The sequence below is a fragment of the Pseudomonas sp. ABC1 genome (genome assembly GCF_013395055.1).
Taxonomy (GTDB): Bacteria; Pseudomonadota; Gammaproteobacteria; order Pseudomonadales; family Pseudomonadaceae; genus Stutzerimonas.
In genome coordinates this window covers 2,727,501-2,841,678 of record NZ_CP058349.1, presented here as the reverse complement: position 1 = coordinate 2,841,678, position 114,178 = coordinate 2,727,501, and the positions used below count along the sequence as shown (strand labels likewise).

The 114,178-nt window shown below is 61.3% G+C and carries 111 protein-coding genes, 4 tRNA genes and 2 rRNA genes (2 of these 117 only partly in view); 28 read left to right on the top strand and 89 right to left on the bottom strand.

The window, feature by feature from the left end; genetic code table 11:
- Positions 1-188, bottom strand: partial view of a bifunctional diguanylate cyclase/phosphodiesterase gene (locus HW090_RS12485; RefSeq protein WP_179114907.1) — the beginning only. It extends 2,026 nt beyond the left edge of the window; the window shows 188 of its 2,214 coding nt (coding positions 1-188); its start codon is at positions 186-188; the stop codon falls past the left edge of the window.
- 387 nt (positions 189-575) lie between these two features.
- Positions 576-854 carry a DUF3509 domain-containing protein gene (locus HW090_RS12480; RefSeq protein ID WP_179113828.1) on the bottom strand — a complete coding sequence of 93 codons (279 nt, stop codon included), beginning with the start codon at positions 852-854 and terminating at the stop codon, positions 576-578.
- 402 nt (positions 855-1,256) lie between these two features.
- Between HW090_RS12480 and HW090_RS12475 the strand changes: the two genes are divergently transcribed.
- A complete protein-coding gene (locus tag HW090_RS12475; protein WP_179113827.1) occupies positions 1,257-1,634 on the top strand; it encodes a response regulator in 378 nt (125 codons plus the stop codon).
- A gap of 75 nt (positions 1,635-1,709) precedes the next feature.
- Here HW090_RS12475 and fba read toward each other — a convergent pair whose 3' ends face one another.
- From fba to tkt, 6 genes are all read right to left on the bottom strand, one after another.
- Positions 1,710-2,774, bottom strand: a complete 1,065-nt coding sequence (fba, locus tag HW090_RS12470; protein ID WP_179113826.1) for a class II fructose-bisphosphate aldolase — start codon at positions 2,772-2,774, stop codon at positions 1,710-1,712.
- Positions 2,775-2,876: 102 nt separating this feature from the next.
- The gene (locus HW090_RS12465; protein WP_179113825.1) at positions 2,877-3,209 is read right to left on the bottom strand and encodes an MliC family protein; all 333 of its coding nucleotides are present in this window, start codon (positions 3,207-3,209) and stop codon (positions 2,877-2,879) included.
- A complete protein-coding gene (locus HW090_RS12460) occupies positions 3,209-3,403 on the bottom strand; it encodes a hypothetical protein (protein ID WP_179113824.1) in 195 nt (64 codons plus the stop codon). Before HW090_RS12460 ends, HW090_RS12465 begins: the two co-directional genes overlap by 1 nt.
- A 92-nt stretch (positions 3,404-3,495) precedes the next feature.
- Positions 3,496-4,656: a phosphoglycerate kinase gene (locus HW090_RS12455; protein WP_179114906.1), complete on the bottom strand. Its 1,161-nt coding sequence runs from the start codon at positions 4,654-4,656 to the stop codon at positions 3,496-3,498.
- Between the two features lie 11 nt (positions 4,657-4,667).
- The gene (gene epd, locus HW090_RS12450) at positions 4,668-5,723 is read right to left on the bottom strand and encodes an erythrose-4-phosphate dehydrogenase (protein ID WP_179113823.1); all 1,056 of its coding nucleotides are present in this window, start codon (positions 5,721-5,723) and stop codon (positions 4,668-4,670) included.
- Positions 5,724-5,783: 60 nt separating this feature from the next.
- Positions 5,784-7,781 (bottom strand): transketolase, encoded by a 1,998-nt coding sequence (gene tkt, locus HW090_RS12445; protein ID WP_179113822.1) that lies wholly within the window; start codon positions 7,779-7,781, stop codon positions 5,784-5,786.
- A gap of 222 nt (positions 7,782-8,003) precedes the next feature.
- Between tkt and HW090_RS12440 the strand changes: the two genes are divergently transcribed.
- Positions 8,004-8,996: a metalloregulator ArsR/SmtB family transcription factor gene (locus HW090_RS12440; RefSeq protein ID WP_179113821.1), complete on the top strand. Its 993-nt coding sequence runs from the start codon at positions 8,004-8,006 to the stop codon at positions 8,994-8,996.
- Between the two features lie 12 nt (positions 8,997-9,008).
- Entirely contained in the window at positions 9,009-10,199 is a 1,191-nt protein-coding gene (gene metK, locus HW090_RS12435) for a methionine adenosyltransferase (RefSeq protein ID WP_179113820.1), read from the top strand.
- An 87-nt stretch (positions 10,200-10,286) separates the two neighbouring features.
- Here metK and HW090_RS12430 read toward each other — a convergent pair whose 3' ends face one another.
- The 6 genes from HW090_RS12430 to HW090_RS12405 all read right to left on the bottom strand — a co-directional run bounded on the left by HW090_RS12430 (position 10,287) and on the right by HW090_RS12405 (position 17,500).
- Positions 10,287-10,667 carry a diacylglycerol kinase gene (locus tag HW090_RS12430; protein WP_179113819.1) on the bottom strand — a complete coding sequence of 127 codons (381 nt, stop codon included), beginning with the start codon at positions 10,665-10,667 and terminating at the stop codon, positions 10,287-10,289.
- 29 nt (positions 10,668-10,696) lie between these two features.
- Positions 10,697-12,541, bottom strand: coding sequence for a sulfatase-like hydrolase/transferase (locus tag HW090_RS12425; RefSeq protein ID WP_179113818.1), 1,845 nt, complete (start codon positions 12,539-12,541; stop codon positions 10,697-10,699).
- A gap of 125 nt (positions 12,542-12,666) precedes the next feature.
- Positions 12,667-13,506, bottom strand: a complete 840-nt coding sequence (locus tag HW090_RS12420) for an alpha/beta hydrolase (protein ID WP_179113817.1) — start codon at positions 13,504-13,506, stop codon at positions 12,667-12,669.
- A 10-nt stretch (positions 13,507-13,516) separates the two neighbouring features.
- Positions 13,517-15,907 carry a TonB-dependent siderophore receptor gene (locus tag HW090_RS12415; protein ID WP_179113816.1) on the bottom strand — a complete coding sequence of 797 codons (2,391 nt, stop codon included), beginning with the start codon at positions 15,905-15,907 and terminating at the stop codon, positions 13,517-13,519.
- 140 nt (positions 15,908-16,047) lie between these two features.
- On the bottom strand, positions 16,048-16,986 hold the full coding sequence (locus HW090_RS12410; protein ID WP_179113815.1) for a FecR domain-containing protein: 939 nt from the start codon (positions 16,984-16,986) through the stop codon (positions 16,048-16,050).
- A 4-nt stretch (positions 16,987-16,990) separates the two neighbouring features.
- Entirely contained in the window at positions 16,991-17,500 is a 510-nt protein-coding gene (locus HW090_RS12405) for a sigma-70 family RNA polymerase sigma factor (protein ID WP_179113814.1), read from the bottom strand.
- Between the two features lie 316 nt (positions 17,501-17,816).
- On the opposite strand from HW090_RS12405, the gene mntP reads away from it, so the two are divergent.
- Positions 17,817-18,380 (top strand): manganese efflux pump MntP, encoded by a 564-nt coding sequence (gene mntP, locus HW090_RS12400; RefSeq protein ID WP_179113813.1) that lies wholly within the window; start codon positions 17,817-17,819, stop codon positions 18,378-18,380.
- Positions 18,381-18,403: 23 nt separating this feature from the next.
- Here the strand turns inward: mntP and HW090_RS12395 are convergent, their stop codons facing one another.
- Positions 18,404-20,005 carry a murein L,D-transpeptidase gene (locus tag HW090_RS12395; protein WP_218673535.1) on the bottom strand — a complete coding sequence of 534 codons (1,602 nt, stop codon included), beginning with the start codon at positions 20,003-20,005 and terminating at the stop codon, positions 18,404-18,406.
- A gap of 121 nt (positions 20,006-20,126) precedes the next feature.
- The gene (locus HW090_RS12390) at positions 20,127-21,026 is read right to left on the bottom strand and encodes a LysR substrate-binding domain-containing protein (protein ID WP_179113812.1); all 900 of its coding nucleotides are present in this window, start codon (positions 21,024-21,026) and stop codon (positions 20,127-20,129) included.
- A gap of 116 nt (positions 21,027-21,142) precedes the next feature.
- On the opposite strand from HW090_RS12390, the gene HW090_RS12385 reads away from it, so the two are divergent.
- The 5 genes from HW090_RS12385 to HW090_RS12365 all read left to right on the top strand — a co-directional run bounded on the left by HW090_RS12385 (position 21,143) and on the right by HW090_RS12365 (position 26,290).
- Positions 21,143-21,778 (top strand): glutathione S-transferase family protein, encoded by a 636-nt coding sequence (locus tag HW090_RS12385; protein WP_179113811.1) that lies wholly within the window; start codon positions 21,143-21,145, stop codon positions 21,776-21,778.
- Positions 21,779-21,801: 23 nt separating this feature from the next.
- Entirely contained in the window at positions 21,802-22,845 is a 1,044-nt protein-coding gene (locus tag HW090_RS12380; protein ID WP_179113810.1) for an LLM class oxidoreductase, read from the top strand.
- A gap of 48 nt (positions 22,846-22,893) precedes the next feature.
- Positions 22,894-23,397 carry a methylated-DNA--[protein]-cysteine S-methyltransferase gene (locus HW090_RS12375; protein WP_179113809.1) on the top strand — a complete coding sequence of 168 codons (504 nt, stop codon included), beginning with the start codon at positions 22,894-22,896 and terminating at the stop codon, positions 23,395-23,397.
- 56 nt (positions 23,398-23,453) lie between these two features.
- On the top strand, positions 23,454-25,835 hold the full coding sequence (locus HW090_RS12370) for a DNA polymerase II (RefSeq protein WP_179113808.1): 2,382 nt from the start codon (positions 23,454-23,456) through the stop codon (positions 25,833-25,835).
- 128 nt (positions 25,836-25,963) lie between these two features.
- Entirely contained in the window at positions 25,964-26,290 is a 327-nt protein-coding gene (locus HW090_RS12365; RefSeq protein ID WP_179113807.1) for a hypothetical protein, read from the top strand.
- A 7-nt stretch (positions 26,291-26,297) separates the two neighbouring features.
- On the opposite strand, the gene HW090_RS12360 is transcribed toward HW090_RS12365, so the two are convergent.
- A complete protein-coding gene (locus tag HW090_RS12360; protein WP_179113806.1) occupies positions 26,298-26,654 on the bottom strand; it encodes a RidA family protein in 357 nt (118 codons plus the stop codon).
- Positions 26,626-27,927 (bottom strand): D-amino acid dehydrogenase, encoded by a 1,302-nt coding sequence (gene dadA, locus HW090_RS12355; RefSeq protein WP_179113805.1) that lies wholly within the window; start codon positions 27,925-27,927, stop codon positions 26,626-26,628. The genes HW090_RS12360 and dadA overlap by 29 nt, the downstream gene beginning before the upstream one ends.
- A gap of 146 nt (positions 27,928-28,073) precedes the next feature.
- Here dadA and HW090_RS12350 point away from each other — a divergent pair, with 146 nt between their 5' ends.
- The gene (locus HW090_RS12350) at positions 28,074-28,562 is read left to right on the top strand and encodes an Lrp/AsnC ligand binding domain-containing protein (protein WP_179113804.1); all 489 of its coding nucleotides are present in this window, start codon (positions 28,074-28,076) and stop codon (positions 28,560-28,562) included.
- Between the two features lie 129 nt (positions 28,563-28,691).
- On the opposite strand, the gene aspA is transcribed toward HW090_RS12350, so the two are convergent.
- Positions 28,692-30,116, bottom strand: coding sequence for an aspartate ammonia-lyase (gene aspA, locus HW090_RS12345; protein ID WP_179113803.1), 1,425 nt, complete (start codon positions 30,114-30,116; stop codon positions 28,692-28,694).
- Positions 30,117-30,294: 178 nt separating this feature from the next.
- Between aspA and HW090_RS12340 the strand changes: the two genes are divergently transcribed.
- The gene (locus HW090_RS12340) at positions 30,295-31,206 is read left to right on the top strand and encodes a LysR substrate-binding domain-containing protein (protein WP_179113802.1); all 912 of its coding nucleotides are present in this window, start codon (positions 30,295-30,297) and stop codon (positions 31,204-31,206) included.
- 90 nt (positions 31,207-31,296) lie between these two features.
- Positions 31,297-32,325 (top strand): AraC family transcriptional regulator, encoded by a 1,029-nt coding sequence (locus HW090_RS12335; RefSeq protein ID WP_179113801.1) that lies wholly within the window; start codon positions 31,297-31,299, stop codon positions 32,323-32,325.
- Positions 32,326-32,371: 46 nt separating this feature from the next.
- Here HW090_RS12335 and HW090_RS12330 read toward each other — a convergent pair whose 3' ends face one another.
- The 12 genes from HW090_RS12330 to HW090_RS12275 form a co-directional block, all read right to left on the bottom strand.
- Positions 32,372-33,271: a transporter gene (locus HW090_RS12330; protein ID WP_179113800.1), complete on the bottom strand. Its 900-nt coding sequence runs from the start codon at positions 33,269-33,271 to the stop codon at positions 32,372-32,374.
- Positions 33,272-33,314: 43 nt separating this feature from the next.
- Positions 33,315-34,499, bottom strand: coding sequence for a serine hydrolase (locus HW090_RS12325; RefSeq protein ID WP_179113799.1), 1,185 nt, complete (start codon positions 34,497-34,499; stop codon positions 33,315-33,317).
- A 167-nt stretch (positions 34,500-34,666) separates the two neighbouring features.
- Positions 34,667-35,941 carry a sigma-54 dependent transcriptional regulator gene (locus tag HW090_RS12320; RefSeq protein WP_256930806.1) on the bottom strand — a complete coding sequence of 425 codons (1,275 nt, stop codon included), beginning with the start codon at positions 35,939-35,941 and terminating at the stop codon, positions 34,667-34,669.
- Positions 35,942-35,985: 44 nt separating this feature from the next.
- Positions 35,986-37,824, bottom strand: a complete 1,839-nt coding sequence (locus HW090_RS12315; RefSeq protein ID WP_179113797.1) for an ATP-binding protein — start codon at positions 37,822-37,824, stop codon at positions 35,986-35,988.
- A gap of 34 nt (positions 37,825-37,858) precedes the next feature.
- Positions 37,859-38,947 carry a type II asparaginase gene (locus tag HW090_RS12310; protein ID WP_179113796.1) on the bottom strand — a complete coding sequence of 363 codons (1,089 nt, stop codon included), beginning with the start codon at positions 38,945-38,947 and terminating at the stop codon, positions 37,859-37,861.
- Positions 38,948-39,027: 80 nt separating this feature from the next.
- Positions 39,028-39,762 (bottom strand): amino acid ABC transporter ATP-binding protein, encoded by a 735-nt coding sequence (locus tag HW090_RS12305; protein WP_179113795.1) that lies wholly within the window; start codon positions 39,760-39,762, stop codon positions 39,028-39,030.
- Positions 39,759-40,427, bottom strand: a complete 669-nt coding sequence (locus HW090_RS12300) for an amino acid ABC transporter permease (RefSeq protein ID WP_179113794.1) — start codon at positions 40,425-40,427, stop codon at positions 39,759-39,761. The genes HW090_RS12305 and HW090_RS12300 overlap by 4 nt, the downstream gene beginning before the upstream one ends.
- Positions 40,424-41,170 (bottom strand): amino acid ABC transporter permease, encoded by a 747-nt coding sequence (locus HW090_RS12295; protein WP_179113793.1) that lies wholly within the window; start codon positions 41,168-41,170, stop codon positions 40,424-40,426. Before HW090_RS12295 ends, HW090_RS12300 begins: the two co-directional genes overlap by 4 nt.
- A 159-nt stretch (positions 41,171-41,329) precedes the next feature.
- Positions 41,330-42,238, bottom strand: a complete 909-nt coding sequence (locus HW090_RS12290; protein WP_179113792.1) for a glutamate/aspartate ABC transporter substrate-binding protein — start codon at positions 42,236-42,238, stop codon at positions 41,330-41,332.
- A 275-nt stretch (positions 42,239-42,513) separates the two neighbouring features.
- On the bottom strand, positions 42,514-42,915 hold the full coding sequence (locus tag HW090_RS12285) for a hypothetical protein (RefSeq protein WP_179113791.1): 402 nt from the start codon (positions 42,913-42,915) through the stop codon (positions 42,514-42,516).
- Positions 42,916-42,940: 25 nt separating this feature from the next.
- Positions 42,941-43,639, bottom strand: coding sequence for a DUF502 domain-containing protein (locus tag HW090_RS12280; protein ID WP_179113790.1), 699 nt, complete (start codon positions 43,637-43,639; stop codon positions 42,941-42,943).
- Positions 43,640-43,689: 50 nt separating this feature from the next.
- Positions 43,690-45,057 (bottom strand): inorganic triphosphatase, encoded by a 1,368-nt coding sequence (locus tag HW090_RS12275; protein ID WP_179113789.1) that lies wholly within the window; start codon positions 45,055-45,057, stop codon positions 43,690-43,692.
- Positions 45,058-45,261: 204 nt separating this feature from the next.
- Between HW090_RS12275 and HW090_RS12270 the strand changes: the two genes are divergently transcribed.
- From HW090_RS12270 to HW090_RS12250, 5 genes are all read left to right on the top strand, one after another.
- Positions 45,262-45,939 carry a TIGR00153 family protein gene (locus HW090_RS12270; RefSeq protein ID WP_179113788.1) on the top strand — a complete coding sequence of 226 codons (678 nt, stop codon included), beginning with the start codon at positions 45,262-45,264 and terminating at the stop codon, positions 45,937-45,939.
- A gap of 39 nt (positions 45,940-45,978) precedes the next feature.
- Complete coding sequence (locus tag HW090_RS12265) at positions 45,979-47,244, top strand: inorganic phosphate transporter (protein ID WP_179113787.1); 1,266 nt, start codon at positions 45,979-45,981, stop codon at positions 47,242-47,244.
- 151 nt (positions 47,245-47,395) lie between these two features.
- Positions 47,396-48,562, top strand: coding sequence for an acetylornithine deacetylase (gene argE / locus HW090_RS12260; protein ID WP_179113786.1), 1,167 nt, complete (start codon positions 47,396-47,398; stop codon positions 48,560-48,562).
- Between the two features lie 9 nt (positions 48,563-48,571).
- On the top strand, positions 48,572-49,870 hold the full coding sequence (argA, locus tag HW090_RS12255) for an amino-acid N-acetyltransferase (protein ID WP_179113785.1): 1,299 nt from the start codon (positions 48,572-48,574) through the stop codon (positions 49,868-49,870).
- Between the two features lie 126 nt (positions 49,871-49,996).
- On the top strand, positions 49,997-50,719 hold the full coding sequence (locus tag HW090_RS12250; protein ID WP_179113784.1) for a 16S rRNA (uracil(1498)-N(3))-methyltransferase: 723 nt from the start codon (positions 49,997-49,999) through the stop codon (positions 50,717-50,719).
- 118 nt (positions 50,720-50,837) lie between these two features.
- Here the strand turns inward: HW090_RS12250 and katG are convergent, their stop codons facing one another.
- Positions 50,838-53,060 carry a catalase/peroxidase HPI gene (gene katG, locus HW090_RS12245; protein WP_179113783.1) on the bottom strand — a complete coding sequence of 741 codons (2,223 nt, stop codon included), beginning with the start codon at positions 53,058-53,060 and terminating at the stop codon, positions 50,838-50,840.
- Positions 53,061-53,580: 520 nt separating this feature from the next.
- Here katG and rarD point away from each other — a divergent pair.
- A complete protein-coding gene (rarD, locus tag HW090_RS12240) occupies positions 53,581-54,471 on the top strand; it encodes an EamA family transporter RarD (protein ID WP_179113782.1) in 891 nt (296 codons plus the stop codon).
- Positions 54,472-54,873: 402 nt separating this feature from the next.
- Positions 54,874-57,048 carry a malate synthase G gene (locus HW090_RS12235; RefSeq protein WP_179113781.1) on the top strand — a complete coding sequence of 725 codons (2,175 nt, stop codon included), beginning with the start codon at positions 54,874-54,876 and terminating at the stop codon, positions 57,046-57,048.
- Positions 57,049-57,128: 80 nt separating this feature from the next.
- On the opposite strand, the gene HW090_RS12230 is transcribed toward HW090_RS12235, so the two are convergent.
- On the bottom strand, positions 57,129-58,700 hold the full coding sequence (locus HW090_RS12230) for an EAL domain-containing protein (RefSeq protein ID WP_179113780.1): 1,572 nt from the start codon (positions 58,698-58,700) through the stop codon (positions 57,129-57,131).
- 206 nt (positions 58,701-58,906) lie between these two features.
- Here HW090_RS12230 and HW090_RS12225 point away from each other — a divergent pair, with 206 nt between their 5' ends.
- The 6 genes from HW090_RS12225 to HW090_RS12200 all read left to right on the top strand — a co-directional run bounded on the left by HW090_RS12225 (position 58,907) and on the right by HW090_RS12200 (position 64,369).
- Entirely contained in the window at positions 58,907-59,485 is a 579-nt protein-coding gene (locus HW090_RS12225) for a DUF2796 domain-containing protein (protein WP_179113779.1), read from the top strand.
- A gap of 31 nt (positions 59,486-59,516) precedes the next feature.
- Positions 59,517-60,245, top strand: coding sequence for an ABC transporter ATP-binding protein (locus HW090_RS12220; RefSeq protein WP_179113778.1), 729 nt, complete (start codon positions 59,517-59,519; stop codon positions 60,243-60,245).
- A gap of 2 nt (positions 60,246-60,247) precedes the next feature.
- Positions 60,248-61,516: an ABC transporter permease gene (locus HW090_RS12215; RefSeq protein WP_179113777.1), complete on the top strand. Its 1,269-nt coding sequence runs from the start codon at positions 60,248-60,250 to the stop codon at positions 61,514-61,516.
- 8 nt (positions 61,517-61,524) lie between these two features.
- Positions 61,525-62,037: a DUF3299 domain-containing protein gene (locus HW090_RS12210; protein ID WP_179113776.1), complete on the top strand. Its 513-nt coding sequence runs from the start codon at positions 61,525-61,527 to the stop codon at positions 62,035-62,037.
- A gap of 126 nt (positions 62,038-62,163) precedes the next feature.
- On the top strand, positions 62,164-62,835 hold the full coding sequence (locus HW090_RS12205) for an OmpW family protein (protein WP_179113775.1): 672 nt from the start codon (positions 62,164-62,166) through the stop codon (positions 62,833-62,835).
- Positions 62,836-62,950: 115 nt separating this feature from the next.
- Entirely contained in the window at positions 62,951-64,369 is a 1,419-nt protein-coding gene (locus HW090_RS12200; protein ID WP_179113774.1) for an IS1182 family transposase, read from the top strand.
- Positions 64,370-64,523: 154 nt separating this feature from the next.
- Here the strand turns inward: HW090_RS12200 and HW090_RS12195 are convergent, their stop codons facing one another.
- The 4 genes from HW090_RS12195 to HW090_RS12180 form a co-directional block, all read right to left on the bottom strand.
- On the bottom strand, positions 64,524-65,453 hold the full coding sequence (locus tag HW090_RS12195) for an NAD-dependent epimerase/dehydratase family protein (RefSeq protein ID WP_179113773.1): 930 nt from the start codon (positions 65,451-65,453) through the stop codon (positions 64,524-64,526).
- The gene (locus HW090_RS12190; RefSeq protein ID WP_179113772.1) at positions 65,446-66,330 is read right to left on the bottom strand and encodes a sugar nucleotide-binding protein; all 885 of its coding nucleotides are present in this window, start codon (positions 66,328-66,330) and stop codon (positions 65,446-65,448) included. The genes HW090_RS12195 and HW090_RS12190 overlap by 8 nt, the downstream gene beginning before the upstream one ends.
- A gap of 145 nt (positions 66,331-66,475) precedes the next feature.
- On the bottom strand, positions 66,476-66,979 hold the full coding sequence (locus HW090_RS12185) for a single-stranded DNA-binding protein (RefSeq protein ID WP_179113771.1): 504 nt from the start codon (positions 66,977-66,979) through the stop codon (positions 66,476-66,478).
- 149 nt (positions 66,980-67,128) lie between these two features.
- On the bottom strand, positions 67,129-68,496 hold the full coding sequence (locus HW090_RS12180) for an MFS transporter (RefSeq protein ID WP_179113770.1): 1,368 nt from the start codon (positions 68,494-68,496) through the stop codon (positions 67,129-67,131).
- Between the two features lie 362 nt (positions 68,497-68,858).
- Here HW090_RS12180 and uvrA point away from each other — a divergent pair, with 362 nt between their 5' ends.
- Together uvrA and HW090_RS12170 are read left to right on the top strand one after the other, a co-directional pair.
- Positions 68,859-71,693, top strand: coding sequence for an excinuclease ABC subunit UvrA (gene uvrA, locus HW090_RS12175; protein ID WP_179113769.1), 2,835 nt, complete (start codon positions 68,859-68,861; stop codon positions 71,691-71,693).
- Positions 71,694-72,114: 421 nt separating this feature from the next.
- A complete protein-coding gene (locus tag HW090_RS12170; protein ID WP_179113768.1) occupies positions 72,115-74,244 on the top strand; it encodes a TonB-dependent receptor domain-containing protein in 2,130 nt (709 codons plus the stop codon).
- A 160-nt stretch (positions 74,245-74,404) separates the two neighbouring features.
- On the opposite strand, the gene HW090_RS12165 is transcribed toward HW090_RS12170, so the two are convergent.
- Positions 74,405-75,739 carry a sensor histidine kinase gene (locus tag HW090_RS12165; protein WP_179113767.1) on the bottom strand — a complete coding sequence of 445 codons (1,335 nt, stop codon included), beginning with the start codon at positions 75,737-75,739 and terminating at the stop codon, positions 74,405-74,407.
- Position 75,740: 1 nt separating this feature from the next.
- Positions 75,741-76,451, bottom strand: coding sequence for a response regulator transcription factor (locus HW090_RS12160; protein ID WP_256930664.1), 711 nt, complete (start codon positions 76,449-76,451; stop codon positions 75,741-75,743).
- Between the two features lie 140 nt (positions 76,452-76,591).
- Here HW090_RS12160 and HW090_RS12155 point away from each other — a divergent pair, with 140 nt between their 5' ends.
- On the top strand, positions 76,592-77,302 hold the full coding sequence (locus tag HW090_RS12155; protein WP_179113765.1) for a 4'-phosphopantetheinyl transferase: 711 nt from the start codon (positions 76,592-76,594) through the stop codon (positions 77,300-77,302).
- Between the two features lie 90 nt (positions 77,303-77,392).
- Here the strand turns inward: HW090_RS12155 and rplQ are convergent, their stop codons facing one another.
- The 50 genes from rplQ to HW090_RS11905 all read right to left on the bottom strand — a co-directional run.
- On the bottom strand, positions 77,393-77,779 hold the full coding sequence (gene rplQ / locus HW090_RS12150) for a 50S ribosomal protein L17 (protein ID WP_179113764.1): 387 nt from the start codon (positions 77,777-77,779) through the stop codon (positions 77,393-77,395).
- A 44-nt stretch (positions 77,780-77,823) separates the two neighbouring features.
- Positions 77,824-78,825 (bottom strand): DNA-directed RNA polymerase subunit alpha, encoded by a 1,002-nt coding sequence (locus HW090_RS12145; RefSeq protein ID WP_179113763.1) that lies wholly within the window; start codon positions 78,823-78,825, stop codon positions 77,824-77,826.
- 22 nt (positions 78,826-78,847) lie between these two features.
- Positions 78,848-79,468 carry a 30S ribosomal protein S4 gene (gene rpsD / locus HW090_RS12140; protein ID WP_179113762.1) on the bottom strand — a complete coding sequence of 207 codons (621 nt, stop codon included), beginning with the start codon at positions 79,466-79,468 and terminating at the stop codon, positions 78,848-78,850.
- 17 nt (positions 79,469-79,485) lie between these two features.
- Entirely contained in the window at positions 79,486-79,875 is a 390-nt protein-coding gene (gene rpsK / locus HW090_RS12135; RefSeq protein WP_003093689.1) for a 30S ribosomal protein S11, read from the bottom strand.
- A gap of 18 nt (positions 79,876-79,893) precedes the next feature.
- Complete coding sequence (rpsM, locus tag HW090_RS12130; RefSeq protein ID WP_003289190.1) at positions 79,894-80,250, bottom strand: 30S ribosomal protein S13; 357 nt, start codon at positions 80,248-80,250, stop codon at positions 79,894-79,896.
- A 130-nt stretch (positions 80,251-80,380) separates the two neighbouring features.
- Entirely contained in the window at positions 80,381-80,497 is a 117-nt protein-coding gene (rpmJ, locus tag HW090_RS12125; RefSeq protein ID WP_003281814.1) for a 50S ribosomal protein L36, read from the bottom strand.
- Between the two features lie 30 nt (positions 80,498-80,527).
- Complete coding sequence (gene secY / locus HW090_RS12120; protein ID WP_179113761.1) at positions 80,528-81,856, bottom strand: preprotein translocase subunit SecY; 1,329 nt, start codon at positions 81,854-81,856, stop codon at positions 80,528-80,530.
- Entirely contained in the window at positions 81,857-82,291 is a 435-nt protein-coding gene (rplO, locus tag HW090_RS12115) for a 50S ribosomal protein L15 (protein WP_179113760.1), read from the bottom strand.
- A gap of 3 nt (positions 82,292-82,294) precedes the next feature.
- Positions 82,295-82,477: a 50S ribosomal protein L30 gene (gene rpmD, locus HW090_RS12110; protein ID WP_084339561.1), complete on the bottom strand. Its 183-nt coding sequence runs from the start codon at positions 82,475-82,477 to the stop codon at positions 82,295-82,297.
- A 2-nt stretch (positions 82,478-82,479) separates the two neighbouring features.
- Positions 82,480-82,980: a 30S ribosomal protein S5 gene (rpsE, locus tag HW090_RS12105; protein WP_131186020.1), complete on the bottom strand. Its 501-nt coding sequence runs from the start codon at positions 82,978-82,980 to the stop codon at positions 82,480-82,482.
- A gap of 3 nt (positions 82,981-82,983) precedes the next feature.
- Complete coding sequence (gene rplR, locus HW090_RS12100; protein ID WP_179113759.1) at positions 82,984-83,334, bottom strand: 50S ribosomal protein L18; 351 nt, start codon at positions 83,332-83,334, stop codon at positions 82,984-82,986.
- An 11-nt stretch (positions 83,335-83,345) separates the two neighbouring features.
- The gene (rplF, locus tag HW090_RS12095) at positions 83,346-83,879 is read right to left on the bottom strand and encodes a 50S ribosomal protein L6 (RefSeq protein ID WP_179114904.1); all 534 of its coding nucleotides are present in this window, start codon (positions 83,877-83,879) and stop codon (positions 83,346-83,348) included.
- 13 nt (positions 83,880-83,892) lie between these two features.
- On the bottom strand, positions 83,893-84,285 hold the full coding sequence (rpsH, locus tag HW090_RS12090) for a 30S ribosomal protein S8 (protein ID WP_131186023.1): 393 nt from the start codon (positions 84,283-84,285) through the stop codon (positions 83,893-83,895).
- 179 nt (positions 84,286-84,464) lie between these two features.
- On the bottom strand, positions 84,465-84,770 hold the full coding sequence (gene rpsN, locus HW090_RS12085; protein ID WP_179113758.1) for a 30S ribosomal protein S14: 306 nt from the start codon (positions 84,768-84,770) through the stop codon (positions 84,465-84,467).
- Between the two features lie 13 nt (positions 84,771-84,783).
- The gene (gene rplE, locus HW090_RS12080) at positions 84,784-85,323 is read right to left on the bottom strand and encodes a 50S ribosomal protein L5 (protein ID WP_179113757.1); all 540 of its coding nucleotides are present in this window, start codon (positions 85,321-85,323) and stop codon (positions 84,784-84,786) included.
- A 19-nt stretch (positions 85,324-85,342) separates the two neighbouring features.
- Positions 85,343-85,657, bottom strand: a complete 315-nt coding sequence (gene rplX / locus HW090_RS12075; protein WP_179113756.1) for a 50S ribosomal protein L24 — start codon at positions 85,655-85,657, stop codon at positions 85,343-85,345.
- Between the two features lie 11 nt (positions 85,658-85,668).
- Positions 85,669-86,037: a 50S ribosomal protein L14 gene (rplN, locus tag HW090_RS12070; protein ID WP_003281831.1), complete on the bottom strand. Its 369-nt coding sequence runs from the start codon at positions 86,035-86,037 to the stop codon at positions 85,669-85,671.
- Between the two features lie 23 nt (positions 86,038-86,060).
- Positions 86,061-86,327 (bottom strand): 30S ribosomal protein S17, encoded by a 267-nt coding sequence (rpsQ, locus tag HW090_RS12065; RefSeq protein WP_179113755.1) that lies wholly within the window; start codon positions 86,325-86,327, stop codon positions 86,061-86,063.
- 2 nt (positions 86,328-86,329) lie between these two features.
- Entirely contained in the window at positions 86,330-86,521 is a 192-nt protein-coding gene (gene rpmC / locus HW090_RS12060; protein WP_179113754.1) for a 50S ribosomal protein L29, read from the bottom strand.
- Entirely contained in the window at positions 86,521-86,934 is a 414-nt protein-coding gene (gene rplP / locus HW090_RS12055; RefSeq protein WP_028238758.1) for a 50S ribosomal protein L16, read from the bottom strand. Before rplP ends, rpmC begins: the two co-directional genes overlap by 1 nt.
- A 12-nt stretch (positions 86,935-86,946) precedes the next feature.
- The gene (gene rpsC, locus HW090_RS12050; protein ID WP_179113753.1) at positions 86,947-87,633 is read right to left on the bottom strand and encodes a 30S ribosomal protein S3; all 687 of its coding nucleotides are present in this window, start codon (positions 87,631-87,633) and stop codon (positions 86,947-86,949) included.
- A gap of 13 nt (positions 87,634-87,646) precedes the next feature.
- Positions 87,647-87,979, bottom strand: a complete 333-nt coding sequence (gene rplV, locus HW090_RS12045; RefSeq protein WP_003304070.1) for a 50S ribosomal protein L22 — start codon at positions 87,977-87,979, stop codon at positions 87,647-87,649.
- 13 nt (positions 87,980-87,992) lie between these two features.
- Positions 87,993-88,268: a 30S ribosomal protein S19 gene (gene rpsS / locus HW090_RS12040; RefSeq protein ID WP_131186030.1), complete on the bottom strand. Its 276-nt coding sequence runs from the start codon at positions 88,266-88,268 to the stop codon at positions 87,993-87,995.
- 16 nt (positions 88,269-88,284) lie between these two features.
- Positions 88,285-89,106, bottom strand: a complete 822-nt coding sequence (gene rplB / locus HW090_RS12035) for a 50S ribosomal protein L2 (RefSeq protein ID WP_179113752.1) — start codon at positions 89,104-89,106, stop codon at positions 88,285-88,287.
- Positions 89,107-89,120: 14 nt separating this feature from the next.
- Positions 89,121-89,420, bottom strand: coding sequence for a 50S ribosomal protein L23 (rplW, locus tag HW090_RS12030; RefSeq protein ID WP_179113751.1), 300 nt, complete (start codon positions 89,418-89,420; stop codon positions 89,121-89,123).
- A complete protein-coding gene (gene rplD, locus HW090_RS12025) occupies positions 89,417-90,019 on the bottom strand; it encodes a 50S ribosomal protein L4 (protein ID WP_179113750.1) in 603 nt (200 codons plus the stop codon). Before rplD ends, rplW begins: the two co-directional genes overlap by 4 nt.
- Before the next feature lie 12 nt (positions 90,020-90,031).
- Complete coding sequence (gene rplC / locus HW090_RS12020; RefSeq protein ID WP_131186034.1) at positions 90,032-90,667, bottom strand: 50S ribosomal protein L3; 636 nt, start codon at positions 90,665-90,667, stop codon at positions 90,032-90,034.
- 80 nt (positions 90,668-90,747) lie between these two features.
- A complete protein-coding gene (gene rpsJ, locus HW090_RS12015; RefSeq protein WP_003103876.1) occupies positions 90,748-91,059 on the bottom strand; it encodes a 30S ribosomal protein S10 in 312 nt (103 codons plus the stop codon).
- Positions 91,060-91,210: 151 nt separating this feature from the next.
- The gene (gene tuf / locus HW090_RS12010; RefSeq protein WP_179113742.1) at positions 91,211-92,404 is read right to left on the bottom strand and encodes an elongation factor Tu; all 1,194 of its coding nucleotides are present in this window, start codon (positions 92,402-92,404) and stop codon (positions 91,211-91,213) included.
- 30 nt (positions 92,405-92,434) lie between these two features.
- Positions 92,435-94,540: an elongation factor G gene (gene fusA, locus HW090_RS12005; protein WP_179113749.1), complete on the bottom strand. Its 2,106-nt coding sequence runs from the start codon at positions 94,538-94,540 to the stop codon at positions 92,435-92,437.
- A gap of 30 nt (positions 94,541-94,570) precedes the next feature.
- Positions 94,571-95,041 (bottom strand): 30S ribosomal protein S7, encoded by a 471-nt coding sequence (rpsG, locus tag HW090_RS12000; RefSeq protein ID WP_021217015.1) that lies wholly within the window; start codon positions 95,039-95,041, stop codon positions 94,571-94,573.
- A 94-nt stretch (positions 95,042-95,135) separates the two neighbouring features.
- Entirely contained in the window at positions 95,136-95,507 is a 372-nt protein-coding gene (rpsL, locus tag HW090_RS11995; protein ID WP_025240342.1) for a 30S ribosomal protein S12, read from the bottom strand.
- A 138-nt stretch (positions 95,508-95,645) separates the two neighbouring features.
- Complete coding sequence (gene rpoC, locus HW090_RS11990; protein ID WP_179113748.1) at positions 95,646-99,845, bottom strand: DNA-directed RNA polymerase subunit beta'; 4,200 nt, start codon at positions 99,843-99,845, stop codon at positions 95,646-95,648.
- Between the two features lie 66 nt (positions 99,846-99,911).
- Entirely contained in the window at positions 99,912-103,982 is a 4,071-nt protein-coding gene (gene rpoB / locus HW090_RS11985; RefSeq protein WP_179113747.1) for a DNA-directed RNA polymerase subunit beta, read from the bottom strand.
- Between the two features lie 214 nt (positions 103,983-104,196).
- Positions 104,197-104,565, bottom strand: a complete 369-nt coding sequence (gene rplL / locus HW090_RS11980) for a 50S ribosomal protein L7/L12 (RefSeq protein ID WP_179113746.1) — start codon at positions 104,563-104,565, stop codon at positions 104,197-104,199.
- Between the two features lie 73 nt (positions 104,566-104,638).
- The gene (gene rplJ / locus HW090_RS11975; protein WP_073269007.1) at positions 104,639-105,139 is read right to left on the bottom strand and encodes a 50S ribosomal protein L10; all 501 of its coding nucleotides are present in this window, start codon (positions 105,137-105,139) and stop codon (positions 104,639-104,641) included.
- A gap of 202 nt (positions 105,140-105,341) precedes the next feature.
- Positions 105,342-106,037 carry a 50S ribosomal protein L1 gene (gene rplA / locus HW090_RS11970; RefSeq protein WP_179113745.1) on the bottom strand — a complete coding sequence of 232 codons (696 nt, stop codon included), beginning with the start codon at positions 106,035-106,037 and terminating at the stop codon, positions 105,342-105,344.
- A complete protein-coding gene (gene rplK, locus HW090_RS11965) occupies positions 106,037-106,468 on the bottom strand; it encodes a 50S ribosomal protein L11 (RefSeq protein WP_131186042.1) in 432 nt (143 codons plus the stop codon). The genes rplA and rplK overlap by 1 nt, the downstream gene beginning before the upstream one ends.
- A 114-nt stretch (positions 106,469-106,582) precedes the next feature.
- Positions 106,583-107,116, bottom strand: coding sequence for a transcription termination/antitermination protein NusG (gene nusG / locus HW090_RS11960; protein WP_179113744.1), 534 nt, complete (start codon positions 107,114-107,116; stop codon positions 106,583-106,585).
- A 9-nt stretch (positions 107,117-107,125) separates the two neighbouring features.
- On the bottom strand, positions 107,126-107,494 hold the full coding sequence (gene secE, locus HW090_RS11955) for a preprotein translocase subunit SecE (protein WP_179113743.1): 369 nt from the start codon (positions 107,492-107,494) through the stop codon (positions 107,126-107,128).
- A gap of 34 nt (positions 107,495-107,528) precedes the next feature.
- Positions 107,529-107,604: transfer RNA gene (locus HW090_RS11950), tRNA-Trp, on the bottom strand.
- A 52-nt stretch (positions 107,605-107,656) separates the two neighbouring features.
- The gene (tuf, locus tag HW090_RS11945) at positions 107,657-108,850 is read right to left on the bottom strand and encodes an elongation factor Tu (RefSeq protein ID WP_179113742.1); all 1,194 of its coding nucleotides are present in this window, start codon (positions 108,848-108,850) and stop codon (positions 107,657-107,659) included.
- 86 nt (positions 108,851-108,936) lie between these two features.
- Positions 108,937-109,012: transfer RNA gene (locus HW090_RS11940), tRNA-Thr, on the bottom strand.
- Positions 109,013-109,033: 21 nt separating this feature from the next.
- A tRNA-Gly gene (locus HW090_RS11935) sits at positions 109,034-109,107 on the bottom strand.
- 26 nt (positions 109,108-109,133) lie between these two features.
- Positions 109,134-109,218, bottom strand: a tRNA-Tyr gene (locus tag HW090_RS11930).
- Between the two features lie 131 nt (positions 109,219-109,349).
- A complete protein-coding gene (locus HW090_RS11925; protein WP_179113741.1) occupies positions 109,350-110,006 on the bottom strand; it encodes an SPOR domain-containing protein in 657 nt (218 codons plus the stop codon).
- Between the two features lie 8 nt (positions 110,007-110,014).
- Positions 110,015-110,752, bottom strand: a complete 738-nt coding sequence (locus tag HW090_RS11920; RefSeq protein WP_179113740.1) for a type III pantothenate kinase — start codon at positions 110,750-110,752, stop codon at positions 110,015-110,017.
- Positions 110,742-111,707: a bifunctional biotin--[acetyl-CoA-carboxylase] ligase/biotin operon repressor BirA gene (gene birA, locus HW090_RS11915; protein ID WP_179113739.1), complete on the bottom strand. Its 966-nt coding sequence runs from the start codon at positions 111,705-111,707 to the stop codon at positions 110,742-110,744. Before birA ends, HW090_RS11920 begins: the two co-directional genes overlap by 11 nt.
- Positions 111,708-111,880: 173 nt before the next feature.
- Positions 111,881-111,996 (bottom strand): 5S ribosomal RNA (gene rrf / locus HW090_RS11910).
- 149 nt (positions 111,997-112,145) lie between these two features.
- A 23S ribosomal RNA gene (locus tag HW090_RS11905) occupies positions 112,146-114,178 on the bottom strand (it continues 858 nt past the right edge of the window).

The window sequence follows — 114,178 nt, the reverse complement described above, 5'->3', positions numbered from 1 at the left end:
CGCTCGAAACGCGCCAAGTGGTCGTAGAGTGTGTCGATAAAGCGCGCATGCACTTCGTCCAGCGCCCCGGCGGCCTGGTTCAGGCGCTGCGCATCGGCACCCTGCCATTGGAGCAGGCGCTTGCGCGACAGGATGTCTTCCGCCTTGAGACCGACACGCTCCAGGAGCGCTTTCAATTCGTTCTTCATGCTGCGAGCTTCCAGGCACTCGGCAAGATCGTCCGCCGCGTCAGGCGGCGGACGATCTTGCATTCTTGGGACCTGTCAGAAATCGGCCAGCGATCCCGTCAAACGGGAATGACCGGCATGCGGAAAGACTCCGAACAGGTTCTTGCGGATCGAAGAATGACAACGTGGATACGACTGAGATGCCCTGACACACCCTCGATCCGCCACAGCCTGGCGGCGAAGAGAGTCCATGGCGGCGTGCGGACACGGCGCTACTGTCAATAGGCCACTAAGCGTGACAGGCAGGCAGGGGAACGTTATTGATATGAATCAATGGGCGGGATATGCAGGCGCAATCGCCAGAAAGCGAAGGGGGCTCGACGGCCCCCAGGATACGAGCGCCGACGATCAGGCGTAATCGTAGGAAGGCAGCGCCGAACGGCTCTGGCTCTGAAGGTGGGTGATCACCGGAGCCACGCCGGCGTCCAGCGACAAATCCCTGCGGATGGAGCTGATCACCCAATCCAGTTGCATGGCTGCCTGGGCCTGCCCTTTGGACAGGGCACGGCGCAATACGTCCTGCTCTTCGTTGCGCAACGTCAGCAGCAGGCCTCCATCGGGACGATTGACGATGTGCACCTCGAACTCGGGAAAGGCTGCGGTGAGGGCTTTTTGCGCAAGATTCATGGGTGGTCTCCATTCGTTTTCACTTACCTCAATAGAGCAGGCATCGTGCCAATCGAACGGAAAGAATAATTTCAATAATATCAACAAGTTACATATCTATCAAAATACCCTTCTCATGCATTTTGCATGATTCACTCAAAGCAACCATGCATTCTGAAATGCCTCCTGAACTGTTGGTCAGACCCCCTGCAATTCGTCCCCTCGGCATGAACTTGCCGTACGGCCATTGCTCCAACCCCAGGTGGCAGCAAGACCGGCCAGCCCCGCATATGGAATGGGTCGGAACTCAAGGATCAGGTTTCTCGCTCGGGCAGCCACAAGAATGCCGCTTCGCAGAACAGGAGTGCGAAGACGGCCCTCGCGCGCCCAGCGCCGTGCAATACGATGAGAGTTACCTGGCATATGAACGAACTATCCCAGCGCAGCGTGCTGCTCGTCGAAGACGAGCCTCAGATACTGGCCTTGCTGGTCGACTTCCTGACCGACGAAGGTTATGAAGTCATGCAGGCCGAAAACTCGGACCGGGCCTTCGAAATCCTCGCCAGCAGCCCACAACTGGACTTGCTGATCAGCGACTTTCGACTTCCCGGCGGCGTATCCGGCGTGATGATCGCGGAGCCGGCGCTGAAACTGCGACCGGAGCTGAAAGTCATCTTCATCAGCGGTTACCCGCTGGAAATCTACGAGTCGGGCAGCCCCATCGCCTACTCGGCGCCCGTCCTGGCCAAGCCCTTCTCCCTGGATTCGCTGCACCAGCAGATCGAGCAGGTGCTGGCCTGAACCGCAGACACGCCCAGACGAAGAAGCCCGCTCGAATGCGGGCTTCTGGCTGTTACGGCGCGACTAGTTCCCGCCTCAGTTGACCTTGGGAGCCAACTCGCCACTGGCGTAGCGCTGGAACATGCCTTCCAGGGAGACCGGTTTGATCTTCGAGGCATTGCCGGCGGTGCCGAAGGCTTCGTAGCGGGCGATGCAGATATCGCGCATGGCGACGATGGTCTGGGCGAAGAACTTGCGCGGGTCGAACTCGCTCGGCTGCTCGGCCATCATGCGGCGAATGGCACCGGTGGACGCCAGGCGCAGGTCGGTGTCGATGTTCACCTTGCGCACGCCGTACTTGATACCTTCGACGATCTCCTCGACCGGCACACCGTAGGTTTCCTTGATGTCGCCGCCGAACTCGTTGATCACTTTCAGCCACTCCTGGGGTACCGAGGAGGAGCCGTGCATCACCAGATGGGTGTTCGGGATGCGCTTGTGGATTTCCTTGATGCGCTCGATGGACAGCACATCGCCGGTTGGCGGCTTGGTGAACTTGTAGGCTCCATGGCTGGTGCCGATGGCGATGGCCAGGGCATCGACCTGGGTGTCCTTGACGAACTGCGCGGCTTCTTCCGGATCGGTCAGCAGTTGGCTGTGGTCCAGCACACCCTCGGCACCAACGCCGTCTTCTTCACCGGCCATGCCGGTTTCCAGACTGCCCAGGCAACCCAGCTCGCCTTCCACGGAAACGCCGCAGGCATGGGCGAAAGCCACGGTCTGACGGGTCACGCGGGCGTTGTACTCATAGTCGGCCGGGGTCTTGCCGTCTTCTTTCAGCGAACCGTCCATCATGACCGAGCTGAAGCCCAACTGGATGGAGCGCTGGCAGACATCAGGGCTGGTGCCGTGGTCCTGGTGCATGCACACCGGGATATGCGGGAATTCTTCGATCGCGGCCAGGATCAAGTGACGCAGGAAAGGCGCACCGGCGTATTTGCGGGCACCCGCCGAAGCCTGCACGATCACCGGCGAGTCGGTCTTGTCGGCCGCTTCCATGATGGCGCGCATCTGCTCCAGATTGTTGACGTTGAAGGCCGGCACGCCATAGCCGAACTCGGCGGCGTGGTCGAGCATCTGGCGCATGCTGATAAGTGCCATGTTTCCTGTTCTCCGGTAGCTGATCGTATAAGCCTGCGAGAGACGACGCTCAACGGCGTCGCCCCATCGCTTTGCGGCATTGTAACGGTAGCGCGGGATCGCTCACAGGTTTATCAGCGAAGCGCTGCACCCATGGGCCAGCAAGCGGTCGTCGGCAAGCCGGTAGACCAGCGAGCCATCGCGCTTGTCATGGAAGGCGATCACGCCATCGCTGTAGAAACGGCCCTGCAGGCTCGGCTCCAGCCGCAAGCGGTAGGCCTGCCCGGCAGTGCCGATCTTCAGGTCCACCTGCCGCTTTTGTGCATCGGCATAGCGCCAGTGGATATCGTCCGCGCTCTGGCACTTCCAGTGCACGAAGGGCGCATCCGGGCCGGATTGCCAGTGGGCGCAACCAGACAGCAGGGCCAGCGCCAGCAAGGGCAGCGAACGCAGCATCACGGGCAGTCCTGGGCATGCGCGCCCGCCGTGATGGTCGGATCGCCACTGCTCTGGATCGCCACCCGCTGATCGTTCTGTGCGGTTGGCCCGGTGGCCGGCGGCGGCGCGATCACTTCGCAGGCATGCCGCGTACCGCCACTGCACCCTGCCATAACCAGACACGCCACCACCACAAGCATCGAACTACGCATGGTCATTTCCCTTTCGAATGGATTCAAAGGAAAGACAACGCATGCGGGCCGTGGTTGCGCACGGATGGCCGTGCGCCTGTGAGACACGCAGATTACTGCGCGCGCTGCTCCAGCACCTCGACCGCCGGCAGTACCTTGCCCTCGACGAATTCGAGGAAGGCGCCACCGCCGGTGGAGATATAGGAAATGCGCTCGGCCACGCCGTATTTGTCGATGGCGGCCAGGGTATCGCCACCGCCAGCGATGGAGAACGCCGGGCTTTCGGCAATCGCCTCGGCCAGCACTTGGGTGCCGTTGCCGAACTGATCGAATTCGAACACACCCACCGGGCCGTTCCAGAGAATGGTCTTCGAGGCCTTGAGCATCTGGGCGAATTGCGCAGCGGTCTGCGGTCCGATATCGAGGATCATGTCATCCTCGGCCACGTCGGCAACGGCCTTGACCGTAGCCTCGGCATCTTCGGCGAAGGCCTTGGCCACCACCACGTCGACCGGTAGCGGTACGCTGACCTTGGCAGCGATGGCCTTGGCCGTCTCCACCAGGTCAGCCTCGTAAAGCGACTTGCCGACCGGCAGGCCAGCCGCTGCCAGGAAGGTGTTGGCAATACCACCACCAACGATCAGCGAGTCGCAGAGTTCCGCCAGGGAGTTGAGTACGTCAAGTTTGGTCGATACCTTGGAGCCCGCGACGATCGCCAGCATCGGCCGGGCCGGCTTGTCCAGCGCCTTGCCCAGCGCCTCCAGCTCAGCGGCGAGCAGCGGTCCCGCAGCGGCGACCTTGGCGAACTTCGCCACGCCATGGGTCGAACCCTGGGCACGGTGCGCAGTGCCGAAGGCATCCATCACGAAGACGTCGCACAGGGCCGCATATTGCAGCGCCAGTTCGTCGGTGTTCTTTTTCTCGCCCTTGTTGAAGCGCACGTTCTCCAGCAGCACCAGTTGTCCTGGCGCCACGTCGACACCGTCGAGGTAGTCACGTACCAGCGGCACGTCGCGCCCCAGGGCCTTACTCAGGTAGTCGGCCACCGGCTGCAGGCTGTCGGCCTCACTGTAGATACCCTCCTCCGGGCGCCCCAGGTGCGAGCAGACCAGCACGGCCGCGCCCTTCTCCAGCGCCAGGCGAATGGTCGGCAGTGCCGCGAGGATGCGCGCATCGCTCTTCACCACGCCATCCTTGACCGGAACGTTGAGGTCCTCGCGGATCAGCACACGCTTGCCGGCCAGGTCGAGGTCGGACATTTTCACTACTTTCAGGGTCGGCGCGGTCATAGGGCGTCCTTATTGTGGTTGATGACGTGCAGATAGTGCTCTGCCACGTCGAGCATACGGTTGGCAAAACCCCACTCGTTGTCGAACCACGCCAGCAGGTTGACCAGCCGCGGGCCACTGCTGCGCGTCTGGCTGCCATCGACGATGGCCGAGTGCGGATCATGGTTGAAATCACAACTGGCATGGGGCAGTTCGGTATAGGCGATCAACCCGGCGAAACGCTCGCTGGCCGCCGCCTCGCGCAGCAACCGGTTGACCTCTTCGGCACTGGTGTCGCGGGACGTCAGCACGGTGATGTCCAGGCAGGATACGTTCAAGGTCGGCACCCGCACCGCCTTGGCCTGGATACGCCCACCCAGCTCGGGCAGGAGCCGCTCGATACCGCGCGCCAACCCGGTCGACACCGGGATCACCGACTGGAAGGCCGAGCGCGTGCGGCGCAGGTCTTCGTGATGGTAGGCGTCGATCACCGGCTGGTCGTTCATCGCCGAATGGATGGTGGTGATGAACACCTGCTCCAGGCCGATGGCATCGTTCAGCAACTTGAGCAGCGGCACGCCGCAGTTGGTGGTGCAGGACGCGTTGGACACCAGGGTGTGCCCGGCATGCAGACGCTCCTGGTTGACCCCGAGGACGATGGTGGCGTCGACGTCCGACTCGCTGGCCATCGGCTGCGAGAACAGCACCCGTGGCGCCCCGGCACGCAGGAAGCGCTCACCCTGGGCACGATTGACGTACTGGCCGGAACACTCCAGCAACAGGTCGATCCCCAGCCCGGCCCAGTCGATGCCTTCCGGCGTCGACTGGCGCAGCACTTTCACGCAGTCGCCGTTGATGTGCAGGCAGTCGCCGTCGACCTTCACCTCGCCGGGAAAACGCCCATGGGTGGAGTCGTAGCGGGTCAGGTACTCGATGCTGGCCTGGTCGGCCAGGTCGTTCAGCGCGACGATCTCCAGGCCTGCGCCCGCACCCCGCTCGTACAGGGCGCGCAGCACGCAGCGGCCGATGCGACCGTAGCCGTTGAGGGCAACGCGATAGGGGCGGTTGGGCATAGTGTCTCGCAGGTTCGCAGTTCAACCCCCTCTCTCTTTATGGGAGAGGGGGTCAATGGATCAGGCGTCCAACAGCTCTTCGGCGGTGCCAACGACGTTGTCGACGGTGAAGCCGAACTCTTCGAACAGCTGGCTCGCGGGAGCCGACTCACCGTAGGTGGTCATGCCGATGATGCGGCCTTCCAGGCCGACATACTTGAACCAGTAGTCCGCATGGGACGCCTCGATGGCAATGCGCGCACCGACCTGCACCGGCAGCACGGACTGACGATAGGCGGCGTCCTGGGCGTCGAACAGGCTGGTGCAGGGAATGGAGACCACGCGGACCTTGCGACCCTTGGCGCTGAGTGCGTCGTAGGCCTGCACGGCCAGGCCGACTTCGGAGCCTGTGGAGATCAGGATCAGTTCCGGCTCGCCGGCACAATCCTTGAGGATGTAGCCGCCACGGGCGATATCCGCCAGTTGCTGAGCGTCACGCGCCTGGTGCGGCAGGTTCTGCCGGCTGAAGATCAGCGCGCTCGGGCCATCCTTGCGCTCGATGGCTGTTTTCCAGGCCACGGCGGACTCCACGGCATCGGCCGGGCGCCAGGTGTCGAGGTTCGGCGTGGTACGCAGGCTGGTCAGTTGCTCGACCGGCTGGTGGGTAGGACCGTCTTCGCCCAGGCCGATGGAGTCGTGGGTGAACACATAGAGCACGCGCTGTTTCATCAACGCCGACATGCGCACGGCATTACGGGCGTATTCCATGAACATCAGGAAGGTCGCGCCGTAGGGCACCAGGCCGCCATGCAGGGCAACGCCGTTCATGATGGCGCTCATACCGAACTCGCGCACACCGTAGTGCACGTAGTTGCCCGAGGCATCCTCGGCGCTCACCGCCTTGCAGCCTTTCCACAGGGTCAGGTTGGAGCCGGCCAGGTCGGCGGAGCCGCCCAGCAGTTCCGGCAGCAGCGGGCCGAAGGCATTCAGACTGTTCTGGCTGGCCTTGCGGCTGGCGATGGTCTCGCCCTTCTCGGCCACGTCGCGGATATAGGCAGCGGCCTTCTCGGCGAAATCGGCCGGCAGGTCACCCTTGATACGGCGCTCGAACTCGGCGGCCAGCTCAGGGAACTCGGCACGGTAGGCAGCGAAACGCTGCTCCCAGTCGGATTCGGCCTTGGCGCCACGCTCGCTGGCATCCCACTCGGCGTAGATGTCGGCAGGGATTTCGAACGGTGGGTGATTCCAGCCCAGCGCCTCGCGGGTCAGGGCGATCTCGGCATCGCCCAGGGCGGCACCGTGGCACTCTTCCTTGCCCTGCTTGTTCGGCGAGCCGAAACCAATGATGGTCTTGCAGCAGATCAGCGTCGGACGGTCGCTCTTGCGCGCAGTCTCGATGGCCATGTTGATCTCGTCCGGGTCATGCCCGTCGACATTGCGGATCACCTGCCAGCCATAGGACTCGAAACGGCGCGGCGTGTCGTCGCTGAACCAGCCCTCGACCTCGCCATCGATGGAAATGCCGTTGTCATCATAGAAAGCGGTCAGCTTGTTCAGGCCCAGGGTGCCGGCCAGCGAGCAGACTTCGTGGGAGATGCCTTCCATCATGCAGCCGTCGCCGAGGAACACATAGGTGTTGTGATCGACGACTTCGTGCCCCGGACGGTTGAACTGCGCGGCCAGTACCTTCTCCGCGAGGGCGAAGCCGACGGCGTTGGCGATGCCCTGGCCGAGCGGGCCGGTGGTGGTTTCCACACCAGCGGTGTAGCCGAACTCCGGGTGGCCTGGGGTGCGGCTGTGCAGTTGGCGGAAGTTCTGCAGGTCTTCGATGGTCAGGTCGTAGCCGCTCAGGTGCAGCAGCGAATAGATCAGCATCGAACCGTGGCCGTTGGACAGCACGAAACGGTCGCGATCGGCCCACTGCGGATTGTTCGGGTTGTGCCGGAGGTGGTCGTGCCACAGCACTTCGGCGATGTCCGCCATGCCCATCGGGGCACCGGGGTGGCCGCTGTTGGCTTTCTGCACGGCATCCATGCTCAAGGCACGGATGGCATTGGCTCGCTCACGACGGCTGGGCATCGCTGAATCTCCTGGGTAAGGCTGATCACGGAAAAAGGCGGCCATTTTCGCCCAGCGGGCCGTGCGGGGCAATGGAAGAAAGCGGCGGGAGGCAATTGCCGGCCTGTCACGGCCACAGCCATGCCCCCTTCGGCATGGGCAAGCCCACCGCCGCCATGCAATATCAAAATTTCTTGATATAGCTGTTGCTGTAGGAAAAGTGCCCGACTAGACTGCGGCACCATGAGACTTCACGCGCACCATTCGGACTTCGATCCCTGCGACGACCTTGCCACCCTGTGCAAGGCCGGTGGCGACCCGTTGCGCCTGAATGTCCTGCGCGTGCTGGCCAACGACTCCTTCGGCGTACTGGAGCTGGCGCAGATTTTCGCCATCGGCCAGTCCGGCATGAGCCACCACCTCAAGGTCCTGGCCCAGGCCGGACTGGTGGCCACCCGCCGTGAAGGCAACGCCATCTTCTACCGCCGCGCACTGCCGGGTGGCGTCTTGCACGCGGCGCTGCTGGAAGAGGTCGACGCCCTGCCACTGCCCGCCGAACTACAAAGCCGCATCACCACCGTGCACCGCCAGCGCGCGGAGGTCAGCCGTGACTTCTTCGCCCGCATGGCCAGCAGCTTCCAGGCCAGCCAGGACCTGATAGCCGGGCTGCCGCAGTACCGCGACAGCCTGCTGGCCCTGCTCGACACCCTGCATTTCGCCCCAGGGGCGACCGCACTGGAAATCGGGCCAGGCGATGGCGCTTTTCTGCCGGAGCTGTCGCGGCGCTTCGCCCAGGTCACGGCGCTGGACAACAGCGAGGCCATGCTCGACCTGGCCCGCCAGCGTTGCCTCGAAGACAACCTCGGCAACGTCGAGCTGAAACTGGCCGACGCCCTGGATACGAGCCGGCAGGAGCCGGCCGACTGCGTGGTGCTGAACATGGTCCTGCACCACTTCTCCACCCCTGCCGAAGCCTTCCGCCAACTGGCGGACAAGGTCAGGCCGGGGGGCAGCCTGCTGCTCAGTGAATTGTGCAGCCACGACCAGAACTGGGCCAGGGAGGCCTGCGGCGACCTCTGGCTCGGCTTCGAGCAGGACGACCTGGCACGCTGGGCCACCGAAGCCGGCCTGGAGCCCGGAGAGAGTCTCTACATTGGCCTGAAGAACGGCTTTCAGATTCAACTGCGGCACTTCGCCAAACCCGCACCGCGAAGCGCCACCGCCTACGGCAAGTAAAGGAACCGATACATGAGCGAATATTCCCTGTTCACCTCCGAGTCCGTATCCGAAGGGCACCCGGACAAGATCGCCGACCAGATTTCCGATGCGGTGCTGGACGCCATCATCACCCAGGACAAGCACGCCCGCGTGGCTGTCGAAACCCTGGTCAAGACCGGTGTCGCCATCGTCGCAGGCGAAGTCGCAACCAGCGCCTGGGTCGACCTGGAGCAGATCGTCCGCGACGTCATCTCGGACATCGGCTACACCAGCTCCGACGTCGGCTTCGACGGCGCTACCTGCGGCGTGCTGAACATCATCGGCAAGCAGTCGGTGGACATCGCCCAGGGCGTCGACCGTGCCAAGCCGGAAGACCAGGGCGCCGGTGACCAGGGCCTGATGTTCGGCTACGCCAGCAACGAGACCGACGTGCTGATGCCGGCGCCGATCCGCTTCTCCCACGCGCTGGTCGAGCGTCAGGCCGAGGCGCGCAAGTCCGGCCTGCTGCCGTGGCTGCGCCCGGATGCGAAATCCCAGGTCACCTGCCGCTACGAGAACGGCAAGGTGGTCGGCATCGACGCCATCGTGCTGTCCACCCAGCACAACCCGGACGTCAGCTACAACGACCTGCGCGACGGCGTGATGGAACTGATCGTCAAGCACGTGCTGCCCGCCGAGCTGCTGCACAAGGACACCCAGTTCCACATCAACCCGACCGGCAACTTCGTCATCGGCGGCCCGGTCGGTGACTGCGGCCTGACCGGTCGCAAGATCATCGTCGACACCTACGGCGGCATGGCCCGCCACGGCGGCGGCGCCTTCTCCGGCAAGGACCCGTCCAAGGTCGACCGCAGCGCCGCCTACGCCGGCCGCTACGTGGCGAAGAACATCGTCGCCGCCGGCCTCGCCGAGCGCTGCGAGATCCAGGTGTCCTACGCCATCGGCGTGGCCCAGCCGACCTCCATCTCGATCAACACCTTCGGCACCCACAAGGTCGCCGAGAACAGCATCATCGAACTGGTACGGGAAGTGTTCGACCTGCGTCCCTACGCCATCACCAGGATGCTCGACCTGCTGCACCCGATGTACCGCGCCACCGCCGCCTACGGCCACTTCGGCCGCACGCCGGAGCAACTGAGCATCGGCGACGACAGCTTCACCAGCTTCACCTGGGAACGCACCGACAAGGTCGACGCCCTGCGCGCCGCTGCTGGCCTCTGAATACAGCTGCAACGCGATAAGAAAGCCCCGGATGGCGATAGCCTCCGGGGCTTTCTCATATAGGGAGCCGGATGATTGCCCGTCCTGTTACAGCAGGACGCACCCCCACACCACCACCACCATCACCAGTCCGACCAATTGGGCGGCGCTGCCCATGTCCTTGGCACGCTTGGAGAGCGGGTGAAGTTCAAGGGAAATGCGGTCGACCACCGCCTCGATGGCCGAGTTGAGCAGCTCGATGACCAGCGTCAGCAACAACACCAAAATCAGCAGCGCCCGCTCGGCACGACTGACATCCAGCAGAAAGGCCACCGGCAGCAACAGCAGGTTGAGCAGCAGCAACTGTCGGAACGCCGCCTCGCCGATAAACGCTGCCCGCAACCCCGCCAGGGAATAACCGCCCGCCCGCAGGATACGCGCCAGGCCTCGGCGGCCCTTCAGGCCGCTGGCGTCTGTGGAGTCGTCCATGGATGTCTCCTTGTCGAATGCGTCGACGGTCAATGTGCCAGGAAACGGCGGATACCCTGCAACTCACTGCGAATCCGGGGCATGAAGCCTTGCAGCACGCTCGCGATATCGCCGACCGGGCGGTCGCTGGCCGAACTGGCCTGCAGCGGTAGCATGCTGCCACTGGTGAAGGGCAGCACCACCTTGTGATCCTCGCCGAGGAACGCCAGGCGATCCCAGTCCCCCGCCACCAGCAGGCGCTGGGCACCGGGGCTGAACAGGCTCTGGCCGATGCTGTAGTCATGCGCGGGGTTGCGCACGCCCAGCAACGGCATCAGCGTCGGCAGCAGGTCGACATGGCTGGTGCGCAGGTCCTCCCGCCGCGCCTCGCGCCCTGGCACCCAGAGCACCAGCGGTACGCGCAACTGGGCATCGACGAACGAGGAGTTGTGACCCCAGCGGCCATTGTCCATGAACTCCTCGCCATGGTCGCCAGTGATCACCAGCAAGGTGTCGTCCATCAGTCCGCGCCGCTCCAGATGCTCGATGACCCGGGCGATCTGCCCATCGAGGTGGTGCACGGCATTCAGGTAGCGCTTGAGAATACCGCCGATATCACGCTCCAGGTTCATGTTGGCGTAGTTGAGGTCGGGCAGGTAATCCGGCTCGATCACCGACTCCGGCGGGAACTCGTAGTTGGCGTGGGGCGACTCGAAGAACATGAACGTCATGAAGGGCCGCTGCGCATCGCGCTGGTCGATGAAACCCAGCAGGTCATCGACGTTCTTGCGGTCACGCTGCCAGCCGGGGCCCTGGTCGTAGGCCTGCATCTGCTCGGGCGGTACTTTCACGAACAGCGTCTTGTCGAACTCCGGATAGCTGAAGCGGGCGCTGGTGAACAGTTTCATCTGGTAGTCCTGGCGTTGCAGCACGTCGATCAGCGGGCTACCGACGCGGGCATCCAGCACCGGGAACCAGAGGTTGGCCGGCAACCCGTAGAACTGGCTGAACATGCCGATGCGGGTGCCATTGCCGCCAGAGAAGTGTCGGGTGAAGTGCTGGGCACGCTCGGCGAACGCGCTGGTGCGCGGCATCACCCGTGGCGTCAGGCTGTCGGCCCGCCAGGATTCGGCCACCAGCCACACCACATTCAGCGGCTTGCCCGGCGGCTCGATGCGCAACGGTGCCTGCGGGTAATCGAGCTGCCCCTTGAGCGCGACATTCTCCACCTCCAGACGCTGTGGCCGCTCCAGCCCCAGCCGTTGCTCCAGCAGACGGCGCATGGTCAACGGCTGGTAGAGCGGCATGCGTTGGGCGGTCTCCAACACCGGGCTGTAGCCATAGAAATGGCTGATGCCGTAACTGATCCGCTCGCCCAGGGTGGCCAGCAGAAACATCGGCAGCACCCATAGCCAGCGCGGCGTCGGCAGCGACGTGCGCCAGCGGCTGGCGAAACCCGCCAACACCCGCAGCAACGCCTGAGCGACGAAACAGGCCGCGCCAATCAGGGCGAAACCGACCTGGCTGGACTCGGACGAACCCAGCGCGGCGATACCGCCCGGCGTGGTGAGGATATTCCAGACGAAACCGTTGAGGTGGAAACCGTACAGCGACCACAACAGGCCATCGGCGTAGATCAGCAGTTGCAGCAGGCCCGCCAGCAACACCGACAGCACCAGCCCGACGGCCCGTGGCAGCGGACTGGCCAGGCGCCCCAGCAACCAGAGCGGCGCAATGAACAGCAAGGCATAGCTGCCCAGCAGTACCCCCTGGTACAGCGCCATGCCGGGCGCATCCGGGGCATCGAACAGATGCGCCAGATGCAGCACGACCGCGATCCAGGTGAACAGCCAATACAGGGCATCGGCACGGCGGGGGGCGATGGAGGGGGGCAAGGTGGCTTCCTCGGAGACGGAGAACTGGCCGCATACAGAAGCATCCCCAGCTTAAGCCAACCTTAACCGCTCGACGATCAGCGACAGGCCACACGAAACAGCCTGCCGCAAGTCGACTCAAGCGCTCAGAAACGCCGGGTACGCAGCAACTCGTCCAGTACCCGGTTAGGCACGCGGAACGGCACTGACATATGGTCCTCGCCCGTCTCGATCTGGAAATCGCTGCGCAGACCGTACTGCGACAGGTTCTCCAGACGCAGTTGCAGCGAGCGGACATCCTGGATTTCCTGCGGCATCTCCCGGTCACCGACCAGCATGGTCAGGCTGCGGTGGGTCAGGTCCAGCTTGCCCGCATGCGCCCGCTGGGTGAAAGCGCGCTCATGCTCCAGCAGATAGCGATCACGCCACCACAGGCTCGGGCTCACCGCGACCACATGCTGGAACAACTCCGGACGGGTAAACAGGGCATAGATGCCGAACATGCCACCGAAGGACCAACCCACCAGGCTGCGCTGGTCCTGATCGACCTTGAAGCGCTGCTCGACTCTGGACATCAGGCGCTGCTCGATGAAATCGAGAAACAGGTCCTGGCCACCCTGGGGAGGTGTGTTGCGCTCGGCGGGCTGCGGTGGAGACAGGTCGAAGGCGCGTCGATCGAAGTCCAGCGGCGTATCGCTCGGATAGCCGATGCCCACCAGGATCGCACCTTTCATTTGATCCTGTGCCCGCTTGGCCGCATGGAAGCTCGGAAAATAGGCATTGGCATCGAGCAGGTAGATCACCGGATAGCCTCCGGTATAGGGCACGTCACCCTCCGGCAAGCTGATCATGATGCGGTAGTCGCGCCCCTCGGCGCTTTTCATCGTCCATTGTTCGGTGCCATCGAGTGTCACCGGCTCGCCATGGACGAACGGCAGGCCGCTCAACAGCAGCGCGCCCAGGTATTTCAATGCAGTACGCAACATGTCCGTCTCCTTACCAGCTATAGCTCAGACTGGTGACCAGGCTGCGTGCTTCGCCGCGATAGCAGAAGCTGTCCTGGCAGGTGATATAGCGCTTGTCCGTCAGGTTGCGTGCATTCAGGGCCAGGCGTACGCCGTCCATTCCCGCGCCGAAGTCATAGTGCACACCCGCGTCGATCAGGGTGTAGGCCTCATTCTTCAAGGTGTTCACGCTATTGCGGTAGTTGCTGCCGGTATAGCGGGCACCGCCGGAAAGGCCCAGGCCGAAGGGTAGACGGTAATCCAGCCACAAGGCCGCCAGGTGCCGTGGCAGGTTCTTCGGTGCCTTGCCGCGGTAGTCGATATCCTTGCTGACTTCGGCATCATTGAAGCTGTAGCTGGCGGTCATGCGCAGGCTGTCACTCAGATCGGAGACGGCCTCCAGTTCCAGCCCTCGCGAGACCTGCTCACCTGTCTGCAACTGGAAATTGCTGTCGGCCGGATCGCGGCTCAGCACATTGGTCTGCGTCAGGTGATAAAGCGACGCCGTGAGCATGGTGCTGCTACCCGGCGGCTGGTATTTGAGGCCGACTTCGTACTGCTCGCCTTCGGTCGGCTTGAAACGCTCGCCGCTCAGGCTGCTACCACTCTGAGGCAGGAACGAGGTCGCATAGCTGGCATAAGGTGCCAGGCCATTGTCGAGCAGGTAAAGCACGCCGAGCTGCCCGGTGGTCGCCGAGTCACTGTCCTTGCTGTTGACGTCGCTGCCCCACTGATAGCCGTTGAAACGGGTATGCACCCAATCACGGCGCAGGCCGGCAGACAGACGCCAGCGGTCGAGTTCGATCTGATCCTGCAGGTAAATGCCGGCGCGATGTTCAAGACCTTCCCGGTCGACCCAGACCGTGTCGGGGCGGGACACCGGCTGGTGGTGATTAGGTGCGTTGCGGTCGATGGACGGCGCGGCGCCAGTGGCGTATTGCAGTTCCGTGTCGATCCAGGCGTAATCCACTCCGCTGACCAGGGTGTGTTGCAGCTTGCCAGTGGCGAAGCGACTCACCAGACGGGTATCGGTCGCCAGTGATGCCATGTCCTCATAGCTGCCAGCAGAGGTACGGTCGAAGGTGTGACCGTCGCTCCGGACAGCGAAGTCGAGGTACTGGTTGGTGGTATCCAGTTGGCTGTAACGCAGATTCTGCTGCACGCTGAACGTGTCGTTGAAGGCATGTTCGAACTCGTAGCCGACCGACCACTTGCGCTGCTCGAGCTTGTCGAAGTACTCGTCGCCTGGCCAGAAATCCGTCAGGTAGTCGCCGTCCCTGTAGAACATCGGCGAGCCGGCGGTTTCACGCTCCTGATACTGCGCAAACAGGGTCAGGCTGGTGTCATCGTCGACCTGCCAACTCAGCGACGGCGCCAGCAGACGAGTGTCATTGTTCATCTGCTCGGTGGAAAATTCGGCATCGCGATAGATACCGACGGTGCGCACCAATACATCGCCCGCCTCATCCAGTTTGCCCCCCACGTCGAACTGACCCTGACGGTGGTTATAGTTACCGACCTGCAACTCCACCTGGTTCTTCGCCAGCAGACTGGGACGTTTGCTCACCCGGTTGATCATGCCGCCAGGGCTGATCTGCCCATACAGCACGGAAGCCGGGCCTTTGAGGATCTCCACACGCTCCAGGCTATAGGCTTCCAGCGCCGGCAGGGCCAGCCAGCCGCTGCCGGCGTTGCGCAGGCCATCGAGGAAGTCAGCGTTCTCCGTGGTCGCGAAGCCGCGCACACTGATGGTGTCGAAGCGCGGGTCCAGGCCCGAACCGCCGACACGAACACCAGCGGTGTAGGCGACGGCATCCTCGACGCGGTTCACCTTGCGGTCAGCCATCTGCTCGGCAGTGACCACACTGATGCTCTGCGCGGTTTCCAAGATCGGCTTGTCGCTCTTGGTCGCGCTGCTGGCGTTGCTGGCGAAATACCCCGGAACAGGTGCGAAAGCACTCTGCGCAGCCTTGCCCTCGATGCTGGTCGGTGCAAGTTGCAGGCTGGCATCACCCTCTGTGAGCGCCTGCAACGAGTAATTTCCATCGCCCTTGTCCACCAGCACATAACCACTGCCCGCCAGCAGGCGCGCAAAACCCTGACGCAGGCTGTAGTCGCCTTGCAGACCTGGGCTGGTCTTGCCAGCCAGCGGCGCGGGGTCGAAGGACAGCGCGATACCGTTGGTCGCCGCGAAGCGGGTCAAGGTCGCAGCCAGCGGCCCGGGCGGAATGCTGTACTGGCGACTCTGCGCCACCTCGGCAGGCAGTTGCTCGGCCAGCAAAGGAGCGCTCCCGGCCAGGGCAAGCCCCAGCAGGGCAGCGCGAATGGCAAGGCTCAGAGATACATGACTGCGGTCGATCGGTGAGGTAAGGCGGGCGCCCATGACAGGTCTCCTTGTTCGATTCCGGATGATGCGCCGTTGGCAAGGCGCGAGGGGTTCATCGGGTAAACCGAACCAAATCGAAAAAGCATTCACTCTTTTTCAACTTTATTTTCTTGCCTCCATTGCAAGGGCGCGGCCACTCACTCCAGCGGCTGGACGCTGACCCAGTAACGACTCATACGGCTGACGCGCAGCGGCAGGGTTTTCTCCAGCAGGGTCAGGGCACGCTCGTCATTGCCCATGGGGAAAGTGCCGGAAACCCGCATTGCGGCGACACCCGGATGCACCCGCAGGATGCCGCTGCGGTAGCGTGACAACTCATCCAGCAACTGGTCGAGGCGCAGCTCGTTGGCAACGAACAAGCCACTCTCCCAGGCATCGGCATAGTCCGCGAGTGGTTCGGCAGCGTTCACCTCCTGAGCGCCGAACGCGGCCTGCCGCCCTGCCTCCAGGCGCAGCGCCGCGCTCTGGTGCGGGGTGATCTCCACCGCATGCTCGAACACCGCGACACGGCTGCGCTCGTCCAGCACCCGCACACTGAAACGGGTTCCCAACGCCCGCACCCGGCCCTGCGCCGTCTCGACCACGAAGCGCCGTGGGTCGTGGGCGGTGGTGACGAGGATTTCACCGCGCTGCAGCCGCAGCAGCCGCTGCTCGGCATCGAAGGCCACATCCACGGCACTGTCGGTATTGAGCACCAGTTGGCTACCGTCGGAGAGTTGCAGCGCCCGTCGCTCACCCTTGTCGGTGGACAGGTCGGCACGCCAGTGGGGCATGCGCTGCCAGGCCAGCCAGGCGGCGGGAGGCGCGGCGATCAGCAGCGCCAGCGTCTGCATGGCCCGGCGTCGACCCAGGCCGTGCAGGCGTTGCAGAGCATCCCGCCCCAGGGCCGGCGGCACCTGCCCGCTGATCTGCAACAGTTGCCGGGCACGACTCCAGGCGCAAGCATGCATCGGGCTTTGCTGGCTCCAGGCCTCCAGCGCCTGCCGCTCGCGCTCATCGAGCGGCCTGCTCTGCACACGCATCACCCAGTCGGCAGCCTCGCCGGCGATGCGTTCATCTACCTCCTGCTCGGCCATCGCTTCAACCGGCCATGATGCAGGCGATCAGCGCCTTGCGCAGGTGGCGGCGCACGGTGCTGAGGCTGATGTCCAGGTGGTCGGCGATGGCCTGGTGACCCAGCCCGTCGAACTGCGCCATGGCGAAGACCTGCCGGGTCAGTTCCGGCATACCGGCGAGCATGGCCTCGATCCGCAACAGCGACTCGATGATCAGATGGCGGGTTTCCTCGCTGGGTATCTGCGCCTCGTGCAGATGGGCGATGGATTGCAGGTAGGCCCGCTCGACCTCACGGCGCCGCCAGAGGTCGATGACCAGTCCACGGGCGATAAAACGCAGCAGTGCGCGCGGGTCATCGACCAGCTCACGGCGACGACTGGCCAGCAGGCGCAGGAAAGTGTCCTGCGCCAGGTCGGCGGCATCGCTGGAATTACCCAGGCGCTGCCGCAGCCAACCTTGCAGCCAGGAGTGATGATCCTCGTAGATCGTCTCTATTTGGGTATGGGAGTGCTGTTCCGGAGGAAGCGCTGGCATGTACGGCCCTTGGTCACGAGCTTTGTTAATAAGAGTCATTATCCATTAAATAGCCGGACAATCACCACACTTCGCAACTATTTCTCCGCAAAATTTGCACACGCCAATCACATTCCAGCGGAACCTCGGGTATACTCGCGGCCCTCTTTGGGGAGTAGCCAGTCATCACGCATGTGGTGGCGCACTGGTCAACATTCTCGGCAACCGCCGTGGCCAGTGCATCCAGCAGGATCGGCGAGACCAACGACAGACCTGTGCCACAGTCGGGCGTGCAGTGTCGTGTCGTTGACTCATGCCGCCCGACTGGAGATTCACGTTGAGCCCCGTATCACTCGTTCTGCTTGCCTTCGCCATGTCCACGGATGCCTTCGCGGCCGCCATCGGCAAAGGTTCGAGCCTGCACAAACCACGTCTGACCGAAGCCCTGCGCACGGGCCTGATCTTCGGCGTGATCGAAGCCATCACCCCGCTGGTCGGCTGGCTTATCGGCCAGGCCGCCAGCCGCTTCGTCAGCACCTGGGACCACTGGGTCGCCTTCACCCTCCTGCTGCTGCTCGGCCTGCACATGATCCATGCCGGCCTGCAACCCGACAGCGAAGAAGAAGAAAAGCCCTCGCGCCACGCATTCTGGGTGCTGGCCGTAACGGCCTTCGCGACCAGTATCGACGCCCTGGCGGTCGGTTTCAGCCTGGCGTTCGTCGAGGTCAACATCTTCGTCGCGGCCGCCGCCATCGGCCTGGCCACCATGCTCATGGTGACCCTCGGCATCATGCTCGGACGCGCGCTGGGCGCGATGATCGGCAAACGTGCGGAAATCCTCGGCGGCGTGGTGCTGATCCTGGTCGGCAGCACCATTCTCTACGAACACCTGGCCGGCTGATGCCGCCGGCCTCGCCTAAGAACCTAGAGTGCAACCTGCTGGGCGGCGTTCAGCGCCTTGATCAGGCGCTCGTCCTGGCCATAGATATCCGGACGGAAGAACACATGCCCGTCGCCATCGGCCTCGGCGGTCCAGTAGGCCATCAGGATCGGCGTCCTGCCCGAGAGGCGGAACTCGTAGGTTTCGCCACGCTCCAGCAACTCGGTGACCCGCCCGCGCTCGTCCTCACTCAATAACAGGTCGATCAACTGCATGGCCGCCTCGACACGGACGCACCCCGAGCTGAAGGCCCGTGGCGCACGCCCGAACAGGTACTGGCTGGGCGTGTCATGCAGGTACACGGAGAACGGGTTGGGGAAGCGGATCGCCACCCGTCCCAGCGGATTGCCCGGCCCGGCGGCCTGGCGCAGCATGATGCCGCCCGGCCGGCTCCAGTCCACCGTGTTCGGGTCGATCGGGTTGCCCTGATGGTCGATCACGCGCATCCGGTGCTTGTCCAGATAGCCGGGGTCACGGCGAATCTGCGGCAGCTTGTCTTCACGCAGGATGGTCGGCGGCACCGTCCAGGTCGGGTTGAGGGTGAGACGGTTGATCACCGACTTCATCGCCGGAGTCTGCCGCGACGCCTTGCCCACCTGGGTGCGCGTCTGCCACAGCGGGCGATAGTCGCGCAGGAACACCAGTTGCCCGCCGGTGATATCCACCAGCAGCGACTGCGCCTCGATATCCCGGGCGAACCAGCGGAAGCGTTCCAGGTTGATACGCACCTGATCCAGCCGCCGCGACACACTGGCATTCAGCTCCGCCAGGGTCCCGGTGCCGATCAGCCCGTCATCCAGCAAGCCATGGGCATGCTGGAAGGCGCGCACGCCAGCCACCAGCCCCGGCGTATAGCTCTCGGCGGCGGCCTCGGCCTCTTCCTGCACCACGAACCCTTCGGCCTGCAGGCGCTCGCGCAGGAGTGGAATACGCGCATCGCTCATTCCGGGCCGCAGGGTCGGCCCCGTCGGGACCACGGGCCATTCGCCATGGCGATTGGTGACGAGCCGGGCATGCGCCGCCCGCAGGTTGCGGTACTGCTCCAGCACGGGCCGCGCCAGATCGAAAGCCTGCTCCGGCCGCGCCAGGCCGATGCCGGCGATCTCCAGCAAGCGTTGCTGGTCGGCGGCGGCGGAGGGCTGCTGACTGCGCCACAACGGCTCCTGGCGGCTCTGCTGCAACTGCCCGAAGGTCAGGTGCTGCAAGGCCAGCAAGTAGGCATGACTGGCCAGCAGATCGGTGCACTCGCGTGCCAGCGGCTCAGCGGGTGGCGACTGCAGGCGCTGGCGGATCACATCGCCCCGGTAGAGTTGCGGATTGAGGCCGTCATCGCCCAGCAACTGCAACTGCTCCAGCAGTTCGGCGAGGGTGGTGTCCTGCCAGAGCACCTGCATGGCATTGGCGTCGTAGAAGGCCAGCAGGCGCTCGCGGGCCACCGCATCGAACTCCGGCGGCATCGGGCATTGCCCCGACAGCGCCTGCACCAGGGGCGACGTTACGCTCGCCGGAGCGCTCGGCGTGTCGGCCAGCACCATCGGGGAAGCCAGCAACCAGGAGAACAGGCCGAATGCGCATGCTTTGTACACTGTGTCACTCCATGTAATGGGAAATCCGCTGCGACATCCTGTCCGAAGCCTTCATCCAGAGCAATCGAAGGGCACCGCGACAAGACGAAAGTGGTGAATGACGCCATGGCCTCCAGGCCTGTCACGCCCCCGCCATGAATGACGCGGCCTCTTCGCGAAGCCAGTCGATGAACGCCTGGACTTCGGGGCGCTTGCGCCGTTCAACCGGGGTGACGATGTAGTAGGCGAAGCGAGCGGGCCAGGGCTTGTCCAGCGCCACCACCAACTGCCCGGAGGCGAGGTCGTCCCGGACATGGCTGTCCTGCACCAGCGCAATGCCCTGCCCGGCGATTGCGGCGCGCAACAGCAACAGGTCCTCGTCGAAGCTGGAACCACGCTGGGCTTCGCTGCCCGCATCGACACCGTGCGCCTGCAACCAGAGCGCCCAGTCAGAGCGGTCGGAGTCCTGCAACAACGGATAGTTCAGGCAATCCGCCGGCTCGCGAATGCTCGGTCCTCCGGCCAGCAGCCCGGGGCTGGCCACAGGCAGCAGTACGGGTGCCATCAGCGGAATCGCCTCGAGCCCTGGGTAATGGCCCAGCCCATGGCGCAGGGCAATGTCGACCGCATCACGCCGAAAGTCCACCAGCCGCGAAGACGCTTCCACGCGCACCTCGATACCAGGGTGGAGTGCGTTGAAGCGCCCGATACGTGGAACCAGCCAGGCGGAAGCGAAAGACGGCACGGTGCTGATCGTCAGGCGCTTTTCGGCGGAAAACGCTTCCAGAGTGGCGAGGGACGACTCGATCAACTCGAAGCCACGCAGCAATTCGGAGTGCACCCGCGCACCGGCTTCGCTGAGGCGAACGCCATGGCGCCCACGCACCAGCAACTCCAGCCCCAGACGGTCCTCCAGCAGACGAATCTGCTGGCTGATGGCACCCGGCGTAACCCCCATGCGCTCAGCCGCCGCCTTGAGACTGCCCAACCGTCCCGCTTCACAGAAGGCTCGCAGAGCCAGCAGTGGCAACACAGCACCCATCGCACCATACCTTTAGAAAAACTGATTCAAGAGGGCAGAATCGATCGTTTTTGCCGATTGCCCAGGGTGACTAGGATAGCCCGCATTAACCAACAGAACAGAGGCATTGGCAAGAAATGGAGACACCAGACCTGACGCTCTATACCGATAGCTCACCTAATGGATTCAAGATCACCATCGCCCTGGAGGAACTGGGCCTGCCCTATGCCCTCGAGCATGTGCACATCGACCATGGGGAACACCGGCGCCCCGCGTTTCTCGAGCTGAACCCCCACGGGCGAATTCCCGTCCTGCGCGACCACAAGGCCGGCATCACGATTTTCGAGTCCGCTGCGATCCTGCTGTACCTCGCACAGATCAGCGGGCAACTGCTGCCCAACATACCCGAGGAACGCTGGGCCGCCATCACCTGGCTGATGTTCCACAGTTCGAGCATGGGGCCGATCCTGGGCCAGCGCGTGCACTTCGAATGCTTCGAAGACAGCCCCACTCCCGCCGCCATAAAGCGCTATCGCCGACTGACCGAGGAAGCGTTCGCCACGCTGGACCATCGCCTCGACGGGCGTACCTGGCTGGCGGGCGAAACGTACTCGATCGCCGACATCGCCACCTTCGGCTGGATGCACATCGCCCACCTGATCGACTTCGACTTCAGCCACTACCCGCACCTGAGCCGCTGGTACGAACGCACCGCCCTGCGACCGGCCGTCCAGCGCGGCATCACCCTGCCAGCACCCGCCACCGGCCCATGACCCCCTTCGACCGAGCCATTGCCATGAACCAGACGACGCATCCAACGGACCGTATCCAACGCGGCGCAGACGCCAGCGCCTTTGCCAACCATCCCGGCTATCGGCGCATGTTCGCCCCCGACCAGTTGACGCTGGGCATCTTCCTGCCCCTGCGTTTCTATAACGGCGACATGGCGGTGCTGGCCGGCCAGGCCGAACTGGTCAGCGAGATAGACCGCCGGGGCTTCGCCGCCGTGTGGGTACGCGACGTGCCGTTGTTCGACCCTTACTTCGGCGACGCCGGCCAGGTGTTCGACCCCTTCACCTACCTGGCCTACCTGGCCGCGCGCACCCGCACCATCGCCCTCGCCACCGGCAGCGCGATCTTCTCGCTGCGCCACCCGATCGACCTGGCCAAGGCCGCCACCACCCTCGACCGACTGTCCGGTGGCCGCCTGGTCATGGGCATCGCCTCGGGCGACCGCCCGGTGGAGTTTCCTGCCTACGGCCTGGAACACGAACAGCGCGGCGAACGCTTCGCCCAGACCCTGGGCTACTTCCGCCAGCTGCTGCAGGAACAGACACCCTCCATCGACTCGCCCCTGGGCCTGCTGGAGGGTGCCCGCTTCCTGCCCAGCCCGACCTGCGGGCGTATCCCGCTGATCGTCACGGGCTCGTCCAGGCAGTCGATGCAATGGTTGGGAGAACAGGCCGATGGCTGGCTGACCTACCCCGAGTCGACCCAGAACCTCATGGGGCCACGACGCCTCGCGGAAAAGGTGCGCAACTGGCGGGCGCACATCCCTGGCGGCGGCTTTCGCCCGCACATGACCAACGAATGGATCGACCTCACGGAAGACCCGGACTTCCCCCGCACACCGCTGCAAGGCGGCTATGTGCTCAAGACCGGTCGCAACGGGCTGATCGAACTGCTCGGCGAATGGCGTGATGCCGGCGTCAACCATGCGGCCCTGGGCATCCAGATGGCCGAGCGCCCCGCCGCCGATATCATCCAGGAGCTGGCCGAGGACGTGCTGCCGCTGTTTCCCTCGCTGCCCGGGCCTGCGCCACACCCGCAACACTGGTAACAACCGCCATGGCCAGGCCATGGCGCACCACCTGCACGGAGAACCCGGATGTCGCCATTGTTCAAGGACTGCCTCGATTGCCATCTGGGCCGTGTGCATCTGCTGCTCGACCGCCATGGCGCCCTGGTCAGGCTCGACTTCGGCATACCACCCCTGCCCTCACACCAGGCTGCCTACCAGCAGGCAGTGGAGGACCGGGGCCTGTCGGCCACCGCCCGGCAACAACTGCATGAATACTTCGACGGCGCTCGCCAGGCCTTCGACTTGCCTCTGGCACCCGTCGGTAGCGCATTCCTGCGGGCGGCCTGGGCCAGGCTCGCGCACATCCCCTACGGCACGACGACCACCTATGGCGCCCTGGCCAGGGCAATGGGCACCTCGGCCCGCGCCATCGGCATGGCCAATGCCCTGAACCCGATTTCCATCGTCGTGCCCTGCCATCGTGTCATCGCGGCGGACGGCAGCCTGTCCGGCTACAGCGGCGGCCTCGACAAGAAGCACGGACTGTTACTGCTGGAGGCGCAACACGCCGGGCAATGGCTCTGGTCATAAGGCCGCGAACCCACGGCATTGCCCTGATCGCCCACGCGCTCAGGCAGAATAGCCCCATGACGCCCCCATCGAACCCAAGACGCCAGCCCCAGCAGGGATTTATCCTGACTCGCCACTGGCGCGACACGCCGACGGGCACGGAAATCGACTTCTGGCTGGCCACAGACCAGGGCGCCCGTTGCGTACGCCTGGGCGATCAGGTGTCGGTCGCCTTCATTCCCGCCGAACAGCAGGCACTCGCCGAGCGCTGTCTGGCGCAGGAAGCGGGCGTCGAGCTGAAACCGCTGCAACTGCGGGACTTCCACCAACGCCCCGTGCTCGGCCTCTACTGCCGCCAGCATCGCCAGTTGCTGAACCTGGAAAAACGCCTGCGCAGCGCCGGCGTGGACGTCTACGAAGCCGATATCCGCCCGCCCGAGCGCTACCTGATGGAGCGCTTCATCACTGCTCAGGTCGCCTTCGAAGACCAACCGGAAAGCCCCGCCCTGCTGCTCGACGCACCGCTCAAACCCGCCAGCGGCTATCGCCCGCAGTTGCGCCTGGTGTCCCTGGATATCGAGACCAGCATCGACGGCGATCTCTACTGCATCGCCCTGGAGGGCTGCGGGCAGCGCCAGGTCTATATGATCGGCCAGGTACAGCCCCCTGCAGACCTCGATTTCCAGTTGGACTGCTGCAGCGACGAACGCGAGCTGCTGGAAAGGCTCGGGCAGTGGTTCGAGCGCCATGACCCGGACGCCATCATCGGCTGGAACCTGGTGCAATTCGACCTGCGCGTGTTGCAGCAGCACGCCCGGCGCCTGCAAATGCCTCTGCAACTAGGGCGGGGCGGCGAGCCCATGGGCTGGCGCGAGCATGCCAAGGGCAACCACTTCTTCGCGGAAATCCCCGGACGCCTGGTGATCGACGGCATCGAGGCGCTGCGCTCGGCGACCTGGAGCTTTTCCTCGTTCAGCCTGGAGAACGTCGCCCAGGAACTGCTGGGCGAAGGCAAGGCCATCGAGACGCCCTACCAGCGCATCGACGAAATCCGCCGCATGTTCCATGAGGACAAACTGGCGCTGGCCCGCTACAACCTGAAGGACTGCGAACTGGTCACGCGCATCTTCGCCAAGACCGAGCTGCTGCGCTTCCTGCTCGAACGCGCCAGCGTCACCGGCCTGCCGGTGGACCGCAGCGGCGGCTCGGTGGCGGCCTTCACCCACCTCTACATGCCGCTGATGCACCGCCAGGGCTTCGTCGCCCCCAACCAGGGCGAGAAGGCGCCCGAAGCCAGTCCCGGCGGCTTCGTCATGGACTCGCGTCCGGGGCTGTACGACTCGGTGCTGGTGCTGGACTACAAGAGCCTCTACCCGTCGATCATCCGCACCTTCCTGATCGACCCCATCGGCCTGCTGGAAGGGCTGCGCCAGCCGGACGACCAGCACTCGGTCGCCGGCTTCCGTGGCGCCCGCTTCTCCCGCACCACCCACTGCCTGCCGGCCATCGTCGAGCGCGTCTGGCAAGGGCGCGAGCAGGCCAAGCGCGAGCACGACAAACCGCTGTCCCAGGCCCTGAAGATCATCATGAACGCCTTCTATGGCGTACTTGGTTCCAGCGGCTGCCGCTTCTTCGACACCCGCCTGGCGTCCTCCATCACCCTGCGCGGGCACGAGATCATGCGCCGCACCCGCGAGCTGATCGAGGCCCAGGGCCACCAGGTGATCTACGGCGATACCGACTCGACCTTCGTCTGGCTCGGCCACGCCCACGATGACGCGAGCGCCGAAGGCATCGGCAAGGCCCTGGTGGCGCGGGTCAATGAGTGGTGGCGCGAACACCTGCGGCAGGCCCATGGCCTCGACAGCGCCCTCGAACTGCAATACGAGACCCACTTCCGGCGCTTCCTGATGCCAACCATCCGCGGCGCCGACGAAGGCAGCAAGAAACGCTACGCCGGCCTGGTGCGCAAGGCGGATGGCAGCCAGGAGGTGGTCTACAAGGGCCTGGAAACCGTGCGCACCGACTGGTCGCCGCTGGCGCAACAGTTCCAGCAAGGGTTGTACCTGCGCATCTTCACCGGCCAGCCGTACCGCGACTATGTGAAGACCTTCGTGCAACGTACCCTGGCCGGGGAGCAGGACGAGCTGCTGGTCTATCGCAAGCGCCTGCGCAGGAAGCTGGACGACTACCAGCGCAACGTACCGCCGCACGTGCGGGCCGCGCGCCTCGCCGACGAATACAACCTGAACCAGGGCCGTCCGCGCCAGTACCAGAACGGCGGCTGGATCAGCTACGTGATCACCCTCGCCGGCCCCGAACCCATGGAAAAACGCAGCGCGAACATCGACTACGAACACTACCTGTGCAAGCAGTTGCAACCGATCGCCGATGCCATCCTGCCCTTCGTCGACGACGACTTCGGCCAGTTGGTGAACAGGCAACTGAGCCTGTTCTGAGCGTGTCGGCATGCACGGCGCACCCTACGGCGGAACCCGAAGGGTCGGGGTGACTGCGACTTCCAGCCGATACAGCGAGCGCCAGGCATTACCTAGAATCCGAGGCTCGAACCGACAGCGGAGTCCTCATGGATACGCTCTTCCTGTACGCCTGCGCCATCCACGGGCAGGCCAGCCCGTGCAGCATCACCGAGAGCCATGAAGTTCGTTCGAGCTGGCAGGACGACGATTGCCTGACGCTGAGCGCGGCAATCACCTACCACTTCGCCGATGGTGCCGTGATCCGCCGTACCGTCGAGCAGGACGAATGGCCCGACGATAACGCTTGCGGCGAATGCTGGATCACCTATGAGGTGCTGCAGCATGCCGATGCGGCGCCGATACAACCGCCCCACCGGCATTTCGACAATGCCTGCCGCGAACGACGCTGGCTCGGCCACCAGCGCTTCCAGTGATAGTGGGTCAGCTCGGCAGGGCGGCGACCACGGACAGTTCGACGAGGATTTCCGGCTCGCACAGCTTGGCCTGTACCGTGGCCCGTGCCGGCGCCACGCCTGCGGGCAGCCACTGGTCCCAGACCGCATTCATACCCTCGAAGTCGGCCTCGATGTCCTTGAGGTAGATGGTCACCGACAGGATGTGCCGCACATCGGTGCCCGCCTCGCCCAGCAACCGCTCGATATGCGCCAGGGTTTCCCGCGTCTGCTGCGCGATACCGGCACTCATGTCGTCACCGACCTGTCCGGCCAGGTAGACCGTACCCTGGTGGATGACGATCTGGCTCATGCGCTCATTGGTGTGCAGGCGTTGTATGGGCATGCTTGCGTGCTTCCTGTTGTGATCCGTAGCGTTGAATGTCGAGCCCCTCGGTACTGATCTGCGGCTTCTTGCGCGCCAGCAGATCGGCCAGCAGGCGCCCGGAGCCGCAGGACATGGTCCAGCCCAGGGTGCCGTGGCCGGTATTGAGGAACAGATTGCGATAAGGCGTGGCGCCGATGATCGGCGTGCCATCCGGCGTGGCCGGGCGCAGGCCGGTCCAGAAGGTGCCTTGCGCCGCGTCGCCGCCATGAGGATAGAGATCGCCGACCACCATTTCCAGGGTGGCGCGCCGACGCGGATCGAGGCTCAGGTCGAGGCCGGCGATCTCCGCCATGCCACCGACGCGGATGCGCTGGTCGAAACGGGTGATGGCGACCTTGTAGGTCTCGTCGAGGATGGTCGAAGTCGGTGCCATGCCAGGGTTGCTGATCGGCACCGTCAACGAATAGCCCTTGAGCGGGTAGATCGGCGCATGAATGCCCAGCGGACGCAGCATCTGCGGGCTGTAGCTGCCCAGCGCCAGCACGTAGTGGTCGGCACGCTCCAGCTTGCCATCGATCCACACGCCATCGATGCGGTCGCCCGCATGCTCCAGCCGCTCGATGTGCTGCCCATGACGGAACTCCACGCCCAGCCCGATGGCCATTTCAGCCAGGCGGGTGGTGAACAGTTGGCAATCGCCGGTTTCATCGTTGGGCAGGCGCAGGGCGCCACTGAGCTTGTGTGCGACCCGCGCCAGCGCCGGATCGGTGCGGGCGATACCTTCACGGTCGAGCAACTCGTAGGGCACGCCGGAGCGTTCCAGCACGGCGATATCCTTGGCGGCACCGTCCAGTTGCGCCTGGCTGCGGAACAACTGCATGGTGCCCAACTGGCGCCCTTCGTAGGCGATGCCGGTCTCGCTGCGCAGCTCGTCCAGGCAGTCGCGACTGTACTCGGACAAGCGCACCATGCGCTCCTTGTTCACCGCATAGCGGGCCGCCGTGCAGTTGCGCAGCATCTGCGCCATCCACAGGTATTGCTGGACATCGCCGGTCAAGCGGATCGCCAGCGGAGCATGGCGCTGCAACAGCCACTTGATCGCCTTGAGCGGTACGCCCGGCGCGGCCCAGGGCGAGGCATAACCCGGCGATACCTGCCCGGCATTGGCGAAACTGGTCTCCATCGCCACGGCTGGCTGGCGGTCGACCACCACCACCTCGAAGCCGGCACGGGCCAGGTAATAGGCGCTGGTGGTTCCGATCACACCACTGCCAAGCACCAGAACACGCATCGCAAACTCCTCACCCTGTCGGGACATTCTCTAACGGCACGATTGCGATGAGTATAGGCAGGATCAAGCAGTGTATTTACCTGTTTAAAAAGCTATATTTGCGCTTAATTCACGCCAGTAACGTTTTATCAGGAGCAAATATAACCATGCGAACCCGCCGCCAGACCCAGCGTGAACTGGACAAGATCGACCGGCAGATCCTGCGGCTGTTGCAAGTGGAAGGGCGCATGCCGTTCACCGAACTGGGCGAGCGCGTCGGCCTCTCCACCACGCCCTGCACCGAACGCGTACGTCGCCTGGAACGCGAAGGGATCATCATGGGCTACTCGGCGCGCCTCAACCCGCAGCACTTGAAGGCCGGCCTGCTGGTGTTCGTGGAGATCAACCTGGCCTATAAGTCCGGCGACATCTTCGAGGAATTCCGCCGCGCCGTGCTCAAGCTGCCCCATGTACTGGAATGCCACCTGGTGTCAGGCGACTTCGACTACCTGGTCAAGGCGCGGATTTCCGAAATGGCCTCCTACCGCAAGCTGCTCGGCGACATCCTGCTCAAGCTGCCCCATGTGCGCGAATCCAAGAGCTATATCGTCATGGAAGAGATCAAGGAGTCGCTGGAACTGCCGGTGCCGGACTGAAGCCCGTCCGGCAGAAGACACCAAACCTCTCTTGTAGGGTGCGCCACGCGCACCTGAACGTACCGCACGGCCATCCCTGGTGCGCACGGCACACCCTACGCCCACCAGCAGCGGGTTCGTGTCGCGACGCTAGGCTTCGTGCGGCGTCACCCGCGGCGCGATCATGTTCTCCGGGCGCAGGATATCGGCGAGCGAGGCCTCGTCCAACAGCCCTTCCTCACGTACCAGTTCCAGCACGCCACGACCACTGACCAGGGCTTCCTTGGCGATACGGGTGGAGTTCTCGTAGCCGATATAGGGGTTGAGCGCGGTGATCAGACCGATGGAGTTCTCCACCAGCGCCCGGCAGTGCGCCTCGTTGGCGGTGATGCCGTTGATGCAGTGCTCGCGCAGCATGTCCATGGCCCGCTGCAGCAGGTTGATCGAGTCGAGCACCTTGTAGGCGATCAGCGGCTCCATCACGTTGAGCTGCAACTGCCCGCCCTCGGCGGCGATGGTCAGCGACAGGTCGTTGCCGATGATCTCGAAGGCCACCTGGTTGACGGCTTCCGGGATCACCGGATTGACCTTGCCCGGCATGATCGAGCTGCCCGGCTGGCGCGCCGGCAGGTTGATCTCGTTGATACCGGTACGCGGGCCGCTGGAGAGCAGGCGCAGGTCGTTGCAGATCTTCGACAGCTTGACCGCCAGGCGCTTGAGCATGCCGGAGAACAGCACGAAGGCGCCCATGTCCGAGGTCGCCTCGATCAGGTCGGCGGCGGGCACCAGCGCCTGCCCACTGATCGCCGCCAGACGCTCGACCGCCAAGCGCTGGTAGCCGGGATCGGCGTTGATCCCGGTACCAATGGCGGTGCCACCCAGGTTCACTTCGGTCAGCAGTTCCGGCACCAGCGTGCGCAGGCGCGCCAGGTCTTCGCCCAGGGTGGTGGCGAAGGCATGGAACTCCTGGCCGAGGGTCATCGGCACCGCGTCCTGCAACTGGGTGCGGCCCATCTTCAGCACATGGGCGAACTCCACGCCCTTGCCGGCGAAGGACTGGATCAGGCTGTCGAGGCTGGCCAGCAGGGTGTCATGCCCCAGCAGCAGGCCAAGGCGGATGGCGGTCGGATAGGCATCGTTGGTCGACTGCGCCATGTTCACGTCGTTGTTCGGGTGCAAGTGCTTGTACTCGCCCTTGGCGTGGCCCATGGCTTCCAGGGCGATATTGGCGATCACCTCGTTGGCGTTCATGTTGGTCGAGGTGCCAGCGCCGCCCTGGATCATATCCACCACGAACTGGTCGTGGAAGTCGCCACGGATGATGCGCGAGCAGGCTTCGCTGATCGCCGCGTGCTTGGCCGCGCCCAGGTGCCCCAGCTCACGGTTGGCATCCGCCGCCGCCTGCTTGACCATGGCCAGCGCCACCACCAGCTTCGGGTAGTGCGACAGCGGCACGCCGGACAGGCGGAAGTTGTTCACGGCCCGCAGAGTCTGGATGCCGTAATAGGCATCGGCCGGGACTTCGAGGGTGCCAAGAAGGTCTTTTTCGACTCGAAACAATGCAGCACAGGACATGATGGAAATATTCCATGGAAGCACGGCACACGCCGCGATAGCCCATAGACTAAGGCTTTCCGACAGAGACAGGCCAATGCTGTAAAGCGCTGCCCCATGCCGGATCGGCATGATGTGGACGTGACGTATCCTTCCCGGCGGACGTATGCTTGCGCCGCGACCGGTCGCAGGAGACACCATGAACCTCGAAACGAAATGGCTGGAAGACTTCGTCGCCCTGGCCTCGACACGCAGCTTCTCCCAGGCGGCCGCGCGCCGCTTCGTCACCCAGCCCGCCTTCAGCCGGCGCATCCGCAGCCTGGAGAACACCCTCGGCCTGACGCTGGTCAACCGCTCGCGCACGCCCATCGAGCTGACCGAGTCCGGGCAACTGTTCCTGGTCACGGCGCGCAGCCTGGTGGACCAGCTCAGCGACGTGGTGCGTCACCTGCACAACCTCGAAGGCCAGCAGGGCGAAGTGCTGCAAATCGCGGTGGCGCACTCGCTGGCCCCCGGCTTCTTCCCGCAGTGGATCGCCCAGTTGCGGCGTGAGGGCCTGCCGTTGAATACGCGCCTGCAGGCGACCAACGTCGGCGACGCGGTGCACGCCCTGCGCGACGGCAGTTGCGACCTGATCATTGCCTACTACGACCCGGACGCCGCCTTGCAGATGGACCCGGAGATATTCCCCTCGCTGCACCTGGGCAACACCGACATGCTGCCGGTGTGCGTGGCGGGCGAGAACGGCCAGCCGCTGTTCGACCTCGAAAGCGGCCAGGTGGTGCCGCTGCTGGCCTACAGCGCCGGTGCCTTCCTCGGGCGCTCGGTCAACCTGCTGCTGCGCCAGCGCAGCCTGCGCGCCAGCACGGTCTACGAGACGGCGATGGCCGACAGCCTCAAGGGCATGGCCCTGCAAGGACTCGGCGTGGCCTGGGTCCCGCGCCTGTCGGTGCAGGCGGAACTGCAACGCGGCGAACTGCTGGTCTGCGGCGGCGAGCGTTGGCAGATCCCACTGGAAATCCGCCTGCACCGCTGCGCCCTGATCCGCAAGGCGGCGGTCCGCCTGCTGTGGCGCAAGCTGGAGGGTGGCGTTGGGCGCGAGGCCATCTGACGCCCCAGACCAACGCACTCTTCCATCCGCCGCGATCCTGCACTAACGTTACGCCGCCATAACAAAAACAATGAATCCGCGAGGTACCGCATGTCCCTCGAACATGCCTTGCTGGTCGACAGCCACGGTCGTCCGATCACCCAGCATCACCGGACCTTTTCCACCGAGTGGGACGAAATCCGCGACTGGTCGGACAAGGTCTACATGCCCTACCAGGTGAGCCCCATCGGGCGGCATATACACCCACGCTCGACCATGCACTCATCCAATATCGGCGCCATCACCCTGACGCGCTTCGCCTATGGCGTGCCCGTGACCATCCGCGACTGGTCGATGGACGCCGGCAACGCCATCCTGCTGACGACCATCGGCGGCCATGCCAGGCATTGGGGGCGCGGCACTCAACGTGAAGAGACGCGCAGCGGAGAGTCCTTCATGGTCGATTGCAGCCGCGTCGACTACCGGGTCGATTTCGACCCCGACCACCTGCAACTGAACCTGACCGTTCCCCATGAGCTGCTGGAGCGCATGGCCCTGCAATGGTTCGGCTTCGTTCCGGATGACCGCTTCTGGCAGTACAAATGCCGCATGGGCGGACTGGGATCGAGCTGGCTGAGCCTGCTCGAATACACCGCGCGCAGCATTGCCGAAGCCCCTGGCGCCGTGGCCACGGGACGTATCGGCGCACACCTGGAACAGAACCTGTGCATCCATCTGCTGCAGGAATGGGCGGCCCGCGCCGCCCAGGACGGTATCGACCTGCAGGACCCGCGCCACGCCCTCGCCCCGCGCCATGTGCGTGCGGCGGAAGCCTTCATGCGGGACAACGCCGCGATGTTGCCGACCCTGACGGAAATCGCCGAACATGTCGGCGTCAGCGTACGCACCCTGACCAGTGCCTTCCGCCGCTTCCGAGGCCAGTCGCCAGGGGACTTCCTGCGCGAACAGCGCCTGCAAGGCGTGCACAGGCAATTGCTGGCGGCAGAACCCGGCAGCGGTGTCAGCGTGTCATCGGTGGCGTTCCAGTGGGGCTACCTGAGCCTTGGCGAATTCGCCCGCCTGTACCGCCAACGCTTCAACGAACTGCCGTCGGAGACGCTGCGCAGACGGATCGGATAGAGAAAGGGCGCGGCGGTCACCCGCCGCCCCCTGCACGCGACAGATATCAGAAGGCCCACAGCAGGCGCAGGTTGAAGCGCTGGTTCTCCTTGAAACCGTTCTCGACGGCAATGTCCTGGCCATAGTTGGCCAGTACCTGGACCGCCGGACTCAACCAGTAGGACGCACCGACCAGGTACTTGCTGGTATCGGGACGGTCATCCTGCCCGCGCCCCTCGACTCGGCTCTCGCCGCCCCACAGGCGCGACGCTCCGACATGCAGCGACAGCGCTGGCGTCACCTGGTAGCGCAGGTAGCTCTGGGCCTGCCAGAGCGGCTTCTGCCGCAGTGTCAGCCCCTGGCCAGTGAAATCATCGTTCTTGCCGAACAGGGTGACATCCCCTGTCAGGTCGAGTGACAGACGCTCGCTCAGGCCCGTGACATAGCCGCTCTGCAGGTTCAGCTTCCAGCGGTTCTCGCCCAGGTTGAGCGCATCGTCGCGGTCATAGCGCCCCGTGGGCAGATAGAGGTACGGCGTGATACCCCAGTAGCGGTTGCGCTCCGGATCGTTGACCAGCCACAGGCTGGACGCCAGGATCAGGTCACCGATGCCACTCGCCTCGCCCAGTGCCTTGTGGTCACGCTGGCCCTCCATACGCCCGAACGGCAGCAGGAACTGCGTGTTCAGGGTGTAGCCGCCCACTTCGAAGTAGTGCGCACCGCGCAGAATGCCGATCTCCGAATCCAGCCCCGCACGCAGGGGCTGCTTGTGGCCATCGGCATAGACGCTGCGCCGCTCGGCGTGCTGTAAATAGAGCAACAGCATGCTGGAGCCGGCCGGCAGCGCCGCCGTGTACTCGCCTGCGTCGACATCCAGTGCCTGTGCCGTTTGCCACAGGGCAGGCAGCAGGGTCAGCGCAGCAACCGCCGCACTACGGCGGGGCGATACGAAACGTTGAGAGTTCATGGGTCACCTTTCTTTTCATTGTCGTGGTGGTATGAAGCGCCGTTCAGCCACGCAGGCTGCGGTAAACCTCGGTCTCGAATGCCAGGTAGCCGTCGACCGAGGCCGGGTCGATGAACGGCAGGATCTGCGTGGCCCAGTAGCCACCGATGCCATTGCGGCGATCGATCCAGTAATAGAGATTGGCCAGCCCGGACCAGGCCAGGGAACCGGCAGGACGTCCGGTCGGCGCATCCTCTTCGTTGACCATGAAGCTCAGCGCCCAGGACTTGGGCATCCCTGGGAAGAACTCGACCGGATTGGAGAGCGTCGGGATGGCGCCAGGCAGCGCCTTGATCTTCAGCTCGCCCAGGCCATTGCACTCGGCCATGCGCACGGTTTCCGGACGCAGCACGCGGCCATGCTCGCCCTGTCCTTCGTTGAGCCACATACGGATAAAGCGACAGTAATCGCCGGCAGTGGAATACAGCCCGTGCCCGCCCATGTGCACCTCCGGCGCCTGTGGCAGGACGAAGTCGTGCAGCGCGGTCAGGCTGCCATCGGCCTCACGCTGGTGCATGCAGGCGCGCCGCTCGGCCATCGACGGCGTCATCACGAAGGCACTGTCGTGCATGCCGAGGGGCTCGAAGATACGCGCACGCATGACATCGCCCAGGCGCTGGCCGGTCACGGCCTCGACCACCAGCCCGGCCCAGTCGATGTTGGTGCCGTACTCCCAGCGCTCGCCGGGTTCGAACAGCAGTGGTGTGCGCAGCGAATCCAGCGTGGAACCTATGATGCTCGGCTGCCCGTGTTCGGTCGCCAGGCGCCGGTAGTCCTCGTTGAAGAAGTCATAGCCGAAGCCGGCGGTATGCAGTAGCAGCATGCGCGTGGTGATGTCGCGCCGTGGGGCGCGCAGGCGTGGATTACCCTCGGAATCGAAGCCGTCCAGCACCTTCAGTTCGCCGATCTCGGGAACGTAGCGGCGCGCGGGTTCATCGAGGTCGAGCCGGCCCTCCTCCACCAGTTGCAGGACCGCCGTGGCGGTGATGGCCTTGGTCGTGGAGAAGATGGCGAAGACACTGTCATCGGTCATGGCCTGCGCCTGGTCCGACGCACGTTGCCCGGCGGCACCCGAATAAAGCAAGCCTTCTCGATCGGTCACGGCTGCGACGACGCCGGGTACGCCACTGGCGCCATCGACGGATTGCTGGAGGATCGCATCGAGGGAAGAAGCGAGGGGTTGTTTCATTATTGTTGTTCTCCTGGTGTCGCACCGACCGCAGCACGACAACCCTGTCGGTCGATGCTGGTGGTAGTCGCCAGGCGATTGCCCGACAAGGCGAGGTTAGGAGAACGTCCGCTGGCCGCGCTGTCTGGCGCCGGCAAAGGCTATCGGAATCGGGCGGCTATCTACGGCTACAGGCCGAGCTTCTTCACCTTGTCGAACAGCGTCGTCTTGGCCATGCCCAGCGTCTGCGCCGCCTGGCTGAGGTTGCCGCCATGGCGCTCCAGGGTGTCGCCGAGCAGGTTGCGCTCGAAGGCTTCCACCGCCTCGGCGAAGCTCGGGCCATTGCCATCGGGGGTCTGGTCGCTCTTCTTGAACACCGGCAGCCCCAGGGCGAAACGCTCGGCGACGTTACGCAGCTCGCGCACGTTGCCGGGCCAGTCATGGGCCATGAGCGTGGCGAGGGTATGGCGATCCAGCTCCCTCGGGCTACGGTCGAAGCGCAACGCCGACAGTTGCAGGAAATGCTCGAACAGCAGCGTGATGTCTTCGCGGCGCTCGCGCAGCGGCGGCAGCTCCAGGGTGACCACGTTGAGCCGGTAATAGAGGTCGCTGCGGAACTGCCCGGTCTTGCCCAACTCGTCGAGGTCGGACTTGGTCGCGGCGATCACCCGGCAATCCACCGCGATGGACTGGTTCGACCCCAGCCGCTCCAGGCTGTGCTCCTGCAGGACGCGCAGCAGCTTGATCTGCAAGGCGACGGGCATGCTCTCGATCTCGTCGAGGAACAGGCTGCCGCCATGGGCATGCTCGATCTTGCCGATCCGCCGCTTGCCCGCGCCGGTGAAGGCATGCGCCTCGTGGCCGAACACCTCGCTCTCGAACAGGCTCTCCGGCAGGCCGCCGCAGTTGAGTGCGACGAACTGCCGGTCATTGCGCCGACTGAAGTCGTGCAGGCAGCGCGCGACCAGCTCCTTGCCGGTGCCAGTCTCCCCTTCGATCAGCACGTTGGCGTCGGTGTCGGCGACGTTCTCGATCAGCGCCCGCAGCTGCTGCATCGCCGGCGAACGTCCGATCAGCCGCTGCTCCAGGGCCTGGCGCCCGGCCAGTTGCCGGCGCAGCGACGACACTTCGCGGGCCAGACAGCGTTGCTCCAGGGCACGGCGCGCGACGTCTACCAGTCGCTCGGGGGAAAACGGCTTCTCCATGAAGTCATAGGCGCCATCGCGCATCGCCGCGACCGCCATGGAAATATCACCATGGCCGGTGATCAGCACCACCGGCAGGCCCGGATCGCGCTGCTTGAGGCGGGCCAGCAGGGCCAGGCCGTCCATGCCCGGCAAGCGGATGTCGCTGATGACGATCCCGGCGAAGTCCTCGCCGATACGCTGCAAGGCTTCCTCCGCGCTACCGACACCGACGCTGGGAATATCCTCCAGCGCCAGCGCCTGCTGGCAGCCGAGCAGGACATGGGCATCATCCTCGACGATCAGGACGCTCAGGGTCTGGCTCATGCTCCGATCCTTTTCAGGCACAGAATGAAAGCGGTGCCGCCTTCGGGCGGGTGGCGTACCGTCAGGCTGCCGCCGGCCGCCGCCGCCAGGCTGGCGGACAGCGTCAGGCCGAGGCCCAGGCCCTGTTCGCCCGGCTTGGTGGTGAAGAACGGCTCGAACAGGTGGATGCGCAACTCCGGCGAAATACCCGGGCCATTGTCGCGCACCTCCAGCCGGTACTGGCCGGCACTGGCGGCGCCGCTCAGCCACAGACGCCGCTCGGGCTGCTCACCCATAGCATCCAGGGCATTGGCGATCAGGTTGACCAGGATCTGCTCCAGGCGGGTCTGGTCGATGCCCAGGCGAGTGCCGCCGTCGCTTTCGATCTGCCGTTCGATCTGCACATCCAATCGCTGCAAGCGCGCATGCAACAGGAACAGGGCGGCATCCAGCGCCTTCTCCAGCTCGGCCTCGCCCTTGTCGTCGGAACGCCGGGCGAAGGCGCGCAGGCTGGCGGTGATCTTGCCCATGCGGTCGACCAGTTCGCCGATCGCCTGCAGGTTGGCACTGGCGGTGTCATGGGCACCGCGCTGCATGAAGCGCACGGCGTTCGCCGACAGCGTACGCAAGGCAGCCAGCGGCTGGTTCAGTTCGTGGGCGATGCTGGTGGACATCTGCCCGATCACCGCCAGCTTGCCGGCCTGCACCAGTTCGTCCTGGGTCTTGCGCAGGTTGCTTTCGGTCTGCCGCCGCTCGCGAATCTGCCCCTTGAGACGTTCGTTGCTGGCCCGCAGGTCGGCGGTGCGTTCGGTGATGCGCCGCTCCAGTTCGTCATTCGCGTGTTGCAGCGCCTCCCGCGCCGCCAGCCGGGTGGCGAGCACCTTGCGCCGCTCGTTCCAGGCGATCAGCAGGAACGCCAGCAAGGCACAGGCCACCGATGCCAGGGTGGCGTGGCTCAGGGCTTCGCGGCGCAGGTCGTTCATCGGCGTCAACAGGGTCAGGCGCCAGGGCGTATCGACCAGCGCCCGGCTCTGCGCCAGGTAGCTGACCGGTTCATGGTAGTCCGGGGCATGGGTGGCGAAACTGACCTGCTCGATACCATCGCCCAGGGTCATGCTCGACAGCGGCTGCAACTCTTCCAGCGCCGACCAGTGGTATTGCAGGCTGCGCGCCAGTCGCTCGCGGGTGGCCTCGTCCAGCGGGCGCAACGACTTGAGTCGCCGCGCCGGGTTGCTGGAAAGGATGATGATGCCGTTCTCGTCGCTGACGTAGGCCTCCAGCCGCGCCCGCGCCCAGCGCTCTTCCAGGGCATCGAGCTTGACCTTGACCACCGCCACGCCGATCAGTCGCTCGCCGTCGCGCAGGCCGTGGGCCAGGTAGTAACCCGGCTCGCCCACGGTACTGCCGATGCCGTAGAAGCGCCCCGGCCGCCCCTGCATGGCATCCTTGAAATAGGCACGGAACGACAGGTCTTCGCCCAGGTAACTGTCGGCCTGCTCCCAGTTGCTGGTCGCCACCACGCGGCCCTGGGTGTCCAGCACATAGACCGCCAGGCTACCGCTGCGCAGGTTGAGACCTTCGAGGTATTCGTTGACCACCTGCCGCCGGTAGCCGGTGGGCATGCGCAGCAGCCGCCCGACGTTGGCTTCCAGTTCGAGCAGGCTGGGCAGGTAGGTGTATTTGGTGATCTCGCTCTCTACCGCGCGGGCATTGAGTTCGAGCTGGCGCTCGCCATTCTCGGCCAGGGCGCGGATGCCCGTGCGCTCGCTGAGGTGATAGCCGGCGTAACCGCAGGCCAGCACCAGCATGAGGATCGACAAGGTCGGCAGTAGATGGCGGATGGCTCGTGCTCGCATAGGCGAAAAGGCGCGCAGGGCGCGCCCTTCCCGATCAGTATTCCCAGAAGATTCGCTGCAGTTCGCGGCTGTCCGGCTTGCCGGTCAGCGCGACCATCGCCAGGATACGCGCCTTCTGCGGATTCAGGTCATGGGCCACGACCCAGTCGTTGGCATCGTCGGGCTGCTCGGCGTTGCGCAGCACGAAACCGCCCTGGTTGACCCGCGACGAGCGGATGATCTGCAAGCCTTCGCCACGCAGCGCCTTGAGCGTCGGCACCACCGGCGCCGCCACCGAACCATTGCCGGTGCCGGCATGGATGATCGCTTTCGCGCCCGCCTTGGCGAAGGCCCGATAGGCTGTGTCGTCGAGGTTGCCGTAGCCGTAGGCGATGTCCACCCGAGGCAGGCTGTCGATTTTCTCGATGTCGAACTCCGAATCCGTGGTGTGCCGCTTGACCGGCGCACGGAACCAGTAGCTCTTGCCCTCGACCACCATGCCCAGCGCGCCCCAGGGGCTCTTGAAGGCCTCGGTGCGGATGTTCACGGCCTTGCTCACATCGCGGCCGGAATGGATTTCGTCGTTCATCACCGCCAGCACGCCCTTGCCCCGGGCACTGGCATCGCGCGCCACGGCCACCGCGTTATACAGGTTGAGCATGCCGTCAGCCGACATCGCCGTGCCCGGACGCATGGAGCCGACCAGCACCACCGGCTTGTCGCTGTGGATCACCAGGTTGAGGAAGTAGGCAGTCTCTTCCAGGGTATCGGTGCCATGGGTGATGACGATGCCGTCGACGTCCGACTGCTTCGCCAGCTTGGCCACGTGCCGCGCGAGTTGCAGCAGGTTGTCGTTGGTCAGGCTTTCCGAGGCAACCTGGAACACCTGTTCGCCACGCACCCTGGCCAGGTCCTTCAACTCCGGCACACCGGCGATCAACTGGTCCACCGGCACCTTGGCCGCCTGGTAGGTGGCGCTGTTGGCGGCACTGGCCCCGGCGCCAGCGATGGTGCCGCCGGTGGCGAGGATCACCACACTGGCCTGCTTCGCCTCGACCTCGGCCGTACGTGCATGGGAGGCCTGCGGCATCAGCAGGACCAGCAGCAGCCCCAGCGGGGCGATTCGGTTCAGCAATATCTTCATCGGATATCTCCTGTAGGGTGCGCCTCGCGCACCGGGATGACGCGACATGCACAAGGGGCGCACGGCGCCCCTGCACAGCCTCAGTGCTGAAGGATCTTGGCCAGGAACTGCTGGGCCCGGTCGGAGCGTGCCGAGACATCGCCAAAGAACGCTTCCTTCGCGCAGTCTTCGACGATCTTGCCGGCGTCCATGAAGATCACCCGGTCGGCGACCTTGCGTGCGAAACCCATCTCGTGGGTCACGCACATCATGGTCATGCCTTCGTGGGCCAGTTGCACCATCACGTCGAGCACCTCGTTGACCATCTCCGGGTCGAGCGCCGAGGTCGGCTCGTCGAACAGCATCACCACCGGGTCCATCGCCAGCGCGCGGGCGATCGCCACGCGTTGCTGCTGGCCGCCGGACAACTGGCCGGGATGCTTGTGCGCATGTTCCTTGAGGCCCACACGCTCAAGCAGTGCCAGGCCCTTTTCGGTGGCCTCGGCCTTGCTGCGGCCCAGCACCTTGATCTGGGCGATGGTCAGGTTCTCGGTGATGGTCAGGTGCGGGAACAGCTCGAAATGCTGGAACACCATGCCGACCCGCGAGCGCAGCTTCGGCAGGTTGGTCTTCTTGTCGGCGATGGAGGTGCCGTCGACGACGATATCGCCCTGCTGGAACGGCTCCAGCGCGTTGACGCACTTGATCAGGGTGGACTTGCCCGAACCGGACGGGCCACAGACCACCACCACCTCGCCCTTGGCCACCCGGGTGCTGCAATCGGTCAGCACCTGGAACTCGCCATACCACTTGTTGACGCCTTCGATAGAAATCATACGGCTAACCTTTTCTGCAGGAGCTTCACCAGGCGCGAGGCGGCGAAGCTGATGGTGAAATACACGAGGCCGGCGAAAATCAGGAACTCATGGGGCTGGCCGATGATGTCGCCCCGCGAGCGCGCGGCATTGAGGAAGTCCATCAGGCCGACGGTGTAGACCAGCGAGGTGTCCTGGAACAGGATGATGCTCTGCTGCAGCAGCAGCGGCGTCATCTTGCGGAACGCCTGCGGCAGGATGACCAGGCGCATGGTCTGGGCATAAGTCATGCCCAATGCCTGCGCCGCGCCCATCTGCCCCTTGGGGATCGACTGGATGCCGGCCCGCACGATCTCGCAGAAGTACGCCGCCTCGAACATGACGAACGCCACCAGGCACGAGGTGAACGCACCGATCGGCGTGTCCTCGCCGGTGATGGCGCGCAGCACGAAAGGCACCGCGAAGTAGAACCAGGTGATCACCAGCAGCAGCGGGATGGAACGGAAGTAGTTGACGTAGAGCGCGGCCAGGTTCGACAGCAGGCGACTGGAAGACAGCCGCATCAGCGCCAGCACGGTGCCCAGCGCCACACCACCGAGAACCCCCATGACCATCAGCTCGAGGGTCATCGCCATGCCGTCCCAGAGGCCGGGCAAGGCGGGAATGATCTGACTGAAGTCCATCATTTGCCTCCCACGGAAATCAGGCCGGGCACCGCCACTTTCTTCTCGACCAGGCGCATCAGCAGCATCAGGCTCATGTTCAGGACGAAGTAGATCAGCGTGGCCAGGGTGAAGGCCTCGAACAGGTTGGCGGAGAACTCGGCGGTCTGCTTGGTTTGCGCCAGCAGTTCCATCAGGCCGATCAGCGACGCCACCGAGGAGTTCTTGAAGATGTTGAGGAACTCACTGGTCAGCGGCGGAATGATGATGCGGAACGCCTGTGGCAGCAGCACATGGCAGTAGATCTGCGGCAAGCGGAAACCCATCGCGTAGGCTGCGGCGGCCTGCCCCTTGGGCAGCGCTTCGATACCGGTGCGCACCTGCTCGCAGACCCGTGCGGCAGTGAACAGCCCGAGGCAGACCACCACGCTGAGGTAGGCCGAGGTGGCCGGATTGAGGTCCTGCTTGAACCAGAGTTCCAGTGGCTCGGGCAGCAGGTCGGGCACCAGGAAGTACCAGAGGAACAACTGCACCAGCAGCGGTACGTTGCGGAAGACCTCCACATAGGCGGTGGCGATGCCGGAAAGCCAGCGGTTCGGCAGCGTGCGCATGACCCCGAGCAACGAGCCCAGTGCCAATGCGATCAGCCAGCCGACCAGGGCGATGGCGATGGTCCAGCCCAGGCCGGTGATGAACCAGTCCAGGTAGATTTCGCTGCCGATCCCAGTGGACTTGAAGTAGATACTCCAGTCCCAGTTGTAGTCCATGGATACTCCCCCGGATGAAAATCATGCGGCCCAGAGCCGCGAAGCGGATACACACTCACTCGCGGACAAAACCCGCCCTGACCTCCAGCCCTCTCCCGTGAACGGGAGAGGGCTGGAGGTGTACAGCCTTGACCGACAGGTATTACTCAGGCTGCCGCCTCAAAGCTCCTCGGCCGACTTGTCGGTGGGCTTGGCGATCAGTTGCTTGAGTTCGTCGCTCATGGGGAAGTTCAGGTTGAGGTTCTTCGGTGGGACCGGTTGCAGGAACCACTTGTCGTAGAGCGCATTGACCTCACCGGAGGCGAAGGTCTCGCTCAGCGCCTGGTCGACCACTTTCTTGAACGGCTCGTCACCCTTGCGCAGCATGCAGCCATAGATTTCATAGGACTGCGGCGTGCCGACCAGGTGCCAGTCGTCGGGCTTCTTGGCCTTGGCCATTTCTCCGGCCAGCAGCACGTCGTCCATCATGAAGGCCACGGCGCGGTTGGACTCGAGCATCAGGAAGGACTCGCCATGGTCCTTGGCCGAGATGACGTTCATGCGCATTTTCTTCTCGGCGTTCATCGATTTGATCAGGCGCTCGGAGGTGGTGCCAGCGGTGGTCACCACGTTCTTGCCGGCCAGGTCTTCGAAGTCGTTGATGCCGGAAGTCTTGCGGGCCAGCAGGCGCGTACCCACCTCGAAGAAGCCCACCGAGAACGCCACCTGGCGCTGACGCTCCAGGTTGTTGGTGGTGGAGCCGCACTCCAGGTCCACGGTGCCGTTCTGCACCAGCGGGATGCGTGTCTGCGACGTCACCAGGTTGTAGCGCACCTTGAGGTCGGGCAGTTCCAGCTCTTTCTTCAGCGCCTCGACCACTTTCAGTTGCAGGTCATGGGCATAACCGATGGGCTGGCGCGAGTTGTCGCCATAGTAGGAAAACGGAATGGATGAGTCGCGATGCCCGAGGGTGATGGTACCGCTGTCCTTGATCTTCTTCAGGGTGCCAGTCAGTTCGGCAGCCAGTACGGGTGTCGCGAACAGGGCTGCGGTAACGGCGACGCTCAGTAGTTTCGGTAGGGTTCGCATAAAGAAATCCTCATGTTTTTGTTATACGGCGCATCGAATCCAGGCACTCGCAGCGCCTGCTCCTGACTTTGAATTTAGCAGGATCCATGCCACTTGCCCGGAAAGCGCACGGACGCCTCAACGCCGCCATGCGGGCCGTAGAAATGAGAACGTCAGCACCGGATATCGTTCGGATTTCCGAACGAAGCGGGATTGCGGAGTCGGAATAGCAAACGGAATACCGGGCAAGAAGCCGGTCAATCATCGACGCGAACGATGGGGATAGACGAAATCGCCTAGGTATTGCGCAGCAGGTCGTTGGCATCCAGCAGGCGCCAGGCGATTTCAGGGCGCTTGGCCAGACCCCGACGGATCGCTGCCGGGATCGCCTGGCGGGTACGGCGGCACAATCCGGGCAGTTCGTTCATCTCGATGGCGATACCGCGCATGCTGCGCACTTCGCCAAAACCCGGCGCGATCTCCAGGCGAATGCCCAATTGCTCGAACAGGCGCCGCTGCATGTGTTCGAGGTCGGCCAGGCTGTCGATATTCTCCAGGCGCTCGACCAGGCGCCGCTCTTCTTCACGCGTCAGGCGCAGGATGCGCAGGTCGCCTTCGGGCGCATCCTGCAAGCGTTCGCGCTCACAGGTACAGGCACCTGGCGGGCAAGGCTGACGGATCGCGAAGGGCTCGTTCATGGCTACGGATCATAGCCACAGTCACTCAACGCTGCCCAGCACCCTCGGGCGGAACATCCACTACGGCGGCAGGCGCTTCGGGCGCAGCTTGCGGCGGAGGGGGCGTCAGTCCCATGGAGACATAGATACCGGTCAGGGTCTCGACGCCCATGTTGGCCGGCTTGACCCACTCCACAGGCACATAGAGCAAGCCGCCGCCGATCGGGATAGGCGCCGTGGGCACCAGCACGGCATAGTGCTCGCGGCCTTCAAGCAGCACGGTCTGGGAACTGGGCTGCAACGCCAGCACGGCAACGCCATCGCCGCCAAAGAAGCACCAGACAGGCTTCATCGCGGCGATATCGGGGTTCTTGTTCTTGTCCAGCAGCCCGACGAATCGGTCAGCCAGGGAATAGAGGTTGCCGATCAGAGGCGTGCGCCGCAGGGTCACGTCCAGCAGCCGGCTGAGGGGCCGACGCAGGCCCAACTGTACCGCCAGGCCAAGCGGGTACAGGCTGAGCAGCAGCACCAGGCTGCCCAGCGCATAGGCCAGGTAGGTGTTGCTGGAGAACGGCTGGCCCAACGCGCCGAAAAGCTGCCCGATCAGCGTGGAGGGCCCGACCAGCTTGTTCAGCAGGCTGACGATCCACGCCAGCAAGGCCAGCGTCAGTACCAGCGGCAGCAGGGCCAGCAGCCCGGTCAGCCATGTGGTGACGATGGATTTCAGGCTCTGCTTGATGAACATGCCGCGCTCGCCTCCTGTGGATCGTTACTGTTTAGCCACACCTGTCAGCGTCATTTTTTCACCAGCGCCTTCCAGGCCTTGAGGCTCTGTACACGGATGGCATGTTCGGCACGCAACTGCCGCGATTCCTCGTCCAGAGGCTGCAGGGCCAGGGCTTCCAGCTTGTTCAGCTCACCATACAGACGGTCGAGCTCGGGAATCTCCAGCACACCACGGGCAAGACGCAGCCAGGCCTGGATACGTTCGATGCGCGGCATCTGCTCGCCCAGGTCCTCGGGCTGGCGCTGGTAGCGCGGCAGTTGCAGCGCCAGCGCCTCATCGGCCAGCGTATGTTCCAGCCAGTTGGCCAGCGCCACCGCACCCTGGCGATCGCCCTTGGCGTTACGACCGATGCTCCAGCCGCGACGCAGCAACCACAGTGACAGCGACAGGGAGAACAGCCCCCAACGTGTCTTGCCCAGCTCTTCGGTGAACTGTTTAGGCGCACTCTGGCGCACGGCTTCATCCTGCTGCCCGGCCTCGACGATCGGACGCCAGTCCTGCAGCAACGCGTCCAGTCCTTCACGCAGCTCACGGCTACTGGCACGTGGCGCAGCTTGCCCCAGACTGCCGATCAGGGCACGCAGGTCCACCAGTTGCCGCAACCACTCCTCCAGCAGCTTCCAGTGCCCATTGAAACGGTATTGCTCGGCCAGGCGCTGGCTGCTGCCAAGCAGTTGCCAGGCCAGGGCGGCGAAGGCGTCATCCAGGGACATCTCGGGGTCCAGCGTGGCGGCGGGCGACGCAACGGCATAGCTGCCGGCGTCGAACAGGCGATAGCCACGCTCGGCCTTGCTGATATCGCAGGGCATCAGCGGCAGGTCATGGGCCAGTTCGATAGCCAGTTCCAGCAGAGCCTCGGGTTCGCCCTGGCGCAGCTCCAGCTCCAGCTCGCAGATTTCCTCGCTCTTGCGCTGCGCCTTGACGGCGCCCAGGTCAAGGGCCGCCTCGATCACCACCCGCGCCTTGCCCCGGCCCCAGGCGATATCGGCCTTGTTACGCACGAAGTCGGTGCTGAAGATCGGTTTCAGGGTCTTCTTGTCCAGCTCGGCCAGGCTGGCCGGCCAGCATTGGTCGTCCAGCTTCTTCAGGTCCAGCCGCGGCTTGCCCACGGCCCAGTCCCATTCGTTGCGCGAAGACAGGCCCGCCACGCTCTGGCCACGGCTCTTGAGCGTCTGGATGTAGTCCTCGCCGTCCTTGCGCAGGCGCAGCGCCACACGCGCTTCGGCCAGTTCGCGCTCAGGCGTGTCGTAGTACTGGTTGAACAGTTCATGGCGCTGCCAGCCGCCCTTGTTGCGCTTCTTCAGCAGCGGATGCTCCTGCAGGGCTGCCAGGGTTTCACGGCTGACGCGCAGCTTGATCTCGGTTTCTTTGTTCATGTCGCTCTACGGGATTCAATGGGCGGGCATGCCGCAAAGTGGCCATTGTACGGACTGAGCAGCGTCATGGCGCGGGGTCGCGCAAATACTTCTCGAAAGCCCCCAACCGCAACATAGCTTGACCCGGCGCAATACTTTTCAGGTCGCCCGGAACGGCGGGCACCGATATAATCCACACTTCCATACAGGATAGGGTTCTACCCCATGCCAACCAACCCGTTTGTCAGCCTCTTCGGCCGATCGCCCATCGGGCCGATGCAGCAGCACATCGCCAAGGTTCATGAATGTGCAGCGCATCTGGTTCCGTTCTTCGAGGCGGTCATGGAAGAGGACTGGGAACGTGTCGAGCTCGTGCAACAGGAGATGGTCCGCCTGGAGCGTGAAGCCGACAAACTGAAGAAAAGCGTGCGCATGCACCTGCCCAAGAGCCTCTTCCTGCCGGTGCCACGTTCGGATCTGCTGGAACTGCTGAGCGTGCAGGACAAGGTAGCCAACCGCGCCAAGGACATCGCCGGCCTGATGCTGGGCCGCCAGATGAGCATCCCCACCCCGCTGCGCCCGCAAATGCTGCTTTATGTCCGTCGCTGCGTCGACGCCAGCGCCCAGGCGCTGAAAGCCATGAACGAGCTCGACGAATTGCTGGAGACCGGTTTCAGCGGCCGCGAGGCCAAGCTGGTCCAGGAGATGGTCGAGGAGCTGGAGCAGATCGAGCACGAGACCGACCGCCAACAAATCGAGGTTCGCCGCATCCTGTTCAAGCTGGAAAGCGAACTCCCCCCCGTGAACGTGATGTTCCTCTACCGAGTCATCGACTGGGTGGGCGACATCGCCGACCGCGCAGAGCGTGTCGGTAACCGGCTGGAACAACTGCTGGCACGTTGAGTGCCAGCGCCTCTTGCGGCTTTATAGGTAAATTCTTTTATGTCTTTCATCACGGAATACGGCACCGTACTTCTCGTGCTTGCCTGTTGCTTCGGTTTTTTCATGGCCTGGGGCGTAGGCGCCAATGATGTCTCCAATGCCATGGGCACTTCGGTCGGCTCCAAGGCGCTGACCATCAAGCAGGCGATCGTGATCGCCATGTTCTTCGAGTTCTTCGGCGCCTACCTGGCTGGCGGCCAGGTCGCGGAAACCATCAAGAACGGCATCGTCGATGCCTCGGCGATAGAGCCCGACATGTTCGTACTGGGCATGATGTCGGCCCTGCTGTCCGCCGGCACCTGGCTGCTGATCGCCTCGTTACGCGGCTGGCCGGTCTCGACCACCCACACTATCGTCGGCGCCATCATCGGCTTCGCCGCCATCGGTGTCTCGGTGGACAGCGTCAACTGGGTCGGCCTGCTGCCAATCGTCTCCAGCTGGGTGGTGACGCCCTTCATTTCCGGCCTGATCGCCTTCGGTATCTTCAAGAGCGTGCAATGGCTGATCATGGACACCGAGGACCCCTTCCGCAACGCCAAGCGCTGGGTCCCGGGCTATATGTTCCTGACCGGTTTCATGCTCGCGCTGATGACCTTCACCAAGGGCCTCAAGCACGTTGGCTGGAACTTCAGCGGCACCGAGAGCTTTCTCTATTCGGTCCTGATCGGCGTCCTGGTGGCCGCCCTCGGCATCAGCCTGCTGACACGCATCAAGGTCGACCCCGAAGCCAACCGCTCCTTCCACTTCGCCAGCGTCGAGAAGGTGTTCGCGGTACTGATGATCTTCACCGCCTGCTCCATGGCCTTCGCCCACGGTGCCAGTGACGTTTCCAACGCGGTCGGCCCGCTGGCCGCGGTGGTCGGCGTGATCCACGCAGGTGGCGACATGGCCATCGGCGGCAAGTCCTCTGTCCCCGGCTGGGTGCTGCTGCTGGGCGCGGTGGGTATCGTCATCGGCCTGGCCACCTACGGCTGGAAGGTCATGGCGACCATCGGCAAGGGCATCACCGAACTGACCCCGAGCCGTGGCTTCGCCGCCGAACTGGCGACCGCCATCACCGTGGTCACCGCCTCCGGTATCGGCCTGCCGATCTCCACCACCCACACCCTGGTCGGCGCCGTGCTGGGCATCGGCCTGGCCCGTGGTATCGGCGCACTCAACCTGGGCATGATCGGCAAGATCTTCTCCACCTGGGTCATCACCCTGCCGGCCGGCGCGCTGTTCGCGATCATCTACCTCGAAATCATGATGTTCATCTTCCTCTAGAACCGCCGTAGGGTGCGCCGCGCGCAGGCCTCTGCGCACAGGTGCGCACGGCGCACCCTACTCAGGTTCTGAGGCTGAAACAGCCCGTGTCACCCCATAGCCTGTCGCCCCCGCCGACGCTATGATCAAGGGCCATCCTCGGAGCGCCCGCATGCCCCTTCCTTCGCTGAAAGAGCAATTTGCAGCCCTGCTGGCGGCCCCGTCGGTCAGCAGTACGCAGATCGAGCACGACCAGAGCAACCTGCTGGTCGTGGAACTGCTGGCCGGCTGGTTGCGCGACCTTGGCTTCGAGTGCGAACTGCAACAGGTGCTGCCCGGCAAGTTCAATCTGCTGGCCACTATCGGTAGCGGGCCTGGCGGCCTGGTATTGGCCGGGCACAGCGATACCGTGCCCTTCGACGCGCCCCTCTGGAAAAGCGACCCGCTGCGCCTGCGCGAGGACGACGATCGCTGGTATGGCCTGGGCAGTTGCGACATGAAGGGTTTCTTCGCCCTGGTCATCGAGGCGGTGCGCGGCCTGATCGACCAACCCTTCCACCAGCCCCTGCTGATCCTGGCCACCTGCGACGAGGAAAGCTCGATGTCCGGCGCGCGTGCGCTGGTCGATGCAGGAAGACCGCTGGGGCGAGCGGCACTGATCGGCGAACCCACCGGATTGCGCCCGGTACGCTTGCACAAAGGCATCCTGATGGAGCGTATCGATATCCTCGGGCAGAGCGGCCATTCGTCCAACCCGGCTTACGGGCACAGCGCCCTGGAAGCCATGCACGACGTCATGGGCGAACTGATCGGCCTGCGCCGGCAATGGCAGAAGACCTATGACAACCCGCTGTTCGATGTGCCCAAGCCGACCCTGAACCTGGGCTGCATCCATGGAGGCGACAACCCTAACCGTATCTGCGGCCAGTGCTCGCTCGAATTCGACCTGCGCCCCCTGCCCGGCATGGACAGCGAGCAGCTGCGCGCGACCATCCGCCAACACCTGCAACCGCTTGCCGAGCGTCATCAGGTCGCCATCGACCTCAAGCCGCTCTACCCGGGCGTGCCAGCCTTCGAGCAAGCGTCCGACAGCGAACTGATACGCCTGGCCGAACGCCTGACCGGGCACCCGGCGGAAGCAGTGGCATTCGCCACCGAGGCGCCTTATTTTCAACAGCTCGGCTGCCAGACGCTGGTCCTCGGCCCCGGCGATATCGCCTGCGCCCACCAGCCCGACGAGTACCTCGACCTGGCCCGCATCGAACCGACGGTACGCCTGCTGCGAAACATGATCGAACACTATTGCCTGACGCCCGCCGTACCCGCGAACAACGCCTGAAGGACCACCATGCACGACTACGTTTCCTGGCTACGCGACTCCTCGCCCTACATCAACGCGCACCGTGACCGGACCTTCGTGGTCATGCTGCCCGGCGATGGCATCGCCCACCCGAACTTCGCCAATATCGTCCACGACCTGGTGCTGCTGCACAGCCTCGGCGTGCGCCTGGTACTGGTGCACGGCTCGCGACCACAGATCGAGGCGCGCCTGAACGCCAGGGGCCTGCAGGCACAGTTCCACCGCGACCTGCGCATCACCGACGCGGCGACCCTGGAGTGCGTGATCGATGCGGTCGGCCAGTTGCGTATCGCCATCGAGGCACGCCTGTCGATGGACATGGCCACCTCGCCGATGCAGGGCGCCCGCCTGCGCATCGCCAGTGGCAACTTCGTCACCGCACGCCCCATCGGCGTGCTCGATGGCATCGACTACCAGCACACCGGCGAAGTCCGGCGGCTCGACCGCAAGGGCATCGGTCGGCTGCTCGACGAGCGCACCATCGTGCTGCTCTCACCCCTGGGCTACTCACCCACCGGGGAAATCTTCAACCTGGCCTGCGAAGACGTCGCCACCCGCGCCGCCATCGACCTGCAGGCCGACAAACTGGTGCTCTACGGTGCAGAGGCGGGGCTGCTCGACGAACAGGGGCAACTGGTACGCGAACTGCGCCCGACCCAGGTGCCCGGCCATGTCGAACGCCTCGGTGGGCAGTACCAGGCCGAACTGCTGGACGCGGCAGCCCAGGCGTGCAAAGGCGGCGTCGGTCGCAGCCATATCGTCAGCTATGTCGACGATGGTGCCCTGCTCAACGAACTGTTCACCCGCAACGGCAGCGGCACCCTGGTGGCCCAGGAACAGTTCGAGCAACTGCGCGAAGCGACCATCGAGGACGTCGGTGGCCTGATCGACCTGATCACACCACTGGAGGAGCAAGGCATCCTGGTGCGCCGTTCCCGCGAAGTGCTGGAGCGCGAAGTGGAGCAGTTCAGCATCGTCGAGCGCGAAGGCCGCATCATCGCCTGTGCCGCGCTCTACCCCATTCCCGACTCCCGCACCGGCGAACTCGCCTGCCTGGCGGTAAACCCGGAATACCGCCACGGCGGTCGGGGCGACGACCTGCTGGAGCGCATCGAAGAACGTGCCCGCGCCCTCGGCCTGGACACCCTGTTCGTGCTCACCACCCGCACGGCCCACTGGTTCCGCGAACGCGGCTTCTCACCCAGCAGCGTCGACCGGCTGCCCGCCGCCCGCGCCTCGCTGTACAACTTCCAGCGCAACTCGAAGATATTCGAGAAACCCCTGTAGGGTGCGCCACGCGCACCGACTGCAACCATTGGACTCCAGCCCCTGCATGCAGGGCTGGAATCTGACCTCCGGCACACGGGTAACACACTGCCCGCTCCTGACCTCGACCCTGGATAGAACACCACCATGCGCCTGTCCCGCTTCTTCATCGACGCTCCCCTCACCCTTGGCCAGCACGAACTGCCGGAGGAACAGGCCCACTACATCGGCCGCGTCCTGCGCCTGCAGGCGGGCGCCGCCGTGCAGTTGTTCGATGGCAGCGGCCAGGAGTTCCTTGGCACCGTGCTGGAGTCCGGCAAGAAGCGCGTGAGCGTAGAGCTGAACGAAGCGTTCGCCGGCCAGCCGGAATCGCCCCTGCATATCCACCTGGGGCAAGGCCTGTCGCGGGGCGAGCGCATGGATTGGGCGATCCAGAAAGCCACCGAGCTGGGCGCCAGCGAGATCACGCCCATCGTCAGCGAGCGCTGCGAGGTGCGCCTAAACGACGAACGCGCCGACAAGCGCCTGGCCCACTGGCGCCAGGTCGCCATCAGCGCCTGCGAACAATGCGGGCGCTCGGTCGTACCGAAAATCAACTCGCCACAACCCCTGGCACAATGGCTGACCCTAGCGGCCGAGCTGAAACTGGTGCTGCACCCGGTCGCCGAGCCACTGGCTAGCCATGCCCGCCCCGCCAGCCTGGCCTTCCTGATCGGCCCCGAGGGTGGCCTGAGCGACAGCGAGGTCGAACAGGCGCACCGCAACGGCTTCCACTCCGCCCGCCTCGGCCCCCGCGTGCTGCGTACGGAAACCGCGCCGGTGGTGGCCCTGAGCGTAGCTCAGCAGTTGTGGGGCGACTTCTCGAACTGAAGCGCCACTACCGCTTGCAGGCAGGAAAGGTCGCTCGCTACAGACATTCCATGCTGGACAAACGCCAACGAAAAGGCCGGGCATCGCTGCCCGGCCTTTTCATTCAAGCACCTCGGTTTCAAGCCAGATCGAAGCGATCCAGATGGGTCACCTTGGTCCAGGCCGCGACGAAGTCCTCGATGAACTTGCCTTGCGCATCGGCACTGGCATACACCTCGGCATGGGCGCGCAGGATCGCGTTGGAGCCGAACACCAGGTCGACGCGGCTCCCGGTCCAGCGCAACTCGCCGGTCGTGCGATCGCGCCCCTCGAACAGGTCCGGATCGCCCTCCACCGCCGTCCACGCCGTGCCCATGTCGAGCAGGTTGACGAAGAAGTCGTTGCTCAACGAACCCTCACGGTCAGTGAACACGCCGGTCGCCACGCCGCCGACATTGATGTTGATCGCCCGCAGGCCGCCGACCAGTACGGTGAGTTCCGGCGCGGTCAGGGTCAACAGTTGTGCCTTGTCGATCAGCAGGTGCTCGGCCGGCACGCTGTAGCGGCCCTTCAGGTAGTTGCGGAAGCCATCGGCGACCGGTTCGAGGAACGTGAAAGACTCGACATCGGTCTGCTCCAGGCTGGCATCGGTACGGCCCGGCACGAACGGCACCGTCACACCATGACCGGCATTGCGCGCCGCCTGCTCGATACCGGCGTTGCCCGCCAACACGATCAGATCGGCCAGCGACACCTGCTTGCCGCCCACGGCGGTGGCATTGAACTCGCTGCGGATACCCTCGAGGACACTCAATACCCTGGCGAGCTGCTCGGGCTGATTGACCTCCCAGTCTTTCTGCGGCGCCAGGCGAATGCGTGCGCCGTTGGCACCACCGCGCTTGTCGCCGCCGCGGAAGGTCGAGGCCGAGGCCCAGCCAGTGCCGACCAGCTCGGCCACCGTCAGGCCAGAGGCCAGGACACGCTCCTTGAGTGCGCGGACATCCGCGTCCCCGATCAACGGGTGAGTGGCTGCCGGCAGCGGGTCTTGCCAGATCAGGTCTTCCTTCGGCACTTCCGGACCCAGGTAACGCGACTTCGGCCCCAGGTCGCGGTGGGTCAGCTTGAACCAGGCACGGGCGAAGGCTTCGGCGAACGCCTGCGGGTTGTCCAGGAAGCGCCGCGAGATCTTCTCGTAGACCGGGTCGAAACGCAGCGACAGGTCGGTAGTGAGCATGGTCGGCAAACGCTTCTTCGAGGCATCGTGGGCATCGGGGATGATCGCCTCGGCGTCCTTGGCCTGCCACTGATGGGCACCGCCCGGGCTCTTGGTCAGTTCCCAGTCGTACTTGAAGAGAATTTCCAGGAAGTCATTGCTCCAGCGTGCCGGGGTAGTGGTCCAGGTCACTTCCAGGCCACTGCCGACCGCATCGCCGGCCTTGCCGCTGCCGAAGTCGCTCTTCCAGCCCATGCCCTGCTCTTCGAGGCCCGCCGCTGCCGGTTCCGGGCCCTTGTGCGATTCGGGCGCGGCACCGTGGGTCTTGCCAAAGGTATGCCCCCCGGCGATCAGCGCGACAGTCTCTTCGTCGTTCATCGCCATGCGGTGGAAGGTCTCGCGGATGTCGCGGGCCGCCGCCAGTGGATCGGGGTTACCGTCCGGACCTTCCGGGTTCACATAGATAAGGCCCATCTGCACGGCGGCCAGCGGATTTTCCAGTTCGCGATCGCCGGAGTAACGGCTGTTCGGCTTGTCGCTGGTGGCCAGCCATTCGGTCTCGCGCCCCCAGTAGACATCGTTGTCCGGCTCCCAGGTGTCGACACGTCCGGCGGCGAAACCGAAGGTACGAAAACCCATGGTCTCCAGCGCCACGTTGCCGGTGAGCACGATCAGGTCGGCCCAGGAAATCGCCTGGCCGTACTTCTGCTTGATCGGCCACAGCAGGCGCCGCGATTTGTCGATATTGACGTTGTCCGGCCAACTGTTGAGCGGGGCAAAGCGCTGCTGGCCACGTCCGGCGCCGCCACGGCCATCGCCGATCCGGTAAGTGCCGGCGGAGTGCCAGGCCATACGAATGAACTGCGGCCCATAGTGGCCGAAGTCGGCCGGCCACCAGTCCTGGGAGTCGGTCATCAACTTGCGCAGGTCGGCTTTCAGAGCCTCGTAGTCGAGCGTCTGGAAAGCCTTGGCATAGTCGAAGCCCTCACCCAGCGGGTTGGACTTGGACGAATGCTGGCTCAGCAGGTCCACACGCAGCTGGTTCGGCCACCAGTCACGGTTGCCAGTACCACCACCGAGGCTGTGTCCGGGGGTATTCCTGGGGGCTCCACTCGAGAACGGGCACTTCCCTTCGGTCTTCTGAGTCATTTCTTATCTCCTCATCACGTTATCAACTAGCAGCCCCATGCAGGGGATAGTCATGGGACAAGTCTAGGAGACAGCTGATCAGTGAGATAATTTATTAATCAAAACAACCCTATAGTTTCTATCTCTTACGACCGATTAATAAGCATTCAGGCATGCACGATCCGGCGTTATCCACATGCCACCGCCAACCATTACTGTTCAAAAAACAGCCACACCCAGCAAATAGCAGCGAATACAGGCCTGCAGCATTTCACCCCAAGGTTATCCACAGCGCCATCCACCCTGGCTGTTGAAAACCCTCCGAGCCATGATCATTTTTCAACCAACACTCGCCAACGCTTGCCATGACTGCGCTGGAGGATAGTCCCCCCAACTTATCCACAAGGCTATGCACGCCTTTGGTGGACAGCCCACAAGCCTCGCTGTGCCGACTGTTATCCCCTGAAAAGCCCTGACTGTACGCAGACAACGCCACCCGGCAGGTTCACAATTGGCGCCCGCTCGACAATACGGTCCGATCATGGGCGACCTGCGCAAAGGCTATCTGCTGGCACTCGCCACATTCGTCATCTGGGGGCTGTTCCCTTTCTACTTCAAGGCCCTGGGGCAATTCAGCGCCCTGGAGATCATCGCCCAGCGCGCCATCTGGTCGGCGCTGTTCGGTGCCCTGGCGCTGCTGTTCTGGCGACATCCCGGCTGGTGGCGCGAACTGCTCGCCCACCCTCGGCGGCTCGCGGTACTGACCCTGTCGGGGCTGCTGATCGCCGGCAACTGGCTGATCTATGTCTGGGCCATCAACAATGGTCATATCATCGAGGCCAGCCTGGGCTACTACATCAATCCCCTGGTCAATATCCTGCTCGGCATGCTGGTGCTGCGTGAACGCTTGCGGCCACTCCAATGGGTCGCCGTGCTCCTGGCCGCCGGGGGCGTCGGGCTGCAACTTATGACGCTCGGCCAGTTGCCCTGGATCGCACTGGCCCTGGCGTTGAGCTTCAGTGTCTACGGGCTGCTGCGCAAGATGGCACCGGTCGCGGCGCTGCCCGGGCTGGTCGTGGAAACCTGGCTACTGCTTCCCATAGCACTCGTCTGGGTACTGCTGTTCGGCTCAGGCCCCAGCACCGAACCCGCGTTCTGGCAGACGCCGGAAGCGCTCTGGCTGATCGCGGCAGGCCCGGTCACCCTCATTCCGTTGCTCTGCTTCAACTCGGCGGCGCGCTACCTGCCGTATTCGACGCTGGGCTTCATGCAGTACATCGCACCCACCCTGCTGCTGGTATTCGCCGTGCTGGTATTCGGCGAAGCCTTCCCGGCGGACAAACAGATGGCGTTCTTCTTCATCTGGAGCGGCCTGGCTGTCTACAGCTACGATACCTGGCGACTGCTGCGTAAAAACCGCTCGAAGCCTTGAGCACGCGGCAGACCCTAGACCAAGGCCTATTTGACAGTCGAGCGGGGCAGTCGGTATAGATTGCACTCGCCAGACAGCCGACTCGCCACAAGTGAAAAACCGGCCCTTGCGAACCTCCTGCCCCCCTGCGGTCATCCTCCGCGATTCCAGGGGAACATGCGCCAACGGATCACAGCCTCCGTCGACGTACCGGAGCGCGAACCGCGCCCGTTCCACGAGAAATGGCCTGCTCGACCCCGGTCGATGCCGGTCCTGAATCGTGCCAAAAACCGTTCCGCCATCGTTATGGCAAAACATCGACGGATGCTGGACTGCTTTTCCAGATTCCATCATGTAGTATCCGTTCGCGCGGACTACAAAACGAATGCCCGCGCGAAATTGAAGAATAAAGTGAGGCGAGTAATGACTGAGCGCGTTGAAGTCGGTGGCCTGCAGGTCGCCAAAGTCCTGTATGACTTTGTGAACAACGAAGCGATCCCGGGCACCGGTGTCGATGTCTCGGCTTTCTGGGCCGGAGCAGCACAACTCATCCATGACCTGGCGCCGAAGAATCGCGCCCTGCTGGCCAAGCGCGACGACCTGCAAGCCAAGATCGATGCCTGGCACCAGGCTCGCGCCGGCCAGGCCCACGACGCCGTGAGCTACAAGGCGTTCCTGCAAGAGATCGGCTACCTGCTGCCGGAAGCGGAAGACTTCCAGGCCACGACCCAGAACGTCGACGACGAAATCGCCCGCATGGCAGGCCCGCAACTGGTGGTGCCGATCATGAACGCGCGCTTTGCGCTGAACGCCGCCAACGCACGCTGGGGCTCGCTGTACGATGCCCTGTACGGCACCGATGCGATCTCGGAAGAAGGCGGCGCCAGCAAAGGCCCTGGCTACAACGAAGTTCGCGGCGCCAAGGTCATCGCCTTCGCTCGCGCCTTCCTCGATGAAGCGGCCCCGCTGGCAAGCGGCTCCCACCGCGACGCCACCGCCTACCGTATCGAAGGCGGCAAGCTGCAAGTTGCCCTGAAAGATGGCACCAGCGGCCTGAAAGACAACGCCCAACTGCTCGGCTACCAGGGCGATGCCAGCGCACCGCGCGCGGTGCTGCTCAAGCACAACGGCCTGCACTTCGAAATCCAGATCGACCCCAACAGCCCGATCGGCAAGACCGATGCTGCTGGCGTCAAGGATGTACTGCTGGAATCGGCCCTGACCACCATCATGGACTGCGAAGACTCCGTCGCCGCCGTCGATGCCGACGACAAGACCTTGGTCTATCGCAACTGGCTCGGCCTGATGAAAGGCGACTTGTCCGAAGAGATGGAAAAGGGCGGCAAGCGCATCACCCGTACCCTGAGCCCGGATCGCGTCTACACCGGCGCCAACGGTGGCGAGATCAGCCTGCATGGCCGTTCGCTGCTGTTCATCCGTAACGTCGGCCACCTGATGACCAATGACGCGATCCTCGATCGCGACAGCAACGAAGTGCCGGAAGGCATTCTCGATGGCCTGTTCACCAGCCTGATCGCCATCCACAACCTCAAGGGCAATACCAGCCGCGTCAACAGCCGTACCGGCAGTGTCTATATCGTCAAGCCGAAGATGCACGGTCCGGAAGAAGTCGCGTTCGCCAGCGAACTGTTCGGCCGTGTCGAGGATGTACTGGGCCTGACCCGCAACACGCTGAAAGTCGGCATCATGGACGAGGAACGCCGCACCACGGTCAACCTGAAGTCCTGCATCAAGGCCGCCAGCGAGCGCGTTGTGTTCATCAACACCGGCTTCCTCGACCGCACCGGCGACGAAATCCACACCTCCATGGAAGCGGGCCCGTTCATCCGCAAGGGTGAGATCAAGGGCGCCAAGTGGATCGCTGCCTACGAGAACAACAACGTCGACGTCGGCCTGGCCACCGGCCTGCCGGGCCGTGCGCAGATCGGCAAAGGCATGTGGGCCATGCCCGACCTGATGGCGGAAATGCTGGTACAGAAGATCGGCCACCCGAACGCCGGCGCCAACACCGCCTGGGTTCCGTCGCCGACCGCCGCCACCCTGCACGCGCTGCACTACCACAAGGTCGACGTGTTCGCCCGCCAGGTCGAACTGTCCAAGCGCGAAGTCGCCTCCATCGACGACATCCTCACCGTTCCGCTGGCGCCCAATACCGACTGGAGCGAAGAGGACAAGCGCAAGGAGCTGGACAACAACGCCCAGGGCATCCTCGGCTACGTGGTTCGCTGGATCGACCAGGGTGTCGGCTGCTCCAAGGTGCCAGACATCAACGACATCGCGCTGATGGAAGACCGTGCCACCCTGCGTATCTCCAGCCAGCACATCGCCAACTGGCTGCGCCATGGCGTGGTGACCCGCGAGCAGGTGCTGGAAAGCCTCAAGCGCATGGCAGTGGTGGTCGACAAGCAGAACGCCGCCGACCCGATCTACCGCCCGCTGGCACCGGACTTCGACAACAACGTGGCCTTCCAGGCTGCGCTGGAGCTGGTCCTCGAAGGCACCAAGCAGCCGAACGGCTACACCGAGCCGGTCCTGCATCGCCGCCGTCGCGAGTTCAAAGCCAAGAACGGCCTGTAAGTGTAGTGCTTGCCTGTCTGCTGGCAGGCAATTGAACGAAAAGCCGCTGCTCACAAGGCAGCGGCTTTTTCATATCTGCCTTATGTGGAGGGCGGGTGATCCACCTCGGCACTCTCGCCCAGCCTGTCCGCCGTCACCGGGCGCCCAAACAGCCACCCTTGCCCTACCGCATCTGCGGCGATGGCCTGCACGCAGGTCGCCTGCTGCTCCGTTTCGATGCCTTCGACCACCAGGCCGATCCCCAGCGGCTCGATCATCGCGCAAATCTGCTCGACGATCCGCTCCGTGGCCGAACCGCTGCCGATGGCACGGGTGAACATCTTGTCGACCTTGATCGCATCGATGGGCAATTCGGCCAGGTAGGACAGGCTGGAATAGCCCGTACCAAAATCATCCACGTAGATGCGGTAGCCCAGCGCACGCAACGCTTCGATACCCTCGATCAGGTGACAGTGCTTGGCGGTCGAACGCTCGGTGATTTCCAGTGCCACCCGGCTGGGTGAAATGCCACGACTGGCCAGTTCCCGCTGGAGGAAGGCATGGAATTCGGGGTCGGCGATATTGGCGGCCGTCAGGTTGATGCTGATATAGAAACTGCCCGCGTCCGCCAGACGCTCGCGAACACCGTCCAGGGCCTTGCGTACGATCTGTCGGCTCAATGACGTCATAAGCCCCATATGCTCGGCCATGGGAATGAAGTCGTCCGGACTGACGCCTTCACCCTCTTCATCCTCCCAACGGGCCAGCGCCTCCACCCCGACCATTTGCCGGTCACGCAGCCGGACCAGCGGCTGGTAATGGATATGCAACCCGCCATACAACAGCGCCCGGCGCAGTTGCATCGCCAGCGAATGCCGTTCGCGGTGCCAGGCAGCCAGCGCCAGCCCTATACCGGCACCGGCCAGCCCGCCCAGTCCGGCAACGCCGGCGAACAGCGCCAGGGAATGCTTGAAGATGCTGATGCCGTGGTAGCGGGCTGTCACGCACACATCCCAGCCGGACGCCCCGCAGCGATGAATGATCTGGCTACGCCCCAGCACAGAGGCGCGATCCACGGACTTCACGTCCTGCAAACCCGCGGCATTGCCAAAGCGCTGAAAAACGTGATCACCACGGCGGTTGAGCACCAGGGCACTGATCCCGGCAGGCGGCTTTTCGAACAGTTCGAAGGCATTCGGCGAGGTGAATACGATCACATCACCGACATTGGCCATGTCGGCCACAATACGCGGGTCGACGATATTGCCCACCGAGGTCCAGAGCTTTACCCCCCTGGGCGTCTCCAGGCTGGGCGGCGGCAACGCCACCGGCGGGACGAGCCGCCCCCAGCCAGCCGTGCATTCAATATGCCCGTCACTGACGCGCCCGACATCGCGCAACAGGCGCGACTTGAACGCCAGCACACGCAGCTCGGCGATGTCCTCCTCGCCACAGCGCGCCTGCCCGACCTGCGGCACCCGCTGCAACAGCTCTGAGCTGACCGTGGCAACCTCCATTGCCCTGCCCAGCAGGCTGCTCGCGTACTCATCGAGCCGTGCGCGGTCCTGCTGTACCAGAATCACCTGCGCGCCCAACAGCGCCAAAATGGCGCCTAGCAGCAATGCAACGAGCGGTAATCCATACGTCCATCCGACCAGGTCTTTCTTGCCCATTCCTGCCTCGCCCGCTTGTTACACCGGACAGGCCCCTTGAGGCTGGCCATCCGAAACTGCACTGACATCTGATGCCGGAAATAATGGCACAGGATGGCGTCCGCGGGCATTGGCGACAGCCCATCTTCCCCCACGTTTATCGACCTGTGGGCATGACACTTCTAAAAACCTGTTATAACGTACTAAAAACTCAATTGGAAACTCCCATGCACCGCCTATTGATCGCCCTGTCTCTTCTACCCCTGGCATTGGTTCAAGCCCACGAACACCCAGCGCACGACAGTCTGGGCACGCACGAGCACGGCGTTGCGACACTCGATGTCGCCCTGGAAGGCAAGCAACTGGATATCGCCTTGAACAGCCCCGCCATCAACCTGGTCGGCTTCGAGCGCCCACCTGCCAATGCCAGCGAACGCAACGCGCTGGCCCAGGCACGCCAACACTTACAGTCACCCGAAAAACTCTTCGCGCTCCCGGCACAAGCGGGGTGCTCACTGTCTGCACAGCACCTGCACAGCCCGCTTTTCCATGACCATGACCATGACCATGACCATGACCATGACCATGACCATGACCACAGTGATCATGCCAAGGGGCATTCCCACACCGATATCGAAGCCAGCTACAGCTTCCTTTGCCAGACGCCCACCGCCTTGCAGGGCCTGGACCTGGCAACGTTCTTCCAGACCTTCCCCGGCACGGAGAAGATCACAGTCCAGTTGATTGACCCATCCGGGCAGCAAGGCCTGGAAACAATCCCGGGCAAAAGCCGAATCCCGTTCTGATAGGCTTGGAACACCCAGCTTGGACATCCCCATGCATCCCTCAGAAACACCGTTGCCTTCTACCCTGCTGGAACTCGAAAACCTGGAGTTTGCCTGGCCAAACCAGCCAACGTTGCTGGACATACCCGGCTTCCGGCTTTCCCGGGGTGAAAGCCTGTTTCTCAAAGGCCCCTCGGGGAGCGGCAAGACCACACTGCTGGGGCTGCTTGGCGGTGTCAGCAGCCCTGGCCGGGGCAGTGTCCGCCTGCTGGGGCAGGATCTGAGCCAGCTATCTTCAGGTGCGCGAGACCGCTTCAGGGTCGATCACACGGGCTATATCTTCCAGCAATTCAACCTGCTGCCCTTTCTTTCCGTGCGCGAGAACGTGCTGCTGCCCTGCCGGTTCTCACGCCTGCGCAGTGAACGGGCGCGCCAGCGCCATGGCACACCGGAGGAAGCAGCCTGTCATCTACTGGTCCGCCTCGGGCTTCCAGCGGCCCTGCATCTGCGCCGTGCAGAAGCCCTGTCCATCGGCCAGCAGCAACGGGTCGCTGCGGCGCGCGCCCTGATCGGCCAGCCCGAACTGGTGATCGCCGACGAGCCGACCTCGGCCCTCGACAGCGATACCCGGAGCGCATTCCTGCATTTGCTGTTCGAGGAATGCCGCAGTGCCAACGCCACCCTTCTGTTCGTCAGCCATGACCAGAGCCTGTCGCCCCTGTTCGACCGCAGCCTGTCGCTGATGGAATTGAACCGCGCCAGCCTGACGGGGAAACACTGAGCATGCACCTGCTACGCCTCGCCATGGCCAGCCTGGCCAACCGCCGCTTCACCGCACTGCTGACCATTTTCGCCATCGCCCTTTCGGTCTGCCTGTTGCTCTCGGTCGAGCGTATCCGCAGTGAAACCCGCGCCAGCTTCGCCAGCACCATCAGCGGCACCGACCTGATCGTTGGCGCCCGCTCAGGTTCGATCAACCTGCTGCTCTACTCGGTCTTTCGCATCGGCAACGCCACCAACAACATTCGCTGGGACAGCTATCAGCAGCTCGCCGCGCACCCTCGCGTGGCCTGGACCGTTCCGATCTCCCTGGGAGACTCGCACCGTGGCTACCGGGTGCTGGGCACCAGTACCGGCTACTTCGAGCACTACCGCTATGCTCGCAAACACCCGCTGGAAATGACCGAAGGCCGACGCTTCAGCGACGATGATCCCTTCGAAGTGGTGCTGGGTGCGGAAGTGGCGAGTGCTCTCGGCTACGAGCTGGGCGAGGACATCGTCCTGGCCCATGGCGTGGCCAGCATCAGCCTGGTGCAGCACGACGACAAACCCTTCCGGGTCGTCGGCATCCTGCAACGTACCGGTACGCCGGTCGACCGCACGCTGCACATCTCACTGGAAGGCATGGAAGCCCTGCATGTCGACTGGCAGAACGGCATGCCGGCACGTGGCAATGCGAGGGTCAGCGCCGAACAGGCACGCCAGATGGACTTGCAGCCGAAACAGATCACCGCCGTCCTGCTGGGGCTGGACAGCCGTATTGCGACATTCGCCCTGCAACGCGAGATCAATCAGTTCCGTGGCGAACCACTGCTGGCGATCCTCCCCGGCGTGGCCCTGCAGGAGCTATGGGGGTTGATGGGCACGGCTGAGCAGGCCCTGTTCGTCGTCTCGCTGTTCGTCGTGCTGGTCGGTCTGGTGGGCATGCTCACGGCCATTCTCACCAGCCTCAACGAACGCCGCCGGGAGATGGCCATCCTGCGCTCGGTGGGCGCTCGCCCCCGGCACATCGCCGGGCTGCTGCTCGCGGAGGCCTTCGGCACTGCGCTGGCCGGCATCCTGCTCGGGCTGGCCCTGCTTTATCTCGGCATCGCCGTGGCGCAAGGCACGCTCCAGAGCCTCTACGGCATCCACCTACCCTTCAGCCTGCCCAGCCTCTATGAATGGCAACTGTTGGGGGGCATTCTGCTGGCCGCATTGCTGATCGGCTGCATCCCGGCCTGGCAGGCTTATCGACAGTCGCTGGCCGATGGCCTGTCGATCCGGCTGTGAGTACAAGCATGCGATACATCCTGCTCGCCCTGTTGCTCGTCACGCTCCCGATCCTGGCCAGGGAGCCGCGCGAGTTGACCTGGGAAGAGCTGGTACCCCCCGGCGCCCCACCGCCACCGCCGCCCATCCCCATTCACGACCTGTCCCGACTGGCCGATGCGCTGATCGCCGAGAGCGGGCCGGCCATGCAGCAGCAGTCACCCGCCGCACCAGTGGTGGAAGCCCTCGACGGGGTGCAGGTGAAGCTGCCCGGCTATATCGTCCCGCTGGACATGAGTGAGGAAGGCCGCGTCACCGAGTTCCTGCTGGTGCCCTACTTCGGTGCCTGCATCCATGTTCCGCCGCCGCCTTCCAACCAGATCGTGCATGCGGTCAGCGAGCTGGGTGTACGAGTCGATGCGCTCTACCAGCCGTTCTGGATCGAAGGCCCCCTGCGGGTCGAACATGCCAGCAGCGAGCTGGCCGAAGCGGGTTATCGAATGGAGGCGCAGAAAATCTATCCCTACGAACTCCCCCGCTAAAAACACCACTGCGTCATACCGCCACCGCATGGCACCGGCATCTATTGAGCTGGATCAAGACTCCAGATACATAGGCCCCTAAGATAACTAACACCTTAGTACTGCCAAGACTCACTGGAGTTACCCATGCGCAAGACATTGTTCGCCGCTTCCGCCCTGGCCCTCGCCATTGCAGCCCCCATTGCCCAAGCCCACCAGGCCGGCGACATTATCGTCCGCGCTGGTGCGATTACCGTTGATCCGCGTGAAGACAGCTCGCTTGTCAAAGCAGGCGGCGCGGACCTTGCTGGTAGCAAGGCCACACTGAACAGCGATACTCAATTGGGCTTGAACTTTGCCTATATGCTGACCGACAAGTTCGGTATCGAGCTTCTGGCCGCCACCCCGTTCTCCCATGAAGTAGGGGCCAAGATTCCTGCACTGGGCTACGACGGTAAACTGGGCGATATCAAGCACCTGCCACCGACCCTGAGCGTTGTCTACTACCCACTGGGCGGTAACTCAGCCTTCCAACCCTATGTTGGCGCCGGTATCAACTACACATGGTTCTTCGATGAGTCCCTGGGCAGCAAAGCCAAAACCGCTGGCCTGCAAGGGCTGGACCTCGATAACTCTTGGGGTTGGGCTGCGCAACTTGGCCTGGACTATCAACTGACTGACAAAATCCTGCTCAATGCACAGCTTCGCTACATCGACATTGAAACCACAGGTAAGACCTCGCTCGGCACAACACCTGTGCGTGTAGACGTAGACGTAGACCCCTTCGTCTACATGGTCGGCCTCGGCTACAAATTCTGACGACACCGTTCGCAGAAACAGAAAAGGCGCCGCAACAGACTGTGTGAAAACCTAGCAATCTGCTTGGTGCTTTAAGAAAATGCTCCGGATCGTAAGATACGGAGCATTTTTTGTTATGGCCTATATCCAAGGGGAGTCCCGTAACCAGACCAGTCTGTTCCCTGTCTCGCTGGAAGAACTAATCCCTGAGGATCATCTCGTTCGTGTCATCGACCTGTATGTTGCCAGTCTGGATCTAGGGCACCTAGGTTTTGACAAAGCCCAGCCCAAGGCGACTGGACGCCCCTCTTACGACCCTGCCGATCATCTAAGACTCTACCTCTACGGCTATTTTCAACGCATCCGCTCGTCACGGCGTCTTGAAACAGAATGCCAACGCAACATTGAAGTGATGTGGTTGATCAATCGGCTCAAGCCCGACTTCAAGACCATTGCTGATTTTCGCAAGAACAACAAAGCCGCGTTCGTTTCTACGTGCCGAACCTTTGTACAGTTCTGTCGATCTGCTGGCCTGATTGCTGGTGATTTGGTAGCGATTGATGGCAGTAAATTTCAAGCAGTAGCGTCCTCTCGCCGCCATTTGAGCTTAAGTCAGCTCAAGCGACAGGATGAAAAGCTGGATAAGCGCATCGCCCAATATCTGGCCGAGCTGGACGCTGCAGACAAGGCTGAAGCAGAGCAAGTGATTGATCGCAACGCGATCAAGGCGGCCTTGGTGAAGCTGGAGTCCAAGCAACGGGACAATCGAAGCTGCCAAGCCTTGATGGAGTCTATGGATCTGGAACAGTTCAACACGCATGAAAGCGATGCCCGAATGATGCGTACACCAAAGGGGCCGCGTGTTGCTTATAACGTGCAGTCCGCTGTCGACGCCGAGCACTGTCTGATTTTGCACCACGAGGTGACTCAGGACAGTGACGACCGTAAACAGCTCGAGCCAATGGCGAAAGCTGCCAAGGCGCATCTGGAGCAGGACGCTCTGACGGTCACAGCGGATATGGGCTACTCGAATGCTCAGCAGTTTCAAGCATGCGAGGACGTATCCATTACGGCATACGTACCACCAAGCAGAACCTCTAATCCAGGCGGAGAAGCACTCTTCGGGCGAAAGGACTTTACCTACGATACCGAACAGGATCGGTATCAATGCCCGGCAGGCAAGTTGCTAAGCCTGAAACAGTGCTCAAAAGGCAGCCGGATCTATCAGGCAGCGGTTAGCGACTGTACAGCGTGCGCACTGAAAACCCAATGCACGACAGCTCAGCGCCGCTATGTCTCGCGTCACGCGCAGGAAGAAGCTTTCGAGCGTATGGAGCAGAGGATGGAATTGCACCCAGAGATGATGGTGCGACGCAGGTCCATCGTCGAGCATCCATTTGGCAACCTCAAGCAATGGCTATTTGGAAATGGGCGGTTCTTGCTACGACAACTTGATGGAGCTAGGGCTGAAATGGCCTTGGCAACTACTGCCTACAACCTCAAACGAGCAATCAGCGTTCTGGGCATTCGGAAAATGGTGCAGTTGATAGGCTAAAAGGCCTTTTCCAGTACAAAAAACAAACGCCCGAACAAGTCGGGGCGTTTGGTTTAAGGCCTGCCAGTGTGTTTTCACACAGTCTGGCAAGGCGCCTTTTCTTTGTGTATCCGTTACTCGAACGACTCGTAAAACGGCCCATGCGGCCTGCCGCTCAAGCCTCGAGCAACGCCTTCAACCCTTCACGCACACTGGTCGCTGGCTCAGGCAGCCGATAGCGCTGGCACAGGCGCGCATTGTTCGCGCGTGAATGGCGGATATCGCCGGATCGTGCATCGGCATGGGTCACCGGGGGCAGACCGCCCAGCACATCTCCAATAGCAGTCAGCAACTGATTCAGGCTGGTGGTACGGCCGAGACCGAGATTGACCGCCCCGACCTCCAGCTCAGGTGCGTCCAGCGCCTGTAACAGGATCTCCACCAGGTCCGCCACATAGACGAAGTCCCGGGTCTGCTCGCCATCGCCGAACACGGTGATGGGCAGCCGATTGCGAGCGCGCTCGGTGAAAATGCTGATTACGCCGGAATAGGGAGAGGAAGGGTCCTGGCGCGGGCCGAAGATATTGAAGAAACGGAAGATCGCCGGCTCCAGCCCATGCTGGCGGCGATAGAAGTCCAGGTAATGCTCGCTGGCCAGCTTGTCTGCGGCATAGGGTGTCAGGGGCGACTTCGGTGTGTCCTCGACGATCGACTCGCCCTCGCCGTTGTTGCCGTACACCGCCGCGCTGGAGGCAAAGACTACGCGGCGCACATTGTACTCGCGCATCGATTCGCAGAGGTTCAGCGTGCCGATCAGGTTGCTCTGGTGCGTTCCCACCGGGTCGTCCACCGAAGCCTGAACCGAGGCCACAGCAGCCAGGTGCACCACGGCCGAACAACCCTGGACCGCCTGCCGCACCAGCGCCAGGTCGGCCACGTCGCCCTCGATCACCTGCAGGCACTCATGCCTGGGAAGATTGCCGTGCTTGCCCGTGGAGAAGTTGTCCAGCACCCGAACGGCACGCCCTTGCGCCAGCAGGGCATCGACCAGATGCGAGCCAATGAAACCGGCGCCACCGGTCACCAGAACGGGAAAATCAGTCATGTCGGTAATAACGTTCCACCAGGCTCGGCAGCCCTGTGCGCCAGGCACGGGGCTTGATGCCAAAGGTATTGAGAATTTTCCGGCAAGCCAGCACACCATGCTGCGGCTCGGTCGCCGCATCAGGGAAGTCCGCATGCGCCCGCGGCGTCAGTTCGTGCAGTTGCAGCTGCCGATGCTTGGCTGCCTCCGCGTACATCGCCTGCCCGACGACCAGCGGCGTCGCCGCCTCATGCCCGGCATAGTGATAGGTGCCCCACAGCGGGGCCTGGCAGTCGAGCTGATTGAGTATCGCCAGGATCACCCGCGCCGCATCGTCCACTGGCGTAGGGTTGCCGCGCCGGTCATCGGCCAGAAAGACAGCAGAAGTATGCTCGAGACGCTGGAGGAAACGCCCAAGGATGCCATTCGGACTATCGTCCAGCAGCCAGCCCAGGCGCAGCAGGACATGCCTTGGGCACAGTGAACGCACCGTCTGCTCGATCCGCCAGAGCGCCTGGCTGCGATTATCCAGTGGCGCCACGTCATCGGTTTCAGCATACGCCGTCGTCCGCGCACCATCGAAGACGCGGTAGCTCGATGGCTGCAACAGGATCACGCCATGGTGCTGGCACAGCTCGGCCAGTCTCTCGATCGCCTGCTCCTGCTGGGCCAACACATCATCGGTAACCTGGCCGGCCTGGAACCAGTCGAAGTAATAGGCGAGGTTGACCAGCGCCTCCGGCCGGTGCTCATCGAGCAGCGCGGTCAGGTGGCTGGAGTCCCAGCCACCTTCCGGCGGACGCGGGGCATGAAAGCCGACGTTCTGCTCGGCTCCCTGACGGATCAGCGCCTGCCCCAAGGCATTGCCGCCGCCCAATAGCATCAGGCGCATGTGCATGGTGGTACGGTCTACTCCAGAACCCGGAGTGGGCTTGTGCCCACGGTGAAGCTTCGCTAAAACAGGACGAAACGCACTTCAGGCAAGCCCCCGAAAACGACCTGGGCAACTGCGCCCAGGGTTCTCAACGACCCGCTGGCAAGCCTCAGAACGGGATATCGTCATCGAAGCTGTCGTAATCCTGGGCCGGCTGGGCCGCTGGGCGCTGCTGAGGCTGGGCGGGTTGTTGCGGCTGGCTGGCCTGCGGACGCGGAGCTGCGGCCGGGCGAGGCTGCCGTGGCGCGCCACCTTCGCCCGCATCGTTGTTACGCCCGCCCAGCAGCTGCATGGTGCCCTGCATGTCGACGATGATCTCGGTGGTGTAGCGCTTGATGCCGTCCTTTTCCCACTCGCGGGTCTGCAGCTTGCCTTCGATGTAGACCTGCGAACCTTTGCGCAGGTATTCACCGGCGATCTCCGCGACCTTGCCGAACAGGGAGACACGGTGCCACTCGGTACGCTCGACACGCTGGCCGCTCTGCTTGTCGGTCCACTGCTCGCTGGTGGCCAGGCTCAGGTTGGTGACCGCATTGCCATTGGGCAGGTAGCGGGTTTCCGGGTCCTGTCCACAGGTACCCACCAGAATGACTTTATTAACCCCACGGGCCATGGGTGGCTCCTTTTCGAATAATTTGAAGTGGATCTGCTGCCGAGTCGCATACGGGTGGCATGGACGGCGCTTTAGTCGTGAATACTACATGAGCAGCCGAGAGCGGACCATGCCGCGCCCGGCTGTATATGAGCGGTATTGGAACTCGTTCACGATATCAGTCGATCGACGGCCTCTCGGTCCAGGGTCCGTGTATCGATCTTGAGATAGGCCGCCGCCTCATCGGCAATCACCACGGCATCGGAGACGCCCGGCACGGCCAGCAACTGTGCAGCCAATTGCTCATTGCGCAACGCGGCGTCCGATAGCGCCAGGCGTACCCCGGTGACATAGGGCGGCTCACGCATGCTCATGGCCACGACCAGCCAGGCCAGACACAACAGCGCACAGCCGGCAAAAACGACGGGCAGGCCGCCGAGCTGATACAGCCAGCCGCCGAGGATGCCCCCCAGTGCGGCACCGAGGAACTGGCTGGTGGAATAGACCCCCATGGCCGTCCCCTTGCCCGCAGCCGGCGCCACCTTGCTGATCAATGAAGGCAGGGACGCTTCAAGCAGGTTGAACGCGGCGAAGAAGATCACCATGCCCAGTACCAGCCCGACCAACCCCACACCGCTCAGCCAGAAGAACAGCTCGCACAACAGCAGCGTCGCGACCGCGCCGGTCAGGACGCGCTTCATCCGGCGCTTCTTCTCGCCGTAAATGATGAACGGAATCATCGCGACGAAACCCGCGAGCAAGGCCGTCAGGTAGACCCACCAGTGTTCTTCCTTGGGCAGCATGCCTTGATCGACCAGCGCCAGGGGCAAGGCAACGAAGCTGGACATGAGCACGGCATGCAGCACCAGGATGCCGAAATCCAGGCGCAGCAGATCGCCATTGCGCAACGTCGCCCCCAGCGCCTGGCGTGCTACGGCAGACTCGCGGTGACTCAAACGCACAGGCGCCTTCGGCATGGCGAGCATGATGAAGATGCCCAACAGGGCCATCACCGCCGTCACCCAAAACAGCCCGGCCAGCCCGAAATAGCGTGTCAGCAACGGCCCCATGACCATCGCGGCGGCAAACGAAAGGCCGATGCTCATGCCAATCATGGCCATCGCCTTGGTGCGATGCTGCTCACGGGTCAGGTCGGACAGCAGCGCCATGACCGCAGCGGAGATGGCGCCAGCACCCTGCAGGATACGCCCGGCGATGACGCCCCAGATCGAGTCGGCACAAGCGGCCAGTGCCGCGCCCGCCGCGAACACCAGCAAGCCGCCGTAGATGACCGGCAAGCGCCCGATACGGTCGGAAAGGATGCCGAACGGAATCTGCAAAACGGCCTGGGTCAGGCCATAGGCACCAATGGCCAGACCGATCAGCGCTGGCGTGGCGCCTTCCAGTCCCATGCCATAGGTCGCGAGAACAGGCAGCACCATGAACATGCCGAGCATGCGAAACGCGAACACCAGCGACAGGCCACCCGCGGCACGCATTTCGCCAGCGCTCATGCGCTCGTTGTATGGATCCTGCATCGACATCTCGCCTGAATTGAACCGGCAGCGATTCTAACAGCCATCATGGGCATGGCACAGGCGTCCAACTTGCCGCACCCCACTGTCACACGGCGAAACCTTGCGGATACGGAGCATCGTGAAACCGGATGGGCAAGTAAGTTTGCGGCGATCCATCGGCTGTCCCGACGTGTGTGGCGTTGCGAGCACCGCGCCAGAGACCACGCGTACGCTTTACTCGGCGCAGAGACAAGATTGCCCATCCAGTCGTAAAGCACTCCCCCACAGGCATGACGCAATTGCCCCGCCTTCGGACGCTTGCTTGAAGCTTGCGACTTGAAGCTGCTTTATACTCGCGCGTTTTCCCCCGCCGCGAGGCAGCCGTGGACAAGATCCTGATTCGTGGGGCACGCACCCACAACCTGAAGAACATCGACCTGACCCTGCCACGCGACAAGCTGATCGTGATCACCGGCCTGTCCGGTTCGGGCAAGTCCTCCCTGGCCTTCGACACCCTGTATGCCGAAGGCCAGCGCCGTTATGTCGAATCACTGTCAGCCTATGCCCGACAGTTCCTGTCGATGATGGAAAAACCCGATGTCGACACCATCGAGGGGCTGTCGCCGGCGATCTCCATCGAGCAGAAGTCCACCTCGCACAACCCACGCTCCACCGTCGGCACCATCACCGAAATCTACGACTACCTGCGCCTGCTCTACGCCCGCGTCGGTACGCCACGCTGCCCCGACCACGACACCCCGCTGGAAGCGCAGACCGTCAGCCAGATGGTCGATCAGGTGCTGGCATTGCCCGAAGGCAGCAAGCGCATGTTGCTGGCCCCGGTGATCCGCGAGCGCAAGGGCGAACACCTGGCGGTCTTCGACGAACTGCGCGCGCAGGGCTTCGTGCGTGTACGGGTCAATGGCCGCCTGTACGAGCTGGACGAAGTGCCCAAGCTGGACAAACAGAAGAAGCATTCCATCGATGTGGTGGTCGACCGCTTCAAGGTCCGCGCCGACCTGCAGCAACGCCTGGCCGAATCCTTCGAAACGGCACTCAACATGGCTGACGGTATTGCCCTGGTCGCGCCCATGGACGATGACGATGCCGAGGAAATCATCTTCTCCGCACGCTTCGCCTGCCCGGTCTGCGGCCATTCGATCAGCGAGCTGGAACCCAAGCTGTTCTCCTTCAACAACCCGGCCGGCGCCTGTCCGACCTGCGATGGCCTGGGCGTAAAGCAATTCTTCGACGCCAAGCGTCTGGTCAACGGTGAGCTGACCCTGGCCGAGGGTGCCATTCGTGGTTGGGACCGGCGTAACGTCTACTACTTCCAGATGCTTGGCTCGCTGGCGGCCTATTACGGATTCAGCCTGGACGAGCCTTTCGACTCGCTGTCAGCCGCGCAGCAGAAGGCCATCCTGCATGGCAGTGGCCGGGACAGCGTGGAGTTCCGCTACCTGAACGACCGCGGCGACATCGTCACCCGCTCGCACCCGTTCGAAGGCATCGTGCCCAACCTCGAACGGCGCTACCGCGAAACCGAATCCAACAGCGTCCGCGAGGAACTGGCCAAGTACCTCAGCACCCAGCCCTGCCCGGACTGCAACGGCACACGCCTGCGCCGCGAGGCGCGCCATGTGTGGGTCGGCGAGAAAACCCTGCCGGCCGTCACACGGCTGCCGGTGGGCGATGCCAGTGACTACTTCGCCGGCCTGCAACTGAGCGGCCAGCGTGGACAGATCGCCGACAAGATCCTCAAGGAAATCCGCGAGCGCCTGCAGTTCCTGGTCAACGTCGGCCTCGACTACCTGACCCTCGACCGCAGCGCCGACACCCTCTCCGGTGGCGAAGCGCAGCGTATCCGCCTGGCCAGCCAGATCGGCGCCGGCCTGGTGGGCGTGATGTATATCCTCGATGAGCCGAGCATCGGCCTGCACCAGCGCGACAACGAGCGCCTGCTGGCGACCCTCAACCACCTGCGCAACCTGGGCAACACGGTGATCGTGGTCGAACACGATGAGGACGCCATCCGCATGGCCGACTACGTGGTGGACATCGGCCCCGGCGCCGGCGTACATGGCGGCCGTATCGTCGCCGAAGGCACGCCGGCAGAAGTCATGGCCAATCCGGACTCGCTGACCGGCAAGTACCTGTCGGGCGTCGAGCGCATCCGCTACCCGGCCCAGCGCACCCCGCGCGACCGCAAGAAGCTACTGAAACTCAAAGGTGCGCGCGGCAACAACCTGCGCAACGTCGACCTGGAAATCCCGGTTGGCCTGCTGACCTGCGTCACCGGCGTATCCGGCTCGGGCAAGTCGACGCTGATCAACAACACGCTGTTCCCCATCACCGCCACCGCGCTGAACGGTGCCAGCAGCCTGGAAGTCGCCCCACACGACTCGTTCGATGGCCTGCAACACCTGGACAAGGTGGTGGATATCGACCAGAGCCCGATCGGTCGCACCCCGCGCTCCAACCCGGCCACCTACACCGGGTTGTTCACACCAATCCGCGAACTCTTTTCCGGCGTGCCGGAAGCCCGCTCGCGCGGCTACGGGCCGGGGCGTTTCTCGTTCAACGTCAAGGGTGGCCGCTGCGAAGCCTGCCAGGGCGATGGCGTGCTCAAGGTGGAGATGCACTTCCTGCCGGACGTCTACGTGTCCTGCGACGTGTGCAAGGGCCAGCGCTACAACCGCGAAACCCTGGAAGTGAAGTACAAGGGCAAGAACATCCACGAAGTGCTGGAGATGACCATCGAGGACGCCCGCGCCTTCTTCGACGCGGTGCCAGCGGTGGCGCGCAAGCTGCAGACGCTGATCGACGTCGGCCTGTCCTACATCAAGCTGGGGCAGAGCGCGACCACCCTTTCCGGCGGCGAGGCGCAGCGCGTCAAGCTGAGCCGCGAGCTGTCCAAGCGCGACACCGGCAAGACGCTGTATATCCTCGACGAGCCGACCACCGGCCTGCACTTCGCCGATATCCAGCAACTGCTCGACGTGCTGCACCGGCTGCGCGACCACGGCAACACCGTGGTGGTGATCGAGCACAACCTGGATGTGATCAAGACCGCCGACTGGCTGGTCGACCTCGGCCCCGAGGGCGGCTCGCGCGGCGGCCAGATCATCGCCACCGGCACCCCGGAAGACGTTGCGGCCAACCCCGCCTCCCACACCGGGCACTTCCTCGGCCCACTGCTGGAACGCGACCGGAGCTGACTCAGCTTCGCCCCCGCACTGCACGCTCATCCAGGCGAATTGCCGTCTGGATGAGCGGAGCGCCCTGGCTCATTCGCCACGCACCTTGTCTATCCCGGCCTCTCCCGCCGCGAGCCACCGCCAAAATGTATAGGTTGTAAATTACATTTACTGGCAAATAGCAATCCATACCATTCTCTTGTCATCGCAATGGCGGCAGAGATGGAAACCCGGCCCCCGATGCGCCATCCACGCGCCAGCTCATTGACTCACCGTCGAATGAGCGTTGCGGCATGCCACCTCTTCCCGACCACGACCCATCGATTTCTCGCATGGCCAATGACGCCTGGCCGTGTTCTGTACCCATACGTCGAAAAAACCGGGAACGACAGACAACGCCACCCGATGGCGACCCAACACTGATTCAACAAGGAGACGTTTCATGAGACAACGCACGATCCAGGGGCACTTCGAGAAGCGACAGAGCCCCCTATTGGGCGCCTTGATCGCGACAGTCATGGCTGGCGGCTCAATCAACCTGTACGCCGCCGAAAATGCTGAGCAAGTGCTGGAGCTGAACTCTACCGTCGTCACGGCCTCTGCGAATGCAGTGGATGTGCGCGATGCGCCTGCCAGCGTGACCGTCATCACGGCCGAGGACATCCAGAAGATACCCTCCGCCGACCTGAACGATATTCTGAAAAGAGCGCCTGGACTGTCGGTCGCGACCACGCCCGATGGCGGCACCAGCATTCAGATCCGTGGCCTGCCGCAAGGCTACTCCCTCCTGCTCGTGGATGGGCGCCGCGTCGGCAGCTCCAAGGAAACCTATGACCGCTACAGCCGGAACGAGGTGAACTGGATACCGCCGGAATCCATCGAGCGAATCGAGATCATCCGAGGCCCGATGTCTTCGCTCTACGGCGCGGATGCCATGGGTGGCGTCATCAACATCATTACCAAGAAGGCCGGATCGTTCTGGGAAGGGTCGGCCCGCGCGAATGCCGTGATCGATGAAAGCTCGATCCGTGGCAATGACTACACCGGTGGCTTCTCGCTCAGGGGCCCACTGATGGACGGCCTGCGACTGAGCCTCAATGGCGAGCAGACCTATCAACAACCCGACAGCGAATTGCCTGCCGACCGCAGCGCGTTCCGCTGGGGCGGCGGCCGTGAAGGGAGCAAGCTGCGCTCATTCGGCGGCCAGTTGAGCTGGGACATCACAGAAGACCACGAGCTGTCGTTGCACTACCAGAAGGCCGAAAGACGCACGCTGCCGGGCCCGAACGCCGCTGGCAGCAACCCCACGGCCAATGCCTCGACACGCGGCCCAAGGGAAATGGACCGTGAGGAATTCGGCCTGAGTTATGCCGGCGGTCACGGTTTTGCGACCTCCAAGCTTTCGATCAATCGTACTGAGTACCGGAACAAGACGACGGGGCCCGTGATTGTCAACAACGTCAATGCAGGCAATGTCCCGACCGAAGCGGTTGCCACCGATCTGGTCGTGGATGGCAGCGTTACCGCACCTTTCAGCCTTGGCGTCGAACAGTCACTGACGCTCGGCGCACAATGGCAACGCAATGAGCTGGACAATCCGAACTCGGTTGGCTCGGTGCCGAATGCGGAGGGCGTGCTCGGTCTTTCCTACAAGGAAACGCACAGCAAGTCACTGTATGCCGAAGACCAGTTGTTCCTGCGTGACGACCTGATCCTGACCCTGGGCGCACGCTTCGATGACCATGACGACTTTGACTCCCGTGTGAGCCCGCGTGCCTACGTGGTCTATCACCCGAGCTATGAATGGACCTTGCGCGGCGGCTACTCCGAAGGCTTCAAGGCGCCGACACTACGGCAGTCCAATCCCAACTTCGTAGGTCAGTCCCAGGGCGCTGGCTGTGCAGGTGGATTCGCCCCGTGCAGTACCCGTGGCAGTGCTGATCTCGAGCCGGAAATCAGCAAGAACTGGGAACTGGGCGTCGGCTGGGAACGTGACCTCTGGGAAGCAGGCCTGACATTCTTCCACAGCGACTTCGAGAACAAGATTGCAACCCGCTATGTTGGGCTGCTCAACGGGCAGCACTTCTATGAAAACTACAATGCGGGCGATGCTGTCATTCGGGGCATCGAAGGCAACATAACCGTTCCCGTCGTAGAGAACCTGCTGTGGCGCACCAATGTCACGCACATGCTGGAAGCGGAAGAAAAACGCAAGGATGCCTCTGGATACCGCGCGCCCCTGAGCGTGACGCCTGAGCTGTCTATCGCCTCGATGCTCGACTGGACGATCAATGATGCATTGAACACCTCCCTGCAAGCCCAGTATCTCAGCAAGCAAGTCGGCCTCGACTGGCGCGAAGCCAATCAGTCCGGACAGAGCGGCAGCCAGCGCATTCAGTCGGGCTACACCATTTTCGACTTGGGCCTGGGCTATAGAGTCAACAGAAACTTCCACGTCAATACAGGGATCACTAACCTGTTCGACCGTGATCCCAATGGCGTATCGAATACCGGAAACAACTTCTACACGCCGGGGCGTCGCTACTTCGTTACCTTGACTGCGAGCTTCTAGGTCTTTGCGAAGATAACGCCGGGGAAGCCCGGATGGATGAACCGCCAGCAGACATCGAGTCCCGCTTGCGGCTCATCCATATCCCTCGCAAGAGCAGCATCCACGCACCGGCGCATGGTCACTCCGTCTCCGGGGCTGATTTCCATCGATGAGAGCTGGCTCACACGCCGTATGCTTTCAACCGCACATGCAGCCGCAGACCTGGCGAACGGTTTTCGGCCCATACATCGCCCCCTTGCAAGACCACCATCCCTCTTGCAATCGACAGTCCCAGTCCAAAGCCATCACCACCGGGCCGCGCCCTGTTCAGGCGGGTGAACGGCCTGAAAATACGCTCCAGTGCGTCCTCCGCAACACCTGGCCCTTGATCGTCAATCCATAGATGCCAGCAGTCACCCTCGCGCCGCCCGGACAGACACACCGTTCCCCCGGCAGGAGAATGCCGAATCGCATTGCGCAAGATATTCTCCAGAGCCTGGGCCAGACCATTCAGGCTACCCAAGACCTGGCACTCTTCTGGCAGCTCACACGCCAACCGCTCCTGGGCCCAGCCCGACTCGAAGCAGGCGTTCTCACACAACACATCCCATAGACGTGCCACGTCCACCAGTTCCAACGGCAACTGCGGCCGCTCGGTATCCAGCCAGACCAGTTCCAGAGTATCGCCAACCAGCCGTTCCATCCCTGCCACTTCACGCTCCAGGCGTTGCTTCAGTGTGGGCAGGTCCAGTTCCTGCTCTCCCGCCACGCGCAAGCGGCTGAGAGGAGTGCGCAACTCATGCGAAAGGTCGCATAACAATTGGCGCTGGAACGTGACGGTATGATCCAAACGCTCAGCCATGTGATCGAGCGCCCGGGCCAACTCGCCCAACTCATCCCGTCGCATCGCCACAGCACCAGCACGCGCACTCAGGTCATCGGCATGCAATGCATTGGCCTGGCGCCGCAGCACACCCAGGGGAGCGATCAGCACGCGGTACAACAGGGCGCCCAACAGGATCGCCAGGCATACCGGCAGCACCTGCTGCAGCAGGATACTCAGCAACGCCCTGGACTCTTTCGGATTGAAGCGCTGCGGCAAATCCATGACCAGCCGCGACACGCCATCGCTGAATGGGATGTAGACCGTCGGCCAGCCATCCGGGCGCCCCATCGTCCAGTCGAGCTGGCGTATGAAGCTCAGCCGCATCCACTCCTCCTCGCTCAAGGGCCTGGAGGACAACGAGCGCTGGTGCTCGTCCACCACCACCGCCCACACCTTCTCCCGCGCCTGAAAGTCAGCGAGATAGGCGTCGACACCAACTGTGCCCTTGGTTCGCCAGGCGGCCTCGGCTTCCTGCGCATAAGCGGTCAGCTCTGCCTTGGCCTCCTCGGAAAGGCGCGAAGTCGCTTCATTGATCCGCTTGCCCAGATCCATGTGCAAGCTCAACAGCAACAGGCAGAAAATACCCAGTACCCCGGCCAGCTTCCACAACAGCGAGTGAATGCCTGGCATCTCAGTTACTCGGACGGGTGAACAGGTAACCCTTGCCCCACACCGACTCGACGCGTTGGTGCGTATAACCGATAGCCTGCAACTTGCGGCGCACATTGCTCACGTGCATGTCCAGGCTGCGGTCGTAACGTGAATAGCCATGATGTAGCACTTGCTGGTAGAGAAACGGCTTGCTCAGGACCTCCTCGGCATTCTGCGAGAAGGTCTCCATCAGGCGGTACTCGGTCGGTGTCAGCTTTGCCCACTGCCCGTTATGGCAGATATCGCTCCGCGCTTCGTCGAACACCAATTCAGGGTCATGCTTGCTGACTGCGGACTCTCCGCGTTCCATTGCCACCCGCCGAAAGATCGCGTCGATGCGGACATCCATTTCCACCAGGCTGAAAGGCTTGGGCAAATAATCATCGGCCCCCTGGCTGAAACCGGCGATACGATCCTCTTCATCACCCAGCGCCGACATCAGAATGACCGGCACACCTTGCTCACGGCGAAGCACCTCCAGCACCTGCAAACCGCTGAGCCCTGGCATCAGGATATCCATCAGCACCAGATCGAAGGGTTGCGACTGGACACAGCGCAGTGCCTGCTCGCCATCGCTCAGAAAAGTAACCTGGGCGCCCCTCTGGCCAAGATGCTCGAACAGGTGAGGGCCAAGGACAGGATCATCTTCGACCAGCAATATCTTCGGGGACATCTTGAAAGTCGGCTGCATGACATTTCGCATCGGTAAATAAGAACGATCCTACTAAACTTTCGGACGTTACCGGCAGCACATCTGGAGGAAAACGCAGGAACGGTCAGCACGTTGCATGGAGATTGAGTCGCACACGGTGCCGGTCCAGAATACCGGCCATGAACACACCACCGATTCCCCCCTTCTGCAGCATGCTGGAAACCCACTGGCCTCTACCATTCCACCTGCCAGGTATCAGCCTGGTCAGCGCTCGCTTCGATGCGAAGCAATTACAGGATGAGGATTTCGAGAGCTGGGGACTGCCTCGCCCGGAAGGTATTCGCAAACGTCAGGCCGAATTCTTCGCAGGGCGCATTTGTGCCTTTATGGCCTTGATGAATGCCACTGGCTGCGGGCATCTCCCCACAGCCAATGAAGACCGCTCGCCCTGCTGGCCGCCGTCGAGCATAGGCTCCATTACCCACAGCCACGGCCATGCGACAGCGGTGGCCGCGCAGTCTCGGCACTGGCGAGGACTGGGCGTGGACAGCGAACAACTCATCAAGGCCGAACGCGCGAACCGCCTGGCGGAACAGATCCTGACGCAGAGCGAGCTGGACCGCTACAGCGACCTTCCCCAGGCGGTGTATGCCAGACACCTGACCCTGGCGTTTTCACTCAAGGAAAGCCTCTTCAAAGCCCTTTACCCATTGGTTGGCCAGCCATTCTATTTCCATGACGCAGCACTGAGCTGGGTCGGCGAAGATGGGCACGCAACGCTGAAACTGCTGCGTGATCTATCGACGGAATGGCGCGCAGGCAGCGAGTTGCAAGGACAGTTCACCGTGGAGGAGAGCCAGGTTCTGACACTGGTCAGCATTCCTCATTGAGAGACCGAGTAGTGTCGATAGCCTGGTTACAGAATTGCGGGCAATAAAAAACCGGGCACATGGCCCGGTTTTCAGAGGGATCCGCGAGGATCACTCGGCGGTTACGACCTCACCATTGACCGGACGGTCAACCAGCTCGACGTAAGCCATGGGTGCATTGTCCCCAGCGCGGAAGCCGCACTTGAGGATGCGCAGGTAACCGCCCTGACGGGTGGCGTAGCGCTTGCCCAGATCGTTGAACAGCTTGCCAACCGCAGCCTTGGAGCGAGTGCGGTCGAACGCCAGACGGCGATTTGCAACGCTGTCTTCTTTAGCCAGGGTGATCAGCGGCTCGGCAACGCGACGCAGTTCCTTGGCCTTGGGCAGGGTGGTCTTGATCAGTTCGTGCTCGAACAGCGACACCGCCATGTTCTGGAACATGGCCTTGCGGTGTGCGCTGGTGCGGCTCAGATGACGGCCACTTTTACGATGACGCATGATTGAAATTCCTTACCAAACCATAGTTCGGTGACTAGGGGAGATCAGGCAGTGGCCTTATCGTCCTTCTTGAGACTTGCCGGTGGCCAGTTATCCAGGCGCATACCGAGAGACAAACCGCGAGAAGCCAGAACGTCCTTGATTTCAGTCAGGGACTTCTTGCCCAGGTTCGGCGTTTTCAACAGCTCTACTTCGGTACGCTGAATCAGGTCACCGATGTAGTAGATGTTCTCTGCCTTCAGGCAGTTGGCCGAACGTACGGTCAGCTCCAGGTCATCAACCGGACGCAGCAGGATCGGATCGATCTCATCCTCTTGCTCAACCACGACTGGTTCGCTGTCGCCCTTGAGGTCGACGAAGGCTGCCAGTTGCTGTTGCAGGATGGTCGCGGCACGACGGATGGCCTCTTCAGGGTCCAGGGTGCCGTTGGTTTCCAGATCGATGATCAGCTTGTCCAAGTTGGTACGCTGCTCGACACGTGCGTTCTCGACAACATAAGCGATGCGGCGAACCGGGCTGAATGTAGCGTCGAGCTGAAGACGACCGATACTGCGGGTTTCGTCTTCTTCGCTCTGGCGCGCATCAGCAGGCTCATAACCACGGCCGCGAGCGACCTTGAGCTTCATGTTGAGAGAACCATTGGCCGCCAGGTTGGCGATCAGGTGATCGCCATTGACGATTTCAACATCGTGATCCAGCTGGATATCGGCAGCGGTAACAGCGCCCGCGCCCTTCTTCACCAGGCTCAAGGTCACTTCATCACGGCCGTGCAGCTTGATGGCGATACCCTTGAGGTTGAGCAGGATTTCGATCACGTCTTCCTGCACGCCCTCGATGGCGCTGTACTCATGGAGCACGCCGTCGATCTCCGCCTCGACTACAGCGCAGCCGGGCATGGAGGACAGCAGGATACGACGCAACGCGTTACCCAGGGTGTGGCCAAAGCCACGCTCGAGGGGCTCGAGCGTGATCTTGGCACGGGTCGGACTGACCACCTGCACATCGATGTGGCGGGGGGTCAGGAACTCATTTACCGAACTCTGCATGGATACACCTATTTTCTAGCCCTTACTTGGAGTAGAGCTCGACAATCAGGTTTTCGTTGATGTCGGCGGACAGATCACTGCGAGCCGGAACACTCTTGAAAACACCAGATTTCTTGTCGAGGTCCACTTCGACCCATTCAACGCGACCGCGCTGAGCGCACAGTTCGAGGGCTTGGGTGATACGCAGTTGATTGCGGCTCTTCTCGCGAATAGCGACAACATCACCGGCCTTGACCTGATAGGAAGGCACGTTGACGGTCTGGCCGTTCACGCTGATCGCTTTGTGGGAAACCAACTGGCGCGATTCGGCGCGAGTGGCACCGAAGCCCATGCGGTAAACGACGTTGTCGAGACGGCACTCGAGCAATTGCAGCAGGTTCTCACCGGTTGCGCCCTTACGGCTCGCAGCCAGTTTGTAGTAACCGCTGAACTGACGCTCCAGAACACCGTAGATACGGCGAACTTTTTGCTTCTCGCGGAGCTGGGTGCCGTAATCCGACAGACGACCACGGCGCTGGCCGTGAGCACCTGGAGGAGTCTCGATGTTGCACTTGGATTCGAGCGCGCGCGCACCACTCTTCAGGAAGAGATCAGTGCCTTCACGACGGGACAGTTTGCATTTGGGACCAATATAACGAGCCATTTCTCACTGTCTCCTGATTACACGCGGCGCTTCTTCGGCGGACGGCACCCGTTGTGCGGGATCGGCGTCACGTCGGTGATGCTGGCGATTTTGTAGCCACATGCATTCAATGCACGTACGGCGGATTCACGACCCGGACCTGGACCCTTGACGTTGACGTCGAGGTTCTTCAGACCGTACTCCAGTGCAGCCTGACCAGCGCGTTCAGCAGCGACCTGGGCAGCGAAAGGAGTGCTCTTGCGCGAGCCACGGAACCCCGAACCACCCGAGGTAGCCCAGGACAGTGCATTGCCCTGACGGTCGGTGATGGTCACGATGGTATTGTTGAAAGACGCGTGGATATGGGCGATCCCATCGACCACTGTCTTTTTGACTTTCTTACGAGGACGAGCAGCAGGTTTTGCCATGATCAGATTCCCGAGCTATTACTTGCGGATCGGCTTACGCGGGCCCTTACGGGTACGCGCGTTGGTCTTGGTACGCTGTCCGCGAACCGGCAGACCACGACGATGACGCAGGCCGCGATAGCAACCCAGGTCCATCAAGCGCTTGATCTTCATGTTGACTTCGCGGCGCAGGTCACCTTCAACGATGAACTTGCCGACTTCGCCACGCAGCAGTTCGACCTGCTCGTCCGAAAGATCCTTGATTTTCGCTGCCGGATTCACACCGGTAGCAGCACAGATTTCCTGTGCGCGAGTGCGACCAACACCGTAGATGTAGGTCAGCGAGATAACAGTGTGCTTGTTATCCGGAATGTTTACGCCTGCAATACGGGCCATTCAGTGAAACTCCAATTGACAGCTACCTACGCCCCGGAAGCCAAGAAAAGGGCGCGAGATATTAACGCTGTAATAACAAATATTCAACCCGGCAGCGCACTAGCTACCGGGTTTCACGCTTTATGCACAATCAGCCTTGGCGCTGTTTGTGACGCGGCTCTGCACTGCAGATCACTCGCACGACGCCGTCGCGACGGATGATCTTGCAGTTACGGCACAGCTTCTTAACCGATGCACGAACTTTCATCACCAACTCCTCTAACCTTACGGACCACGATCAGCGGAGCATTCCGCCGCCGTATCCCTTCAGGTTGGCTTTCTTCATGAGGGAATCGTACTGGTGCGATACCAGGTGAGATTGCACTTGGGACATGAAGTCCATTACAACCACAACCACGATCAGCAACGAGGTCCCACCAAGGTAGAACGGCACATTGGCTGCAACCACAAGGAACTGAGGCAACAGACAAACGGCTGTCATGTAGAGGGCACCGAACATGGTCAAGCGGGTCAGAACGCCATCGATGTAGCGCGCCGACTGCTCACCAGGACGAATCCCCGGGATAAATGCACCAGACTTCTTCAGATTCTCTGCGACATCCTTCGGGTTGAACATCAACGCCGTATAGAAGAAGCAGAAGAAAATGATACCGGCACTGAACAACAGAATATTGAGCGGCTGCCCAGGCGCAATGGCTTGCGAAACATCCGCCAGCCAGCCCAGATTCTCGGACTGACCGAACCACTGCCCCAGAGATGCAGGGAACAAGAGGATGCTGCTGGCGAAAATCGCAGGAATGACACCCGCCATGTTCACTTTCAACGGCAAGTGGCTGGTCTGCGCAGCGAAAACCTTGCGGCCCTGCTGACGCTTGGCGTAATGAACGGCGATGCGCCGCTGACCACGCTCGATGAACACCACGAAACCGATGATGGCGATCGCCAGCAAGCCGATGGTCAACAAGGCGATGATGTTGATATCACCTTGCCGAGCGGACTCGAAGGACTGACCGAGCGCGCCCGGCAATCCAGCGACGATACCCGCGAAGATCAGCATCGAGATACCGTTGCCGACACCGCGCTCGGTGATCTGCTCACCTAGCCACATCATGAACATCGCACCAGCGACAAAGGTTGTGATGGCTACGAAATAGAAGCCGAAATCATTGCTGAAAGCGACCCCCTGACCAGCCAAGCCAACCGACATGCCGATAGCCTGAACGATAGCCAAGACCAGCGTACCGTACCGCGTGTACTGACTGATCTTGCGACGCCCGGCCTCACCCTCTTTCTTCAACTGTTCGAGCTGCGGACTGACAGCGGTCATGAGCTGCATGATGATCGATGCCGAGATGTACGGCATGATCCCCAGTGCAAAGATACTCATGCGCTCCAGCGCGCCGCCGGAAAACATGTTGAACAGACTAAGGATGGTCCCTTCGTTCTGACGGAACAGTTCGGCCAGCCTATCGGGGTTGATCCCCGGCACGGGAATGTGTGCGCCTATTCGATAGACGATGATCGCCATGAACAGAAAGCGCAGACGTGCCCAGAGCTCGGACAGCCCACCATTACTCAGCGCGGAGAGAGCACCTTGCTTAGCCATTTATTCCTCGAACTTGCCGCCAGCTGCTTCGATAGCCGCACGCGCACCTTTGGTGGCGGCGATGCCTTTCAGAGTCACCGCACGACCAACCTCACCCGACAGCATGACTTTCACACGCAGCACGTTCTGGTTGATGACATTGGCGTCTTTCAGGCTCTGCAGAGTAACCACGTCACCTTCGACCTTGGCCAGCTCAGAGGTACGAACCTCGGCGCGATCCAGAGCCTTCAGGGAAACGAAGCCGAACTTCGGCAGACGACGATGCAGAGGCTGTTGACCACCCTCGAAACCGGGAGCGATCTTGCCACCCGAACGAGAAGTCTGGCCTTTGTGACCACGGCCACCGGTCTTGCCGAGACCGCTACCGATACCACGCCCCGGGCGCAGCTTTTCGCGACGGGCACCCGGCGCGGAACGCAGATCGTTCAAATGCATGAATCAACCCTCCACACGGAGAAGGTAATAGGCCTTGTTGATCATGCCGCGATTTTCAGGAGTATCCTGAACTTCAACGGTATGACCGATGCGACGCAGGCCGAGACCCTTGACGCAAGCCTTGTGATTAGCCAAACGGCCGTTCAGGCTTTTGACCAGGGTAACTTTGACAGTTGCATTAGCCATGGTTAGAGAATCTCCTCGACACTCTTGCCACGCTTGGCTGCGACCGACTCAGGCGACTGCATGGCTTTCAGACCCTTGAATGTGGCGTTAACCACGTTCACCGGGTTTGTCGAGCCATAGCACTTGGCCAGGACGTTCTGCACGCCAGCGACTTCGAGAATGGCGCGCATGGCACCACCGGCGATCACACCCGTACCATCGGAGGCAGGCTGCATGTAGACCTTGGAAGCGCCGTGAGCGGACTTCACCGGGTACTGCAGGGTAGTGCCGTTCAGGTCGACCTGGATCATGTTGCGGCGAGCCGCTTCCATAGCCTTCTGAATGGCAGCAGGCACTTCACGGGACTTGCCGCGACCGAAACCTACACGACCCTTGCCATCACCTACCACGGTCAGCGCGGTGAAGGTGAAGATACGACCACCTTTTACAGTCTTGGCGACGCGGTTAACCTGAACCAGCTTCTCAATGTAGCCTTCGTCGCGCTTTTGCTCGTTATTTGCCATAACTTAGAACTCCAGCCCGCCTTCACGAGCAGCATCAGCCAGTGCCTTGACACGACCGTGGTACTTGAAGCCAGAACGGTCGAACGACACCTGAGTGACGCCAGCGGCCTTGGCACGCTCAGCGACCAGTTGACCAACCTTCTTGGCAGCGTCGATGTTGCCAGTGGCGCCATCACGCAGTTCTTTGTCCAGGGTCGAGGCGCTGGCCAGGACCCTGCCGCCATCGGCCGAAATGACCTGTGCGTAAATGTGCTGCGAAGAACGGTAGACGCTGAGACGCACGCTTTCGAGTTCGCGAATCTTCAGGCGCGCTTTGCGGGCACGACGCAGACGGATAACTTTTTTGTCGCTCATATCCTAGGCCCCTACTTCTTCTTGGCTTCTTTACGACGGACAACTTCGTCCGCGTAACGCACGCCTTTGCCTTTATACGGCTCAGGACGACGGAAGTCGCGGATGTCGGCAGCCACCTGACCAACCAGTTGCTTGTCGATACCCTTGATCAGGATATCGGTCTGGCTTGGGGTTTCAGCGGTAATGCCTTCAGGCAGCTCATACTCCACCGGATGGGAGAAGCCGAGAGCCAGCGACAGCACCTGACCTTTGGCCTGAGCCTTGTAACCAACGCCAACCAGCTGCAGCTTGCGCTCGAAGCCTTGGCTGACACCAATTACCATGTTGTTCACCAGGGCACGGGTAGTACCCGCCATGGCGCGATTCTGCTGATCGCCATTACGCGCAGCAAAACGCAGCTCGCCAGATTCCTGGGTCACTTCCACGGAAGAATGAACATTCAGTTCGAGAGCACCCTTGGCGCCCTTCACCGACAGTTGCTGACCTGCGAGCTTGATCTCGACACCGGCCGGCAGTTTGACGGGGTTCTTAGCAACGCGAGACATGCTTATCCCCCCCTTAGAACACAGTGCAGAGCACTTCGCCGCCGACACCTGCAGCGCGGGCAGCACGATCCGTCATCACACCTTTATTGGTGGAAACGATCGAAACACCCAGGCCACCGCGAACTTTCGGCAACTGGTCGACAGACTTGTACTGGCGAAGGCCAGGACGGCTTACACGCTTGAGCTCTTCGATGACCGGACGGCCTTCAAAATACTTCAGCTCGATGGACAGCTGCGGCTTTGCATCGCCACTCACTTCGTATCCCGCGATATAGCCTTCACCTTGAAGAACGTTGGCAACAGCCACCTTCAATTTGGAAGACGGCATGCTTACGACGGACTTTTCGGCCATCTGGGCATTACGGATACGAGTTAGCATGTCCGCTAACGGGTCCTGCATACTCATGGGCTCTTGGCTCCTAAATCAAAAAAATAAGCCGCTGAACGGCTCTTTCGCCCACCATCGACCCACAAAAATATGAGTCTCGGGCGAGCCGAGCATTCTAGAAGAACGCCAGAAACGAATCAAGCCCCATAAGGGGCTTGATTGTTACAAGGACAAGACCTTTTGGGTCAACCCCCGTATTACCAGCTGGCTTTCACCAGGCCCGGCACGTCACCGCGCATTGCAGCCTCACGCAGCTTGGTGCGCGCAAGACCGAACTTGCGATATACACCGTGCGGACGGCCAGTCAGGCGGCAGCGGTTACGCAGGCGCGAAGCGCTTGCGTCACGTGGCTGCTTCTGCAGGGCAACCTGGGCTTCCCAACGCTCTTCCGGACTGCTGTTCGGATTAGCGATGGTGGCTTTCAGCGCGGCACGCTTCTGAGCGTACTTGGCAACCGTTTGCTGACGCTTCAGCTCGCGGTTTTTCATGCTTTGTTTGGCCATTTTCCTACTCCGATCAGTTGCGGAACGGGAATTTGAAGGCACGCAGCAGGGCGCGACCTTCATCATCCGTACGAGCAGTGGTGGTCAGGGTAATGTCCAGGCCACGCAGAGCATCGATTTTGTCGTAATCGATTTCCGGGAAGATGATCTGCTCTTTCACGCCCATGCTGTAGTTGCCACGACCATCGAAGGACTTGGCATTCAGGCCGCGGAAGTCGCGGACCCGAGGCAGGGAGATCGACAGCAGACGATCCAGGAACTCATACATGCGGTCGCTACGCAGAGTGACCTTGACACCAATCGGCCAGCCTTCGCGAACCTTGAAGCCCGCAATCGACTTGCGAGCATGGGTCACAACGACCTTCTGACCAGTGATTTTCTCAAGGTCGGCAACTGCGTTTTCGATGATTTTCTTGTCACCGATGGCTTCGCCAAGACCCATGTTGAGGGTGATTTTGGTGATGCGCGGGACTTCCATCACGTTCGCAAGCTTCAGTTCTTCCTTCAGCTTGGGCGCGATTTCTTTCCGGTAAATCTCTTTTAGTCGTGCCATGGTTATCTACCTAGCAGCCTCAAGCATCAACCGATTTCTGGGTCGACTTGAAGACACGAATTTTCTTGCCGTCTTCTACCTTGAAGCCAACGCGATCAGCCTTGTTGGTTTCACCGTTGAAAATGGCGACGTTGGAGGCGTGCAACGGCGCCTCTTTCTCGACGATACCGCCCTGAACGCCCGACATCGGGTTCGGCTTGGTATGGCGCTTGACCAGGTTCACACCACCAACGACCAGACGGTCGTCAGCGAGAACCCGCAGCACCTTGCCACGCTTGCCCTTGTCTTTGCCGGCGATGACGATGATCTCGTCGTTGCGACGAATCTTTTGCATGCGACGACTCCTTACAGCACTTCTGGGGCGAGCGAGACGATTTTCATGAACTTCTCGGTACGAAGCTCACGCGTCACTGGCCCGAAGATACGGGTGCCGATCGGCTCTTGCTTGTTGTTCAGGAGAACAGCAGCGTTGCCGTCGAAGCGGATGATGGAACCGTCGGGACGACGAACACCGTGACGGGTACGGACTACGACAGCAGTCATTACCTGGCCTTTCTTGACCTTGCCACGAGGAATCGCTTCCTTGACGGTAACCTTGATGATGTCACCGATGCCAGCATAACGGCGGTGCGAACCGCCAAGCACCTTGATGCACATGACGCGACGTGCACCACTGTTGTCTGCGACATCGAGCATGGATTGAGTCTGAATCATATAATTTCTCCGACCCCTAGCCCTTAGACTTCGACTGCGCGTTCAAGGACTTCAACCAGTGCCCAGTTCTTGGTCTTGGCCAGCGGACGGATTTCGCGGATGGAAACCTTGTCGCCGATCTTGCACTGGTTGGTCTCGTCATGAGCGTGCAGCTTGGTCGAACGCTTCACGTATTTACCGTAGATCGGGTGCTTTACGCGACGCTCGATCAGAACGGTGATGGTCTTGTCCATTTTGTCGCTGACAACACGACCGGTCAGCGTACGGACGGTTTTCTGAGCTTCAGCCATGATCACTTACCTGCCTGCTGGTTGAGCACAGTCTTGACACGAGCGATATCGCGCTTGACTTGCGAGAGCAGGTGAGACTGCCCCAACTGGCCAGTTGCCTTCTGCATGCGCAGATTGAACTGGTCGCGCAGCAACTCGAGCAGTTGCTCGTTCAGCTGCTGAACGGATTTTTCACGAAGTTCATTCGCTTTCATCACATCACCGTCCGCTTAACAAAGGAGGTGGCGAGCGGCAGCTTCGCAGCAGCCAAGGCAAACGCCTCACGCGCCAGCTCTTCGGAAACACCCTCGATCTCGTAGAGCACCTTGCCCGGCTGAATCTGGGCTACCCAGTACTCGACGTTACCCTTACCTTTACCCATCCGGACTTCCAGAGGCTTCTTGGTGACAGGCTTGTCGGGGAATACGCGGATCCAGATCTTGCCGCCACGTTTTACGTGACGAGTAAGGGCACGACGTGCCGCTTCGATCTGGCGCGCAGTCAGGCGACCACGGGAAACGGACTTCAGCGCGAACTCGCCGAAGCTGACCTTGCTACCGCGCTGAGCCAGACCACGGTTGTGGCCAGTCATCTGCTTGCGGAATTTTGTACGCTTTGGTTGCAACATGTGGCGTACTCCTTACTTGGCAGCTTTCTTACGAGGAGCGGGCGCCTGAGGCTTGAGCTCTTCATGCTGGCCACCGATGACCTCGCCTTTGAAGATCCACACCTTGACACCGATCACACCGTAAGTGGTGTGCGCTTCGTAAGTGTTGTAATCGATATCGGCACGCAGGGTGTGCAGGGGCACACGACCTTCGCGATACCACTCGGTACGGGCAATTTCAGCCCCACCCAGACGACCACTGACCTGGATTTTGATGCCCTTGGCACCAATGCGCATGGCGTTCTGTACGGCGCGCTTCATGGCGCGGCGGAACATTACGCGACGCTCCAGCTGCTGAGCAACGCTCTGTGCAACCAGCATGGCATCGAGCTCCGGCTTGCGGATCTCTTCGATGTTGATGTGCACCGGCACACCCATTTGCTTGGTCAGGTCCTGACGCAGCTTCTCAACATCCTCACCTTTCTTGCCGATAACGATACCGGGACGAGCAGTGTGGATGGTGATGCGTGCGGTTTGAGCCGGGCGAGCGATGTCGATACGGCTTACGGACGCGCTTTTTAGTTTGTCCTGGAGGTACTCACGCACGTTCAGATCTGCAAGCAGATAATCGGCGTAGTTACGACCGTCTGCGTACCAGACGGAGGTGTGCTCCTTGACGATTCCCAGGCGAATGCCAGTGGGATGTACTTTCTGACCCATCTGATCGACTCCGTTACTTGTCCGCAACCTTGACAGTGATATGGCAAGACCGCTTGACGATGCGATCAGCACGGCCTTTGGCACGCGGCATGATGCGCTTAAGCGAACGCCCCTCGTTGACGAAGACAGTGGAAACCTTCAGGTCATCCACATCTGCGCCTTCGTTGTGCTCGGCGTTGGCAACGGCCGACTCCAGCACTTTTTTCATGATCTCTGCGGCTTTCTTACTGCTGAAAGCCAGGAGGTTGAGCGCGTCGCCCACCTTCTTCCCGCGGATCTGGTCGGCGACCAGGCGGGCTTTCTGGGCGGAGATGCGAGCGCCCGACAACTTAGCGGCTACTTCCATCTTTCCTTACCCCTTAGCGCTTGCCTTTCTTGTCCGCTACGTGCCCGCGATAGGTGCGGGTAGCAGCGAACTCGCCGAGCTTGTGACCGACCATGTCTTCGTTCACGAGAACCGGGACATGTTGACGACCATTGTGAACAGCGATGGTCAAACCGACCATTTGCGGCAGAATCATTGAACGGCGAGACCAGGTTTTAACCGGCTTGCGATCGCCCTTCTCCACCGCCACTTCGACCTTCTTCAATAGGTGAAGATCGATAAAAGGACCTTTTTTCAGAGAACGCGGCACTGTCGTATCCCTCTAATTACTTGCGACGACGGACAATCATGTTATCGGTGCGCTTATTCGACCGGGTCTTCGCACCCTTGGTCGGGAAGCCCCACGGCGACACCGGATGACGACCGCCCGAGGTACGACCTTCACCACCACCATGGGGGTGATCGACCGGGTTCATCGCCACACCGCGAACGGTTGGGCGAACACCACGCCAGCGCTTGGCACCAGCTTTACCCAGGGAGCGCAGGCTATGCTCAGAGTTCGAGACCTCGCCCAGCGTTGCACGGCACTCGGCCAGCACTTTGCGCATCTCGCCAGAGCGCAGACGCAGCGTTACATAGGCACCCTCACGCGCTACCAACTGGGCAGAAGCACCAGCCGAACGAGCGATCTGTGCACCTTTGCCCGGCTTCAGTTCGATACCGTGAACGGTGGAACCCAGCGGAATGTTGCGCAGCGGCAGACTGTTGCCAGCCTTGATTGGCGCGTTGACACCGGACACCAGTTGATCACCGGCGCTCACGCCTTTCGGCGCGATGATGTAACGACGCTCACCGTCCGCATATTTCAGCAGAGCGATGTGTGCAGTACGGTTCGGGTCATACTCTACGCGCTCGACGATGGCAGGGATGCCATCCTTGTTGCGACGAAAATCGACCAGACGATAGTGCTGCTTGTGACCACCGCCAACGTGACGAGTGGTGATACGACCGTTGTTGTTACGGCCGCCAGTTTTCGACTTCTTCTCGAGCAGCGGAGCGTAAGGAGCGCCTTTGTGCAGCTCCTGACCTACCACTTTGACCACGAAACGGCGGCCCGCGGAAGTCGGTTTGCATTTAACGATTGCCATGATGCACCCCTTCCTTACTCAGCAGCGCCGGAGAAATCGAGATCCTGACCTGGCTGAAGAGCGATATACGCCTTCTTCCAGTCGTTACGCTTGCCCAGGCCGCGAGCGGTACGCTTGGTCTTGCCCTGAACATTCAGGGTGGAGACTTTGGCGACCTTCACGTTGAACAGGCTTTCGACGGCCTTCTTGATTTCCAGCTTGGTTGCATCGGTAGCAACCTTGAAAACGAATTGGCTCTTGCTGTCAGCCAGCACGGTTGCCTTCTCGGAGACGTGCGGACCAAGCAGGACTTTGAATACGCGTTCCTGGTTCATCCCAGCAGCTCCTCGAATTTCTTCACAGCCGACACGGTGATCAGCACCTTGTCATAGGCGATCAGACTGACAGGATCCGAACCTTGCACATCACGAACATCGACGTGCGGCAGGTTGCGCGCTGCCAGATACAGGTTCTCGTCTACGGAATCGGAAACGATCAGCACGTCGCTCAGACCCAGACCACCAAGCTTGCTGGCAAGCTCCTTGGTTTTAGGCGCTTCGACGGCGAAGTTCTCGACGACCACCAGACGTTCGGAACGAACCAGCTCAGCAAGAATGGAGCGCAGAGCTGCGCGATACATCTTCTTGTTGAGTTTCTGATCATGATTCTGCGGGCGAGCAGCGAAAGTCACACCACCGCCACGCCAGATCGGACCACGAGTGGTACCGGCACGAGCACGGCCAGTGCCCTTCTGACGCCATGGGCGCTTACCGCCACCAGCCACGTCGGAACGGGTCTTCTGCTGCTTGCTACCTTGACGACCGCCAGCCATATAGGCGACGACAGCCTGGTGAACCAGTGTCTCGTTGAACTCACCACCGAAGGTGCGCTCGGAGACTTCTATGGCTTGTGCGCCATTAACATTCAATTGCATCTGAACTCCCCCTTACCCGCGAGCCTTGGCAGCCGGACGCACGAGCACATCACCGCCAGTGGCGCCGGGCACTGCACCCTTGACCAGCAGCAGATTGCGTTCTGCATCGACACGCACGATTTCCAGGGACTGAACGGTCACGCGCTCGGCGCCCATATGACCGGACATTTTCTTGCCCTTGAATACACGACCAGGAGTCTGGCATTGGCCAATGGAACCCGGAACGCGGTGGGAAACGGAGTTACCGTGGGTATTGTCCTGACCACGGAAGTTCCAGCGCTTGATGGTACCGGCAAAGCCTTTACCCTTGGACTGACCGGTCACGTCGACCAGCTGTCCCGCCTGGAAAATCTCGGCTTTGATCTCATCACCGACTGCGTACTCGCCTTCTTCCAGACGAAACTCGATGACGGAACGGCCAGCTGCAACGTTAGCCTTGGCAAAATGCCCGGCTTGAGCCTTGCTGACGCGAGAGGCACGACGCTCACCGACAGTCACCTGTACGGCAAGATAACCATCGCTCTCTTCATTCTTGAACTGAGTGACGCGATTCGGCTCAACCTCGATGACCGTAACCGGAATCGAGACACCTTCTTCGGTGAAAATGCGGGTCATGCCGCACTTACGACCGACTACACCAATAGTCATTTTGAAACCTCTTATGTGTACGGGGCTTTCACCCGCTATGGCCGCCCATTTCAGAGCGTTACACGACTAAAACCGGGGTTTTAGCCGAGGCTGATCTGCACTTCCACACCAGCCGCAAGATCGAGCTTCATCAACGCATCGACGGTTTTATCCGTCGGCTGAACGATGTCCAGCACACGCTTATGAGTACGGATTTCATACTGATCGCGCGCGTCTTTGTTGACGTGCGGAGAGATCAGAACCGTGAATCGTTCTTTGCGAGTTGGCAGCGGAATCGGACCACGCACCTGAGCACCAGTACGTTTCGCGGTTTCCACGATTTCCTGGGTTGATTGATCGATCAGGCGATGGTCAAAAGCCTTCAACCGAATACGGATTTGTTGGTTTTGCATTTTGACCTCAGACTCCTAATAGCCATCCTCACCAGGCGCAATACGCCGGGTAAAAGGAGGCGCAATTGTACGGATGGGCCCATAGGGTGTCAATAAATGATCAACAATAGAAAAAGGCCCCCGAAGGGGCCTCTTTCAGAGCGCCGATAGATTACTCGACGATCTTGGCAACCACGCCAGCACCAACGGTACGACCGCCTTCGCGAATAGCGAAGCGCAGGCCGTCTTCCATGGCGATCGGCTTGATCAGGGTGACAACCATTTTCACGTTGTCGCCCGGCATGACCATCTCAACGCCTTCCGGCAGTTCGCACGAACCGGTCACGTCAGTGGTACGGAAGTAGAACTGCGGACGGTAGCCCTTGAAGAACGGGGTATGACGACCACCCTCTTCTTTGGACAGAACGTACACTTCTGCTTCGAACTTGGTGTGCGGCTTGATGGTGCCCGGCTTGGCCAGAACCTGACCACGCTCGACGTCATCACGCTTGGTGCCGCGCAGCAGTACGCCGCAGTTCTCGCCAGCACGACCTTCGTCGAGCAGCTTACGGAACATCTCGACACCGGTGCAGGTGGTCTTGGTGGTCGGACGCAGACCGACGATCTCGATCTCTTCCTGGATCTTGACGATACCGCGCTCCACACGACCAGTCACAACAGTACCGCGACCGGAAATCGAGAACACGTCTTCGATCGGCATCAGGAACGGACGATCAATGGCACGAACCGGCTCAGGAATGTAGCTGTCCAATGTTTCGACCAGCTTCTTGACCGCGGTAGTACCCAGCTCGTTGTCATCCTGGCCGTTCAGGGCCATCAGAGCGGAACCGATGATGATCGGAGTGTCATCACCCGGGAAGTCGTAAGTGCTCAGCAGGTCACGAACTTCCATTTCGACCAGTTCCAGCAGCTCGGCGTCGTCAACAACGTCAGCCTTGTTCAGGAACACAACGATGTAAGGAACACCTACCTGACGGGACAGCAGGATGTGCTCACGAGTCTGCGGCATAGGGCCGTCAGCAGCCGAGCAAACCAGGATCGCGCCGTCCATCTGGGCAGCACCGGTGATCATGTTCTTCACGTAGTCGGCGTGACCCGGGCAGTCAACGTGCGCGTAGTGACGAATGTTGGAGTCGTACTCTACGTGCGCAGTGTTGATGGTGATACCGCGAGCCTTCTCTTCCGGAGCGCTATCGATCTTGTCGAAGTCGACCTTGGCCGAACCGAACACTTCGGAGCAGACGCGAGTCAGAGCAGCGGTCAGAGTGGTTTTGCCATGGTCAACGTGACCAATGGTGCCAACGTTGACGTGCGGTTTGTTACGTTCGAATTTTTCTTTAGCCACGACAGTGAACCTCTTGCCTAAAGGGCTGGATTAGCCTTGTTTTTTAACCAGTGCTTCGACGATGTTCGACGGAGCTTCGGAGTATTTGGAGAATTCCATGGAGTAGCTGGCGCGACCCTGGGACATGGAACGAACGTCGGTCGCATAACCGAACATCTCGCCCAGCGGAACCTCGGCACGGATAACTTTACCCGAAACCGAATCTTCCATCCCCTGGATCAGACCACGACGACGGTTCAGGTCACCCATCACGTCACCCATGTAGTCCTCTGGAGTCACCACTTCGACCTTCATGATCGGCTCGAGAACCACGCCACCGCCCTTCTGGGCCAGTTGCTTGGTCGCCATGGAGGCAGCGATCTTGAACGCCATCTCGTTGGAGTCGACGTCATGGTAAGAACCATCGAATACGACTGCCTTCAGACCGAGGAGCGGATAGCCAGCGACAACGCCGTTCTTCATCTGCTCTTCGATGCCTTTCTGGATAGCCGGGATGTATTCCTTCGGAACCACACCACCTACCACTTCACTGGTGAAGATCAGCCCTTCTTCGCCCTCATCAGCAGGCGAGAAGCGAATCCAGCAATGCCCGAACTGACCACGACCACCGGACTGACGAACGAACTTGCCTTCGATTTCGACATTGGTCTTGGTGATCTTCTCGCGGTAGGAAACCTGCGGCTTGCCGATATTCGCCTCGACATTGAACTCGCGACGCATACGGTCGACAAGGATGTCCAGGTGCAGCTCGCCCATACCGGAAATGATGGTCTGACCGGTTTCTTCGTCAGTCTTGACGCGGAAGGACGGGTCTTCCTGAGCCAGACGACCCAGCGCAATACCCATTTTCTCCTGGTCGGCCTTGGTCTTCGGCTCGACAGCCACCGAAATGACCGGCTCCGGGAAGTCCATGCGCTCAAGGATGATTGGCTTGTCGGTATCGCACAGGGTATCGCCCGTGGTGACATCCTTCATGCCGATCAGCGCAGCGATGTCGCCCGCGCGCACTTCCTTGATCTCTTCACGCTGGTTGGCGTGCATCTGCACCATACGACCAACGCGCTCTTTCTTGCCCTTGACCGAGTTGATCACGGAGTCGCCGGAAGCCAGGACGCCGGAATAAACCCGAGCGAAGGTCAGCGTACCCACGAAGGGGTCGGTCGCGATCTTGAAGGCCAGCGCAGAGAACGGAGCTTCGTCGGAAGCGATACGCTCGTCAGACTGCTCCTCGTTATCCGGATTGACACCCTGGATCGGAGGAATATCGGTCGGCGCAGGCAGGAAGTCGATCACAGCATCGAGAACCAGGGGAACACCCTTGTTCTTGAAGGAAGAACCCAGAACAGCCGGAACGATCTCGCCAGCAATAGTCCGCTGACGCAGACCTGCCTTGATCTCTTCGACGGTCAGCTCACCCTCTTCCAGGTACTTGTTCATCAACTCCTCGTTGGCTTCGGCAGCAGCCTCGACCATATTGGAGCGATACTCTTCAGCTTGATCCTGGAGCTCGGCAGGGATCTCTTCCTCGCGGAAGGTCGTACCCTTGTCTTCGTCATTCCAGTAGATGGCCTTCATGCGCAGCAGGTCGACCTGACCGACGAAGTTTTCTTCGGAGCCGATCTGCAGCTGCAGAGGAACCGGAGTGTGGCCCAGGCGCTTCTTGATCTGCTCGACAACGCGCAGGAAGTTGGCACCCTGACGGTCCATCTTGTTCACGTAGACGATACGCGGCACACCGTACTTGTTGGCCTGACGCCATACAGTTTCGGACTGCGGCTCAACGCCGGAAGTACCACAGAAGACCACAACCGCACCATCGAGCACGCGCAGGGAGCGCTCCACTTCAATGGTGAAGTCAACGTGACCGGGGGTATCGATCACATTGACACGGTGGTTCTTGTACTGCTTCTGCGAACCCTGCCAGAAGGCAGTGACGGCCGCGGAAGTGATGGTAATACCGCGCTCCTGCTCCTGCACCATCCAGTCGGTGGTCGAAGCACCATCATGGGTTTCACCCATCTTGTGGTTGACACCGGTATAGAACAGCACGCGCTCGGTGGTCGTGGTTTTACCCGCGTCCACGTGCGCACAGATACCAATGTTGCGGTAAAGGTTGATCGGTGTAGTACGAGCCATAAAGCCCTCGCAAGGTTAGTTTCGCTGAAATCAGAAGCGGTAGTGCGAGAAGGCCTTGTTAGCCTCAGCCATGCGATGCACGTCTTCACGCTTCTTGACTGCGGCGCCTTTGCCTTCGAAGGCATCCAGCAACTCACCAGCCAGGCGCAGAGCCATGGATTTCTCGCCGCGTTTGCGCGCGGAGTCTACCAGCCAGCGCATTGCCAGCGCGTTACGACGGGAAGGACGAACTTCGACCGGAACCTGGTAAGTCGCACCACCTACGCGGCGGGACTTCACTTCGACCAGCGGAGCGATGGCGTCGAGTGCTTTTTCGAAGATTTCCAGAGGATCGGTGTTCTTGCGGGTTTTGACTGTGTCCAGTGCACCGTAAACGATGCGCTCGGCCACGGCCTTCTTGCCGCTTTCCATCACGTGGTTCATGAACTTGGCGAGGATCTGGCTTCCGTACTTCGGATCATCCAGAATCTCGCGTTTGGCTGCTACACGACGTCTTGGCATTGATAAGCCCTCAAACGGTCTTCAGGTAGCTCGGGACAGTGAACACAGCACGCCCGACCTTACTCTTATCGACTCAAATAAATGGATATGTTGCTTACTTCGGACGCTTGGTACCGTACTTGGAACGGCCCTGCTTACGATCCTTGACACCCGAGGTATCCAGGGAACCGCGAACGGTGTGATAGCGCACACCCGGAAGGTCTTTTACACGACCGCCACGGATCAGCACGACACTGTGCTCTTGCAGGTTGTGGCCTTCACCGCCGATGTACGAGGCGACTTCGAAGCCATTGGTCAGGCGAACACGGCAGACTTTACGCAGTGCAGAGTTCGGTTTCTTGGGCGTGGTGGTGTATACGCGAGTACACACGCCACGACGTTGCGGGCAGTTCTGCAGCGCAGGGACGTCGCTTTTCTCGACGACGCGCTTACGCGGCTGACGTACCAGCTGGTTGATAGTTGCCATCTACTAGCTCCACTGTTGTCTTTCGACACAAACGAAAAATGGCAGGGCAAAACGCCCCGCCAAATTAGGGGTACGAGAGTCTAAAGAGCTTCCCGTACACCGTCAAGGCAGACACCCGCCATCGGCGGGCCTCCGCAATCAGTTGGCGCTGGAGTTCAGCGCCTCGGTCAGTGCCGCTTCGACCTCATCGGCACTCACCCGTACAGGCTTCTCGATTTCACGGCGACGCTTGCGTTCGCTGTGGTAAGCCAGGCCCGTACCGGCCGGAATCAGACGACCGACCACGACGTTCTCTTTCAGACCGCGCAGGTAGTCACGCTTCCCAGTAACCGCAGCCTCGGTGAGGACGCGAGTGGTTTCCTGGAAGGACGCCGCCGAGATGAAGGACTCGGTGGACAGCGAGGCCTTGGTGATACCCAGCAGCACGCGAACATACTTGGCGACGAACTTGTCTTCCGTACCCAGTTGCTCGTTCTCTTCCAGAACGTGGGTCAGCTCGACCTGGTCGCCCTTGATGAAGCTCGAGTCGCCCGACTCGCTCACTTCGACCTTGCGCAGCATCTGGCGCAAGATGGTTTCAATGTGCTTGTCGTTGATCTTCACACCTTGCAGGCGGTAGACGTCCTGGATCTCGTTGACGATATAACGAGCCAGTGCGCTGACGCCCAGCAGGCGCAGGATGTCATGCGGGTTGCTCGGGCCGTCGGAGATAACCTCACCACGGTTGACCTGCTCACCCTCGAAGACGTTGAGGTGACGCCATTTCGGGATCAGCTCTTCGTACGGATCGCTACCATCGGTCGGAGTAATGACCAGGCGGCGCTTGCCCTTGGTTTCCTTGCCGAAGGAAATGGTGCCGCTGATTTCCGCCAGGATGGAAGGCTCTTTCGGACGACGCGCTTCGAACAGGTCGGCAACGCGCGGCAGACCACCGGTGATGTCGCGAGTCTTGGACGTCTCTTGCGGGATACGTGCGATGACGTCACCCACGTTGATTTCCGCACCATCCGCGACACCGACCAGGGCGTTCGCCGGCAGGAAGTACTGTGCAGGCACATCAGTACCCGGCAGCAGCAGCTCCTTGCCATTGGCATCGACCATCTTGATCGCCGGACGGATGTCCTTGCCAGCGGCCGGACGGTCTTTCGGGTCCATCACTTCGATGTTGGTCAAACCCGTGAGTTCGTCGGTCTGACGCTTGATGGTGATGTTCTCCTCCATCCCCACGAAGGTCACGGTACCCTTCATCTCGGTGACGATCGGGTGGGTGTGCGGGTCCCATTTGGCAACGACCGCACCCGCCTCGACCTTGTCGCCTTCCTTGACGGAAATAACGGCACCGTACGGCAGCTTGTAGCGCTCACGTTCACGACCGAATTCGTCGGCAACAGCCAGCTCGCCGGAGCGGGAGACGGCAACCAGGGCGCCATCGAGACGCTCGACGTGCTTGAGGTTGTGCAGACGGATGATACCGCCGTTCTTCACCAGGACGTTGTCGACCGCAGAGGTCCGGCTCGCCGCACCACCGATGTGGAAGGTACGCATGGTGAGCTGGGTACCCGGCTCACCAATCGACTGGGCGGCGATGACACCGACAGCCTCACCGATATTCACCTGATGACCACGAGCCAGGTCGCGACCATAGCACTTGGCGCAGATGCCATAACGGGTTTCGCAAGTGATCGGAGAGCGAACGGTCACTTCGTCGATGGTATTCAGCTCGATGAAATCGACCCACTGCTCATCGATCAGCGTGCCGGCCGGCACGATGACTTCTTCGGTGCCCGGCTTGAACACGTCTTTCGCAATCACACGACCCAGCACGCGCTCACCCAGCGGCTCGACCACGTCGCCACCTTCGATGTGCGGCGTCATGTGCAGGCCCTGCTCGGTGCCGCAATCGATCTCGGTGACGACCAGATCCTGGGCGACATCCACCAGACGACGGGTCAGGTAACCGGAGTTCGCGGTTTTCAGAGCGGTATCAGCCAGACCCTTACGCGCACCGTGAGTGGAGATGAAGTACTGCAGTACGTTCAGGCCTTCACGGAAGTTCGCGGTGATCGGCGTCTCGATGATCGAGCCGTCCGGCTTGGCCATCAGGCCGCGCATACCGGCCAGCTGGCGAATCTGCGCAGCAGAACCACGAGCGCCGGAGTCAGCCATCATGTACATGGAGTTGAAGGAGTCCTGCTCGGCCTCCTTGCCCTCACGATCGATGACCTTCTCTTTCGAGAGGTTGGCCATCATCGCCTTGGACACTTCATCGTTGGCCTTCGACCAGAGGTCGATCACCTTGTTGTACTTCTCGCCCTGAGTAACCAGGCCCGAGGCGTACTGCGATTCGATTTCCTTCACTTCCTCGGTAGCCGCATCGATGATGCGCGCCTTTTCGTCCGGAATGACGAAGTCGTTCACACCGATGGAAACGCCGGAAATGGTGGAGTAGGCGAAACCGGTGTACATCAGCTGGTCAGCGAAGATGACGGTATCTTTCAGCCCAACGGTGCGGTAGCACTGGTTGATCAGCTTGGAGATCGCCTTCTTCTTCATCGGCTGGTTGACCACGTCGAACGACAGGCCGTCCGGCACGATCTGGAACAGCAGCGCACGGCCGATGGTGGTGTCGACGATACGGGTGTTGCGGGCAATGCTGCCGTCCCGATCCTTGACCACTTCGTTGATACGCACCTTGACACGTGCATGCAGCGAGGCCTGGCCGGCACGGAAGACACGGTCGACTTCCTGCAGGTCAGCGAAGACGCGACCTTCGCCCTTGGCATTGATGGCTTCACGGGTCATGTAGTACAGACCCAGAACCACGTCCTGCGACGGAACGATGATCGGCTCGCCGTTGGCTGGCGAGAGGATGTTGTTGGTCGACATCATCAGCGCGCGCGCTTCGAGCTGAGCTTCCAGCGTCAGCGGCACGTGAACGGCCATCTGGTCACCGTCGAAGTCGGCGTTATACGCGGCGCAGACCAGCGGGTGCAGCTGGATCGCTTTACCTTCGATGAGAACCGGCTCGAACGCCTGGATACCCAGACGGTGCAGGGTCGGTGCACGGTTCAGCAGCACGGGATGTTCGCGGATGACTTCTGCGAGAACGTCCCAGACCTCGGGCAGCTCGCGCTCGACCATCTTCTTGGCAGCCTTGATGGTGGTCGCCATGCCGCGGGCTTCGAGCTTGCCGAAAATGAACGGCTTGAACAGCTCGAGGGCCATTTTCTTCGGCAGACCGCACTGGTGCAGACGCAGGGTCGGACCTACGGTAATCACGGAACGACCGGAGTAGTCCACGCGCTTACCGAGCAGGTTCTGACGGAAGCGACCTTGCTTACCCTTGATCATGTCGGCCAGGGACTTCAGCGGACGCTTGTTCGAGCCAGTGATGGCGCGACCGCGACGACCGTTGTCGAGCAGCGCATCGACCGCTTCCTGCAGCATGCGCTTTTCGTTGCGCACGATGATGTCCGGCGCGGACAGATCGAGCAGGCGCTTCAGGCGGTTGTTACGGTTGATCACGCGGCGATACAGATCGTTGAGATCGGACGTCGCGAAACGGCCACCGTCCAGCGGAACCAGCGGGCGCAGATCCGGCGGCAGAACCGGCAGAACGGTCAGTACCATCCACTCAGGCAAGTTGCCCGAGCCATGGAAGGCTTCCATCAGTTTCAGACGCTTGGACAGCTTCTTGATCTTGGTTTCCGAGTTGGTCTGCGGAATCTCTTCGCGCAGGCGACCGATCTCGTGTTCCAGGTCGATTTCATGCAGCAGCTCGCGCACGGCCTCGGCGCCCATGCGGGCATCGAAATCGTCGCCGAACTCTTCAAGCGCTTCGAAATACTGCTCGTCGTTGAGCAACTGGCCTTTTTCCAGGGTAGTCATACCCGGATTGATCACGACATAGCTCTCGAAATAGAGCACGCGCTCGATATCACGCAGAGTCATGTCCAGCAGCAGGCCGATACGGGACGGCAGCGACTTCAGGAACCAGATGTGGGCGACGGGCGAAGCCAGTTCGATGTGCGCCATGCGCTCGCGGCGAACCTTGGCCAGCGCGACTTCAACGCCACACTTCTCGCAGATCACACCACGGTGCTTGAGGCGCTTGTACTTGCCGCACAGGCACTCGTAGTCCTTGACCGGGCCAAAGATCTTGGCGCAGAACAGACCATCGCGCTCGGGCTTGAAGGTACGGTAATTGATGGTTTCCGGTTTTTTGACTTCACCGAAAGACCAGGAACGGATCATCTCGGGCGACGCCAGGGCAATCTTGATGGCATCGAACTCTTCGATTTGACCCTGGTTTTTCAGCAGATTCAGCAAGTCTTTCAAGGCCTTTCCTCCTCACGGACCTGCGCTACCCGACGGCGGGTCGGATAGCGCGAAGGCGGTGCGTGGTTATTCGGTTTCCAGATCGATGTCGATACCCAGGGAACGGATTTCCTTGATCAACACGTTGAAGGACTCGGGCATGCCGGCCTCCATGCGGTGATCGCCGTCCACGATGTTCTTGTACATCTTGGTCCGACCGTTCACATCGTCCGACTTCACAGTCAGCATTTCCTGCAGGGTGTAGGCGGCGCCATAAGCTTCCAGCGCCCAGACCTCCATCTCCCCGAAACGCTGACCACCGAACTGCGCCTTGCCGCCCAGCGGTTGCTGGGTAACCAGGCTGTAGGAGCCAGTGGAACGGGCGTGCATCTTGTCATCGACCAGGTGGTTCAGCTTCAGCATGTACATGTAGCCGACCGTGGTGGTGCGCTCGAAAGCGTTGCCGGTACGACCATCGAACAACTGCATCTGACCGCTTTCCGGCAGGTCGGCCAGCTTCAGCATGGCCTTGATCTCACGCTCCTTGGCACCATCGAAGACCGGAGTGGCCATCGGCACACCGTTCTTGAGGTTCTTCGCCAGAGCGATGATTTCCTGATCGCTGAAGCTTTCCAGGTCTTCCTGGCGCCCACCGATCTCGTTGTAGATCTCGCTGAGGAACTTGCGCAGCTCGGCGATCTTGCGCTGCTCTTCGAGCATGCGATTGATCTTCTCGCCCAAGCCCTTGGCCGCAAGGCCCAGGTGGGTTTCGAGAATCTGTCCGACGTTCATACGCGAAGGTACGCCCAGCGGGTTGAGGACGATGTCGACCGGCGTGCCATTGGCATCGTGCGGCATGTCTTCGACCGGCATGATGACCGAGACCACACCCTTGTTACCGTGACGGCCAGCCATCTTGTCACCCGGCTGGATGCGACGCTTGATCGCCAGGTAGACCTTGACGATTTTCAGCACGCCCGGCGCCAGATCGTCGCCTTGCTGCAGCTTGCGCTTCTTGTCTTCGAACTTGTCGTCGAGCAGCTGACGGCGGTCGGACAGGTAGGCCTGGGCCTTCTCCAACTGCTCGTTCAGCGCGTCCTCGGACATACGCAGCTTGAACCACTGCCCATGTTCGATGTTGTCGAGTACTTCGTCGGTGATGACGAGGCCTTTCTTCAGACCGGCACCGCCTTCGACGGTCGCACCGACCAGCGCGGAGCGCAGGCGCTCGAAGGTCGCACCTTCGACGATACGGAACTCTTCGTTGAGATCCTTGCGGATTTCGTCGAGCTGCATCTTCTCGATAGCCAGAGCACGCGAGTCGCGCTCGACGCCATCACGAATGAAGACCTGAACGTCGATGACAGTGCCCTTGGTGCCCGTAGGAACGCGCAGGGAAGTGTCCTTAACGTCGCTGGCCTTCTCACCGAAGATCGCACGCAGCAGCTTCTCTTCCGGGGTCAGTTGCGTCTCGCCCTTAGGCGTGACCTTACCTACCAGGATATCGCCAGCGCCCACTTCGGCACCGACATAGACGATACCCGCCTCATCCAGCTTGTTCAGGGCGGCCTCACCGACGTTCGGAATGTCCGCAGTGATTTCCTCTGGGCCGAGCTTGGTATCGCGCGATACGCAGGTCAGTTCCTGGATGTGGATAGTGGTGAAGCGATCTTCCTGGACCACACGCTCGGAAAGGAGGATGGAGTCTTCGAAGTTGTAACCGTTCCAGGGCATGAACGCGACGCGCATGTTCTGGCCCAGGGCCAGCTCACCCATGTCGGTGGAAGGACCATCGGCCATGATGTCGCTGCGCTCGACCACATCACCCTTGCTCACCAGCGGGCGCTGGTTGATGCAGGTGTTCTGGTTGGAACGGGTGTATTTGGTCAGGTTGTAGATGTCGACACCGGCCTCGCCAGTCTCGACTTCCGCGTCATGCACACGCACGACGATACGGCTGGCATCGACCGAGTCGATCACACCACCACGACGAGCGACCACGCAGACGCCGGAGTCACGGGCGACGTTGCGCTCCATGCCGGTACCGACCAGCGGCTTGTCGGAGCGCAGCGTCGGAACAGCCTGACGCTGCATGTTCGAGCCCATCAATGCACGGTTGGCATCGTCATGCTCGAGGAACGGAATCAGCGACGCAGCAACGGATACGACCTGGCGAGGAGAAACGTCCATCAGGGTGACGTCTTCCGGCGCCTTGACGGTGAACTCGTTCAGGTGACGGACGGTTACCAGCTCATCGACCAGTTGGGTGCCTTCGAGTTTGGCACTGGCCTGGGCGATCACATGATCAGCCTCTTCGATCGCCGACAGGAAAACGATCTCGTCGGTGACGTTGGCGTCCTTGACCACACGGTACGGGCTTTCCAAGAAGCCGTACTGGTTGGTGCGCGCATAGGCTGCCAGGGAGTTGATCAGGCCGATGTTCGGACCTTCCGGCGTTTCGATCGGGCATACACGGCCGTAATGGGTCGGGTGTACGTCACGGACTTCGAAGCCTGCACGCTCACGGGTCAGACCGCCCGGGCCGAGTGCGGAAACACGGCGCTTGTGGGTGATCTCGGAGAGCGGGTTGTTCTGGTCCATGAACTGCGAGAGCTGACTGGAACCGAAGAACTCCTTCACCGCCGCTGCGACTGGCTTGGCGTTGATCAGGTCCTGCGGCATCAGGCCTTCGCTCTCGGCCATGGAGAGACGCTCCTTGACCGCACGCTCGACACGCACGAGGCCAACACGGAACTGGTTCTCGGCCATCTCGCCGACACAACGCACACGACGGTTACCCAGGTGGTCGATGTCATCGACGATGCCTTTACCGTTGCGGATGTCGACCAGGGTCTTCAGCACAGCGACGATATCTTCACGGCTCAGGACGCCAGAACCTTCGATCTCGGTGCGACCGATACGACGGTTGAACTTCATCCGACCCACAGCGGACAGGTCGTAGCGCTCGGGTGCGAAGAACAGGTTGTTGAACAGTGTCTCCGCGGCATCCTTGGTTGGCGGCTCACCAGGACGCATCATGCGGTAGATTTCGACCAGCGCTTCCAACTGGTTGGTGGTCGAGTCGATCTTCAAGGTATCGGAGATGAACGGACCGCAGTCGATATCGTTGGTGTACAGCGTTTCAAAGCGAACCACTTGCGCCTTGACCAGCTTGGCCAACAGGTCGACGGTCAGCTCGGTGTTGCACTCGGCGAGGATTTCGCCGGTAGCCGGGTGCACGATAGCCTTGGCAGTGGTGCGCCCCAGCACATACTCCATCGGCAGCTCGAGCTCTTTGATAGCTGCCTTGTCGAGCTGGTTGATATGGCGCGCAGTGATCCGACGACCTTGCTCGACCAGAACCTTGCCGCTTCCATCACGGATATCGAAAGCGGCAATCTCGCCACGCAGACGCTGCGGCACCAACTCCAGAGTCAGGGTCTCACCCTTCACATGGAAGACGTTGGTGTCGTAGAAGGCATCGAGGATTTCTTCGGTGCTGTAGTTCAGAGCACGCAGCAGAACCGATGCCGGCAACTTGCGGCGACGGTCGATACGCACGAAAACCGCGTCCTTCGGATCGAATTCGAAATCGAGCCAGGAACCGCGGTAAGGAATGATGCGCGCGGAGTACAGCAGTTTTCCGGAGCTGTGGGTCTTGCCACGGTCATGGTCGAAGAACACACCCGGCGAACGGTGCAACTGGGAAACGATGACGCGCTCGGTACCGTTGATGATGAAGGTACCGTTCTCGGTCATCAGGGGAATTTCCCCCATGTAGACTTCCTGCTCCTTGATGTCCTTGATCGCTTTGCTCGACGACTCCTTGTCGAAAATGATCAGGCGTACACGGACACGCAGCGGAACGGCGAACGTCACGCCCCGCAGAACGCACTCCTTCACGTCGAAGGCAGGATCACCCAGGCGATAGCCAACATACTCCAGCGCTGCATTGCCGGAATAGCTGATGATCGGGAAGACGGATTTGAAAGCGGCATGCAAGCCAATATCGCGGAACTGATCCTTGTTGAGTCCCGCCTGCAGGAATTCGCGATACGAATCCAGCTGGATGGCCAAAAGATACGGCACGTCCATCACGTGCGGTAACTTGCTAAAGTCCTTGCGGATACGTTTTTTCTCAGTGTATGAGTAAGCCATCAGCGTTCCCCAGCTTGGTCACCTGCTTGTCTGGCACACCTCCGGCGGAAGTGGCCAAAAAATCTTGCGAATCTGTCATTCGCGCCACCTTGATGGTGGGTTCCGTCACATTAAGCAGCCAAACTTGCTGCTAGAACGGAAAAAGGCCGGTGGCAAAAGCCACCAGCCATCAGCCTTGCGCGAGGCGCTTCGGCTGTAGACGCAAAATCGTCGCTTACTTGAGCTCGACTTTGGCGCCTGCTTCTTCCAGGGCTTTCTTGGCAGCTTCGGCTTCTTCTTTCGAAACACCTTCTTTGACAACGCCCGGAGCACCATCGACAACAGCCTTGGCTTCTTTCAGACCCAGGCCAGTCAGTTCGCGAACAGCCTTGATCACGTTGACTTTCTTGTCGCCAGCTTCGGCCAGGACGATGGTGAACTCGGTTTGCTCTTCAGCAGCGGCAGCAGCCGGGCCAGCAGCAGCAACGGTAGCGGCGGCGGCAGTAACACCGAACTTCTCTTCGAAAGCCTTGATCAGCTCGACGATTTCCAGAACGGATTTCTGGGCAACTGCTTCGATGATTTCTTCGTTGGTCAGAGCCATGACTCTAATTCCTGTCTAGGGGACGGCCTACGGCCATCAAATAAGTATTGAATCGCGAAAAACCATGCGCCTATCAGGCAGCAGCGGCTTCTTTCTGATCGCGAACAGCTGCCAGAGTACGAGCCAGCTTGCTGGTGGCGCCTTGGATAACGCTCATCAGTTGCGAAATGGCTTCGTCATAGGTCGGCAGAGTTGCCAGTACGTCGATCTGGTTGGCTGCGAGGAACTGACCCTCGAATGCAGCGGCCTTGATCTCGAACTTGTCCTGACCCTTGGCGAACTCCTTGAACAGACGGGCAGCAGCGCCCGGGTGCTCGTTGGAGAATGCAATCAGGGTCGGGCCTTTGAACACGTCGTTGAGCACGTCATATTGAGTGCCTTCAACGGCGCGCTTGAGCAGGGTGTTACGCACGACACGTACGTACACACCAGCTTCGCGGGCCTCTTTACGGAGTCCGGTCATGGCCCCCACAGTCACGCCACGGGCATCAGCCACGACAGCGGAAAGGGCAGCTTTGGCAGCCTCGTTGACTTCAGCGACGATGGCTTTCTTGTCTTCGAGTTTGATTGCCACGGGTTTTACTCCTGGATGTTACCGGTTCATCCGGCCGGAGCCGGACGCAATTTGGTGTCTGATTCGGTATGAATCGGGAGCACCTCTGCGTAGGCTTGGGAATACTCCATCTTTTAAGACTTGCGTCGCCTACGGTCTTGGATAGCCCCCGCCAGGCAGGGACCCCAATTTCTAGCCTGGCCCGCTCTCACGGGCCAGCAAATCACGCGTCGAGGGAAGCCTGATCGATGATCAGACCAGGCCCCATGGTAGTGCTCAGGGTCACGCGCTTGACGTAGATACCCTTGGAAGTCGAAGGCTTCAAGCGCTTCAGATCGGACAGCAGAGCTTCTACGTTCTGCTTCAGCTGGACAGCTTCGAAACCGACCTTGCCGACCGAGCTGTGGATGATGCCGTTCTTGTCAGTACGGAAACGCACTTGACCCGCTTTGGCATTCTTCACGGCAGTAGCCACGTCAGGGGTTACAGTACCGACCTTCGGGTTGGGCATCAGGCCACGCGGGCCGAGCACCTGACCCAACTGACCAACAACGCGCATGGCATCAGGAGATGCGATGACTACGTCATAGTTCAGGTCGCCACCTTTCATTTCGGCAGCCAGTTCATCCATACCAACACGATCAGCGCCGGCAGCCAGAGCCGCTTCTGCAGCAGGCCCTTGAGTGAACACAGCGACACGAACGGTCTTGCCGGTGCCGTTCGGAAGAACGGTAGCACCACGAACGACCTGGTCGGACTTACGAGGATCGACACCCAGATTGATGGCGATATCGAAAGACTCGGTGAATTTGACAGCGGACAGATCGGAGAGCAGCTTGGCCGCATCTTCGAAACCGTATTGCTTGCCGGCTTCAACCTTCTCGGCGAAAACCTTCTGACGCTTGGTCAACTTAGCCATTACACGCCCTCCACGTTCAGACCGATACTGCGAGCGGAACCAGCGATGGTACGCACGGCAGCTTCCAGATCAGCAGCGGTGAGGTCCGCATTCTTGACCTTGGCGATCTCTTCCAGTTGAGCACGGGTAACGGTGCCGACTTTCTGAGTATTGGGGCGAGCAGAGCCGCTAGCCACACCGGCAGCCTTCTTCAGCAGAACGGCAGCAGGCGTACTTTTGGTTTCGAAAGTGAAACTGCGGTCGCTATATACGGTGATGATCACAGGAGTCGGCAGACCGGGCTCTTGACCCTGAGTGCGCGCATTGAACGCCTTGCAGAACTCCATGATATTCACACCATGCTGACCCAGAGCAGGACCAACAGGTGGCGACGGATTGGCCTGACCGGCCTTTACCTGAAGCTTGATGTAAGCTTGAATCTTCTTAGCCATAGCTACTCCGTTACGGGTATTAACGCCTTGCGGCTCCCCTTCACTTGCTTGAGTGTCCCAGCGACAACAAAACCCCGCAGCCGATAGCTGCGGGGTATGGGATCACATTATCGATCAGATCTTCTCGACCTGACTGAACTCCAACTCCACCGGAGTGGAGCGACCGAAAATAAGCACTGCAACTTGAATGCGGCTTTTTTCGTAATTAACCTCTTCGACCACGCCATTGAAGTCCGCAAAAGGACCATCAGCAACGCGAACCGTTTCACCCGGCTCGAACAACGTTTTTGGCTTGGGCTTGTCACTGCCATCAGCAACGCGACGCAGGATAGCGTCAGCCTCTTTATCCGTGATGGGGGCCGGCTTGTCTGCAGTGCCGCCGATAAAGCCCATCACTCGAGGAGTATCTTTTACCAAGTGCCACGTACCTTCATTCATATCCATATGAACGAGCACATAACCCGGAAAGAATTTGCGTTCACTTTTGCGCTTCTGGCCATTACGCATCTCAACCACTTCTTCAGTGGGAACCAGAATCTCGCCAAACTCATCTTCCATGCCGGCAAGCTTGACGCGCTCTACCAGGGAACGCATTACATGCTTCTCGTAACCCGAGTAAGCATGCACAACATACCAACGCTTAGCCACGAGACACCCTTAACCTACGACCATGGAGACCAGCCAACCCAGCAGGGAATCCAACCCCCACAGCAACAACGCCATGACCAGAACCACAACCACCACGATAAGCGTAGTCTGGGTCGTTTCCTGACGAGTCGGCCACACGACCTTGCGAATCTCTACACGCGCCTCTTTCAAAAGAGTGAAGAAAGCACGCCCTTTTGCAGTCTGAAAAGCAACGACAGAAGCAATTGCCGCCACAACAAGCAAAGCCAGGACCCTGTATAGGATCGGCTCAGCCGAGTAATACTGATTACCCACAACAGCAACAACAACCAAAGCAGCCACAACAAGCCACTTGACCATGTCGAGGCGCGAGCCACTGGCTTCAGCTTTGATATTCATCTGCTAGAACCTTGCTAAGACTGCCACCGGAAAGTGGCAGGCCAGGAGGGAATCGAACCCCCAACCTGCGGTTTTGGAGACCGCCGCTCTGCCAATTGAGCTACTGGCCTAGATAAAGTCAGGCCGACTATTATGCCGACCTGAAAGGACTAGATCAACTACTTATTCGACGATCTTGGCAACCACGCCAGCACCAACGGTACGACCGCCTTCGCGAATAGCGAAGCGCAGGCCGTCTTCCATGGCGATCGGCTTGATCAGGGTGACAACCATTTTCACGTTGTCGCCCGGCATGACCATCTCAACGCCTTCCGGCAGTTCGCACGAACCGGTCACGTCAGTGGTACGGAAGTAGAACTGCGGACGGTAGCCCTTGAAGAACGGGGTATGACGACCACCTTCTTCTTTGGACAGAACGTACACTTCTGCTTCGAACTTGGTGTGCGGCTTGATGGTGCCCGGCTTGGCCAGAACCTGACCACGCTCGACGTCATCACGCTTGGTGCCGCGCAGCAGTACGCCGCAGTTCTCGCCAGCACGACCCTCGTCGAGCAGCTTGCGGAACATCTCGACACCGGTGCAGGTGGTCTTGGTGGTCGGACGCAGACCGACGATCTCGATCTCTTCCTGGATCTTGACGATACCGCGCTCCACACGACCAGTCACAACAGTACCGCGACCGGAAATCGAGAACACGTCCTCGATCGGCATCAGGAACGGACGATCGATGGCACGAACCGGCTCAGGAATGTAGCTGTCCAGTGTTTCGACCAGCTTCTTGACCGCGGTAGTACCCAGCTCGTTGTCGTCCTGGCCGTTCAGGGCCATCAGAGCGGAACCGATGATGATCGGAGTGTCATCACCCGGGAAGTCGTAAGTGCTCAGCAGGTCACGAACTTCCATTTCGACCAGTTCCAGCAGCTCGGCGTCGTCAACAACATCAGCCTTGTTCAGGAACACGACGATGTAAGGAACACCTACCTGACGGGACAGCAGGATGTGCTCGCGAGTCTGCGGCATGGGGCCGTCAGCAGCCGAGCAAACCAGGATCGCGCCGTCCATCTGGGCAGCACCGGTGATCATGTTCTTCACGTAGTCGGCGTGACCCGGGCAGTCAACGTGCGCGTAGTGACGAATGTTGGAGTCGTACTCTACGTGCGCAGTGTTGATGGTGATACCGCGAGCCTTCTCTTCCGGAGCGCTATCGATCTTGTCGAAGTCGACCTTGGCCGAACCGAACACTTCGGAGCAGACGCGAGTCAGAGCAGCGGTCAGAGTGGTTTTACCATGGTCAACGTGACCAATGGTGCCAACGTTGACGTGCGGTTTGTTACGTTCGAATTTTTCTTTAGCCATCGAGATCGTCCCCATCACCAAGTGAACTGAGCGAGCCACACCACAATTAAAACAAAGGCAGATATCGAAATATCTGCCTTTGGATTTGGAGCTCATGAGCGGATTTGAACCGCTGACCTCACCCTTACCAAGGGTGTGCTCTACCAACTGAGCTACATGAGCGAAACATTTTAAACCTCAACCTGGAGCGGGTAGCGGGAATCGAACCCGCATCATCAGCTTGGAAGGCTGAGGTTCTACCACTAAACTATACCCGCCATAAGCCAAGACTTATGAAGAAAACTGGTGGAGGGAGAAGGATTCGAACCTTCGAAGTCGATGACGTCAGATTTACAGTCTGATCCCTTTGGCCGCTCGGGAATCCCTCCAAAGAGGGCAGCATTCTCATCGCCACCCCTTTGACTGTCAAGCATTTTCTCAATTAAAACCTGAGGTTACCTCAACAGTGCCATCACTTACCGGAGCTTTTGAATCGGCATCCAGTAAAGCGGGCGCAATTCTATTCAACGATCCCGTCAGTTGCAACAACTTTGCATTGCATTTCCTCGACCTGCATATTCGAAATCGATGCCGACACGACCGCAAGCACCTCTGGAGAGACCAGACGCCTATCCTCAGGAGCGACCTTCAACCAGAATTTCCTGTGCACCCTGGGCAACGTCCGGACCTCCGCCTCGAAGCCGAGCTGCTGAAGCCTTGCGAGCAGGCTATCTACCTCTGTCTTACGCAAGAATATGCCTAGGGAAACACCACCAGCCAGATCACCATCAGTGATGATATAACCGTCGACATTGCGAGCCTGCAAATCTCGTAGCTGCTGCAGCGACGCAGCTCGAGAGCCCAAGGGAGGCAGATAGACCCACGAATCCTCACCTGACACAGAGTCAAGCGCCTGCAAAGTAGAATTTATGTCCAGGCTCAGCAAACGCTGGCGAAGATCCAACAGGGAAGCCTCTGTATCGAGCCCCCCAAGGAAGAGGCAGTCGACTTGCCTTTCTTTCTCAGCTACCCCCTGAGACTCACTCAGCAGCTGAATAACACCGCCCTGTGGAGGCAGCATCTCCCGCGCTTGAATGACTGCATGTGGTGCTCGGTACTGATATTGAACACAAAAGAACACATTCAATATCAGCAATAGCAAAAAGAGCCAACGCATCTAGCCACCTATACCGGACAAGCCAGAGCCAAACCACGGAAAACCAAGTCCGGGACAAGGCAGACAGAATCCATTCCATCAACGAGCGCACCATCACCACCAGTCACGTACACAGGAACCCCCTCTCCCAGAAGACGCACAGCACTGGCAATCTGCCCCTCTATATAAGCGCGCAGCATTATTAAACACCCCCGCTCTACAGCCTCTGCCGTAGAGCGCCCAGGTGACAGGTCACCAAGGAAGACATCGTCTACCAGGTCATAGCGAATCCGCTGCGTATGTGATTGGAGCTGCTGCCTCAGGGAAGGGATCCCCGGGCATATATAACCACCAAGGTGCCGACCCGCCCCATCAACCCAGTCAACAGTCACCGCCGTTCCCAGATCGATCACAAGACACGCTTCTCGCGCCAGATTGTACGCAGCAACGATCGCAAGCCAGCGATCCATGCCTAGCCGGCGATAGTCCAGGTAACCATTGGAAACCCCCGCCAACGCCTCAGAAGGCAAAGCCTGCGATACAGGACAACCCAGTAGAAGAGATACAGCCTTCGAGACCTCAAGCGTTTCCTCATCACTGCGCACACTGACCATACGAATAGAGGACACTGCCCCCTCAACCTCCCCCAACTGCCGCAGGAGTGCATTGAGCCCATCAGCAATTCGAACAGTCGCAGCGCTCGCACAAGTACTCGAAAGAGTTCGCCACTTCAGAAAGCTGTTCCCGCAGTCCAACTCAAGAATCATGTTCCAGCCTCAGACTCAACTCTCCACCACTGAAAGCACGTACGTGCCCGCCAACGTCCAGACACAGAGCGCCATGATCATCCACACCAAGCATTCGCCCTACAACGTCCTGCGGACCAGCACTTAACCTGCAGACAAGTCCCTGCCATACATTCAGGGACTCCCACTCCGCCCGCAGAGCAGCGAACCCCTCAGCCATGTGTCGCTCTATATAGCCGGAGAGAGAAAGAGCAAGGCACCCCAGAAGCTCATTACGATCAACGCATCTACCCAAAACAGAACGCAGGGACACCCACGGCTGACCTATCCCCTCACCGCCAGAGTCCATCATGTTCACATTGATGCCAATACCGATCACAACATGGCATTGATCAGCCGGATCCCCCGTCAGCTCAAGCAGGATCCCGGCAACTTTCTTTCCCCCCACATAGACATCATTGGGCCACTTGAGCCCCACTCCAGATACGCCCATCTTGCGCAATGCATCAACAACAGCAAGACCAACGACCAGACTCATACCTGGCAGATGTCGCCCCCCATCCTCGATCTGGAGCACAAAACTACAGTAGAGGTTGAGCGCAGGAGGACTGGACCACTGCCGCCCTCGACGACCCCGCCCCGCCGTTTGAGACTCAGCTACGACAACGAAGGAAGGAGTGACCAGGCGCTGCAATAGCCGAAGCGCCTCTGCATTTGTAGAGTCCGCCTCCTCATAAAGGAAGAGGCTCCATCCGAGCGGACGCAGAACAGATGACAGGCCTGCCTCATCCAGAAGAGATAAAGGAGAAGCCAGTCGATAACCTTTACCGGACACTCGCTCCAGGGGGACAGGAAAGCTTTTCTCCAAAAGCCGCAGCCTTTTCCACACCGCAGCCCTGGTTACGCCAAGCGAAGCGCCCAGCTCAGCTCCAGAGTGAAAGCGACCATCGCTAAGCAACTGCAGCAATTTGTACATAAAACGCTCATATTCAGGGAGCAGGCAGCATGATAACGGCAGAGGTCGCTCATGCCTATAAACCCGACGCAAGGTTTGGCAAGTAAGCGTCATCATGTACCACTGACAGTCGAATAAAACTCAACACAAAGACAAACCCCCCGATCCATTAGGACCGGGGGGTTTGATTAGAAGCTTGACGATGACCTACTCTCACATGGAGAAACTCCACACTACCATCGGCGATGCGTCGTTTCACTACTGAGTTCGGGATGGGATCAGGTGGTTCCAACGCTCTATGGTCGTCAAGCAATTCGGTTGCTGTCTCGGGGTTTAGCCGCTACAGCGAATTGGGTATGTGATGTCTATGGTAATGCTTTGTAGTGCTCTTGCAAACTTTCGGTTTGTCGACTTTACCTTCGACACCCTCTGCTGTGCAGCAGATTGTTTGGGTGTTATATGGTCAAGCCTCACGGGCAATTAGTACTGGTTAGCTCAACGCCTCACAACGCTTACACACCCAGCCTATCAACGTCGTAGTCTTCGACGGCCCTTCAGGGAGCTCAAGGCTCCAGTGAGATCTCATCTTGAGGCAAGTTTCCCGCTTAGATGCTTTCAGCGGTTATCTCTCCCGAACATAGCTACCCGGCAATGCCACTGGCGTGACAACCGGAACACCAGAGGTTCGTCCACTCCGGTCCTCTCGTACTAGGAGCAGCCCCTCTCAAATCTCAAACGTCCACGGCAGATAGGGACCGAACTGTCTCACGACGTTCTAAACCCAGCTCGCGTACCACTTTAAATGGCGAACAGCCATACCCTTGGGACCGGCTTCAGCCCCAGGATGTGATGAGCCGACATCGAGGTGCCAAACACCGCCGTCGATATGAACTCTTGGGCGGTATCAGCCTGTTATCCCCGGAGTACCTTTTATCCGTTGAGCGATGGCCCTTCCATACAGAACCACCGGATCACTAAGACCTACTTTCGTACCTGCTCGACGTGTCTGTCTCGCAGTCAAGCGCGCTTTTGCCTTTATACTCTACGACCGATTTCCGACCGGTCTGAGCGCACCTTCGTACTCCTCCGTTACTCTTTAGGAGGAGACCGCCCCAGTCAAACTACCCACCATACACTGTCCTCGATCCGGATAACGGACCAGAGTTAGAACCTCAAGGTTACCAGGGTGGTATTTCAAGGTTGGCTCCACGCGAACTGGCGTCCACGCTTCAAAGCCTCCCACCTATCCTACACAAGTAAACTCAAAGTCCAGTGCAAAGCTATAGTAAAGGTTCACGGGGTCTTTCCGTCTAGCCGCGGATACACTGCATCTTCACAGCGATTTCAATTTCACTGAGTCTCGGGTGGAGACAGCGCCGCCATCGTTACGCCATTCGTGCAGGTCGGAACTTACCCGACAAGGAATTTCGCTACCTTAGGACCGTTATAGTTACGGCCGCCGTTTACCGGGGCTTCGATCAAGAGCTTCGCTTGCGCTAACCCCATCAATTAACCTTCCGGCACCGGGCAGGCGTCACACCCTATACGTCCACTTTCGTGTTTGCAGAGTGCTGTGTTTTTAATAAACAGTCGCAGCGGCCTGGTATCTTCGACCAGCAAAGGCTTACGTAGTAAATACTTCACCCTCACCGGCGCACCTTCTCCCGAAGTTACGGTGCCATTTTGCCTAGTTCCTTCACCCGAGTTCTCTCAAGCGCCTTGGTATTCTCTACCCAACCACCTGTGTCGGTTTGGGGTACGGTTCCTGATTACCTGAAGCTTAGAGGCTTTTCCTGGAAGCATGGTATCAACCACTTCACTTTCTAAAAGAAAGCTCGTCATCAGTTCTCGGCATTGATTTCCCGGATTTACCTAAGAAACCTGCCTACCACCTTAAACTTGGACAACCAACGCCAAGCTGGCCTAACCTTCTCCGTCCCCCCATCGCAGTAACCAGAAGTACGGGAATATTAACCCGTTTCCCATCGACTACGCTCTTCAGCCTCGCCTTAGGGACCGACTCACCCTGCGTCGATTAACGTTGCGCAGGAACCCTTGGTCTTTCGGCGTGCGAGTTTTTCACTCGCATTGTCGTTACTCATGTCAGCATTCGCACTTCTGATACCTCCAGCAAGCTTCTCAACTCACCTTCACAGGCTTACAGAACGCTCCTCTACCGCTCAACTTACGTTGAACCCGTAGCTTCGGTGCATGGTTTGAGCCCCGTTACATCTTCCGCGCAGGCCGACTCGACTAGTGAGCTATTACGCTTTCTTTAAAGGATGGCTGCTTCTAAGCCAACCTCCTAGCTGTCTAAGCCTTCCCACATCGTTTCCCACTTAACCATGACTTTGGGACCTTAGCTGACGGTCTGGGTTGTTTCCCTTTTCACGACGGACGTTAGCACCCGCCGTGTGTCTCCCGTGCTGACACTTGCCGGTATTCGGAGTTTGCATCGGTTTGGTAAGTCGGGATGACCCCCTAGCCGAAAC

Excerpts from the sequence above, each read along its gene's own strand:
- HW090_RS12295 (WP_179113793.1), bottom strand. The coding sequence starts at position 41,170 with ATGGACTACAACTGGGACTGGAGTATCTACTTCAAGTCCACTGGGATC.
- HW090_RS12305 (WP_179113795.1), bottom strand. The coding sequence starts at position 39,762 with ATGATTTCTATCGAAGGCGTCAACAAGTGGTATGGCGAGTTCCAGGTG.
- rplC (WP_131186034.1), bottom strand. The coding sequence starts at position 90,667 with ATGACTATTGGTGTAGTCGGTCGTAAGTGCGGCATGACCCGCATTTTC.
- rplP (WP_028238758.1), bottom strand. The coding sequence starts at position 86,934 with ATGTTGCAACCAAAGCGTACAAAATTCCGCAAGCAGATGACTGGCCAC.
- HW090_RS12290 (WP_179113792.1), bottom strand. The coding sequence starts at position 42,238 with ATGCGAACCCTACCGAAACTACTGAGCGTCGCCGTTACCGCAGCCCTG.
- rpsE (WP_131186020.1), bottom strand. The coding sequence starts at position 82,980 with ATGGCAAATAACGAGCAAAAGCGCGACGAAGGCTACATTGAGAAGCTG.
- rplF (WP_179114904.1), bottom strand. The coding sequence starts at position 83,879 with ATGTCTCGCGTTGCTAAGAACCCCGTCAAACTGCCGGCCGGTGTCGAG.
- rpsC (WP_179113753.1), bottom strand. The coding sequence starts at position 87,633 with ATGGGTCAGAAAGTACATCCCACTGGCATTCGCCTGGGAATCGTCAAG.
- HW090_RS12275 (WP_179113789.1), bottom strand. The coding sequence starts at position 45,057 with ATGAACAAAGAAACCGAGATCAAGCTGCGCGTCAGCCGTGAAACCCTG.
- HW090_RS12365 (WP_179113807.1), top strand. The coding sequence starts at position 25,964 with ATGGATACGCTCTTCCTGTACGCCTGCGCCATCCACGGGCAGGCCAGC.
- HW090_RS12225 (WP_179113779.1), top strand. The coding sequence starts at position 58,907 with ATGCACCGCCTATTGATCGCCCTGTCTCTTCTACCCCTGGCATTGGTT.
- rpsK (WP_003093689.1), bottom strand. The coding sequence starts at position 79,875 with ATGGCAAAACCTGCTGCTCGTCCTCGTAAGAAAGTCAAAAAGACAGTG.
- rplX (WP_179113756.1), bottom strand. The coding sequence starts at position 85,657 with ATGCAAAAGATTCGTCGCAACGACGAGATCATCGTCATCGCCGGCAAA.
- HW090_RS12415 (WP_179113816.1), bottom strand. The coding sequence starts at position 15,907 with ATGGGCGCCCGCCTTACCTCACCGATCGACCGCAGTCATGTATCTCTG.
- HW090_RS12205 (WP_179113775.1), top strand. The coding sequence starts at position 62,164 with ATGCGCAAGACATTGTTCGCCGCTTCCGCCCTGGCCCTCGCCATTGCA.
- secE (WP_179113743.1), bottom strand. The coding sequence starts at position 107,494 with ATGAATATCAAAGCTGAAGCCAGTGGCTCGCGCCTCGACATGGTCAAG.
- rpsN (WP_179113758.1), bottom strand. The coding sequence starts at position 84,770 with ATGGCCAAACAAAGCATGAAAAACCGCGAGCTGAAGCGTCAGCAAACG.
- argE (WP_179113786.1), top strand. The coding sequence starts at position 47,396 with ATGCCCCTTCCTTCGCTGAAAGAGCAATTTGCAGCCCTGCTGGCGGCC.
- rpsJ (WP_003103876.1), bottom strand. The coding sequence starts at position 91,059 with ATGCAAAACCAACAAATCCGTATTCGGTTGAAGGCTTTTGACCATCGC.
- HW090_RS12300 (WP_179113794.1), bottom strand. The coding sequence starts at position 40,427 with ATGATGGACTTCAGTCAGATCATTCCCGCCTTGCCCGGCCTCTGGGAC.
- rplB (WP_179113752.1), bottom strand. The coding sequence starts at position 89,106 with ATGGCAATCGTTAAATGCAAACCGACTTCCGCGGGCCGCCGTTTCGTG.
- HW090_RS12350 (WP_179113804.1), top strand. The coding sequence starts at position 28,074 with ATGCGAACCCGCCGCCAGACCCAGCGTGAACTGGACAAGATCGACCGG.
- rpmD (WP_084339561.1), bottom strand. The coding sequence starts at position 82,477 with ATGGCTAATGCAACTGTCAAAGTTACCCTGGTCAAAAGCCTGAACGGC.
- HW090_RS12325 (WP_179113799.1), bottom strand. The coding sequence starts at position 34,499 with ATGAAACAACCCCTCGCTTCTTCCCTCGATGCGATCCTCCAGCAATCC.
- rplO (WP_179113760.1), bottom strand. The coding sequence starts at position 82,291 with ATGCATTTGAACGATCTGCGTTCCGCGCCGGGTGCCCGTCGCGAAAAG.
- metK (WP_179113820.1), top strand. The coding sequence starts at position 9,009 with ATGAGCGAATATTCCCTGTTCACCTCCGAGTCCGTATCCGAAGGGCAC.
- HW090_RS12235 (WP_179113781.1), top strand. The coding sequence starts at position 54,874 with ATGACTGAGCGCGTTGAAGTCGGTGGCCTGCAGGTCGCCAAAGTCCTG.
- HW090_RS12210 (WP_179113776.1), top strand. The coding sequence starts at position 61,525 with ATGCGATACATCCTGCTCGCCCTGTTGCTCGTCACGCTCCCGATCCTG.
- rpsM (WP_003289190.1), bottom strand. The coding sequence starts at position 80,250 with ATGGCCCGTATTGCAGGCGTAAACATTCCGGATAACAAGCACACTGTT.
- rplD (WP_179113750.1), bottom strand. The coding sequence starts at position 90,019 with ATGCAATTGAATGTTAATGGCGCACAAGCCATAGAAGTCTCCGAGCGC.
- rplR (WP_179113759.1), bottom strand. The coding sequence starts at position 83,334 with ATGAGCGACAAAAAAGTTATCCGTCTGCGTCGTGCCCGCAAAGCGCGC.
- rarD (WP_179113782.1), top strand. The coding sequence starts at position 53,581 with ATGGGCGACCTGCGCAAAGGCTATCTGCTGGCACTCGCCACATTCGTC.
- HW090_RS12185 (WP_179113771.1), bottom strand. The coding sequence starts at position 66,979 with ATGGCCCGTGGGGTTAATAAAGTCATTCTGGTGGGTACCTGTGGACAG.
- HW090_RS12200 (WP_179113774.1), top strand. The coding sequence starts at position 62,951 with ATGGCCTATATCCAAGGGGAGTCCCGTAACCAGACCAGTCTGTTCCCT.
- HW090_RS12250 (WP_179113784.1), top strand. The coding sequence starts at position 49,997 with ATGCGCCTGTCCCGCTTCTTCATCGACGCTCCCCTCACCCTTGGCCAG.
- rpoB (WP_179113747.1), bottom strand. The coding sequence starts at position 103,982 with ATGGCTTACTCATACACTGAGAAAAAACGTATCCGCAAGGACTTTAGC.
- HW090_RS12405 (WP_179113814.1), bottom strand. The coding sequence starts at position 17,500 with ATGCCAGCGCTTCCTCCGGAACAGCACTCCCATACCCAAATAGAGACG.
- HW090_RS12160 (WP_256930664.1), bottom strand. The coding sequence starts at position 76,451 with ATGCAGCCGACTTTCAAGATGTCCCCGAAGATATTGCTGGTCGAAGAT.
- HW090_RS12475 (WP_179113827.1), top strand. The coding sequence starts at position 1,257 with ATGAACGAACTATCCCAGCGCAGCGTGCTGCTCGTCGAAGACGAGCCT.
- HW090_RS12220 (WP_179113778.1), top strand. The coding sequence starts at position 59,517 with ATGCATCCCTCAGAAACACCGTTGCCTTCTACCCTGCTGGAACTCGAA.
- HW090_RS12370 (WP_179113808.1), top strand. The coding sequence starts at position 23,454 with ATGACGCCCCCATCGAACCCAAGACGCCAGCCCCAGCAGGGATTTATC.
- birA (WP_179113739.1), bottom strand. The coding sequence starts at position 111,707 with ATGTACAAATTGCTGCAGTTGCTTAGCGATGGTCGCTTTCACTCTGGA.
- rplW (WP_179113751.1), bottom strand. The coding sequence starts at position 89,420 with ATGAACCAGGAACGCGTATTCAAAGTCCTGCTTGGTCCGCACGTCTCC.
- HW090_RS11920 (WP_179113740.1), bottom strand. The coding sequence starts at position 110,752 with ATGATTCTTGAGTTGGACTGCGGGAACAGCTTTCTGAAGTGGCGAACT.
- aspA (WP_179113803.1), bottom strand. The coding sequence starts at position 30,116 with ATGTCCTGTGCTGCATTGTTTCGAGTCGAAAAAGACCTTCTTGGCACC.
- rpsL (WP_025240342.1), bottom strand. The coding sequence starts at position 95,507 with ATGGCAACTATCAACCAGCTGGTACGTCAGCCGCGTAAGCGCGTCGTC.
- HW090_RS12375 (WP_179113809.1), top strand. The coding sequence starts at position 22,894 with ATGTCGCCATTGTTCAAGGACTGCCTCGATTGCCATCTGGGCCGTGTG.
- HW090_RS12270 (WP_179113788.1), top strand. The coding sequence starts at position 45,262 with ATGCCAACCAACCCGTTTGTCAGCCTCTTCGGCCGATCGCCCATCGGG.
- HW090_RS12420 (WP_179113817.1), bottom strand. The coding sequence starts at position 13,506 with ATGTTGCGTACTGCATTGAAATACCTGGGCGCGCTGCTGTTGAGCGGC.
- rplL (WP_179113746.1), bottom strand. The coding sequence starts at position 104,565 with ATGGCTCTGACCAACGAAGAAATCATCGAAGCAGTTGCCCAGAAATCC.
- HW090_RS12460 (WP_179113824.1), bottom strand. The coding sequence starts at position 3,403 with ATGCGTAGTTCGATGCTTGTGGTGGTGGCGTGTCTGGTTATGGCAGGG.
- dadA (WP_179113805.1), bottom strand. The coding sequence starts at position 27,927 with ATGCGTGTTCTGGTGCTTGGCAGTGGTGTGATCGGAACCACCAGCGCC.
- rpsQ (WP_179113755.1), bottom strand. The coding sequence starts at position 86,327 with ATGGCTGAAGCTCAGAAAACCGTCCGTACGCTGACCGGTCGTGTTGTC.
- rpmJ (WP_003281814.1), bottom strand. The coding sequence starts at position 80,497 with ATGAAAGTTCGTGCATCGGTTAAGAAGCTGTGCCGTAACTGCAAGATC.
- HW090_RS12330 (WP_179113800.1), bottom strand. The coding sequence starts at position 33,271 with ATGAACTCTCAACGTTTCGTATCGCCCCGCCGTAGTGCGGCGGTTGCT.
- HW090_RS12195 (WP_179113773.1), bottom strand. The coding sequence starts at position 65,453 with ATGACTGATTTTCCCGTTCTGGTGACCGGTGGCGCCGGTTTCATTGGC.
- rplK (WP_131186042.1), bottom strand. The coding sequence starts at position 106,468 with ATGGCTAAGAAGATTCAAGCTTACATCAAGCTTCAGGTAAAGGCCGGT.
- argA (WP_179113785.1), top strand. The coding sequence starts at position 48,572 with ATGCACGACTACGTTTCCTGGCTACGCGACTCCTCGCCCTACATCAAC.
- HW090_RS12360 (WP_179113806.1), bottom strand. The coding sequence starts at position 26,654 with ATGCCCATACAACGCCTGCACACCAATGAGCGCATGAGCCAGATCGTC.
- HW090_RS12430 (WP_179113819.1), bottom strand. The coding sequence starts at position 10,667 with ATGGACGACTCCACAGACGCCAGCGGCCTGAAGGGCCGCCGAGGCCTG.
- rplV (WP_003304070.1), bottom strand. The coding sequence starts at position 87,979 with ATGGAAGTAGCCGCTAAGTTGTCGGGCGCTCGCATCTCCGCCCAGAAA.
- rpsH (WP_131186023.1), bottom strand. The coding sequence starts at position 84,285 with ATGAGTATGCAGGACCCGTTAGCGGACATGCTAACTCGTATCCGTAAT.
- katG (WP_179113783.1), bottom strand. The coding sequence starts at position 53,060 with ATGACTCAGAAGACCGAAGGGAAGTGCCCGTTCTCGAGTGGAGCCCCC.
- HW090_RS12180 (WP_179113770.1), bottom strand. The coding sequence starts at position 68,496 with ATGCAGGATCCATACAACGAGCGCATGAGCGCTGGCGAAATGCGTGCC.
- HW090_RS12170 (WP_179113768.1), top strand. The coding sequence starts at position 72,115 with ATGAGACAACGCACGATCCAGGGGCACTTCGAGAAGCGACAGAGCCCC.
- secY (WP_179113761.1), bottom strand. The coding sequence starts at position 81,856 with ATGGCTAAGCAAGGTGCTCTCTCCGCGCTGAGTAATGGTGGGCTGTCC.
- HW090_RS12340 (WP_179113802.1), top strand. The coding sequence starts at position 30,295 with ATGAACCTCGAAACGAAATGGCTGGAAGACTTCGTCGCCCTGGCCTCG.
- fba (WP_179113826.1), bottom strand. The coding sequence starts at position 2,774 with ATGGCACTTATCAGCATGCGCCAGATGCTCGACCACGCCGCCGAGTTC.
- rpsG (WP_021217015.1), bottom strand. The coding sequence starts at position 95,041 with ATGCCAAGACGTCGTGTAGCAGCCAAACGCGAGATTCTGGATGATCCG.
- HW090_RS12285 (WP_179113791.1), bottom strand. The coding sequence starts at position 42,915 with ATGAACGAGCCCTTCGCGATCCGTCAGCCTTGCCCGCCAGGTGCCTGT.
- HW090_RS12155 (WP_179113765.1), top strand. The coding sequence starts at position 76,592 with ATGAACACACCACCGATTCCCCCCTTCTGCAGCATGCTGGAAACCCAC.
- HW090_RS12385 (WP_179113811.1), top strand. The coding sequence starts at position 21,143 with ATGGAGACACCAGACCTGACGCTCTATACCGATAGCTCACCTAATGGA.
- HW090_RS12390 (WP_179113812.1), bottom strand. The coding sequence starts at position 21,026 with ATGGGTGCTGTGTTGCCACTGCTGGCTCTGCGAGCCTTCTGTGAAGCG.
- rplN (WP_003281831.1), bottom strand. The coding sequence starts at position 86,037 with ATGATTCAGACTCAATCCATGCTCGATGTCGCAGACAACAGTGGTGCA.
- HW090_RS12215 (WP_179113777.1), top strand. The coding sequence starts at position 60,248 with ATGCACCTGCTACGCCTCGCCATGGCCAGCCTGGCCAACCGCCGCTTC.
- HW090_RS12280 (WP_179113790.1), bottom strand. The coding sequence starts at position 43,639 with ATGTTCATCAAGCAGAGCCTGAAATCCATCGTCACCACATGGCTGACC.
- HW090_RS12230 (WP_179113780.1), bottom strand. The coding sequence starts at position 58,700 with ATGGGCAAGAAAGACCTGGTCGGATGGACGTATGGATTACCGCTCGTT.
- rplQ (WP_179113764.1), bottom strand. The coding sequence starts at position 77,779 with ATGCGTCATCGTAAAAGTGGCCGTCATCTGAGCCGCACCAGCGCACAC.
- HW090_RS12310 (WP_179113796.1), bottom strand. The coding sequence starts at position 38,947 with ATGAAGATATTGCTGAACCGAATCGCCCCGCTGGGGCTGCTGCTGGTC.
- HW090_RS12465 (WP_179113825.1), bottom strand. The coding sequence starts at position 3,209 with ATGCTGCGTTCGCTGCCCTTGCTGGCGCTGGCCCTGCTGTCTGGTTGC.
- rplE (WP_179113757.1), bottom strand. The coding sequence starts at position 85,323 with ATGGCACGACTAAAAGAGATTTACCGGAAAGAAATCGCGCCCAAGCTG.
- rplA (WP_179113745.1), bottom strand. The coding sequence starts at position 106,037 with ATGGCTAAGTTGACCAAGCGTCAGAAGGTTTTCGCCGAGAAGGTTGAA.
- HW090_RS12480 (WP_179113828.1), bottom strand. The coding sequence starts at position 854 with ATGAATCTTGCGCAAAAAGCCCTCACCGCAGCCTTTCCCGAGTTCGAG.
- HW090_RS12335 (WP_179113801.1), top strand. The coding sequence starts at position 31,297 with ATGTCCCTCGAACATGCCTTGCTGGTCGACAGCCACGGTCGTCCGATC.
- rpsD (WP_179113762.1), bottom strand. The coding sequence starts at position 79,468 with ATGGCTCGTTATATTGGTCCCAAATGCAAACTGTCCCGTCGTGAAGGC.
- HW090_RS12380 (WP_179113810.1), top strand. The coding sequence starts at position 21,802 with ATGAACCAGACGACGCATCCAACGGACCGTATCCAACGCGGCGCAGAC.
- HW090_RS12165 (WP_179113767.1), bottom strand. The coding sequence starts at position 75,739 with ATGCCAGGCATTCACTCGCTGTTGTGGAAGCTGGCCGGGGTACTGGGT.
- HW090_RS12315 (WP_179113797.1), bottom strand. The coding sequence starts at position 37,824 with ATGCGAGCACGAGCCATCCGCCATCTACTGCCGACCTTGTCGATCCTC.
- rpmC (WP_179113754.1), bottom strand. The coding sequence starts at position 86,521 with ATGAAAGCGAATGAACTTCGTGAAAAATCCGTTCAGCAGCTGAACGAG.
- tkt (WP_179113822.1), bottom strand. The coding sequence starts at position 7,781 with ATGCCCAGCCGTCGTGAGCGAGCCAATGCCATCCGTGCCTTGAGCATG.
- HW090_RS12190 (WP_179113772.1), bottom strand. The coding sequence starts at position 66,330 with ATGCACATGCGCCTGATGCTATTGGGCGGCGGCAATGCCTTGGGGCAG.
- HW090_RS11925 (WP_179113741.1), bottom strand. The coding sequence starts at position 110,006 with ATGCGTTGGCTCTTTTTGCTATTGCTGATATTGAATGTGTTCTTTTGT.
- HW090_RS12145 (WP_179113763.1), bottom strand. The coding sequence starts at position 78,825 with ATGCAGAGTTCGGTAAATGAGTTCCTGACCCCCCGCCACATCGATGTG.
- tuf (WP_179113742.1), bottom strand. The coding sequence starts at position 108,850 with ATGGCTAAAGAAAAATTCGAACGTAACAAACCGCACGTCAACGTTGGC.
- HW090_RS12410 (WP_179113815.1), bottom strand. The coding sequence starts at position 16,986 with ATGGCCGAGCAGGAGGTAGATGAACGCATCGCCGGCGAGGCTGCCGAC.
- HW090_RS12265 (WP_179113787.1), top strand. The coding sequence starts at position 45,979 with ATGTCTTTCATCACGGAATACGGCACCGTACTTCTCGTGCTTGCCTGT.
- epd (WP_179113823.1), bottom strand. The coding sequence starts at position 5,723 with ATGCCCAACCGCCCCTATCGCGTTGCCCTCAACGGCTACGGTCGCATC.
- HW090_RS12440 (WP_179113821.1), top strand. The coding sequence starts at position 8,004 with ATGAGACTTCACGCGCACCATTCGGACTTCGATCCCTGCGACGACCTT.
- fusA (WP_179113749.1), bottom strand. The coding sequence starts at position 94,540 with ATGGCTCGTACTACACCGATCAACCTTTACCGCAACATTGGTATCTGT.